Source organism: Noviherbaspirillum sp. (assembly GCF_035254685.1).
Lineage (GTDB): Bacteria > Pseudomonadota > Gammaproteobacteria > Burkholderiales > Burkholderiaceae_D > Noviherbaspirillum.
Window position 1 is genome coordinate 345086 of record NZ_DATFAI010000020.1, and the last position, 115343, is coordinate 460428.

The window sequence follows — 115343 nt, forward strand, 5'->3', positions numbered from 1 at the left end:
CGAGGCGATCTCGGTCACGATCTCCCCGACCGGACGCTCCCCGCCGCAAAGCGCATGCAGGATCTTGAGCCGCGTCGGCTCGGACAGAAGGAAGAAGTAATTCGATACCTCCTCGAACAACTCCTGGATCTGCGCTTTAGCGACTTCCTTGTCCATGTTTTTAGAATTTCTTTATATGTGTAAGTGCGCATATAAACAAATTCGGCGAAAGTTTGCAAGAAGTTTTCGTTGTGCGGTGCAGAAAACGCATTCGTTCCGGCGACGCATCCGTGCGGCAACGAGTGCGCAAGCCGGAAGCGTCCCGCGCTATTCAACGCAGGACGCGTTCCGCCGGATCTGGTCCGGCGTTCCCTCATTGGCCCATCCTCCCTCTAGAACCGCTTGCTGATGGCGATTCCAAGGCTGTTCTGATGCATCGAAATGCTTTCCGTCCCGCCCGCACCCGGCCCGAGCACCGCGTTGAACAACGACCGTCCGCTGACACTGTTGCCGAACGCATGCATGTATGCCGCTGTGATTTCCGTTTCAGCAGACAGCGCATAGCTCATGCCCAGCGTCACATGATCCTGCACTACGGCCGGCGCCAGGATATTGAACGTCACCTCGTTTGCGACGATCGGATTGCTCGTATGGTTGTAGCCCGCGCGCAGTGTGATGGCGCGGCTGTATTGCCACTGCACGCCGAGGTGCACGGCATCCACGTCCTTCCACCCGAAGCCCGGACCGTTGGCTGCACCTAGCGGCGCTGGCGAGGCCGAGGAATTGCCGATGGCGGCAATACTGCTGTAGCGGATGCGCTCAATGTCGGCGGCAAGAGTCACCGAAGGCGTCGCTTCGACCGCAATGCCGACCGCGTAGCGCGCGGGAATATCGAAATCCCCCTGCCCGGCAAAGAGACCCCGGTACTTCGAAAACTCGCTCATGTGGATGCGGCTGCTGTAGGACGCGCCAAACGCCAGGCGATCGAAGCGACCAAGGTAGCCGACCCGCGCGCCGAATCCCCGCGAACTGTCGTATCCGTTGTTGGTCACATTGCCGGGCGACGAGGTGAATGGAGGAAAACCCGGCGCATTGTCGAAGGCCTGCGCGCCGACAAGACGGAAACGCTGGAATGTGAACAGGGGCGACACGCCAATGGAGTGCTCCGCTGCCGGCTTCCACGCCACGGTCGGCGCGACGGTCAACTGCATCAGGTTCACCCCGAGACGCCCGCTGCCGCACAACAGGTTCGCTGTGTTCGGCCCCGCCCCGCAGTTGAGCTGCCCGCCGGGATAATCGGTGTTCATGCCGCCGGCGCCATACACGGTTATCCCGAGCGACAGGTCATCGCGGAGCATGCGGTTATAGCCGAATTCAGGCACGGCAAAGTCATTGCTGTCGCTCCTGGCCGAGCCGTTCAGCCCCGGCGCCGCGCCGCTGCGCATTGCACTGCGCCTCGGCTGGAACCAGTCGATGCCGACATCCATACGGTTGCCGACCCACGCCATCCCGGCCGGATTGTTTGCGCCGGCCATGGCATCGAACGGCAGCGCAACGCCCACGCCGCCCATGCCTTTCGACCGCATGCCGTAGCCGTGGCTGAAGTAGCCATCGGTGGCATTGACCGCTCCCGTCGCAGCAAGGCACAGTGCCGCACATCCCGCGCGCGCAAATTCTGCCCTGCGCTTCCCTCGCGCATTCCTCGTCATCTTGCTGTCTCCTCGCAAATAGTTATCGGCCACGGTCCCCGAAAGGGGCCGCGGCTTCTTTTTTTTTCCTGGATGCGGATTGTTCGCCGGGTCGTTACATGACGCCGCTCACCGGACGATGCTCCAGCGTCCAAAGGTGCATTGAGCCGTCATACAGCTTGGTGGAACGGTTGCCGACGATTTCGGACATCACGAACCATGCGCCGGCCGCCAGATGGCCGCTGTTGCAGTAGGTGATGGAGGGTGCGCCCGCGTCGAGATCGCTGCCCAAGAAGAGATTGCGGTAGACCTGCGCCGAATAGAAATGCAGAGCGCCGTTCTGGCTGCGCGCAAGCAGCTCGGGCGCGTACGGCTTGGCACCGGCCACGTGGCCGAGCGCAAACACATAGTCGCGCTTGGACAGGCCGTGGTACTGCGGCAGCGGACGTGAATCGACCAGCTGCGCCGCCTTGCTGCTCGACGCCTGCGCCACGTCATCCGACGTCGCCACCAGCTCCTTGTGCTCGCCGCGCGAAGCCCAGTTGCCGGCCTTGCGGGGTGCGGGCGAAGTCGTCACGTCGCGCCCTTCGGCAAGCCATGCCGCCATGCCGCCATCCAGCACAGCGACATGCTCCTCGCCGTAGACCTTGAGCTGCCAGTACATGCGCAGTGCTTCATCGACGTCGGCTACATCCTTCCCGACAGGCACCAGAACGATCGGCTTGTCCGATTGAATGCCCGCCGCCTGCACGAGACGCTCGAACTGCTCCTTCGACGGCAGCATGTATTTGACCTTGATGCCGTTGACATTCTGCTCGGTGCGGATGGTGCCGAAATCGACCAGCATGGAATCAGGGATATGACCGCCGACCGCCGCAACCACCTTCTTTCCCGTTTTCTTCTCGGTTTCGATCTTCGGTTGCGCCGTATAGGAATCGGTGTCGGAACGCACGTCCACCACCTGCACTTCACTGCGATGCTGCGCGAGCCATGCCGTATCGACTACCGGCCCCGGCAGATCGACGGCGAACGCGGGAAGGCTGGCAACGCCCAGCGCGGCTGCGGCCAACAGGACTCTTGTTTTCATGTTCTCTCCTCTACTCACGGGTTGATGCCGGCGGATTGGAAATAATCCACCAGCGAGACTTGCTTCTCACTGATCACTGCCAGTTTTCTGTCTTCGAGCACCTGGTCCAGGCTCGCCTTGCGCGTGCGTTTCGCCACCACCGTGTCGCGCTTGCGCAGCAGGTCGCCGATGTCGCCCTTGTAGGCGCGCACGAACGCCGTGATCCATGCCGCCACCGGCGCCATCCGGCCACGCGCATCGACGCGGAACCGCGCCAGCCGCGACTCCATGCCCGAGCTGTCGATCCAGGTTTCGTCCGTCACCCAGCGGTTGGTGGAAAAGATCCGCATGGGCATGCCGAACGTATCGAGCGAGATGCCGACCAGGTGGCTGAACGATGCCGTACTGCCGTTGCCGGGAACGAACACATGGAAATGGCCGTGCTCACCCTCCACACGTTCGTCAGCGGAATGTGCGTGGTAAAAAAACCTGCTCTGACTCACCTTGTCATGCACGTCCCGCGCCGGGTAATGCTGCCATTCGACGAATCGGGATGCGCCGGCGAGCGCCGCCGTGGCGAGTCCCGGCCCCGCCTGCATGATGTGCAACTGTGCGACGAGCAGGCTGCGCGCCGATTGGTGGTTGGCCTTCATCACACCCGCCTCGGTGCCATTTCTAGTCCTTCTTCGGCGCGCAGGGATTCTCGGCTTTCTTCGATTTCTTCGGTGCGCAGGGGTTCTCGCCCTTCGCCTTCTTTGCTTTTTTCGCCGGTGCGCACGGATTGGCGGCCTTCTCGCCGGCAACCGGCGCGCAGGGATTCATCGCCTTGCCGGAATCCGCGGCAATCGCCATCGGTGCGGCGACCGTGGTGGCGAGGGCGATGACCAGCGCCGACAGGGTTTCGCGTGCCGCTGCGCCGGTGCGCTTTGTTGATGTGCGTTTCTTCTGCATTGCTCTCTCCTTGAATGAACATGTCGCGGCACCTTGCCGCAGTTGATTAATGTTTCTCGTACCCAGCGCCATCGACTGCCTGCTCGGCAGTGACTGCGCCGCCCGCGCGCCGCTCGAAGCGGCCGCCGATCCAGAACACCGCGACCGCAGCGGCGACCATGATCACGTTGACCAGCCATTCCGGCAGGTTCAGCGCCTGCGGCAAAGTGTCGCCACCGCCGAATTCACCGGCCGACGTGAGGGCTTCCAGCCAGCCGAAGGCGCCGGCAAAGAGCCAGGTGCCGATCAGCAGGCCGCCGAGGAAGACAAGTGCATCGAGCCGGCCGGACACCATGCCGACCATCGATGTGCCGGGGCAGTAGCCGCCGACCGCAAAACCCGCGCCGACCAGCGCGCCGCCAGCTGCTGCTGCCCACAAGAAGGCGGGCGGAATGAAAATACCGTCACCTTCGACCAGTCCGACAAGCTTGAAGACATAGAGGCCGACCGCTGTCACCACGATGGCGGTGAACATCACCTTGAACACCGACCAGTCGGTCAGGCGAAATTGCGCGGTAAGTTTGCAGGGGCTGCCGAAGCCGGCGTTTTCCAGCACGAAGCCGAAGAGAAAACCGCACAGGAGTCCGGAACCGACATCTCCGAGAAGGCCGCCCATCACACCACCCCGCGCACGATACGGCTCACGATGAGCCCGACTGCAAAGAAAGCCACCAGGAAGGCGAAGCCCGCAAGGCTCAGGGTTGCCGCACCCGACAGGCCAAGCCCGCTGGTGCATCCGGCTGAAATCCGCGCCCCGAAACCGGCGAGCAGGCCGCCGATCAGCGCCGTCGTCAGCCGGCGTGGCGTGCCGAGCGTGCGCGCCCCATCGAGCTGCACACGGAAGCGCCCCGAACGCCAGGCGGCGAACGCGGCGCCAATGACGACGCCCAGCACCTGCCATGTGATCCACGACGGCAGCGGATTGCCCCCCTCCACCATGCCGCCCAGATAGCGATTGGCCTCGGTGGCCGCCGGCGCGACCTCGATACCGATCCAGGCCGCCAGGCGGGTGGTAAAACCGGTCGCTCCGAGCCCGTGCCCGGTCAGCACGAACGTGAGCAGCAGGGTCAGGCCGAGCGCCAGTCCGGCCAGCCATGGCGACCAGAATGGCTTGATGCTGCATTGCGCGGATGTCTTCATGTCGTCGTCCTCCTTTGGTGATGTTGTCTTTTTACCGTTGGCGACGCCGCACTCGAAACCGGCATCGCCATCGCCGGTTACCTCATTCAGGCCCTTCCACATCGACCGTACCGTAGTGCTCGAACAGCGACGATGCACCCGTCATCACCACGGCCGCTTTCTCCACGGCGCCTGCGACGCTTTCACAGATGGTCTGGCAGATGGCAAGCAGTTGTGCGTCAGCGACGCCATAGAAAATCTGGCTGCCGTCGCGACGGCGGCTGATCATGCCGGCGCGATGCATCATGCGGAGGTGATGGGAGATGTTCGGCTGGGTCGTGCCGGTGCGTTCGGCTATCGCTGTCACGGACTTCTCGCCGCAACAGATGGCGCGCATGATCTTCAGGCGCGTCGGCTCCGAGAGGATGAGAAAGCGCGCCGCGGCGGCGGTGAAAACCTCGTCGCGCGTTTCGTCAGCCAGATGGTAAGGTGCTTTGGGCATGCGGCATACAATATGCTCACATGCTCATATAGTCAATACTCAATAATTGTTTTGCGCCATGCCCTGCATTTCAGGGCACAGTCGCCTCTGACAGCGTACCGATTCGGGTCGCGATTCCTTGCACAAACTGCAAGCAAACCATGGCGGCATTACGCTCCGGCCGCCCGCTCCTCCCGCGTCAGCCGGTTGCGCACGTGGACCGTCGTCTCCGCGAACGCGGAATCGAGATAGGCACCCGCCTGCCTGATGATGAAATCCTTGAACGCCGCAGTGGCCGGCGACAGGTTCTTGTTGCGCAGATGCGCTGCATACCAGGTGCGCATCATCGGCATGCCCTTCACGTCGAGCACGGCCAGTTCGCCCGCCTTCAGTTCCAGCGCCAGCGTGTGCAGCGAAATGAAGCCGAGCCCGAGGCCGGCGATCACTGCCTGCTTGATCGTCTCGTTGCTGCCCATCACCATGCCGCGCTTCGGCTGCACCTGCTGCTCGCTGAAAAAGCTTTCCATTGCCAGCCGGGTTCCCGACCCCTCCTCGCGCAGCAGGAAGGTCTCTTCGTTCAGCTCGGCGGGCTTGATCTTGCGGCGTGCCGCGAGCGGATCGTCCGGCGACGCGATGATCACATGCGGATGCCGCGCCAGCGGGAACGACAGCACATCCATTTCCTGCGGCGGACGCCCCATGATGGCGAGGTCGATCTCGTTGTTGTGCAGGAGTTGGATCAGCGTCTCGCGATTGCTGACGGCAATGCGCAACTCGATTTCAGGATGGTTCTGCTTGAACAGAGCGATCAGCTTCGGCACGAAATACTTCGCCGTGCTGACCAGTGCCACCGACACCAGGCCCTTGCGCAGGCCCGTCAGCGAAGCGAGGCTGTCCTGCGCGTTCTTGATGGCACCGAGCACTTCATGCGCAGTGCGTTCGATCTGCCTGCCCGCTTCCGTCAGGTACATCTTCTTGCCGATCTTGTCGAACAGCGGCATGCCTACCGTCTCTTCCAGCTGGCGTATCTGCATCGACACGGCAGGCTGCGTCAGGAACAGTTCCTCCGAGGCACGCACAAAGCTGAGATGGCGTGCGGCAACGCTGAATATCTGCAACTGCCGCATCGTGAGGTTCTTCATCGCTTCTCCGGTGGCGGAAATATCCGCGCGTCATTAATTAAGTAAAACCTTACTTATACCCTAATTATTATTGAATTTTCTTTATTCTTCCATTTGCCTACACTTCAGCCATCGATGATCTCTTCACGATAAACCACAATCTTGCCAAGGAGTGACAGATGACTGTCAAGAAGTACAGCGCAGGTGTCAAGGAATACCGCAGCACCTATTGGGAGCCATTTTATAGCGTCAAGGATACGGACATCCTTGCCTGCTTCAAGATCACCCCGCAGCCCGGCGTGGACCGCGAAGAAGCGGCAGCCGCGGTTGCTGCCGAATCGTCCACCGGCACCTGGACCACGGTCTGGACCGACCTGCTAACCGATCTCGACTACTACAAGGGCCGCGCCTACCGCATCGAAGACGTGCCGGGTGACGATACCTGCTTCTACGCCTTCATCGCCTATCCGATCGACCTGTTCGAGGAAGGCTCTGTCGTCAACGTGTTCACCTCGCTGGTGGGCAACGTGTTCGGCTTCAAGGCCATCCGCGCGCTGCGACTGGAAGACGTGCGCTTCCCGATCGCCTACGTGAAGACCTGCGGCGGTCCGCCGAACGGCATCCAGGTGGAACGCGACCGCATGAACAAGTACGGCCGTCCGCTGCTCGGCTGCACCATCAAGCCCAAGCTCGGCCTGTCGGCAAAGAACTATGGCCGCGCCGTGTACGAATGCCTGCGCGGCGGCCTGGACTTCACCAAGGACGACGAAAACGTCAACAGCCAACCGTTCATGCGCTGGCGCGACCGTTTCGACTTTGTGATGGAAGCGATCCACAAGGCCGAAAAGGAAACCGGCGAGCGCAAGGGCCACTACCTGAACGTGACCGCACCGACGCCGGAAGAAATGTACAAGCGTGCGGAGTATGCGAAGTCGATCGGCGCACCGATCATCATGCACGACTACATCACCGGCGGCTTTTGCGCCAACACGGGCCTCGCCAACTGGTGTCGCGACAACGGCATGCTGCTGCACATCCACCGTGCGATGCACGCCGTGCTTGACCGTAATCCGCACCACGGCATCCACTTCCGCGTGCTGACCAAGATCCTGCGCCTGTCGGGTGGCGATCACCTGCACTCGGGTACCGTCGTGGGCAAGCTGGAAGGCGACCGCCAGGCAACGCTGGGCTGGATCGACCTGATGCGCGACCGCTTCGTGGAAGAAGACCGCAGCCGCGGCATCTTCTTTGACCAGGACTGGGGCTCCATGCCGGGCATGTTCCCGGTCGCGTCCGGCGGCATCCACGTCTGGCACATGCCGGCACTGGTTTCCATCTTCGGTGACGACTCGGTCCTGCAATTTGGCGGCGGCACGCTCGGCCATCCGTGGGGCAATGCAGCCGGCGCGGCAGCCAACCGCGTCGCCCTCGAAGCCTGCGTGGAAGCACGCAACCAGGGCCGCGAAATCGAGAAGGAAGGCAAGGACATCCTGATCGCCGCCGCGAAGCAGTCGCCGGAACTGCGCGCCGCGATGGAAACCTGGAAGGAAATCAAGTTCGAGTTCGACACCGTGGACAAGCTGGACGTGGTGCACAAGTAAACGACACTTGATCAGAATCGGAGATAAGAAATGAGCGACATGCAAGACTACAAATCGCGGCTGTCCGACCCGGCCAGCCGCAAGTTCGAAACCTTTTCCTACCTGCCCGCGATGGATGGGGAACGCATCCGCAAGCAGGTGGCGTACCTGGTGAGCAAGGGCTGGAATCCGGCCATCGAGCACACCGAACCGGAAAATGCGTTCGACCACTACTGGTACATGTGGAAGCTGCCAATGTTCGGTGAAACCGATGTCAGCAATATCCTGGCTGAGGCGGAAGCCTGCCACCGCGCCAACCCGAATCATCATGTGCGCCTGGTCGGCTATGACAATTTCAAGCAGAGCCAGGGTGCTTCCATGGTGATCTACCGCGGCGCGACTGTCTGAGTTTGAGAGCCAGGGCCACTGTGTCCGGCACGCCCTCTCCGACGCGCATTGGGGCGAAGCTTGTACGCATGCATCCCGGCGTCGCGGATAGGAATGGGGAAGAACTTCTAGCAGAGTACCTCCCTGCCCATTCCGTTCCGCCTCGCCCGGGGCTGCATGCTGCAACAACGTCGGGAAATGGAATGCCGGGCTGCGGAAACGGTGTGCCTTTTTCGGCGGCAGAGCGCTGCGTTCTGCCGCATTTTTTGGAAACAGCATCATGACCGACCCGATCGCACAATATCGTTTTCGAGAAGAGCCTTTCTATCGCGCCAGCGGCGACGAGATCTCGCTGTATGAAGCCGCCTACGCCGTCAGGATGCCGATGATGCTCAAGGGCCCGACCGGCTGCGGAAAGACCCGCTTCGTCGAATACATGGCGTGGCGCCTCGACCGGCCGCTGATCACCGTCGCCTGCAATGAGGACATGACCGCATCCGACCTGGTCGGCCGCTTCCTGCTCGGCACTGATGGCGCGCACTGGCAGGATGGGCCGCTGGCGATGGCTGCGCGCCATGGCGCGATCTGCTACCTCGATGAAGTGGTGGAGGCACGTCAGGACACGACGGTCGTGATCCATCCGCTGACCGATACACGCCGCGTGCTGCCGCTCGACAAGAAGAACGAGCTGGTGCACGCCCATCCCAATTTCCAGCTGGTGATTTCCTACAATCCGGGCTACCAGAGCCTAATGAAGGATCTGAAACAATCCACCAAGCAGCGTTTCTGCGCGCTCGACTTCGACTACCCCGCGCGGCAGGTCGAACTCGAAGTGATCATGCATGAAACCGGCGTGGACGAAGACATCGCCAGCCGCCTCGTCGGCATCGGCGAGCGCGGCCGCAACCTGAAGGGGCACGGTCTCGACGAAGGCATTTCGACGCGCATGCTGGTCTACGCCGGCGCGCTGATCGCGCGGGGCGTCAAGCCGCTCGATGCCTGCCGGATGGCGCTGGTGCGCCCGCTGACCGACGATCCCGACATGCGCGACGCCCTCGACGCCGCCGTCACAACCTACTTCTGAGCCGATATCCATGCTGGCCGAGCACACCGACATCACCGAGCTGCCCGACGCGATCCGCGAAGCGATCGACGCCGCCGCAACACAGGCCGCGAAGACGTTCACGCCGCACGGGCTGGTGTCGTACCACGCCGGCATTGCGGCGCTGCACCGCCTCGGTCGCGGCGATGACGTGCCGATCGCATTCGTGAGCGCGGCGCCGGCCATCGCTCGCGAACTCGGTGAGGACAGCCTCGACGAACTGGTGCAGGAGGCGCTGAGGCTGGCATCGAAAACCAGCGGCGCGGTGATCGAGCGTCTGATCGAAACGGCCCCGCTCGCCGCATCCCGCCTCGGCGATGCAACGGTGTTCCACGGCTACCTCGCACTGGTTACACATATCGCCGCCAATGCGCCGCGCGCCTTGCGCCCGATGCTCGACAAGATGGACACCCTGCTCGGGCAGCTCACGCTGGGCGGGCTGCGGCGCTGGGCGCAATGGGGCATCCACGCACATCGCACGCATTTCGACGACCAAGTGCGCTACTTCGGCCTCGAGAGCACGGAATCGCTGGCGATCCTGCAGCAGGAACGGCGCGGCACGCTGTTTGTCGATGTGCACCGACGCATCGGCATGTACCTGCGCGCACTGTACGGCCTCGATTTCATCCTGCGCCCGACTGCCGGTGATTTCGAATCGCGCAGCGGCTATCGCCCCACGATTGGCGAATTCATCATCCACGTTCCCGACGCCTATGACGATGCCGGCGACGTGTGCGGCCTGGATATCTACCGTGCGGCGGCGGTCCACGCCGCGGCACATATCGTCCACACGACCGACCGCCTTTCCTCCGACGGATTGGCTCCGTTGCAAATCGCCGCGATCGAGGTAATCGAAGATGCGCGCATCGAGGCGCTGGCCATGCAGCAGTTTCCCAGGCTGCGCCAGCTGTGGTCGCGCCAGCACACGGCAACACCGGCGCAAGGCGCCACGATCGGCGATTATCTCGATCGCGTTGCGCGCGCCCTGCTCGATGGGTCCTATGCGGACGATCATCCGATCATTGCCGACATCCGCAAGCGCTTCACGGAGGCAGGCAACTGGCGCGACAACGCCCTCTCGAGGGACATCGGCCTTGCGCTCGCGACACAACTGTCGACGCTCGGCATCACGCACCGCCCGGCGAACGACATTCTCTCCGCACCTTATCGCGACGACAACCGCCACACATGGGAATTCCGCGGCTACGACACGCGCGCCGCGCTGGAGGAGCGCCTGCGCTTCTCGCGCCAGCAGCGCCGCAATGTGAGCCTGATGGAATTCATCAACGAGATCGATACGGAAACGGCCGGCGACGACGCGCAGGAAGTCTGGGTGCTGCAGAGCGAGCTCTTCCCCTATGAGGATTTCGGCGTGTCGTACAACGCCAGCGGGAATAATGCGGAAACGGCCATGCCGCTGCCCTATCCGGAATGGGATTACCGCATCCAGATGCAGCGCCCGGCGTGGACGCAAGTCATCGAGTCACGCCCCGACGCCGCCGATGCTTCACGCATTGACGACATCCTGACGCAGCACAAGCCCTTGACCTCCCGCTTGCAGCGCCTGATCGAGGCCTTGCAGCCGCAGGGCGTGCAGCGCCTGCGCAAACAGGAAGACGGCGATGAGATCGACCTGAACGCGGTGCTCGACGCCTGGACCGACATCCGTCGCGGACAGATGCCGGACAACCGCTTCATGCTGCGACACAAGCGCTCGGTACGCGACATTGCGGTGATGATACTGCTCGATCTTTCTGAATCGGCGAATGAAACGATCGCGGGCTCCGGCCAGCGTATCATCGATCTCGCACTCGAAGCGGCGGTGCTGACCGCGGATACGCTGGAGCGCATCGGCGACCCCTTCGCCATTCACGGCTTCCAGTCGGATGGACGGCATGCCGTGCACTACCGCCGTTTCAAGGATTTCAAGCAGCCGTACGACGCGCAGGCCAAGGGCCGTCTGTGCGGGATGCGTGCCGAACTGTCAACGCGCATGGGCGCGGCACTGCGGCATGCGACGCGCCTGATGCAAAAACAGCCACAGAAGCAGAAGTTGTTGCTGTTGCTGACCGACGGTGCGCCCGCCGACATCGACGAACGCGATCCGCAGTACCTGCGCCAGGATGCGAAGAAAGCGGTGGAAGAGGCGCGACGCGCTGGCATTACAAGTTTCTGCCTGAGCCTCGATCCACTGGCTGATGATTATGTCGAGCGGATCTTCGGCAGGAGTCATGCGATGGTTTTGGACAACATCAGGCGGCTGCCGGAAAAGTTGCCTGCGCTCTATGCGGCATTGACAAAATGAGCACGGTCATCTCACTTTGTGGGAGCGGTTTTCGGCTGCCGGAAAAATCGCGAATGATAAGCAAAATTTATGTTCACCGTAAAAACGTCTGAATGTATATTATTTACGTACTTAGTTATATTTAGACATATCAAGAATCCCTGGAGACAACATGCCTAACGGACGCACCACTTTCAGCAAGTTCATCATCGAGCAGCAAGGCCGGCTCGAGAATGCGGACACCGAGCTGACCGCCTTGCTCAACGATGTGCAGACCGCCTGCAAATACATCGCCTCGGCCATCTCGCGCGGCGCGCTCACCGGCAAGCTGGGAACCACGGCGCAGGTCAACGTGCAGGGCGAAACGCAGAAGGAACTCGACGTCGTCTCGAACGAGATCTTCATCGAAAGCTGCGCGCTCGGCGGTCAGCTTGCGGGACTGGCGTCCGAAGAAATGGAAGACGTCTATCCGATCACCAGCCCGACCAAGCGCGGCCGCTTCCTGCTCGTGTTCGACCCGCTCGACGGTTCATCGAACATCGACGTCAATGTTTCCGTCGGATCGATTTTCTCCATCCTGCGCGCGCCGGATGACAGGGACGCCGTTACTGCCGAAGACTTCCTGCAATCCGGCACCCGGCAGGTCGCCGCAGGCTATGCCATCTATGGCCCGGTGTCGATGATCGTGCTTACCATGGGCGACGGCGTGAATGGTTTCACGCTGGATCGCGAGATCGGCGCATTCATCCTCACCCATCCGAACCTGCGCATCCCCGCCGAGACGCGCGAGTTTGCCATCAACACCTCCAACGCGCGTTTCTGGGAGCCGCCGGTGCGCCGTTATGTGGAGGAATGCGTGGCCGGTCGCACCGGTCCGCGCGACACCGATTTCAACATGCGCTGGATCGCGTCGATGGTGGCCGAAGTGCACCGCATTCTCATGCGCGGCGGCCTCTTCATGTACCCGCGCGACAACAAGGATACGTCCCGGCCGGGCCGCCTGCGCCTCATGTACGAGGCCAATCCGATGAGCATGATCGTCGAACAGGCAGGCGGCCTCGCCTCGACCGGCTATGAACGCATCCTTGACGTCAAACCGACCAACCTGCATCAGCGCATTCCAGTGATCCTGGGTTCACGCGACGAAGTCCGGCGCCTTGAGCAATACCACGCCGAATATGCAGCGGGAACGGACAAACCGTTCGAGTCCCCGCTCTTCAACACGCGTAGCCTCTTCATGCGGGGAATTTAACTCATCATCACTGGAAACTGCCATGTCACGTAAACATCCCATCATTGCCATCACCGGTTCCTCCGGCGCCGGCACGAGCACGGTCACCAAGACCTTTGAACATATCTTCCGCCGTGAGGGGCTGACCGCCGCGCTCATCGAGGGTGATTCCTTCCATCGCTACAACCGCACGGAAATGAAGGTCAAGCTGGCCGAAGAACTTGCCGCCGGCAACCAGCATTTCAGCCACTTCGGTCCGCAGGCCAACCTGTTCGAGGAACTGGAAGGCTTGTTCCGTCGCTACGGCGAAACCGGCACCGGCATGGTGCGCAAGTACCTGCACAATGAAGAGGAAGCCGCGCCCTATGACCAGGAACCCGGCACCTTCACGCCCTGGGAGCCGATCCCGGAAGGCACCGACCTGCTGTTCTATGAAGGTCTGCACGGCGCAGCGGTGGCCGATGGCGTGGATGTCGGGCGCCATGCCGATCTGCTCGTGGGCGTGGTGCCGACCATCAACCTCGAATGGACGCAGAAGCTGATTCGCGACAAGAGCCAGCGCGGCTATTCGCAGGAAGCAGTGGTCGACACGATCCTGCGCCGCATGCCCGACTACGTGAACTATATCTGCCCGCAGTTCTCGCGCACGCATGTCAATTTCCAGCGCGTGCCGATGGTTGACACGTCCAATCCTTTCATCACGCGCGACATTCCGACCGCGGATGAAAGCATGGTCGTGATCCGATTCGCCAATCCGAAGGGCATCGACTTCCCTTACCTGCTGTCGATGCTGCATGACTCGTGGATGTCGCGACCGAACATCATCGTCGTCCCCGGCGGCAAGATGGGGCTCGCGATGCAATTGATCTTCACGCCGATGATTCTTCGGCTGATGGAGATGAAGAAGAAGTAAGACACACACCGTAACCCCGGCAGCACCCTTGGAGCGCGGACACCGCAACGTGTCCGCTGTCCCTTCTTGCGCCCTGAATTCCCGCACTACCAGGAAAACACATGACCACTACCAGCCAGCAACTGTCCAACGCCCTGCGCTTTCTTGCCATCGACGCCGTGCAGGCAGCCAACTCGGGCCACCCCGGCATGCCCATGGGTATGGCCGACATCGCCGAAGTGCTGTGGCGTCGCTACCTGCGCCACAATCCCGCCAATCCACGCTGGATCGACCGCGACCGTTTCGTGCTGTCCAACGGCCACGGCTCGATGTTGCTCTACGCGCTGTTGCACCTGAGCGGCTATGACCTGTCGATCGACGAGCTGAAGAAGTTCCGCCAGATGCATTCGAAGACACCGGGGCATCCGGAATATGGCATCACGCCCGGCGTCGAGACCACCACCGGGCCACTGGGCCAGGGTCTGACCAATGCGGTCGGCATGGCGCTGGCGGAAAGATTGCTGGCGGAAGAATTCAACCGTCCCGACCACACCATCATCGATCATTACACGTACGTCTTCCTCGGCGACGGATGTCTGATGGAAGGCATTTCGCACGAAGCCTGTTCGCTCGCGGGCACGCTCAAGCTCGGCAAGCTGATCTGCTTCTATGACGACAACGGCATTTCCATTGACGGCCACGTGGAGCACTGGTTTGCGGACGATACGCCAAAGCGCTTCCAGGCATATGGATGGCATGTGATTCCGAATGTGGACGGTCACGATCACGAAGCCATCGACAAGGCGATCCAGGAAGCGCGCGGCGAAAGCGGCAGGCCGACGCTCATCTGTTGCAAGACCGTGATCGGCAAGGGCAGCCCGAACAAGGCAGGCACGCATGATGTGCACGGCGCTGCACTGGGTGACAAGGAAATCGCCGCCACGCGCGAAGCGCTCGACTGGGCCTACCCGCCCTTCGAGATACCGGAACGCATCCGCGCCGCATGGGACCAGAGCGCGCGCGGTGCGATGAACGAACGCGCATGGGCCGAGCGCTATCATGCCTACGCATTGGAGTACCCCGGTGAAGCGGTGGAACTGATGCGCCGCATGTCCGGCAACCTGCCGGAAAACTGGGCTGTGCATTCGCTGGAATCGCAGCATGAAACCAGCCGCAAGGCGGAAACGGTCGCTTCCCGCAAGGCGTCGCAGAACGCGATCGAACTCATCGCACCGGCATTGCCCGAACTGCTCGGCGGGTCCGCCGACCTGACCAGCTCGAACCTGACGAACTGGAGTGGTTCGGTCGCGGTCCGCGCGGAGCATCGCGGCAACCATATCAATTACGGCGTGCGCGAATTCGGCATGAGCGCCATCATGAACGGCATCGCCCTGCATGGCGGCTTCATCCCCTACGGCGGCACCTTCCTGACTTTCTCCGACTACAGCCGCAATGCACTGCGCATGGCCGCGCTGATGCGGATCCGTTCGATCTTCGTGTTCACGCACGACTCGATCGGCCTGGGCGAAGATGGTCCGACGCACCAGCCGATCGAGCACGTGACGAGCCTGCGCATCATCCCGAACATGAGTGTCTGGCGCCCTTGCGACAGCAGCGAAACGATGGCCGCCTGGAGTGCCGCGATCGAACGCAAGCATGGCCCGACTGCGCTGATCCTGTCGCGCCAGAATCTGCCTTTCCAGCAGCGCACGCCGGACCAGATCATCGCCATCCGGCGCGGCGGCTACGTCCTGTCGGAGGCGGCGAACGGCAAGCCGCATGCAGTCCTGATCGCCACGGGTTCGGAAGTCATGCTCGCCATGCAGGCGCAACGCGAACTGGAGAAGGAGGAAATCTTCGTGCGGGTGGTGTCGATGCCTTCCAACACCGAGTTCGACCTGCAGGGTGACACCTATCGCCGCAGCGTGCTGCTGCCCGGCGTGCCGAAGGTCGCAATGGAAGCCGGCGTGACCGATGGCTGGCACAAGTACATCGGTGAGAACGGTCGCGTCCTTGGCATCGACACCTTCGGCGAATCGGCGCCTGCTGCCCAGCTCTACAAGCACTTTGGCCTCACGAGCGAAGCCTTCTGCCAATCCGTCAAGACTCTGCTGGGGAAATAAGCGATGACCATTACGTCCTGGAGCCGTCCCGTCAATGCTGTCCTGTTCGACCTCGATGGTACGCTGATCCATACCGCGCCGGATATCACCGCTGCCGTCAACCAGATGCTGAAGATCCGCAATCTGCCGATCTTGCCGGAAGCGCTCGTCACCAACCTGATCGGGCGCGGCAGCCCGATCCTGATCGAGCGTGTGTTCAACGTGCTCGACATCCACCTTTCGCCGGGTGAACGCCTCGATGCCTTGCAGGTGTTCCAGGCATGTTACGAGGACATCGTCGGTACGCGCGCCCGTCCCTTTCCCGGCGTGGTCGATGCGCTGGAGCGCCTGATCGACATGAACCTGAAGCTCGCAGTCGTGACCAACAAATACCATCGCTTCGCGATGCGGCTGCTGCGGCAGTTCCACATGTCGTCGATGTTCGATCTCGTCGTCGGCGGCGACACGCTGGAGGTCCGCAAGCCCAATCCGCTGCCGCTCCTGCACGCCTGTGACAGCCTCGGCGTTCCGGTCAGCCAGTCGCTCTATGTTGGCGACTCGCCGATTGACGTCGAAGCGGCGAAAGCGGCCGGCCTGCCGGTCTTCTGCGTGCCCTACGGCTATCGCGAAGGCCAACCGGTATCGACACTCGCGTGCGACGGCTTCATCGAAACGCTGGCTGACATTCCGTATCTGATCACCGGGAAGCTCAATACACATCGCATGCAAAGGACTGCGTAATCCTGCTGTGTCATTCACCGTCAATGAACGGCTCCTTCCCCCTTGCAGGGGGAAGGTTGGGATGGGGGTAGAGAGGTTGAGACAGCGCTTGTCGATACCTCGAGCTTGCTACCTCCACCCTAGCCCTCCCCCTGCAAGGGGGAGGGCTAGGGTGGAGGACCCAGTCTTTAAAGCTGTAGAACTAAAACGCTGCCGAAAAATTTCGAACCATCTGGAGGAACAAACCATGACCATTCGCATCGCCATCAACGGCTATGGCCGCATTGGCCGCAATATCCTGCGCGCCCACTATGAAGGCGGAAAGAAGCACGACATCGAGATCGTTGCTATCAACGACCTCGGTAACGCCGAAACCAACGCACACCTTACCCGCTACGACACCGCGCACGGCCGTTTCAACGGCACGGTGCAGGTCGATGGCGAGCACATGATCGTCAACGGCGATCGCATCCTGACGACCGCCATGCGCCATCCGGCCGAACTGCCGTGGAAGAAGCTCGGCGTGGATGTCGTGCTGGAATGCACGGGCCTGTTCACCTCGAAGGAAAAGGCGGCAATGCATCTCGCCGCAGGAGCCAAAAAGGTCATCATCTCCGCGCCGGGCGGCAAGGATGTGGACGCGACTATTGTGTACGGTGTCAATCACAATGTGCTGAAGGCATCCGACACCGTCATCTCCAACGCATCCTGTACCACCAACTGCCTCGCGCCGATGGTGTTGCCGCTGCACCGCTCTCTCGGCGTCGTGCAGGGCCTGATGACCACCATCCACTCCTACACCAATGACCAGGTGCTGACCGACGTGTATCACGCCGACCTGCGCCGTGCCCGTTCGGCCACGATGTCGCAGATCCCGACCAAGACCGGCGCTGCCGCTGCGGTCGGCCTGGTGCTGCCGGAACTGAACGGGAGGCTTGATGGCTTCGCGGTGCGCGTGCCGACCATCAACGTGTCGCTGGTCGACCTGACCTTCACCGCTGCCCGCGAGACGACCGTCGAGGAAGTCAACGCGATCATGCGCGACGCAGCCGCCGGCGATCTCAAGGGCGTGCTGGAATACAACGACCAACCGCTGGTCTCCGTCGATTTCAACCACAACCCCGCCTCTTCCAATTTCGATGCCAGCCTGACCAAGGTCATTGGCAACCTGGTCAAGGTGAGCAGCTGGTACGACAACGAATGGGGCTTCTCCAATCGCATGCTCGACACCACCGTTGCGCTCATGGACGCACGCTGAGAGGCCGGAAAGAACCATGTCGATACGTCAATTCACCGCCATGCCGGACATTGCCGGCAAGCGCGTCTTCATCCGCGCCGACCTGAATGTGCCGCAGGACGAGCAAGGCCGGATCACCGATGACAGCCGCATTCGCGCGGCGCTGCCGGGCCTGCGCCACGCACTGGGCCACGGCGCCGCCATCATGCTGACCTCGCATCTCGGGCGCCCCACCGAAGGACAATTCCGCGAAGAAGATTCGCTGGCCCCCGTCGCGGCGCGCATCGGCGAGCTGCTTGGACGCCCGGTTCCGCTGGTGCGCAACTGGGTAGAGAACGGCGCCGATATCGGCCCCGGCGACCTCGTCGTGCTGGAGAACTGCCGCCTGAACGTCGGCGAGAAAGCGAACGATGACGCGCTCTCCAGGAAGATGGCGGCCATGTGCGACATCTACGTCAATGACGCCTTCGGCACCGCACATCGCGCCGAAGCGACCACGCATGGCATTGCAAAATACGCGAAAGTCGCCTGTGCCGGTCCACTGATGAGCGCGGAGCTCGATGCGCTGGGCAAGGTGCTCGACACGCCAGCGAAACCGGTCGTGGCCATTGTCGCCGGTTCGAAAGTGTCGACCAAGCTGACCATTCTCAAGAGCCTCGCGAAAAAGGTGGATCACCTGATCGTCGGCGGCGGCATCGCCAACACTTTCCTGCTGGCGATGGGTTACCAGGTCGGTGCATCGCTTGCTGAGCCGGGCCTGGTCGATGAAGCCAAGGCCATCATGCAAATGATGCGTGCCAAGGGCGGTAGCGTGCCCCTGCCGATCGATGTGGTGTGCGCGAAGCGCCTCGCGGCGGATGCCGTGGCGACCACCAAATCGCTGGGCGAAATCGCGCCGGACGACATGATTCTCGACATCGGGTTCCAGTCGGCATCCAAGCTCTCGCTGTTGGCCTGGCAGGCCGGCACCACCCTGTGGAATGGGCCGGTCGGCGTATTCGAGCATGAGCAGTTTGCGCAAGGGACGCGCGTGATCGGCGAGGCGATCGCAAAGTCGTCCGCATTCTCCGTCGCCGGTGGCGGCGATACACTGGCGGCGATCGCGAAGTTCAAGCTGGCAGATCGCATCAGCTACATCTCAACCGGCGGTGGCGCCTTCCTCGAATTCCTCGAAGGCAAGGAACTGCCCGCCGTCGCCATTCTGAAGCAGCGTGCCAATGACTGATCCCGTCACCACCCAGCAGCGCCGGACCAAGATCGTGGCCACGCTCGGCCCCGCTTCTTCCAGTCGCGAGAAACTGACGCAACTGATTCGTGCCGGCGTGGATGTGGTGCGCCTGAACTTCTCGCATGGCACACCGGAAAACCATGCAGCCGCTGCCTCACTGGTGCGCGAACTGGCGCACGAGTGCGGTCGCACGGTCGGCGTGCTGGCCGACCTGCAGGGGCCGAAAATCCGCATCGGCAAATTCGGCAGTGGCGCCATCACGCTGCACCCCGGACAGTCATTCACGCTGGATGCGCAATGCCGCAGCGGCGACGACAGCGTGGTCGGGTTGGACTACGCTGAACTTCCCGGCGATGTGCATGCAGGCGATGAACTGCTGCTCGATGATGGTCGCATCTCGATGCGCGTCGAGCGGGTCGAAAGCAGCGCCATTCATTGCCTCGTGATGAATGGCGGCATCCTGTCCAACCACAAGGGCATCAACCGGCGCGGCGGCGGGCTGACTGCACCGGCGCTGACGGATAAGGATCGCGCCGACATCATCACGGCGGCACAGATCGAGGCCGACTATCTTGCCGTGTCCTTCGTGCGCAGCGCGGACGACGTGGCACTGGCACGCGAACTCCTGCGCAAGGCGGGCGGCCATGCAGCCATCGTCGCCAAGATCGAGCGCACCGAAGCCATTGCGGAGCTCGATACCATCCTCGATGAAGCAGATGCCATCATGGTGGCGCGCGGCGATCTTGCCGTGGAAGTGGGCAATGCTGCCGTGCCGGCACACCAGAAGCGCATGATCCGCGCCGCACGCGAGAAGCACAAGCTGGCGATCACCGCCACGCAGATGATGGAATCGATGATCGATAACCCGGTGCCGACGCGCGCCGAAGTGTCGGACGTCGCGAATGCAGTCATCGACGGCACCGATGCAGTGATGCTGTCGGCCGAAACCGCCGTCGGGAAGTATCCGGTCGAAACCGTCGCCATGATGGCGAGTATCTGCGAGGAAGCCGAGCGCGAGATTCCCTTCGGCCCGGAGATCAAGCGCGGCAAGGCGACCAGCCGGGAGCAGTCGGTGGCCCGTTCTGCCGTGTTCACCGCCAACAACCTGGAGGTGAAGGCCATCGCCGCCCTCACCCAGTCGGGCATGACCGCACAGTTGATGTCGCGCCTCGATACGCTGGCGCCGATCTATGCGCTCAGTCCGCTCGCCGCCACGCGCCGCAAGGCGAGCCTGTTTCGCGGCGTCTATCCGATGGATTTCTCCCTGCCCTCGCACGACCCGGCGGAGGTCCTCGCCGAAGCGGAAGCGACGCTCAAGCGTCATGGTGCGGTGAAGGACGGCGATCTCATCGTGCTGACCATCGGCGAGCCGATCGGCAAGGAAGGCGGCACCAACACGATGAAGATCGTGCAGGTCGGCGAAGTCCGCAAACCCTGATTTTTCATTAGCCAAGGAGACAAGCATGGCACTCGTATCACTTCGACAATTGCTGGATCACGCCGCCGAGCACGGCTACGGCCTGCCGGCATTCAACGTCAACAACATGGAGCAGATCCAGGCCATCATGCAGGCCGCGGATGCCTGCGACAGCCCGGTCATCCTGCAAGGCTCGGCGGGCGCTCGCAAATACGCGGGTGAAGCCTTCCTGCGCAAGCTGGTGGAGGCTGCGGTGGAAACCTATCCGCATATCCCGGTGGTGATGCACCAGGACCACGGCGCCAGCCCGGCTGTGTGCCAGCGCTCCATCCGCTCGGGTTTTTCATCGGTGATGATGGACGGCTCGCTGATGGAAGACATGAAGACGCCCTCGAGTTTTCAGTACAACGTCGACGTCACGCGTCGCGTGGTCGAGATGGCGCATGCGGTCGGCGTATCGGTCGAAGGTGAACTCGGCTGCCTCGGCTCGCTGGAATCCGGCATGGCCGGCGAGGAAGACGGCTCCGGTGCGGAAGGCAAGCTGTCGCACGACCAGATGCTGACCGACCCTGCGCAGGCAGCGGACTTCGTTGCCCAGACCGGCGTCGATGCGCTCGCGATTGCCATTGGCACTTCGCATGGCGCCTACAAGTTCAGCCGCAAGCCGACTGGCGACATTCTTGCGATCGCACGCATCAGGGAAATCAATGCCCGCATCCCGAACACCCATCTCGTGATGCACGGCTCCAGCTCGGTGCCGCAGGAATGGCTGGACATCATTCGCAAGTATGGTGGCAACATCAAGGAAACGTACGGCGTGCCGGTGGAAGAAATCCAGCAAGGCATCAAGTACGGTGTGAGGAAAGTCAATATCGATACCGATATCCGCTTGGCCATGACCGGCGCGATGCGTAAGCTGATGGCGGAAAAACCGGAAGAATTCGATCCGCGCAAATTCCTGGCCGAAGCAACCAAGGCAGCGAAAGGCATCTGCAAGACGCGCTTCGAAGCCTTCGGCAGTGCGGGACAGGCGTCGAAGATCCGGGCAGTGCCGCTCGATACCATGGCGACCCGCTATGAGCAGGGCGAGCTGAAGGCAATCGTAAAGTAATCCGATTTTTTCCGGGAAGACGGCGGGGCGCCCACCCTGCCGCCATGTCTTTTGTGCATCATGCTGAACGGAGCGCCGCATGAATACCCTCTTCGATCCGGACCTTGACGACGGCCTGCTGCAGGCCTTGATCTTCGATGTTGACGGCACACTGGCCGACACCGAGCGTGATCTTCACCGCGTTGCATTCAACCGCGCGTTTCGGCAGGCCGGACTCGACTGGACCTGGGACGTGGCGACCTATGGCCGGCTGCTGAATGTGGCGGGCGGCAAGGAACGCATCCTCCATTACATCAATACCTGCGTGCCCCACCAGGCACCGGCCGATCCGGAGGCGCTGACCCGCGAACTGCATGCGCTCAAGACAGACATTTACCTCGACCTGTTGCGCAGCGGAGAAATCGCGCTGCGCCCCGGCGTTGCGCGCCTCCTGCGTGAAGCGCGCAACGGCGGTTTCCGCCTGGCGATCGCCACCACCACCACCTACGCCAATGTCGTGACCCTGCTGCAGGCCACGCTCGGCGATGGCGCACACAAGTGGTTTGAAGTGATCGGTGCCGGCGATGCAGTCCCAAACAAGAAACCCGCGCCTGATATCTATCGCTACGTCCTGCAAAAGCTTGGCCTCCCGCCCTCCGCCTGCTTTGCCTTCGAGGATTCCGGGAACGGACTGCGGGCAAGTGTCGGTGCCGGGCTCCGCACCATTGTCACGCCGACCGTCTATACCGCGCGTGAAGATTTCAGTGGCGCGTTTTCCATCCTGTCCGATCTCGGCGAACCGGATTCCGACTGCAACCACTTCGGCGGTTATCGACCACAACATGGCATGATCGACACTGCCCAACTCGACGCGTGGCATGAACAAACAGCGGCGGCGCTGGCGTGAAGTCGATTACCTGACCTTCGAATCCATCCAGACGAAGAACATCCGGGCGGACGTGCTCGCCTGATGTAAAAAAGCCCTGACTGAAAAACAGCCAGGGCAAGCAGGGATATCGTTGGAATGCCGCGCAGCACGAACTGCGCGACCGTTGCGTCAGTGTCCTTGCACGGGGACCATCACGGCTTCAGGTACACGAAACCTTCCTGCGACTGCAGGCGCGCAATCTCGGCGACGCCGGACGGTACGACCGTGGCCTCGGGAATCACGCGGCTCTTGTCGATCTTGCGCGCCTGTAGAGTGTTGTTGCAGACACGGAATTGCACATTGCGGTTCACGAGTTCCTGGACCACGGCATCATATGGATTGCCGTTCTTGTCCTTCGCGCCGTCCAGCAGGAAGTCGATGCCGGCCCCATGCGCAACGACGACGATCTTCGCCTTCGGGCTGGCATTCAAATGGTTGCGGATATTGTTGAGCGCAGCCATGGCGACTGTCGCGTCGTTCAGGTGATACACCACCTTTTCTTCGTTCTGGGCTGCAGTTGCCGTGGCAAGGGTCAGCCATGCTAGGAAAAGGACGGTGAATGCATTGCGTAAGGTCTTCATTGGTTTGTCTCCTGGTGGTGAGTCGAATTATTTGATGGATGAATGTGCTACTTCTGCTGCAGGCTTTCCTTTTCCATGAGGATGTAGGTGCCGTAGGCATTGAGGCGATTGGCCGCGTCGAAGGCGGGATAGCTCTTGAAGGGCGTCCAGTCGATCTTGTCGTAGGCCTCGTCGAAAGGCACCATGTCGGCAACTGCATCGCCCATCTGCTTGCGCAGGAAAAGCAGATAGTCGCGCGTGAGTTTCATGTCCTGCAGCGGCTGCGTCGACGATTCGCCATGCCCCGGCACGACCACCACGGGATTCACTTCCAGCATGCGGTCGAGCGCGGACAGCCAGACTTTGCTGTCGGCATTGCCCACGAAGGGAATGCGTCCGGTGAAGAACAGGTCGCCCGCGAAAAGCATCCTGTCTTCATCGACCGAGAGCATGATGTCCTCTTCCGAGTGCGCGCCGCTGGTGTCGATGATGCGGAAATGCATGCCGCCCAGCGTGAATCGGATGACCTTGGAATCCTTGAAGCTCAGCCAGCGGTCCGCCGGCACCAGCCTGGTTTTCGCATTGACCCAGGGCGCAAGGGCTTCACGGCGCTGCGACAGCCGCTCCCTGGCGAGATCGGAATGCAGGTAGGCCTGACCGTGCTGGTGGGCCCAGACTTGCGCGCCCGCCGCCTTCAGCGCCTGCAGGCCGTAGAAATGGTCGGCGTGGTAGTGGCTGATGATGACGTAGCGAATCGGCTTTGGTGTGATTTCGCGAATCGCCTTGACCATGGCCTCACCCAATGCCGGCGTGGCAAGGGCATCGAAAACCACCACGCCCTCGTCGGTCACCACAAAGCCGGCGTTCGACATGAAACCCTTGTTCTCCGCGCTGGCCATGCCGGAGCCGCCGTGGAAGTAATACACGTGCGGCGATACCTTGATGGCTTCCAGCCGGATTTCCTTTTCCGCCGCGAGCGCTGCAGTGGAAGCCGCCGCGCCTGCCGAAGCAAGCAGCCTTCCAAACAAACCGCCAACCGATACACACATCCGATATTCACTCCTGCGCCATTGCGCGCCGTCCATTCGGCCACTGTAGCTGGAACGCACAGGCGGCCAATTCAGGGCTAAATATAACACCAATTGATTATATGCCGATGAAGGAATATATGCTTAAATAGTGACATACAACATTTGTGGGGGCGCAAGGAATGGCCGCATCAGCCCCCGGACAAGAATCAAAGGCGCGAGCACGGGGCCGGCCTCCGCCGCGCACGGCTTCAAGAGGACAGGACAATGACTCTGGCTGGTCTGATGGAATCGATTGGCGAAGGCGAAGTGCTCGCCCTTGGCGGACTGACAATTGGTTTGCTGTTTGGCATCTGCGCACAGCGCTCGCGCTTCTGCCTGCGTTCTGCGGTGATCGAAACCTGCCATGGCCAGCTCGGCAACAAGCTCGCGGTCTGGCTGCTGGCCTTCTCCGGCGCCATCATCCTCACCCAGGCTTTCATCCTCACGGGCATCCTCGATGTCAGCAATGCGCGCCAGCTCGCCGCGCGCGGCACACTCTCCGGTGCGCTGATCGGCGGCCTGCTGTTCGGCACCGGCATGATCCTCGCCCGGGGCTGTTCGAGCCGCCTGCTGATCCTTGCAGGTACGGGCAACCTGCGCTCGCTGCTGTCGGGCCTGGTGTTCGCCGTGGTCGCTCAGGCTTCGCTGGCGGGCATCCTGTCGCCGCTGCGCATCGCCATCAGCAACTGGTGGACCATCGATGGCGGCACGGCCCGCAATCTGCTCGATACCTTCCATCTCGGTAACGGCAGCGGCGTTGTCTTCGGCCTGATCTGGCTGGTCGGCGGCGTGTTCTTCTCGATCCGCAGCAAGATCGGCGTGGCGTCCATGCTGACCGGCTTCGGCGTCGGCGCCATGGTGGCCACGGCCTGGCTGTTCACCTACCAGATCGCGTCCGAAGCCTTTGAAGTAACCCAAGTGAAAAGCCTGAGCTTCACCGGGCCGGCGGCAGACGTGCTGATGCTGGTGCTGTCCCCGCCGGGGCATCCCTGGAATTTCGACATCGGGCTGGTGCCCGGAGTCTTCATCGGTTCCTTCCTTTCCGCCCGCTTCGGCGGAGAGCTCAAGCTGGAAGGTTTCAAGGATGGCCTGAGCATGCGCCGCTACATCATCGGCGCGGTGTGCATGGGCTTCGGCGGCACGCTCGCGGGCGGCTGTGCGGTCGGCGCCGGCGTCTCGGGCGCGGCCGTGTTCGCGCTGACGGCCTGGGTCACGCTGTGCGGGATGTGGATCGCCGCCGGCCTGACGGACTACCTGGTCGACCGCCGTCCGCTGGCAGCCTGAACGGGATCACTCTTCACCGTCATTCCTGAAGCAGCGGATCGCGGCATCCACCATGCCTTCGACGCTTCCGCTGCGGGCATATTCCTCGCGCAGCAGGCTGGCATCATTGCCGGCATGCGCAACGTGGTAGATGTGATCCAGCGCCGCCGTGCCGCCCAGTTTCATCGCGAAGGGCTCGATGCGGCGCAAAGTGGTGAGGATATCCTCGCGCACCGAGAGTGATTCATGGCTCTTCGGATGCACGATGGTGCCGTCCAGGCCGAAGCGGCATGCCTGGAAGCGGTTGTAGTTGTACACGAGGTAATCGTCCTCGGCCGGTGCCTCTTCCTCGCCCTCGAGCAGATATGAACACAAGGCTTGCAGGTAGCCTGCCAATGCCGCAGCTCTCTCCACCGTCAGCGGCGTGTCGCACACACGCAGTTCGATCGTGCCGTACTCGGGCTTCGGCCGGATATCCCAGTAGAAGTCCTTCATGCTTTTCACGATGCCGGTGTTCTCCATCCGCGTGAAATAGTCGCGCTGGAAATCGTCCCACTTCAGCAGGAAGGGAGCGCGTCCGCTCAGGGGGAATGCGAAGACCGAATTCAGCCGCGCGGAGTTGAACAGTGTGTCGCTGCCTTGAAAATAGGGCGACGAGGCCGACAAGGCGATGAAGTGCGGCACGTAGCGGTTCAGCGAATGCAGCAGGAACAGTGCGTCGTCGCCTGATTCGCAACCGATGTGGACATGCTGCCCAAACACCGTGAACTGTTTTGCGAGATAGCCGTACAGCCCCGAGACCTGCTTGAAACGCGGCTTCGAGAAAATCTTGCGCTCCGCCCATTTCTGGAACGGATGCGTGCCGCCGCCGCAGACGCCGACATTCAGCATGTCGCCCGCGCGCACCAGCGTGTCCCGGATGCTGCGCAACTGCTCGACCAGCTCGGAATGGCGGGTATGCACGTTGGTGTTGATCTCGATCATGCTCTCCGTGATCTCGGGCGTGACATTGCCGGGAAACGGCTTGCGCGCCAGAAGGTCGAGCATGTCGGGGCTGGCCGCCGTCAGGTCGAAGTCGCTCAGGCTGACGAGTTGCAGTTCGAGCTCGACGCCAAGCGTGAGCGGATCCGAATGCTTGAATGCTTCCAGTGGCATGCCTACTCCTCTTCTGAATCGGGTGTTTCGTTCGCCCAGATCAGCGCGCGCTGCGTGATGATCGGGCCGATCACTTCCAGCACCAGCGCCAACGCGGCGACCGGCACCAGGCTGTCAACCAGGTCAACGCCCATGCGTCGCGTCTGTTCCAGCATCAGGACCATGAACACCGAGAGCGGCGCCAGTGCCAGGCCGGTCAGCGCGCCCTTGCGCCATGACACGCCGCTGACGCGTGCAAAGACGGTGACGCCCGCGACCTTGGCAACAAAGCGTGCAGCCACGAGGGCCAGCGCGAGCGGCATGCCGTCGATGACCCTGCCCCACGCCAGCGTCGCGGCGACGAAGAAGAACAGCACGACGCTGAGCAGGTCGCCCATCACGCCGAAGTTGCGCTGCGTCTTGTTGAGCGTGACGCGCCGATGCCGCGCCACCAGTCCGAAGGTCAGCGTCGCCAGCAGCGGCGAGAATTTGAATGCATGGGTGACGGCCACCAGCAGGATGACAGCGATGGCGAACGCCAGTGTGGCATCGCGCGAAAGATTCCCGAGCCGTCGCAACAGGCCGGGCACAGCCCAGCCGAGAAGCGCGCCGAGGCCGGCCGATACGGCGAGGACGACAAGGCTGTTCCAGGCAGCACTCAACAGACTGCCCGATGTCTGGAACACGCCGATGCCGATAATGACCTTGAAGGTGAACACCGCGAGCACACAGTTGAGCGCGGACAGGTGCAAGGCGCGCTCCGTCACCTGGCCGGAACTGCGCTGCTCGTTGATCACGCGCAGCATGCCTGCCGGCGACGTCGCCATCGCCAGTGATCCGAGCAGCAATGCCGGCAGCGTCGGCGTGCCGAACAACTGCGCAACGACATACACCGCGACAAAGGTGGCGATCGCCTCGGCTGCACCCATGACGGCAATCCATGGATTGGCGCGCAGCCAGTGCAGGTTGATGCGATACCCCATCTCGAACAGCATCAGGCCGAAGGCAATGTTCGCCAGCAGCATGAATGTGTCGGTTTCGGACTGCGGCAACACTTCAATCAACAGCGCGCCGAAGGCAAACCCCATCAGTCCGTAGATGCTAATGCGGGGCAAGCCCGTGAGACGATATCCAAACTCGCCGGCCAGCCATGCGACGGCGATGGCGAACGGCCACGCAAGCTGATAGGTCATGGGAACAAGATCCGGCATACCCGTTATCTCCCTGATTGTTGAGACATCCTGGATACTCGATGACGCGCAAGGACTACGCCTGCTCCAATTTCTGGATCAGCATGTCGAGCAACTGCACTATATCCAGCCTGTGGGCGAGACAGAATTCCGCCTCACCCGGACCATCCACGCGAACGGTCAGCCAATCCTGCGCACGCAGCTTGAGCACTTCATCATCCGACACATCATCACACACGTAGAGCGCGGCCGGAGCAGCGCATGCCGTGCGCAATCGCATCAGCAGCTCGCCCTTTCCCGGCACGTCGGCAGGCAGCAGGTTCAACGCATACTTTCCGGCAACGATGCGAGGTGTCGGCTGCAGGCTGGCGAACAGCTTCATCAGACGCTGCTCCAGCTCTCCGTCACAGCCGCCCATGCGGCAGTGTACGGCCAGCGAGCAACCGCGGTTTTCAATGCGCAATCCGGGAGCCATGGCCGTGCATTCCTGGAGTTGCCTCTCCCATTCGACGCAAAGCGCATGATACCGCGCGGATTCGCTGTCGAATTCCGGCAGGCCTTCGAGGCCATGGTTGCCGATGACAAACTCCGGCATGAAATCGACGCGCATGGCGATGTCGTCGACGCACCGGGCCGAAACGACAGCCACGCGGCTCATCTCGGACAGCGTCATCAGTCGGCGCAGCACTGCCGGCGGAATGTCTGCCCGTTCGGGGTCCCTCACGACGGGAGCCAGCACGCCGTCGAAGTCGAACGCACATAACATGCCGGGCCGGACGATTTCATTGAGGCGCGTAGCGCCGTGCTCAAACAAAGGTAATGACATGTTTCAACAGAATGATGTGGGCGCGCTTGCAGGAATGCCCGGGGGATTCAGTATGCGCCTGCCGCACCACGATAGGTTCGTTGACGAAACGCGGGCCGCCTCATGCCGAGCACAGCTCCGCAGCGGAAGCAGGCAATGCGGCTTCGCCAGTGCAAAGGGCGACCTCTGCATCACGAATTCTTTTGTCCCTTGACAGCATCTGCCGCACTCTGCTCCCTTGTTCCGCTCTTTCCGCGCTTCGCATGGATAAGGTTGCTGATTTCGACGAGGTGCCGTGAATAGCATTCGGCCAGAAGGTCAATCATACGCCGCAGGCTTTCCGGGGAAGGCCCATACCGGAATGCCGGCGGCTTTCCGTGGTCCTTCACGAGAATGCCGGCGCTATGCAATTCATCCAGCAATGCACGCGCTACAGCGTCATCCACATACAGTTCCCGCGCAAGCAATCTGCTCTCCCAGGCACGTCCTGCTTCCCTGCGCAACAGCAGCATCGCCTCCAGAAATGGAACGGATGGAATGTCGGCAAGGATGAAACGCCTGAGTTCGTCGGGGATACGTTCCCGATTCATGGTTTCTCTCGTACTCGATTCATGCGTGCGGCATGCAGGCCGCGATTCACGGGGCGATCATCGGGTTCGCGCGAAAAATACCCCCCCGGTCAAGGGGGGGTTAAGAAAAGGCCGGTAATTTCCTTTTCACTGCTGTAAATCATTCATCGATCGAGGTGGCACGCACCTGCATTCGATATCCGGTCAACCAGGCTGCTGGCCCGGATACGGGAAAAATGACAGCCCGTCAGAAAAATTGCGCGGGCCCGAGGGGATCAAGGCGAACTTCATTGGTTGCCATGATGCACGAGGAAACTTAGGAGAAACTTAAAATCGACGAAAAACAAGGCGTTCGCCGTCCGCGCGAGTAAAGGTCAGGACGCGCGGCGGGACGCCGCCATCGGATCGCGGTCTCTCCGCACGGAATCTGTCCGACAAGCTTTCGAGCAATGCACCTGACTCACCTGTCGCCAAACGCATTGCCAGCGGCGAATCAGGCCGCCGCGGCTGGTGCGGGGATCGAGGGCGCTGCACCCTCGAGCGGGAACGTGATCGTCACCAGCAATCCGCCGAGCGCGGATGTTCCGAGTTCCACCTCCGCTCCGTGCTTGTCGGCAATCGTTTTCACAATTGCGAGGCCGAGTCCGCTGCCGTTCGGCGACGTGCCGGGGACCCGATAGAAACGGTCGAACACCCTCTCCCGGTTTTCCTCGATGATGCCTGCGCCCGAATCCTCGACGGCCAGGCGTGCCACCGATCCGTCCGCCAGCAGGCCAATGCGGACCTGCCCGTGTTCCGGGGTATAGCGGACTGCGTTATCAAGCAGGTTGCGCACCAGTATGCGCAGGGCTTCGGCATCGCCGCGCATGTCCACCTCCGCAAAATCCCCGTAGCGCACGTCGATGTGCCGAGATTGCGCAAACGGGGCAACGTCATTGGCTGCATGCGCCACGCAGCTGTTAAGCGAAACGATGCCCGGCTCTTCCGCTTCGACCAGCGGATCCTGCCGCGCCAGCACCAGCAATTGCTCGACCAGCCGCGACGCCCGGTCGACTCCGCCCAGCAGGCGGCCAATCGCCTGGTTGCGGGCGCTCTCGTCCCTGGCGCGCGCGAGTGTCTGCACCTGCAGCTTGAGCGCCGTGAGCGGCGAGCGCAGCTCATGGGCTGCGTCGGCCACGAAGCGCTGCTGTGAATGCAGCGCCCATGCCATGCGCGCCAGCAGCGAATTGAGCTCCGCCACCAGCAGTGAGACTTCCTTCGGCACACCCTTGTCGGACACCGGGGCGAGCTCACCCGCGTGGCGATTGGCAAGGTCCTGTCCGATGCGGTTCAGCGGTTCCAGTGCCGAGGTCACCACCCACCACGCCGCCACGAACAGCAGCAGCGATACCGGCAGCACCGGCCACACCGAATGCCAGGCCAGCGAGATCGCGCGGTCGCGCCGCGAATCCATCTTCTGCGCCACCTGGATCACCCGCGTCTCCCTGTGCACCGCATAGATGCGCCAGTCGCCGTTGTCGAGCGTGACTGTCGAATAGCCGAGCGAGCCGCGCTCCGGCAAGGTGCGGTAGGCGCGCGACTGATAGACACGCACGCCGTCGTCGGTCCAGATCTGGATCACGAAGTCGAAGTCGTTGTCATCGGATGGCGCCTTGTACCAGTCCGACTGCTGCACCGCGCTGTCCTGCAGCGCAAGCGCCATCTGTTCCATGTGGTAGTCGAACAGCATGTTCGCCTTGTCCATGGCTTCGCGGAAGGATGCGACGAACTGCACGCCGGCCGCGATCGTAATCGCGACGCCGAGCAGCAGGATCAATCGTATGCGTAATGATTGCATCAAATTTTTTCGACCATATATCCGAGGCCGCGGACGTTGATGATGAATTGCTGGCCTAGCTTCTTGCGCAGTCCGTGGATGTAGACCTCCACCGCATTGCTCTCCACCTCGCCCGACCAGCCGTACAGGCGTTCCTCCAGTTGGGCGCGCGAAAAGATGGCGCCGGGGCGCGCCACCAGCGTATCGAGAATGGCCCACTCGCGCGAGGAAAGGACCACCTGCCGCTCCGCGACCAGCACCTGGCGCGTCACGGGATTGATCGCTACGTCACCTTTCCGATAGAGCGGATCGCCGCCGCCCCGGGCGCGTCGTACCAGCGCATGCAGGCGCGCGATCAGCTCCTCCAGGTCGAACGGCTTGACGAGATAGTCATCGGCACCGGTATTCAATCCCTGCACACGCTGTTCGACGGTGTCGCGCGCAGTCACCACCATGACAGGCAAGGAATTGCCCTTCGCGCGCAGGCCGCGCAGGACGTCGATGCCGTCCTTCTGCGGAAGCCCGAGGTCCAGCAGCAAGGCGTCATAGGCATAGGCGGCGAGCGCGGTCTCGGCGGCTGCGCCATCCTTCACCCAGTCGACGGCAATGCCTTCGCCGTCCAGAGCGATCTGGATGTTCTCGCCAATCATGGCATCGTCTTCAACGAGGAGTACTTTCATCGGTAGTGCGCGGGAAAAAGTCCGTTTGCCGTATGGAAGGGTTGAGGGATTGTAGGCGCGCCCTGCAGGGAGCTGCAAGGTTTGCGATGCAGGGCCGCGCCGTCAGATTGGCGTCCTTGCAAGGATGTCTTTCGATTTCGACATGCCATCACGACATCGCTGCCAAGACTTGGCGGCCGCATGGATGATACCAAGCAGCGAACAAGCACGAACAAACAGCGAACGACACTGGCAGAAATAAGAAAGCCCGCGCCTTCCGGGCGCGGGCTTGCTTGATTGTCTCTCTCCCACCTTCTCCGAGATGGATTTTTTACACTGCGGGTGGATTTTCCACCTTTTTACCGATTTTGAAAAGCATCTTTTGATCTGCGCAAAATCCATGTCCGGCGGCAATTCTAAAGACAAAAAATCAAGCCGAAAGCCGCGCGAATCCTGGGTTTTCAGCCGATATGCCGGTTTTAAGCGTGGCCTAAGTTTACCGTGGCAAGATTTCCTCGCGCCATTCTCATCCCCATTCCGGCGCGCCGCACATTTGCGTAGTTCAGATTTTAAAGGGAGACATGTCATGCCTGAAAAAGCAGCCACATCCTACACCGCCCGTCCGATCGTTTCGACTTCCGGCAAGGCTGGAAGCGGCGCGCACAGGTCGCTTCGTCCGCAAGGCCGCAACCTCGACCGGATGCAGCGTGCCGAGCAGGAAAGGCTGGATCGCTTCGGCAGGTTCGGCCGGCGATAAGAAAGAAATGAAATCCGGCGCGCGGCCGCCAACACCGCGCGCTGCCGGATTGTCATTTTCAGTTTTTTCATTCCTCGCTTCGCCATGAAAATGGCGTCTCCAAGGCATTTCTGCCGGCAACTCCGGGAGCGAATGTCTGAGCGCAGGCGGCATGTCTTTCGCACGCCGCCTTGATCCACCCGAACATTCCGTTTCGAACCTCTTCCCGCGCCTCACGCGCGCACTACACTTCCATCTTGTTCCCTGCATTTCGCATGCGTCGAACAAGTGAAGTCTTGCGCATTCTGGAGGTCGTCATGGAAATTCGCACGCAATCCCATCGCTGGGAGCAACGCACGCCGGACTGGCTTGCTGCCGGCGTTGCCGGCTTCGCCGCCGGCGCAATCCTGATGGTGCTGGAACTGGTATGGTCGGCAACAAGGGTCGGCGGCAATCCCTGGTCAACACCGCACATGATTGCCGCGATCGTGCTGGGGCGCGACGCACTGCAATCAACCGACTTCAATGTTGGCATCGTGGCGACTGCACTTGCGGTCCACTATCTTTTGGGCATCATCCTCGGACTGATACTCGGCGCCATCATCGCGCCTTTCCGTTTCGACTCCAGCATGGCCCTGTCCCTGCTCGTCGGGGCGGTGTTCGGGCTGGCGATCTACCTGATCAACTTTTACGGGCTGGAGCGCGTCTTTCCCTGGTTTGCCAACATGCGGGGCTGGGCCGCCGTGGTCGCACACCTGATCTTCGGCATGTCCGCCGCCGCGATCTACGACGCGCTGGAGCGCCCGGCCCATGCCTCCTGAAAATCGAATCCCTGTCAATCTTACATACTGACAGCTTCCGATTTTGGAATTTCAACAATCCGGAACGGTGGCCGGTCGGGGAAGGTGCGCTGCAGGAGCGGTTTCGCCACGTTGTAGACCGGAATGTTGTTAGCCGTTTTTCCTTCGGGCTGGCCGCGATGCGCGTGGCCGTGGAAGACTGCCTGCACCGGATAGCGGATCAAGGGTTCTTCAAGGCGGCTTGTGCCGAGGAAGGGAAAGATCTCGATCGGCTCGCCTTCCACGGTCGCCTGGATCGGTGAATAGTGCAGCACGCCGATGCGCTGGCTGGTGCGCAGTTTCGCGAGCGAGGATTCGAACTTCAATGCTTCCTGGATTGCCTCGTTGACGAAGTGCTTGATCGTCATCTCGCCCCACGGACCGAGCGCGCGCCGGCCATAACCGCCCGCGAAACCCTTGACACCTGCGAAACTGATGCCGTGAATCTCGCAGGCCTCTCCGTCCAGCATGTGCACGCCGGCGCCCATGAGAATGCGGCGCACCTCATCCTGTTGGCCGGATTCGAAATCATGGTTGCCGAGAACAGCCACCGCCGGAATGCGCGCGAGCGACAAAGCTTCCGCGAGTACATGCGTCTCTTCCGGCAAGCCGTAGTCCGTCAAGTCGCCGCACAAGAGAAGAATGTCGGCGCTTTCCGCTGCCTGCGCGAAGAGCCAGCGCAACTCGCTCCCGGATGTCTTGGTGCAATGAAGATCACCTACAGCCGCGAGACGAATCGATTCCTGGGACATCACCATGCGCTCCTTTTTGCTGTTTGTGCTTCGAGTCACAAACTGCCGGGAAGTGCAAAACTTGTACCGGTCATCGCTTTGTCCCGATGGCATGTCTCTTGCACGCGGTTTATTGCATGTCATGATTCCGCCGGGGCCCGCTTCCGCCCTTGCCTGGATGGTCCGAATGCAAGCTTCTACTTCGATGCCGGCAAGCCATATCTCACAACAAGGCACTGCGGCGTTTTACAGGCATGTCCTGAATGCATTGAACGCGTCGGGCATTCCCTTCCTCGTTGGCGGCGCCTATGCATTCCATCATTACACCGGGATCTTGCGCGACACCAAGGACCTCGACCTGTTCATCAGCCGCCGTGATTTCCAGGCAATCAGCGATGCGCTGCAGAACATGGGGTACAAGACCGAACTGACCTATCCACACTGGCTCGGCAAGCTGTATTTCAACGGGGATTTCATCGACCTCATTTTCAGTTCCGGCAATGGTGTGGCCGAGGTGGACGACGACTGGTTCAGGCATGCGCCGCAAATCGACATGCTCGGCGTGCCGATCCGTATCTCCCCTCCCGAAGAAATGATCTGGTCGAAGTCCTTCATCATGGAGCGTGAACGTTTCGACGGTGCGGATATTGCGCACATGCTGCGGACCTGCGCCGAACGGCTTGACTGGCCGCGCCTGCTGCAACGTTTCGATGCGCACTGGCGCGTCCTGTTGAGCCATCTGATCCTGTTCGGATTCATCTACCCAGACGAACGCGACCTGGTGCCGGCATGGGTGATGGATGAACTGCTGGATCGCTTGCGCGCCGACACCCATACACCGCCATCCGAGCAACGCATGTGCCTCGGAACGCTGCTGTCGCGCGAGCAGTTCCTGCCCGATATCGAACAATGGGGTTACCGGGACGCGCGCCTTGCTCCCGACGGGCCGATGTCGGAACACGAAACCCACATCTGGACGGAAGCCATTCGGCACAAGCACTGATTGCAATGCCATTCCCATCCGTGATTGTACGGAATTCAACATTCCAACCGTCCACCGCCCTGCTGCCGGAACCCGTGCTACACTGCAGCGATGAACTGCACTTTACGGATCCTTTTGTTGTGGCTGCTTGCTTTTGCCCTTCCGGTGCAAGGCTTTGCTGCGGCCGTGGACCGTTCCTGCGGTGGCACGCACCGACATGTATTTGGCGCAATGCCGGTGCATCATGAAAACTCCCCTCGTACTGACATCGGCGGACACGAGCATCATCATGCGCAGGCCGTAGGCGCTTCGCACATGCATGATGCGGACGGCGCATCCATGCAGCACCAGGACAAGCATTTTTCCGCGTCAACATGCAGCGCCTGCGCGGCCTGCTGCATCGGCACGGCAATGCTGCCCTCGAGCCTTGATTGGACTCCGGTTCACACTGCCAGCATTGCCAGCCCCCTGCCCCAGTCGCCTCCCTATCCGATCCATTTCCCCGAACGCCTGAAGCGTCCGCCACGGCATCTCGTCGCCTGATCCAGTCAGCAGTCGCGTACAGCCGGCCAGCCCGGAAGACATTCGCTGCGACGACACAATCCTGAACACGCCATACCCGCTCCTGCCTGGAGACGGGCGTCTTGTGAACACGAGGAATTGATGAATCGGACATTCCATCCTCCATTGACATCTGTTGCAGTTTTGGCATCAATCCTGCTGCTCGGCGGTTGCGCAAGCTTTTCCGCGGACGGCGGCATGACGGACGTCTCGGCGTTGACGCGAGAACGGACCGGACAAGTTGTCGAGCGAACGCGGCCGGAAGACGCGGCTGCCCGGGACGCAACGCTCGACCCGTTGCTCGCGCAACCCTTGAGCGCGGACACGGCAGTACGCATTGCACTGCTCAACAATTCCGGCCTGCAGGCTTCTCTCTCCGAACTTGGCATCGCCGAAGCGGACCTGGTCCAGGCCGGACGCCTGAGGAACCCGGGCATTTCCTTCGGCCGCCTGCGCGGCGGCGAGGACGTCGAGATCGAGCGCAGCATCATGTTTGACCTTGTCGGATTGCTCACCATGCCGATGCGGCGTGGTGTCGAACAGCGGCGTTTCGAGCAGGCCAAACTGCAGGCTGCGGCCGATGCGGTGAAACTGGCTGCCGACACGCGTCGCGCCTATTTCACCGCAGTTGCAGCGCAACAGACTGTGCAGTACATGGAACAGGTCAAGGATGCCGCAGAAGCCGGCGCGGAGCTTGCCGAGGGCATGGCGCGCGCGGGCAACTGGAGCAAGCTCGAACAGGCACGCGAACAGGCGTTTCATGCCGATGCCACCGCCCAGTTCGCGCGCGCCAGGCACAATGCGAACGCGTCGCGTGAACAGCTCACGCGGCTGCTCGGCCTGTCGGGAAAACGCACCACCTACGCTTTGCCGGACCGCCTGCCCGAACTGCCGCAGGCGCCCCGCGACGCGGCGAACATCGAGGCGCAAGCCCTGCAACAGCGGCTCGATGTGCAAGTGGCAAGACGCAATGCGGACGCCACGGCAAGCGCGCTCGGCCTGACGCGCACCACTGGCTTCATCAATGTGTTCGATGCCGGCTACAGGAACAAGAGCCAGAGCGGCTCGCCGCGCAGCAATGGCTACCAGGTCGAACTGGAGCTGCCGCTGTTCGACTGGAGCGGCGCGAAGACAACGCGCGCGGAAGCCGTGTACATGCAATCCGTGCATCGCACCGCCGACATCGCGGTGCGCGCCCGCTCACAAGTGCGCGAAGCCTACTCTGCCTATCGCACCAGCTATGATTTGGCGAGACATTATCGCGACGAGGTCGTCCCCTTGCGCAAGAAGATTTCCGAGGAAATGCAGCTGCGCTACAACGGCATGCTGGCCAGCGTATTCGAACTGCTGGCCGATGCGCGCACGCAGATCGCGAGCGTCAATGCTTCGATCGAAGCGCAGCGCGACTACTGGCTCGCCGACACCGCGCTGCTGCAGGCGATCAACGGCAGCGGCGATTCGCCGCTTGCATTGCGCGGGCCGTCCTCGGCAGCGGAATAACAGGATCGAAGAAAGGAAACATCAATGCTATCCCGCAGAGGATTCCTCGCAGGAGCCGCCACGGTGCTGGGTGCCGGCCTCGTCAGCAAGGCCGGCGCCGCATCCATTCCCGAGCCGGCCATCGTGCAGCACGCGAACACGTTGCCGCCCGCCACGCCGCCGAACGGTCGCCCCTTTCATCCGGTCGTCACCCTGAACGGATGGAGCGCGCCGTGGCGCATGAAAGACGGCTGGAAGGAATTTCATCTCGTCGCCGAACCGGTGATCCGTGAGATCGCGCCCGGCATGAAGGCGACCTTGTGGGGCTACAACGGCTCCAGCCCCGGCCCGACCATCGAGGTCGTCGAAGGCGACAAGGTCCGCATCTTCGTCACCAACAAGCTGCCCGAGCACACCACCATCCACTGGCACGGCCAGCGTCTGCCGAACGGCATGGATGGCGTAGGCGGCCTGACGCAGCCGCAGATCCCGCCGGGCAAGACGTATGTCTATGCATTCGAAGCGCGGCGCGCCGGCACTTTCATGTACCACCCGCATGCGGATGAAATGACGCAGATGGCGATGGGGATGATGGGTCTGTGGATCACGCATCCGCGGAATCCGGCGGAGCACCGTGTGGATCGCGATTTTGCCTTCCTGCTCAACGCCTACGACATCGATCCCGGCAGCTCCACGCCGAGAGTCAACACCATGCTTGACTTCAATCTGTGGACCTGGAACAGCCGCGCATTCCCCGGCATCGACCCGCTCGTGTGCCGCCAGGGCGATCGTGTGCGCGTTCGCATCGGCAACCTGACCATGACGAACCACCCCATGCACCTGCACGGGCATGAGTTCGAAGTGACCGGAACCGACGGCGGCTGGGTACCGAAATCGGCGCGCTGGCCGGAGGTGACGACGGACATCGCCGTTGGCCAGATGCGCGCGATCGAATTCGATGCCACCGAGCCGGGCGACTGGTCCTTCCACTGCCACAAGGCACATCACACAATGAATGCAATGGGGCACAATGTGCCGACCATGATCGGCGTCGACCAGCGCAAGCTTGCCAACAAGATCATCAAGCTGATTCCCGACTATATGGTGATGGGCGACCGCGGCATGGCCGACATGGGCGAAATGGAAATGCCCCTGCCGGACAACACGCTGCCGATGATGACCGGGACTGGCCCTTACGGCGCGATCGAAATGGGCGGCATGTTTACCACGGTGAAGATACGCAAGAATCAAGCACCGGGCGACTACAAGGATCCGGGCTGGTACAAACACCCTGCCGGAACTGTCGCCTACGAACTGAAGTAAAGGAAAACACGTGAAATTTCTGTTAGCAGCTAGCCTTGCCCTGTCACTCGTCGCACCGCTGGCGCATGCCCATGGTAGCGGTCATCACGCGAGGAAAGCATTCGATCCGGCGACAGCCGAGCAAACACCGTTCGGCATCGCGGGCGACCCTGCCAAGGTGACGCGAACCATCAAGATCAGCATGGGTGACGACATGCGCTTCGCGCCGGACAAGATCAAGATCAGGCGCGGCGAGACCGTCCGATTCATTGTCACCAACAAGGGACAGATGCTGCATGAAATGGTGATCGGCACACCGGAAGAACTCCAGGAACATGCCGCTCTGATGAAGAAGTTTCCCGAGATGGAGCATGACGAGCCTCACATGGCCCATGTGAAGGCCGGCACGTCCGAAGAGCTCGTGTGGAATTTCAACAAGCCGGGACAATTCCAGTTTGCCTGTCTGGTTCCCGGCCATTTCGAGGCCGGTATGTCCGGCACGATTTCTGTCATCGAAAGGTAAATCATGGAACGTCGCACACTACTGCAAGCCGTGCTCGCCGGCGCACTGGGTGTTCACCTGGTTGCCTCGGCCGCGCTGCCGGTGGTCGAGGTCTACAAGAACCCTTCGTGCGGATGCTGCACCGGCTGGGTGAAGCACCTCGAAGAAAACGGCTTCACCGTCAAAGTCCATGAAGTGGCCAACACATCGGACTATCGCGCAAAATTCGGCATTCCGGATGCACTCGGTTCCTGCCATACCGCGACCGTGCAGGGATATGCGATTGAAGGTCATGTGCCAGCCAGCGAGATCAAGCGACTTCTGGCGGAGCGCAAGAATGTGAAAGGATTGGCAGTACCGTCAATGCCGCCGGGATCACCGGGCATGGAAGGGGATCGCAGCATTCCCTATGATGTTCTTCTGGTGAAGACGGACGGCAGTTACTCAACTTATCGTCACTACAATGGGAAATAACAGAAAGGAAACCACCATGAAACAACTCTCCCGGCTTGCACTGCTCTCCGCCTGCGCCCTCGCCTTCACTGCGCCGGCATTTGCCGCGAACGAACACAACCACATGCACGACCACGGTGCCATGGTGATGCCGGTGGCGGCCAAAGCGTCCGCGATGACAGAAGGCGAAATCAAGAAGGTCGACAAGGAAGCCGGCAAGATCACGATCAAGCACGGCCCGATTGAGAATCTTGGCATGCCGAACATGACCATGGTTTTCCGTGCGAAGGATCCAGCCATGCTCGACCAGGTCAAGCAGGGCGACAAGGTCAGGTTCACGGCCGACAAGGTGAATGGCGCCCTCACGGTGACGAAGTTGGAAGTCGCCAAGTAAGAAGCGTCTGGGGGGCGTCAAGCGGCGCGCAGTCCGCGGCTCATTGCGCGCCCGCCTTTCCCTCCTCCACAGAAGTGCCTCTCTGCAACGCTCTTCGATCGCGGCAGCGATCGTTGGCGTTCCCTTGCATCAACTTGTCATTGAAAACGGTTGATAAAGATCAACCCTATTCTTGAAATGGTTACTAAATTGAACGAGTACGCCGACGGCGACACATCGCACGACGCAGGACGTGCGTGGCTCTCGATTTGGTAGTTCCCTCCGGGCCTTCAGGGCTCTGACAGCACTATTCCCCGCCCGGGGCAGATCATCAGTTCGACTGGCGCATGACGAACCACCAAGATGGGGTCGCCGCCGGACAGAATTCAATCATCCCGCAAGAAACGGGATGGACAGGGATGGTTACGTGATGTCTCTCATGCAGCCATCGATGGTCAACTTGCCTCTGGAGGAGCCATGAAACACCTTTGTCGATGCGCCCTATTCGCGCTTTGTACGCTCGCAGCAACCTTCGCCCATGCGGCCGGCCAGTCAGTCGTCGCCAACGGGATTCAAATCTATTATGGCATTGCCCCCGCGTCGGCGGCGGTCAAGGCGAATGTCCTGCATGACTCGAACGGATTTGCCAGGTTGTTCCATGCAGGCTCGCATCACCTCGTCGTGTCCCTGGCCGACGCAAGGACCGGTGAGCGGATCAACGACGCGACGGTGGTCGCTACCGTGGCGCCCCTTGGCCTTACGCCGACGACAAGAGCATTGCCGCCGATGGAGATCAACAACACGATCACCTATGGCAATTTCTTCGATTTCTCGCCGAGCAGCGGGCCCTACCGCATATCGCTGCACATCATGCGCTCATCGAAGGGGGCGCAGGAACCGGTCATTGCGGAATTCGAATACCGGCCAGCGATGAGTTCTGGTCGTTAGCACGCACGCCGTACCGGCCCATCTTGCGTCATCAACGCACGTGCAGCGCCAGCATCCACCGGCGCTGCACGGTGTTTCCACCTTAGCCAATGGCGGTTGCGCGCCCGGATGACAAACTTGTAATCATCCCGTCACGATTCTGTCGGTGCTCCCCTCCTACACTGGAGTCATGGATAAGCAAGACGAAACACGCTGATCCAGGCAACTTCACTCGATCCATCTACCAGGGAGCACATCATGAAATCACGTACACTCGCTACCACACTCGCCCTCAGCGCCCTCTTCTCGCTCGGCACGCTCACTGCGCACGCAGGCAACGCAGGCGGTGATAACTGGGTGGACTTCAGCAACTTCGTCTCCACCAAGACGCGCGCGCAAGTCATCGATGAACTCGTCGTCGACCGTGCGCAAGCGAAGATCGGCTACAACGAAGAATCCGATTACCCGCGCCTGCCCGTCATCCAAAAAATGCGGTCCCGCGCCGAAGTCCGCGCAGAAGCACTGGCGGCGGCGAAAGATCTGCAACGCCAGACGGAGTACTCCAGCGGCCAATAATCCACCCCACCCGAAAGCTCCCGATGCCCTTCCCGAATCGGGAGTTTCTTCATGCAAGCTTCGCTTCAAGCGAACGTAATGCCGGCGCCCTGCATGGCAAATGCATCTCGAAGCACGTCAAGCCGTCGGCGCAATGGACGTTGACCGTTCCCCGATGCAATGCCAGTATCGACCTGGCGATGGCAAGACCCAGTCCGGCGCCTTCCGATGACCCTTGGCGCGAGGAGTCCGCACGATAGAAGCGATCGAACAGGCGGGGAATATGTTCGGGCGGAATAGGGTCGCCCGTGTTCTCGATACACAAGACAAGCTCATTCTTTTCCGGCGGCACCTTGATCGAGGCTCGCACCATGCCGGATTCACGGGTATGCCTGATGGCGTTCGACACGACGTTGCTGATCGCGCGGCGCAACAGGGCTCTGTCGCCGGTGACATTGCCCTCGCCGGTAATCGCCAGTCGGATATCACGCCCTTCCGCCACCACCTCAAAAAAGGAGAACAGGTCGCGCACTTCGGCAGCGATGTCCACCTCCTCCTTGAACGGCGAGACCAGCCCGTGGTCGGCCTTCGCAAGGAACAGCATGTCCGACATCATGCGCGAAAGGCGCTCGAACTCTTCGGCATTCGAGTACAGGATCTCCCGATACTCGTCTGCGCTCCTCACCCTGGACAGGATCACCTGCGTCTGCGTCAGCATGTTGCTGACCGGGGTGCGCAGTTCATGGGCAAGGTCCGACGAAAAATCGGACAGGCGCTGAAATGATTCTTCCAGCCTGCCCAGCATGGCATTCAGGGTCTGCACCAGTTCCACCAGCTCCGGAGGAACCGATTCCACATCGAGCCGCTGGTCGAGATGGCTGGCCGTGATTTCAGAAGCGCGTTGCCGGATGGTGCGTACCGGCGCAAGTTCGCGCCGCACCGCTCCCCATCCCAGCAGGCCATTGATGATGGCGGCGAGCACAACGACGGACCAGAAGGCTCTCTGAAAGGAAGCCATGAAATGCTCATGCGGAGACATGTCAATCGCAACGCCAATCACTGCGGGCGACCAGTCCTTGATCTGCACCTGTGCCAGGCCGGATATGCCCCTGAACGTTTTTCCTTCGCTGTTGGTCCACACCGCCCCGGCCATGCTGTTGGCCGTCGCCGGGCGCAGCATCGCATCAGGAAACTCGGCGTGCCCGACCGCCACGACATGCCGGCCATCCGCCCGCCGAATCGCCAGCGAAATCGGAGCATGCCCCGTCAATGCATCGTCCAGATGTTGTGAAAACATGTCCAGGTCAGCCGGCGAGCGCGCAATCCGCAGCGCGTCCCGCGCGAGCTCCATCTTGCCCTTCAGGACCTCCATGTCGAGTTCTTCGAAATGCCGCTCTACGAGCCGTCCGACGAGAAGGCCCAGTGCCAGCAATACGGCCGTCGACGCGCAAGCGAACAGCATCGTCAAGCGGAACGTGAGCGACATGCGCTTCATCAATTGCATTCCTGGTGCTCCAGCACGTAACCCATGCCGCGCACGGTATGAATGAGCTTCTGCTCGAATCCCTCATCCACCTTGGCGCGAAGGCGGCGCACCGCGACATCGATCACGTTGGTGTCGCTATCGAAATTCATGTCCCACACTTGCGACGCGATCAGCGAGCGCGGCAGGACTTCCCCCTGCCGGCGCAATAACAGCTCCAGCAGCGCGAATTCCTTCGCCGTGAGATCGATGCGCGTTCCAGTGCGCATGACACGGCGTCGCACCAGGTCGAGTTCGAGGTCGGCCACCTGCAGGCATTCTGCCGCGCGCCCCTTCGTGCTCCGCCGCAGCAGCGTGCGCACCCGGGCAAGCAGCTCGGAGAACGCAAAAGGCTTGACCAGATAATCGTCCGCGCCCTGCTCCAGCCCCCTGACGCGATCCTCCACGTTGTCGCGCGCGGTCAGGAACATGACAGGCACGTCCTTCCCCGCCTTTCGCATCGTGGCCAGCACCTGCCAGCCATCCAGGCCGGGCAGCATCACGTCGAGGATGACGAGGTCGTATTCCATCGTCAGCGCCTGGTGCAATCCATCCAGTCCATCGCGCGCGAGGTCCACGATGAAGCCGGCCTCAAGCAGGCCACGCTTCAGGTAATCGCCATTTTTTGGCTCATCCTCGACCACAAGGATCTTCATGACCTTCCTTCCTGCTGCACATATCCATGGAAATCATGCGGAATGCCGCGAAGGCATCCCGCGCGGCGCTCATACTTCCACGCTGCGCGGTTGCCTCGCCCGCCCTTATCTCTCCAACCCCTTGTTGAGTCGCCACTGCTTGACCAGCGCGTACAGTGCCGGGATGACCGCCAGGGTGAGCACCGTCGAGGAGATCATGCCGCCCACCATCGGCGCGGCGATGCGGCTCATGACCTCCGAGCCGGTGCCGGTGCCCCACAGGATCGGCAGCAGGCCCGCCATGATGGCGACGACGGTCATCATCTTCGGCCGCACACGCTCCACCGCGCCCTCCATCACCGCCTCGTACAGATCGGCGACCTTCGGAGGCCGGCCCTCTTCCTTGCAGCGAACGCGCGTTTCCACCCATGCCTGGTCGAGGTAGATCAGCATCACGACGCCGGTTTCCGCCGCCACGCCCGCCAGTGCAATGAAACCGACCGCAACGGCAACAGACAGGTTGTACCCGAGCAACCACATCAGCCACACGCCGCCCACTAGCGCAAACGGCACCGACAGCATCACGATCAGGGTCTCGGTGAGACGACGGAAGTTCAGGTACAGGAGCACGAAGATCGACAGCAGCGTCACGGGGATCACGATCTTCATCTTCTCGATCGCGCGCTCCATGTACTCGAACTGCCCGCTCCATGTCGCGTAGTAACCGGGCGGGAACTTCACCTGTTCGTTGACTGCCTTGCGTGCTTCACCCACATAACTGCCGATGTCACGGTCGCGGATATCCACGTAGATGTAGGCCGACAGCAAGGCATTCTCCGTGCGGATGCCCGGTGCGCCCTTGGCCACCTCGATCTTCGCCAGCTGGCCGAGCGGAATCATGCCGGCATCCATCGTTGGCACCAGCACCTCGCGCCCGATCTGCTCCGGATCGCTGCGCAGCTCGCGCGGATAGCGTACGGTCACGCCGAAGCGCTCGCGCCCTTCGACCGTTGTCGTCACCATTTCGCCGCCCAGCGCGCTGCTGATCACATCTTGCACTTCGCCTACCGACAGCCCGTAACGTGCCAGTTGCGCACGATCCGGCTCGATGTTGAGGTAGAAGCCACCGGTAATGCGTTCGGCGAACGCGGAGGTGGTGCCGGGCACCTTCTTCACGACCGCCTCGATCTCCTTGGCGACGCGCTCCATTTCATCGAGGTCCTTGCCGAACACCTTGATGCCGATCGGCGTACGGATGCCCGTCGAGAGCATGTCGATGCGCGCCTTGATCGGCATCGTCCATGCATTCGAGATGCCAGGGAACTGGAGCGCATTGTCCATCTCGGCGATCAGCTTGTCGGTCGTCATGCCAGGACGCCACTGCGATTCCGGCTTCAGGTTGATGACCGTCTCGAACATCTCGGTGGGTGCCGGATCGGTCGCGGTGTTGGCGCGTCCCGCCTTGCCGTAAACCGACTCCACCTCGGGGAAGCTCTTGATGATCTTGTTCTGCGTCTGCATCACCTCGGCCGCCTTGGTGATCGACATGCCCGGCAGGCTGGCCGGCATGTAGAGCAGCGTTCCTTCATTGAGCGTCGGCATGAATTCGCTGCCCAGCTTCGATGCGGGATACCAGGAGATGGCGAGCATCAGCAACGCTGCCGCGATGGTCAGCTTCTTCCAGCGCATTACCCCCTTGATGATCGGCCGGTAGATCCAGATCAGGAAGCGGTTCACCGGGTTCTTCGATTCCGCCATGATCTTGCCGCGGATGAAGAGCATCATCAGCACCGGAACCAGCGTCACCGACAGCATGGCCGCGCCCGCCATCGCGAAGGTCTTGGTGTAGGCCAGCGGCGCAAACAGGCGCCCTTCCTGCGATTCCAGCGTGAATACCGGCAGGAAGGAAACGGTGATAATCAGCAGCGAGAAGAACAGCGAGGGGCCGACCTCCTTGCAGGCCGCAAGCATCGCCTCCACCCGCGTCTCGCCCGGCTCCATGCGTTCCAGGTGCTTGTGCGCATTCTCGATCATCACGATCGCCGCATCCACCATGGCGCCGATCGCGATCGCGATGCCGCCCAGGCTCATGAGGTTGGAGTTCATGCCGAGCAGGTGCATGGCAATGAAGGCGATCAGCACGCCGACCGGCAGCATCAGGATCGCCACCAGCGCACTGCGCACGTGCAGCAGGAACACCACGCACACCAGCGCCACGATGATGCTTTCCTCGAGAAGCGTATGCTTCAGCGTTTCGATGGCGCGATGGATCAGTTCGGAGCGGTCGTACACCGCCTGGATCGAGACACCGGAGGGCAGGCCCGCGCTGATCTCGGCAATCTTCGCCTTCAGGTTGCCGATGACTTCCAGCGCGTTTTGTCCGTAGCGCGACATCGCGATGCCGGACACGACTTCACCTTCGCCATTGAGCTCGGTGAGTCCGCGGCGTTCATCCGGCGCGAGCTCGACACGGGCGACATCCTTGATCAACACCGGCGTGCCCTTCTCGCTCTTGACGACCAGGTTCTCGATGTCGCCCTTGCCGCGCAGGTAACCCTTGCCGCGCACCATGTATTCGGTTTCAGCCATCTCGACCACGCGTCCGCCGACATCGCGGTTCGATTCGCGAATGACTTGCGCGACTTTCATGAGCGGAATGCCGTAGGAGCGCAACTTCACCGGATCGACCGTGACCTGGTAGGTCTGCACGAACCCGCCGATGGATGCCACTTCCGCCACGCCGTGCGCCTTGGTCAGCTGATAACGGATGTACCAGTCCTGCAAGGTACGCAATTCGGCCAGCGTCCTGTCCTTGGCCAGCACGGCATACTGGTACACCCAGCCAACGCCCGTGGCATCCGGGCCGAGCTGCGGCGTGACGCCCTTGGGCATGCGGCCGGCAGCAAAGTTGAGGTACTCCAGCACCCGCGAACGCGCCCAGTAAATGTCCGTGCCATCCTCGAAAATGATGTAGACGAAGGACGCGCCGAAGAAGGAGAAGCCGCGCACCACCTTCGACTTCGGCACGGACAGCATGGCCGTCGTCAGCGGATACGTCACCTGGTCTTCCACCACCTGCGGCGCCTGGCCGGGGTACTCGGTATAAACGATCACCTGCACGTCCGACAGGTCGGGCAGCGCATCGATCGGTGTCTTCAGCACGGCGTAAACGCCGGCGAAGACAATCAGCAAGGTCGCGAGCAGGACGAGGAAAACGTTCCTGCCCGACCATTCAATGATCTTGTTCAGCATGGCATCATCCCGTTAGTGTCCCTCGTGACCTTCATGGCCTGCATGGGCTTGGATGTTGCCCGCGCCGGCATCCTTCGGCGTGATACTGGTGATTACCCATTCGCCAGGCTGGCGCTCGACGAACTCGAAGGCCACCGTTGCACCCGGTTTCAGGCCCTTCACAAGCACCTCGTTCGCAAGATTGAATTCCATCGTCATGCCGGGCCATTTCAGGCTGGCGATCGGTCCGTGGGTAATGCTGATCGTTCCGCCCTTGGCGTCGATCTCTTCCACCTTGCCCTCGGCCTTGTGACCGACGACCGCCTTCTGCGCGGCAGGCGCCTCGCTCTTTTCCGTAGAGCCGAAACCACCCACCGCCGCCTTCAGGTTGCTCTCGGCATCGATCAGGAAGTTGGCTGCGACCACGACTTGTTCACCTTCCTTGACGCCTTCCAGCACCTCGATGTAATCGTCGCTGCGCGCGCCAAGCCGGACTTCGCGCGGCTCGAACTTGCCTTCGCCGGCCTGCACCAGCACGATGCGGCGCTTGCCGCTGTCGATCACCGCAGAAAGCGGAACAGTCAATACGTTCGATTTGCTCGACGCAGCCATTTCCACATCCGAGAACATGCCCGGCTTGAGAAGCTGGCCGGGATTGGCCAGCTCGATGCGCACTTGTACCGTGCGCGTGCCGGCATTCAGGGTCGGATACACATAGGAGACAGGTCCTTCGAACACCTTGTCCGGATAGGCATTGATCCTGACCTTTGCCTTCGCGCCGGATTTGACGAAAGCGATGTCCTGCTCATACACGTCGGCCAATACCCAGACCGTGGAAAGATCGGCAATCTGGTACAGCATCTCGCCCGGCATGAAGCGCATGCCTGCCACCGCTTTGCGTTCGGTCACAATGCCGTTGGCAGGCGAGCGGAAGGTCATGCTGTGTTTCGCCTGGCCGCTCTTTGCCAGCGCCTTGACCTGCTCTTCCGAAATGTCCCAGTTCTTCAGGCGCAGCAAGCTCGATTCGGCGAGCTGCTTCATGCTCTGCTGTGCTTCGCTGTCCGCCCCCTTGAGAGCCTGCACGCCTTGCGCCGCCACGGCATATTCGCGCTGCGCGGACACCAGTTCGGGACTGTAGACCTCGAACAGCGGCTGGCCCTTTGCGACCGCCTGGCCGGTGGCATTCACATGCAGGCGCTCCACGTAGCCCTCGAACTTGGGCGAGATGGCGTAGAGGCGTCGCTCGTCAGCCTCGATGCGCCCGGCGGCGCGCACCGTCCTGTCGATGGACTTCATGCTGGCTGCTTCGGTGCGCACGCCAAGCTTCTGTACCTTGTCCGTGCTGATCTTCACCTGGTTGGCGGAAGCCGGTTCAGCATCGTCTTCCCCTTCGTAGACGGGGATGTAATCCATGCCCATCGGGTCCTTCTTCGGCACCGGCGATGTGTCGGGCAGGCCCATCGGGTTGCGGTAATAGAGGAGTTTGCGTTCCTTCTTGCCGCCATTGTCCGTTGATGTTGCCTGCACGGCCGCGGCTGCCTCGCCCTTTCCATGCGTTCCAGCCCAATAACCGCCCGCGCCTGCAAGGGCAGCAACGATGAGGGTGCCCAGTATGATGCTCGCGTGCTGTTTCATAATTCTTCTCCCAGGAGTCGTTCGATTTCCGCGAGGCGAGCCTGTGCTTCAGCCTGCGCCTTGATCTGGTTCTGTCTGGCCTGCCGTATCTGCCGCTGTGCGTCGAGCAGGGTTGCGAAATCCACCTTGCCGTTTTCGTAACTGGCTAGGGCCGATTTGTAGGTCAGCTCGGCCTGCGGCAGCAGACTGTTGGTAATGCTCGCTTCTGTACGCCGCGCGGCGTCGAGGCCGGATAGGTTTTCCGAGAGCTCGGAAAGCACCTGGTTGGCAGTGGCTTCCCTGCGCGTCCGTGCCGCCGACACCATGGCTTCCGCTTCACGCTCCTGCGCACGGCGCGAGGATTGCTGGATCGGAATGTTGAACTCGACCATCAGTTCCCATTCCTTGATCGCATTCCCATACTGCATCGGCGCCACGCCTACCGTGAAATCCGGATAACGGTTCTTGTATGCCAGGTCACGGTTCTTCTCGGCGGCCTTGAGCTTGGCATCGTCTGCAAAGAGCTGGGGATTGCGCCCGCGGACACGGTCTTCGAGGGCGGCAGGGTCAAGCCTGACCGGTTGCGGCAAGGTGCGCAGCCGTTCCGGGCGGGCCAGCGGCGCATTGGCCGGGCGCGACAGCAGCATGTTCAGGCGTGCCTCTGTCATGCGCCGCTCGTTCTCCAGCGCGATGAGTTCATTGCGCATGTCAGTCTGCTCGACCTGTGCGCGAATGGCATCGGATTGCGCTGCCAGCCCGCCACCGTAGCGCACCTGCGCAATCTTCTCCAGGCGCACCATCAGATCGAGGATCTCGTGCGTCAGGCTCTCGTTGCGATCGATGTAATACAGCTGCGCGTAACCAGTCTTGATGCGGGACGACAGGTCTGCCCAGCTTCCGCGCGCGCGTCCGCTTGCGCCTTCGGCTTCATACTGCGCCGCTTCGCGCATCAGCTCGCGCTTGCCGAACCAGGGCAAGTCCTGCATCAGCAGGTAACGGGTTTTCCCGACACGTGCGGGCGACAGGGCCGGCCCCTGCTCGCCCATCTTTGTGATGTCCTGCAGCTCGATACGGAATTTCGGATCAGGCAAGGTGCCGGCGGACGCTGCGCGGTCAGTGGCGGCATCCGCCTCGTGGCGCATGGATGCGAACTCCGGATTGCGCGTCTTTGCATACTCCAGCAAGCTTTCCACGCTGTTTCCGGGAAGCGCTTCGCTGGTCTGTCCCATGGCAGGCAAGCTCACGGCCAGCAGGCATGCGATGATGCCAACTGCAGGCCGTCGAACGGCCAGGAGTCGACTTGCAATGCGCCCTTTCGCGGGCGCGAAAAATTGTGATGACATAAAACCTCCAGACAGCAATCAAGCAACCGTCCTCGCATCACGCGGGACGATGACGGATCAGGCAGTCGGGAGTGTCAGATTCGGAAACAGCAGTTCTGTATGGCGAGCGGGGGCGCCGTGGTGCGGGAAAGCAGCGATCCCGTGATCTGGGAGGAAACGTACGGAGCGTCGTGGTCTTCATGGAACAGCGATGCCACGAGCATCACCGCCAGGAATGGGGAAACATCCGGCAACTGTGGCTTGTCGAGCGACTGGCTGCCGACCTGGGTTTGCGCCTTGCACAAGCCCGGCTGGCCCATGCCCCCTTCATCGCAGCCGCTCATGTCCTGATGGTTGTGCACGGCGTGCGTAGCGGCTACCGCTTCGAGCGTTTGCGAGATCTGTCCAGCCGGGCATACGTAAGCCGCCACGGCGAGCTGTGTAAACAGCACGCCGATCAGCGCGACGAGCGCTGCGAAGAAGCGGGATTTACGGGTGAACCTCATGAACGTTGATGAATGCGATCGAAACGATGGAAACAAAGCCCTCGATCGAATTGTACGCAAGCACAGCAAGAACATTGGTTGATTCAAGTCAACAATACCGGGATTTGATCTGTTGGCAACAGGCAGCGTGCAGAGAAGGAATGATGCACTTTCTTGATCTGGCCGGCTTGCACGGCGCCGATAATTCGCCCAATATCGGCGGGCTGCAAGGTTTCTTCTGTGAAGTTCCCCGCATTTGCCCTCACACCGCTACCGGAGAAATATCATGCAAGAACGCACCGTCGCCGAATCCCTGCCGCGCAAGCAACTGGCGGTCGCCGCGCCGCAGTCGAGCGTCTTTGAGGCAGCCTGCATCATGACCAGGCATCGCTGCGGCAGCGTGCTCGTCATCGACCCGGCGCGATCGCTGATCGGAATCTTCACGGAGCGCGACCTCATGACCAAGGTAGTCGCTCAATCGCTCGATCCGCGCACGACAAGCGTGGTGGACGTGATGACCCCGAATCCACAGTCGATCCCCCCGGAGACCAAGGTCTCCGACGCCCTGCTCCTGATGAAAGGCGCAGGCTTTCGCCACCTTCCCGTTGTCAGCGAGGCGTCCGGCATCGTCGGCGTGTTCTCGATCCGCGACGCGCTGCCCCACGAGATCATGGAGGCAGAACAGCGTGAGGAATTCATTGATGATGAAATGACCAAGGTGCTCGGGTAGGCGCGCGCCGCTGATCCTCCTGCATCACGGCGGAGCACGGATCGACACGCTCCGCCGCAATCATTCTCCTTCACTTCAGGCAAGGCGGATTTGTCCTGCATCGCGCCCGCCTTGCCCGGCCCCGCTGTAACCGGTACGGTCTTCGGTGCCCGCCTTGTTTTCGTTATTGCCATTGCAATTTTCCGCATGCACAAACGGCAGGCAGCTTGCGCAAATGTGACAATGCCATGCGCCATGTTTTCCTGCAGGGAACATATTTCAAGGAACGCGGTCTAGAGTGCTTTCCCGCCAATCTTGAAAACGGTCTTGTCCATGATGCTTGATGAGCAACACAGCGAAGAATTGAGAGCACTTCGCAACCTGGAGCGCACGGTGCGCGCGTATAGCGTGAGCGCGCACGTGGTCTCGGAAAAGAAGCGCCAGGAGATGCTGTCAGAGGCGCTGCGTGAAGTGGTCAATGCCCGCAAGCGGGCGATCCGGCAGTCGCGCTGCGTGCCCTTCCGCGAGCCGCCGGCCCGGGGTCGTTCGGAAGCCTGAATTGTTCCTGTGGTGCTTTTGCCCGGCTTTCCTTAGAATCGCTGGTCGCATACAGAACAACAGGCTCGCCAACGAGCCCGGGAGGGAGTGCCATGTTGAACGGCCTGTGGCTGGGCTTTTTTGTGATCGGCGCCTTGAGCGCCTTCGGACGCTGGCTCTTCGCCGGCGATGCAGGCGCCTTCGCCGCCATGGTGGACAGCCTGTTCGGCATGGCGAAGCTGTCGGTCGAAGTGATGATCCTTCTGTTCGGCACGCTCACGCTGTGGCTCGGCTTCCTGCGCATCGCAGAGAAGGCGGGGCTGGTGGAGGCGCTCGCCCGCTTTCTTTCGCCATTGTTCCGCCGCCTCATGCCGGAGGTTCCCGCCGGCCATCCGGCCATCGGCCTGATCACCCTGAACTTCACCGCCAACGCGCTCGGCCTCGATAACGCGGCGACACCCATCGGCCTGAGAGCGATGCGCGCGCTGCAGGAACTGAATCCGGAACCGGAAACAGCGAGCAATGCGCAGATCCTGTTCCTCGTCCTCAACGCCTCTTCACTGACGCTGCTGCCGGTATCGATCTTCATGTACCGGCTGCAGCAAGGTGCGGCCGATCCGACCCTCGTATTCCTTCCCATCCTGCTCGCCACCAGCGCATCCACGCTCGCCGGCTTCCTTTCCGTGGCCGCGATGCAGCGCCTGCGTGTGTGGGACCCGGTCGTGCTCGCATGGCTCGGAGGCGCGGCCCTGCTGCTCGGCGGATTCATGGCGCTGCTGGCCGGCATGTCATCCGCCGCGCTCGCTGCCTTGTCGTCCCTGCTCGGCAACCTCGTGCTGTTCAGCCTGATCGTGCTATTCCTGCTGTTCGGTGCGCTGCGCCGCGTGCCGGTGTATGAGAGCTTCGTCGAAGGTGCGAAGGAAGGCTTCGACGTCGCGAAGAACCTGCTGCCCTACCTGGTCGCCATGCTGTGCGCAGTCGGTGTGCTGCGCGCCTCAGGCGCGCTGGATGTGGCGCTGGATGGCTTGCGGCACCTCATCAATGCGGCGGGACTGGACACCCGGTTCGTCGACGCGCTGCCGACGGCATTGGTCAAACCGTTTTCCGGAAGCGCCGCGCGCGCCATGCTGATCGAACTGATGAAGACCTCCGGCGTGGACAGCTTCCCGGCGTTGGTGGCGGCAACGGTGCAAGGAAGCACCGAGACCACGTTCTATGTGCTGGCGGTGTACTTCGGCGCGGTAGGCATCCGTCGCGCCCGGCATGCAGTGGGATGCGCGCTCCTGGCCGATGCCGCAGGCCTGCTGGCCTCGATCGGCGTGTGCTACTGGTTTTTCGGATAGCCGACGGCGCGACAGTGGCTCCACAAGAGTTCGGCAGCGCGAATGCCGGATGTGCAGTGCTCCGGCCAGACGGTTTCGTTCAAGAACGCGCTTCCCCGGCCGCACCGTTCAGGCGAAACGACCAGTCTTCCACGGTGCCACGCTCCAACCGCCGCGCAAACAGTTTGCGCCACGACTCCATCAATGCATCAAGCTGCGCCAGTTCGGATAGTGCCTCGCGGTCAGTCGTATGCCGGTACAGCACATCGAGAATGCGCGCCAGCGGCCAGTCCGGACACCGCCGTTCGAGCAGAGCAAGGGTATCCCCGGGAGCGACCCAGCCCGGGGAGAGCACGCGGTAATACCAGCCTGTCCTGCCACTTTCCTGCACCTGCGCCGACATGCCAGGGCAATCGAAACGAATATTCAGTTTCCAGCACGGCTGGCGTGCCTGCGACACCTGGACCACCGCCTCACCGAGTGAAAAAACGTCGCCAATGCAGACATCAGCTTCGACGTACCCCGTTGTCGATAGGTTTTCGCCAAACGCGCCCGGCCGCGTCAGGACAGGGCGCGCGCCGATCTGCGCGGTCCAATAGGAATAGTGATCGAAGGCATAGTGGTGCACTGCTTTGTCGGGCCCGCCATGAAACTTGCGGTCGGCCTGCTCGTCGCCGTCGAAGCCGAGCTTGTCGAGCCAGGTCCTGCCCGCGACGGCCTCCTTGGCAATGCCGCTGACATGCGTCGAAGCACCGAGCGACTGACCGACTCCGACCAGTAGCGATTCTACGGTGCACTTCATGACATCAACCCGGCATCACGCAGCCAGGTCCGGAGCATTGCTGTTGCGCCGCGCGCTGCAGCGGCACCATGCTTTTCTGCATCGGCGCGGATCACGCGCGGATCCACGCCTGCATACGCCAGTTCGCACGCATGCCCGACCAGCCATTCATCCATGCGCGCGGCATCCGCTTCCGGATGAAACTGCAGCGCGAGCACATTCTTCCCCAGCGAGAATGCCTGGTGCGGCGCCACCGAGGTCGAAGCCAGGAGCGTCGCACCTTGCGGAAGGTCGAAGGTGTCGCCGTGCCAATGCAGGACCGGCGCGCCTTCGAGCACCGACAGCGCCGAAATGTGCCCCGCCTCCGTCAACACCACATCACCCCAGCCGATTTCCTTCGCGCGTCCGGGATACACGCGTGCGCCAAGCGCCGCCGCGATCATCTGCGCGCCCAGGCAAATGCCAAGCAGCGGCTTGCCTTGGGCGAGACGCGCATTGATCAACGCAATTTCCTCCGCGAGGAATGGATAAAGCGCCTGATCGTTCACGCCGATCGGCCCGCCCAGGACGACGACCAGGTCTGCAGCGTCCCATTCGCCGGGCGAGAGGCGATCGACGCCGGCCTGCGCGTACCCGATGGTGAATCCTGTTTCCTGCAGGACGGGACCGAAGGTGCCGAGATCTTCAAATGCGACATGACGAATGGCCAGGCAATGCATGATGCAGCTCCGGAAGCCGGGTGTGCGCCGGCTAAAAATAACGTTATGCACAATATGACACATCGTGTCATGCATTACAATGCGTTTTTTCGACTTCGATCCGGTTCATGACAATCCGTCTCAAACTCCTGCGCAGGCAGATGGGCTGGTCGCTGGAAGTCCTGGCGCAGCAGACCGGCCTCACGAAAAGCTATCTCTCGAAGGTCGAACGCGGCATGAGCGTGCCGTCCATCGCCGTTGCACTGAAACTCTCGAAGGCACTTGGCGTCGATGTCGAACAGCTGTTTTCCGAATCGCACAACCAGGTGTCCATGGCGATCACGCGAGCAGCCGACCGCACGCCGATGGGTGGGCCAGGCGTCAACGACAGCGGGGTCGAATCGATTGCCGCGACGGTCGCGCCGAAGCGCATGCTTCCCTTCGTCGTTCATCCCCCGCAGGATTTCGCCGCCTCCGCGTTCAAGGAGCACGAAGGGGAGGAATTTCTTTTCGTGCACAAGGGCAGCATCGAAATCGAATTTCCGAACGAAACGGTGCGCCTGAAATCTGGTGACTCGATTTATTTCAATGCCCTGATTCCGCACCGGACGAGAAGTCTTGGCCGCGCGTCGGCCGAAGTGCTCGTCGTGATCAGCCAGGACGACGGACACGGGGCATAAGGTCGAATGCATTTTGCCGCGCACAGAAGGCGTGGCACGACAACCTGGATTATCCTTTTGGCCATGCACTCCCATTTGTTGCAACATCACTAACACTTCGCGATGGACACCATCAATTTTGTTGCCGCAACCCTGTTCGGTCTCGCGCTGGTTCACACCTTCACGGCGAAATCGTTCGAACGCCTGGCCGAACGCAGCGAGAAACACGCCGGCCTGTTTCATTTGCTCGGTGAAATCGAAGTCGTCTTCGGCTTGTGGGCCTTCATCCTGATGGTCGCGATGGCGTTTTTGCAAGGGAGCAAAGAGGCCATTGCTTATGTCGAGTCGCGGCAGTACACCGAGCCCTTGTTCGTGTTCGTTATCATGGTGGTGGCTGCGTCGCGTCCCGTTCTCCATGCAGTCATGGCGATGGTGTCGCTGCTCGCGAAGTTCCTGCCGATGCGCGCTCTGCTGGCGAGAACATGGCTGTGCCTGGCCCTCGTTCCGCTCATCGGATCCTTCATTACGGAACCTGCGGCGATGACGCTGGCAGCGCTCATGCTGGCACCGACCGTATTCAAGAAGGATATGGCGGAATGGGTCAAGTATGCCGCCCTTGGTGTGCTGTTCGTCAACGTGTCGATCGGCGGGACATTGACCTCCTTCGCTGCGCCGCCCGTGCTGATGGTCGCCGCGAAGTGGCATTGGGATACGGCTTTCATGATCGCTACGTTCGGCTGGAAAGCATGCGCCGCAGTGCTGCTCAATGCGACGGCCGTCACCTTCCTGCTCAGGCGGCATCTTCGGGATGAAGCGGTGGCCGCGCAAGCGGACAACCAGATGCCCGTGCCGCTCTGGGTGAGCGCAATCCACCTGCTGTTCCTGCTCGGCGTGGTGATTTTTGCGCATCACCCCGTGATTTTCATGGGGATCTTCCTTTTCTTCCTCGGGTTCACCCAGGCCTACGCACAGTACCAGAGCGCATTGATCCTCAAGGAAGGCTTGCTTGTTGGTTTTTTCCTGGCAGGCCTTGTCGTACTCGGTGGCATGCAGCAGTGGTGGCTGCAACCGATCGTCTCCAGCCTGGAACCCGTGGCCATGTTCTTCGGGGCCGTCGCCCTGACCGCCATCACGGACAATGCCGCGCTGACCTATCTCGGCTCGCTGATCGAAGGCTTGTCGGATCAGGCAAAGTACATGCTCGTATCGGGCGCCGTGGCCGGGGGTGGCCTGACCGTGATCGCGAATGCGCCGAATCCCGCCGGCGTTGCGCTTCTCAGGCATGGCTTCGCTGATGAGTCGGTGGGCGTCGGCGGCTTGCTGCTCGGCGCGCTCCTGCCGACCGTGGTGGCCATGCTGTTCTTCTTCCTGTAGCGGATGACCAAGACTGATTGGACAGCCGGTCTCTGATGCGCGCCCGCAGCAGTCGCGGCGATCGCGGGGATAAGTGCGCTCGCCGTGAACAGAACAGTCAGTTACGCTGCGAGCCTCTGTGGCGTGTACTGTGCCACGATGCTGGAAATCGCTTCCTCCGCCTGCGCGACTGCCTGCATCACGGTTTCGTGCAACTTCCTGAATTCTTCCTTCGTCAGCGCCTGCCTGCGCACGCCCTGCTCGGCCTGCTCGATCATGTCGCGCTGCAGAAGGCGCAGCGCGCTGCGGTGCTTTTCGGCCTCATCGAGAATCCGCTCATGCGGCGCGGACGGCTCCGCCAGTTTTCGCGCCACGTAGGCGAATGACTGGATGGTTAGATCGATATCAGAAGTGGTCTGAATAGTCATAAGTGATCCCGTGCAGACTTGTGGATACGAGATATATAACGTCAGGCACAAGGATCGGTAGGGCTTTCTAACAATTATTTACAGTTTGCAGCGATACCGGGATTGCGGTCATGCAAATCTGGCGATCTCCTCGAGGGGATTCATGTTGCCCGATGGTCAGCCTATCCTCGGATGTTGTCATTCCGGAATGCTGCAAGCACGCATCAGCTCATGTACTGTCCGCCATTCACCGCAAAGGTTGCGCCGGTGATGAAGCCAGCGCTGTCGTCCACGAGAAACGCCACCATCCGGCCCACATCCATCGGATCGCCGAGATGGCCGACCGGTATGTCGGCAACGATCGAGTGCAGCACTTCATGCGGCACGGCGGCCACCATGTCCGTATCGCTGTAGCCTGGAGCGATGGCGTTGACAGTGATGTTCCTGCGCGCCCCTTCCAGCGCAAGCGCTTTGGTAAACCCCAGGATGCCTGCCTTCGCGGCAGCGTAATTGGTCTGGCCGAACTGCCCCTTCTGCCCATTCACCGAACTGATGTTCACGATGCGCCCGAAGCTGCGCGCCCGCATGCCTTCGATGACATGACGGCACATGTTGAAGACCGCGCCGAGGTCGTTGTTGATGACCCGCCACCATTGGTCCGGTGTCATATGATGCAGCACGGCGTCGCTGGTGATTCCGGCATTGTTGACGAGGATGTCGATGTGACCGAATTCCTTTTCGATGTGCTCGACGCCGTCGCGACAGGCATCGAAATCGCCGACATCCCATTTGAAGACGGGGATCGCGGTTTCCTCGCACAACTCCAGCGCGGCGCCGACGTTACTGCAGCAGACCGCGATGACCCGGTAGCCCTTCGCATGCAAGGCAAGCGAGATGGCCTTGCCAAGTCCGCGCGTACCACCGGTGACAACTGCGATGCGACCCATGAATTCACCTCCGCGCGAACGGCATCCGAAGCGGCGCCGGAAGCTGTCGCGCGCACCGCTTCCCGGCGTCCGGTACCAGATTAGTTTCCGCGTCGCCAAGTTCAATTGACTCAAGTCAACGAAAACAAAACGCTGCGGATTGCCGCATGGCATAAACCAAAGCATCTCGGAGCATTTTGATGTGAATCAATCAAATAAATCATACACCTTCGTACACTGCGCTTGCTGAGTAGCAATTATTGCCACTCTCTGCAAAACCCGCACAGGCTGGCCGCGAGGGTTCGCGTCAGCGAGTGCGCTCATCGAGACCACACCGCCTCGTGACCAAAAGTCATTGACAGTGCGTGGCAACGAGGGTGCGGTAAAAGGAGATACGCATTGAAGCCAACTGATACCGGCCATCCCGACTACTATCACCAGGTAGTCAACTGTCAATGGTCCTGCCCCGCCCACACTCCCGTCCCTGAATACATCCGCCTGGTTGCCTCAGGCCGTTACAGCGATGCCTACATGCTGAACTGGCAGGCCAATGTATTCCCCGGCGTCCTGGGCCGTGTGTGCGACCGTCCATGCGAAACATCATGCCGCCGCATGCGCGTCGAAAGCGATGCGAAGAAGGATCCGGTTGCGATCTGCCGCCTGAAACGCGTTGCGTCCGACTACAAGAGCGACGTGCGCAGCCGCATGCCGCAGGTCAGTCCGAAGAACGGCAAGCGCATTGCGTGCGTCGGCGCCGGTCCGGCGTCACTGACAGTCGCGCGCGACCTTGCTCCACTCGGCTACCACGTCACCGTGTTCGACGGCGAAAAGAAGGCCGGTGGCTTCATGCGCACGCAGATCCCGAAGTTCCGCCTGCCCGATGAAGTGCTCGACGAAGAGACCGGCTACGTGCTCGACATGGGCGTCGAATTCCGTTCCGGCGAACGCATCGACAGCCTCAAGGACCTTCTGGGCCAGGGCTATGACGCGATCTTCGTCGGCAGCGGCGCGCCGCGCGGTCGTGACCTCGAGGTGCCTGGACGCCAGGAAGCGGCGGCGCACATCCACCTCGGCATCGATTGGCTGGCGGGCCTGTCCTTCGGACACATCGACAAGATTGGCGAGCGCGTGATCGTGCTCGGCGGCGGCAACACCGCGATGGACTGCTGCCGCTCCGCGCTGCGCCTCGGCGGCGAGAAGGTGAAAGTCATCGTGCGCTCCGGCTTCGACGAGATGAAAGCCAGCGCCTGGGAGAAGGAAGACGCGCAGCATGAAGGCATCGAGATCTTCAACTACATGGTGCCGAAGTCCTTCGCGCATGACAACGGCAAGCTGACCGGCATGTGGTTCGAGAAAGTGCGCGCCGAATACGACGAGAAAGGCCGCCGCAGCCTGATCCCAACCGGCGAGCCGGACCAGTTCGTGGAATGCGACGATGTGCTGGTGGCCGTTGGCCAGGAGAATGCCTTCCCGTGGATCGAGCGCGACATCGGCCTGCAGTTCGACAAGTGGGACATGCCGGTGGTCAACGCACGCACCATGCAGTCGACGCTGCCGCAAGTCTTCTTCGGCGGCGATGCGGCGTTCGGCCCGAAGAACATCATCACTGCGGTCGCGCACGGCCACGATGCGGCGGTATCGATCGACCGTTTCTGCCACAAGGAAGACGTCGCGCTGCGTCCGCTGCCGAAGGTTGCCATGTCCAGCCAGAAGATGGGCATCCATGAATGGAGCTACGACAACGTCGTCTCGCTCGACCATCGCCATCCGGTGCCGCTGTCGGACTTCAAGGTCGCGCTCAAGAGCATCAAGATCGAAGTCGAACGCGGCTTCTCGCCACCGCTCGCCGCGAAGGAAGCGCAGCGCTGCCTCAATTGCGACGTGCAGACGGTGTTCACCGCGGGCCGCTGCATCGAATGCGACGCCTGTCTCGACATCTGCCCGATGGATGCCCTCACGCTGACCGAGAACGGCGAGGATGCGGACCTGCGCAGCCGCCTGAAGGCGCCCTCGCTGCATCCGACGCAGAACCTGTTCGTGTCCCCGGAGCTCAAGACCGGCCGCGTGATGGTCAAGGATGAAGACCTCTGCCTGCACTGCGGCCTGTGCGCGGAACGCTGCCCGACCGGCGCGTGGGACATGCAGAAATTCCACCTGACGATGACCCACGCGGGCCCGGGATGCCGCACTCGCACCGTGGCCAAAGCCGAACCTACCCAGGAGCCTGCATAAAATGATCCAGAAAATCCAGGCGAACAACGATTTCGTGGTCAAGTTCGCCAACATCAACGGCTCGGGCTCGGCCTCGGCCAACGAACTGTTTGCGCGTTCCATCCTGCGCATGGGCGTGCCCGTGAGCCCGCGCAACATCTTCCCCTCCAACATCCAGGGCATGCCGACCTGGTACGAGGTGCGCGTTTCCGAAAACGACTACCTCGGCCGGCGCGGCGGCTGCGACATGATGGTCGCGATGAACCCGCAGACCTGGGATGCCGACGTCAAGGAAGTCGATCCGGGCGGGTACCTGTTCTACGACAGCACGCGTCCCATCCCCTCGTCGAAATTCCGCGACGACCTGACCGTGATCGGCATGCCGCTCACGCAGATCGTCAACGATACCTACACCGATGCGCGCGAACGCCAGTTGTTCAAAAACATCATCTACGTCGGGGCGCTGGCCGCGCTGTTCGACATCGATCCGAAAGTGATCGAACAACTGTTCACCGAGCAGTTCAAGGGCAAGGAAAAGCTGGTGGCCTCCAACGTCAAGGCCCTGCACCTCGGCCGCGACTACGCGCTGGCCAACCTCGACTGCGGCAACATCGGCCTGAAGGTCAAGCGCGCCGACAAGGTCGGCAAGCGCATCTTCGTCGACGGCAACCAGGCCGCGGCAATGGGCTGCGTGTGGGGCGGCGCCAATGTCTGCGCCTGGTACCCGATCACCCCGTCCTCGTCCATCCCGGAAATGTTCGACAAGTACTGCCGCAAGCTGCGCATCGATCCGGAAAGCGGCAAGCACAACTATGCGATCGTCCAGGCCGAGGACGAACTGGCGTCGATTGGCATGGTGATCGGCGCCAACTGGAACGGCGCACGCGCCTTCACCGCCACCTCCGGCCCGGGCATCTCGCTGATGACCGAGTTCCTCGGCTTGGCCTATTTTGCGGAAGTGCCCGCCACCCTCATCAACGTGCAGCGCGGCGGGCCGTCCACCGGCATGCCCTCGCGCACCCAGCAATCGGACCTGCTCTCCTGCGGCTATGCGTCCAACGGCGACACCAAGCATGTGATGCTGTTCCCGCAGGACCCGAAGGAAAGCTTCGATTTCGCTGCCGCCGCGCTCGACCTGGCAGACCGCCTGCAGACCCCGGTATTCGTGATGCTGGATCTGGATATCGGCATGAACACCCGCCTGTGCGATCCGTTCGAATGGGATGACGAGAAGCGCATGGACCGCGGCAAGGTCATGAACTACGACGACCTCGAGTCCGGCCGCGACTTCGGCCGCTACCTCGACGTCGACGGCGATGGCATTCCGTATCGCACCTACCCCGGCACGCATCCGACCAGGGGCGCATTCTTCACACGCGGCACTACCAAGGACCGCTACGCGCGCTACAGCGAGGAAGGCCCGGTGTACGTCGACAACATGGAGCGCCTGCTGAAGAAGTTCGAGACGGCCAAGGAACTGGTGCCCAAGCCGATCGGACGCCTCGCGGCCAAGCCTACCAAGTTCGGCGTGATCTATTTCGGTTCGACCACGCCGGCCATGCACGAAGCGCTCGACGAGCTCGAACAGCAGGGCATGCATGTGGATGCGCTGCGCGTGCGTGGCTTCCCCTTCCACTCCAGCGTAGTCGACTTCATCGAGGGGCACGACCATGTGTTCGTGGTCGAGCAGAACCGCGACGGACAACTGCGCCACATGCTGACCGTGGAATGCGGGCTCGACCCGGCGGTGCTGATCCCGGTGCTGCACTATGACGGCACGCCGATCACCGCCCGTTTCATCACCAAGGCCATCGCTTCGCGCCTGGCGTTGTTCAGCCCGCTCAAGGAGGTGGCGCAATGACTTATATCGCAAAACCCAAGCTGCACCATCCCTCGCTGCAGACCAATCGCATCGGCTATACACGGCGCGACTACGAAGGTTCGGTGTCGACGCTGTGCGCCGGATGCGGCCACGACTCGATCTCGGCGGCCATCGTGCAGGCCTGCTACAACCTGAACATCGAGCCGCACAAGGTGGCCAAGCTCTCGGGCATCGGCTGCTCGTCCAAGGCGCCGACCTACTTCCTCGGCGGCTCCCACGGCTTCAATACTGTGCACGGCCGCATGCCCTCGGTGCTGACCGGTGCGGCGCTCGCCAACCGCGACCTGATCTACCTCGGCGTGTCGGGCGACGGCGACTCGGCCTCGATCGGCATCGGCCAGTTTGCGCACAGCATGCGGCGCGGCGTGAACATGACCTACATCGTCATGAACAACGGCGTGTATGGCCTGACCAAGGGCCAGTTCTCGGCCACGGCGGACTTCGGTTCCAAGTCCAAGAAAGGCGTGACTAATACCGACTCGCCGGTGGACCTGGTGGCGCTGGCGCTGCAGCTGGGCGCGACCTACGTGGCGCGCAGCTTCTCGGGCGACAAGGCGCAGCTGGTGCCGTTGATCGAGGGCGCGCTGGCGCACCAGGGCGCGGCCTTCATCGATGTGATTTCGCCGTGCGTGACCTTCAACAACCATGCCGGCTCGACCAGGAGCTACGACTATGTGCGCGAGCACAACGAGGCGGTCAACCGCATTGACTTTCTCGTTCCCGGGAAAGAGATCACCACGGATTACGCGCCGGGTACGATGCAGGAAGTCACGCAGCACGACGGTTCGGTGCTGCGCCTGCGCAAGCTGCATGCGGATTACGACGCGAGCGACCGCGTGGCGGCTATGAACCATCTGCAGAAGCACCATGCGATGGGCGAGATCGTGACCGGCCTGCTGTTCGTCGATCCGAAGGCATGCGATTTGCATGTGCATCTGAACACGGTCGATGTGCCGTTGAACACGCTCGACGAGCGTGCGCTGTGTCCGGGATCGGCAGCACTGGAGGCGGTAAACGCTTCGCTTCGCTAAGCGATGTCGTAGCTCTGTTTTAATGCTGCCGCTTCTCCACAAGGGAAACGGCAGCAAAGCACGTGACGATTATCAACTGTCATCCGCAAGGAGCGCACATGCTATTTCAGGTACGGATCCATGGCCGTGGCGGCCAGGGCGTAGTATCGGCTGCAGAAATGCTTTCGGTGGCCGCCTTCCTCGAAGGGAAACACGCGCAGGCCTTTCCCAGTTTCGGTTCTGAGCGCATGGGCGCACCGGTGATGGCATTCTGCCGCATCGACGACAAGGAGATCCGCCTGCGTGAGCCTGTCATGCATCCCGACGCGCTGATCATCCAGGACCCCACTCTCCTGCACCAGGTCGATCTGTTTTCCGGCGTCTCGCCCGACGGCTATATCCTCATCAATTCCACGCGCAGTTTCGACGAACTCGGCATCGGTGAATTCGTCAAGGGTTATCGTGCCGAACACCTCTGCACGGTACCGGCCACCGAACTGGCCTTGAAACATGTAGGCCGTCCCCTGCCGAACGTTGCCCTGCTCGGCGGCTTCGCTGCCATCAGCGGCCGCGTGCAACTCGATTCGGTGTGCGCTGCGATCCGCGACAAGTTCCCGACGAAGATCGCCGAGGGCAATATCGCGGCGGCGCGGGAGGCCTATCGCTACGTGCAGGAAGAAATGAAGGAGGCCAACCATGCTTAAGCAAGTCGAAGGCTCTCATGCCATGGCCGAGGCCGTTGCACTGTGCCGGCCGGAAGTCATCTGCGCCTACCCGATCACACCGCAGACGCATATCGTCGAAGGCCTGGGCGAGATGGTGAAGGCGGGTGACCTCGAGAATTGCGAATTCATCAACGTTGAGTCCGAATTCGCCGCGCTGTCCGGCGCGATCGGCGCCTCGGCAGCGGGGGCGCGCACCTATACGGCGACCGCCAGCCAGGGACTGCTGTTCATGGCCGAAGCCGTATACAACGCCGCCGGCCTCGGCCTGCCGATCGTCATGACCATCGGCAACCGCGCCATCGGTGCGCCGATCAACATCTGGAACGACCACACTGACTCCATGTCGATGCGCGACGCCGGCTGGATCCAGATCTATGCGGAGACCAACCAGGAAGCGGTCGACCTGCACATCCAGGCATTCCGTCTTGCTGAGGAACTGTCGATTCCCGTGATGGTGTGCGTCGACGGCTTCATTCTCACGCATGCCTACGAGCGCGTGGATGTGCCGACGCAGGAGCAGGTAGATGCCTACCTGCCACGCTTCGAACCGCAGCAGGTGCTCGACCCGCGCGACCCGGTGTCGATCGGCGCGATGGTCGGGCCGGAAGCCTTCATGGAAGTGCGCTACCTCGCGCATCACAAGCAGATGCGCGCGCTCGAACTGATCCCGAGGCTGTCCGCCGAGTTCAAGGAAATGTTCGGCCGCGACTCCGGCGGCCTGATCAAGACTTATCGTTGTGAAGACGCCAAGACCATCGTCGTCGCGCTCGGCTCGGTGATGGGTACGGTCAAGGATGTGATCGACGACATGCGCGAACAGGGCAATTCGATCGGCGCCGTCTCGATCTGTTCCTTCCGCCCCTTCCCGAGCGAGGAACTGCACGACGTGCTGTCGCATGCAAAGCGCATGGTGGTGCTGGAGAAATCGCTGGCAGTCGGTATCGGCGGCATCGTGTCGCATAACCTGCGCATGGCACTGTCGGGCATTTCGCTCCATGCCTACACGGTCGTCGCCGGCCTCGGCGGGCGGGCAATCACCAAGGCCAGCCTGCGCGACCTGTTCGACAAGGCATTGAAGGATGAGCTCGACGCGCTCACCTTCCTTGACCTGAACCAGGACATGGTGAACCGCGAGCTGGAACGCGAGAAACAGCAACGCCGTTCCGGGCCGACCGCCGAAAACGTCCTGCGCCAGATCGGCGCGGTGGGCGCGACATTGCGATAGGAGCCGGCCATGGACAAGCAACCCATCAAGTTCTACCAGACCGGCACCTTCACCGTCGGCAACCGCCTGCTCGATCCGAACCAGCGCTCGGTGCAGGCGAACATGACGCGCACCAACTCGCTCAACTCCGGCCATCGTGCCTGCCAGGGCTGTGGTGAAGCGCTCGGCGCACGCTATGCGATCGACGCCGCGATGCGCGCCGCCAACAACCAGGTGATCGCGGTGAATGCCACCGGCTGCCTCGAAGTGTTCTCCACGCCCTACCCCGAAACCTCGTGGCAGATTCCCTGGCTGCATTCGCTGTTCGGCAATGCCGGCGCCGTGGCCACCGGCGTCGCCGCTGCGATGAAGGTGAAAGGCCGGCGCGAAGTGCGCGTGATCGCGCAAGGCGGTGACGGCGGCACCACTGACATCGGCTTCGGCTGTCTTTCGGGCATGTTCGAGCGCAATGACGATGTGCTCTACATTTGCTACGACAACCAGGCGTACATGAACACCGGGGTGCAGCGTTCATCGGCCACGCCGCCCGCGGCGCGCACGGCCACGACCATGCCGCTGGGCGAAGAACCCGGCGCGCCTTTCGGCCAGGGCAAGAACGTGCCATTGATCGCGATGGCGCATGGCATTCCGTATGTCGCTACCGCCTCGGTTGCCTACCTGCGCGACCTGGAAGCGAAAGTGCGCAAGGCCATGTCGGTGCGCGGCGCGCGCTACATCCACATCCTCGTTCCCTGCCCGCTCGGCTGGGGTGCTGCGTCGCAGGACACGATTCGCCTCGCGCGCCTGGCGGTGGAAACCGGCATCTTCCCCTTGTTCGAAGCGGAGTACGGCGAGGTGACGCATTCACACAAGATCCGCCGCCGCGTGCCAGTCGAGGAATACCTGAAGCTGCAGAAGCGCTTCGCGCACCTGTTCGGCAAGCAACCGGCCGTGGACACGATCGCACGCATCCAGGCCATCGCCGACAAGAACATCAGGAAATTCGATTTGCTGGAGGACCGCTAAGATGGACAAGCCGTTTGCTATCACCCTCGACGTCGGGTCCTCGCTGGCGAACCATACCGGCTCCTGGCGCACCACCCGCCCTGTGTATGTAGATCGCCTGCCGCCCTGCAATAACGCCTGCCCTGCGGGCGAGAACATCCAGGGCTGGCTGTTCCATGCCGAATCGGGCGATTATGAAAAAGCCTGGCGCGAGCTGGTGAAGAACAATCCTATGCCCTCCATCATGGGCCGCGTGTGCTATCACCCCTGCGAGTCGTCGTGCAATCGCGGCAAGCTCGATGACACCGTCAACATCCACGTGGTCGAGCGCTTCCTCGGCGATGAAGCGCTGCGGCGCGGCTGGAAGGTCGAGACCGCACCCGACAGCGGCAAGCATGTGCTCGTGATCGGCGCCGGCCCGTCCGGCCTGTCGGCGGCCTATCACCTGCGCCTGCTCGGCCATGCCGTCACGATTCATGAAGCAGGCCCGATGACCGGCGGCATGATGCGCTTCGGCATTCCTCAGTACCGCCTGCCGCGCGACGTGCTCGATGCGGAAGTCAAGCGCATCGAAGACATGGGCGTGACCATCAAGCTCAACCACAAGGTCGAGGATGTGCAGGCGGCAATGAAGGAAGGCGGCTTCGACGCGGTCTTCCTCGCCGTCGGCGCGCATCTCGCCAAGCGGGCATACATTCCTGCTGGTGATGCAAACAAGATCCTCGATGCCGTGTCCGTGCTGCACAGCATGGAAGGCGAAGAAAAGCCCCTGCTGGGCCGCCGCGTTGTCGTGTATGGCGGCGGCAATACCGCGATCGACGTGGCACGCACGGCGCGCCGCCTTGGTGCGGAGGAATCGATCGTGGTGTATCGCCGCACGCGTGAAAAGATGCCGGCGCATGACTTTGAAGTCGAAGAAGCGCTGCAGGAAGGCGTGATGATGAAATGGCTCTCCACCATCAAGGAAGCGGGTGAAACCAGCTTCACGGTGGAGAAGATGGAACTGGACGAGAACGGTTTCCCGCAGCCGACCGGCGAGATGGAAACCATCGAAGCCGATTCGCTGGTGCTGGCGCTGGGCCAGGACGTGGACTTGTCCCTGCTCGACAATGTGCCCGGCCTCGAGATCCAGGACGGCATGGTGCAAGTAGGCCGCACGATGATGACCGCCTGCCCCGGCGTGTTTGCGGGTGGCGATATGGTGCCGTCGGAACGCACCGTTACGGTTGCGATCGGCCACGGCAAGAAAGCCGCGCGCAACATCGATGCGTGGCTGCGCGGCGCGAAACTCGAAGCGCCGGTGAAACATGAGCTGGCGACCTTCGACAAGCTCAACACCTGGTACTACACCGATGCCCCGAAAACCGTGCAGCCGGTGCTCGATATCATCCGCCGCCAATCGACGTTCGATGAAGTGATGGGCGGACTGGACGAGCACAACGCCCTGTTCGAGGCACGCCGCTGCCTGTCATGCGGCAACTGTTTCGAATGCGACAACTGCTACGGCGTCTGTCCCGACAATGCCGTCATCAAGCTTGGCCCCGGCAAGCGATTCCAGTTCAACTACGATTACTGCAAGGGCTGCGGCATCTGCGTGGCGGAATGCCCTTGCGGTGCGATCAAGACGGAATCGGAAACGATCTGACTCAAAACGATCTGCCTCATGCTGCCGCCCCGCCGCCGGGGCGGCCAGGATGAATTCTGCAGCGGTATTGATCCAGCGCGAACTGGTGCGCCCCTGAAACCCGCCCGTTCGCGGCCTGTTCATGCCATCATTCCACAGGGTCGCAACACGCCGGCCCGCATCCTTTCATTGATGCAAAGGAGTGAGGCATGTCACACGCATTCCTTTCCAGGCCCATGGCGATTGCCGCAGCTTGTTCCGTCGGCCTGCTGTATGCCGCCGAGCTTCCGGTACCGCAGCCACTGCCGGAAACCAACGGCCCGACGACCGTCTACCGCCAGGTCACTCCCGACGGTCGGGTCGTCTATTCGGACAAGGCCATCAAGGGCGCAAAGATCGATCACACGATGACGGTGGAACCGCCGATCAAGGGTAACCTGTGGTCGGCAGAACCGGGTTCAGCGCCCGTCATTCCGCGGCATGCGGAGCCCACGCCCGTCCAGAAGGTGCCGTCCATCCCGGCGCCCGGCAAGCGCAAGACCATCGAGCAGGCCAACGCCGACGTGATCAAGGCGGAAATGCTGCTGGAGGATGCGAAGCGGCGGCAGGAAGCAGCGGCCCGGGGATCCGAACGGGATGCGCTGGCGCGCAATGTGGCAGATGCGCAGGCGATGCTTGAGCGTGCTGTCGCCGAACGCAATACAATTCGCCGAACGCGCTATGGTGCGCTACCGTAGGGACGTGGATGGTGCGGATTCAGTTGAGGATTAATCCACGGAAGGAGTGGATCACCGGGCAATCATTTTTGTCCACGAAAAACACTTGGCGTGCCCCACGAAAGACACGAAATGATCCTTTCGTGCTTTTCGTGTTTTTCGTGGACATCCACCGGTCAGTGATGGTGATGCATCCACCCCGCGTCGCCCGACGCCAGGTAAGACTCGACGGCATCCCTCTGCCCCGTTGCATGTCTTAACACTTCGCCGCAGGAGCAGATGCCCTGATAAGGCTGGATATGCGAGCAGGCGGAAACTTTCTGCAGAAATACCGTGACCGGTTTCGAACATTTTTTGCACTTGAAGGTGAGCGTGCGGGCAGGCTTGTTACGCATGTTTTCAATGGATCCAGCAAAGGTGAACGATGCGCAAGTGTAGCAAAAAGACTTGCCGACTTCCTCATCGGCAATGACAGGCGGATGCTGAAACGGAAAGACAATCCGCCAAAGCTGAAGCAAAAATGCCAAGAATTCGCCCGAACTGGATGTGCAACACGAAAATTTTCAAAAAATTCGGCGATTTAATCTTTGATTGAGGCAACCATTGCTTACGCGCCCTGTCGTACAAATGCTCGATCGAAACGTATGCGTGGCGGGCTTCCGGCAATCTCCTCAAGCCATTGTCATGCAATCTTTTCACTGTAACAGGACTGACAATGCCCAGCTTTTCAAAAGTCTTTGAATCCACCAAAAACCTTTACGTGCGTGCCGCGCTCGTGTTTTTCGTTGCGCTCGTGGCCGTAGCGGTTGCCTACAAGCCAATGGTAATGCCGGAGGCCAACCCCGTCGTGCAATCGCAGGACATCTCTGAAATCACCCGGCTCGCGGCCAATAAGAACCGCCTCGAGTACCTGCTGCTCGCCAACCCGCTCTCGAATTTCCCGCGCTATGTATTCAAGTACAAGGATGCGCCGCAGATTCACGTTGTGAAAGTGCCAAGCACATCGCACATCAACCTCGAACGCGAAGTGCTGCTGAAGAATGCGATTCCTTATGCCATCGCGAAGGACGATTTCCTGTCTGCGCACAAGGACATCCTGCGCGATGAAGACGCGGACAGCAATACCGCTGCCGACATCGGCCTCTTCCTCGCACGCAATGCCATCGGCATCCTGCTGCTGGTCGCCATGTTCGTCGGTCTGCGCAAGCACTTGCCTGGCATGGGCGGCTTTGCCGGTTCCGTGGTCAAGCCGGAGAACCTCAAGGGCAGCATGGACGACCTGGTCGGCATGGACGACATCAAGGCCGAAGTCGCGCACCTGGAAGAAATGATCCGCAACCGCGACCTCTACCGCTCGCACAACATCGACAAGCCATTCAACGTCATGCTGACCGGCCCCGCCGGTACCGGCAAGACCAAGCTCGCGGGCTACCTCGCGAAGAAACTGGACATCCCGCTGATCCAGGCATCGGGCTCCGGCCTTGAGTCGGGCTTCGTTGGCGGCGGCGCCAAGGCGCTCAATGCGATCTACAAAAAGGCCTGCGCGCAAGGCCGCTGCATCATCTTCCTGGATGAAGCGCAGAGCCTGTTCATGCCGCGCGGACGCGGCGACAAAAAATGGGATGACGATACCGCCAACACCCTGCTCGGCCTGCTCGACGGCATCAAGAGCGACCAGGGCGCGGGCGTGATCTGGGTCGTGGCTTCGAACTTCGACGATGCCAACATGCAGATGGACGAAGCCATGCTGCGCCGCTTCGCGGTGAAGATCAATTTCCGCCTGCCGAACAAGGCCGAGCGCCGCGAGCTGCTGAATGTCTTCCTATCGCGCAAGGACGCCGAGTGCGTGGACTGGAGCCGACTGAACCTCGACTATGTGGCCGAGATCACCGCAAACCTGAGCCCCGCGCTGCTGGAAACCGTGGTCGACCGCGCCAGCATGATCGCGATCCAGGACAAGCTCCTGATCAATACCGACGTGCTGTTTCGCGCCTTCGAACGCACCGCGATCGGCCTGACCGACCGTGCAACCACCGCGGAGAAGGACAAGGAGCGCGAACGCGTGGCACACCACGAGTTGGGCCACTTCTTCATGCAGATCGATCCTTACCTGCGCCAGGGCATGAGCTGGGATGAGGTCAAGGCAAAGTCGAACCTGCTAAAGATCAGCACCGAGTCGGTGTCCAAGATCGGTGCGCTCGGCTATGTGTTGTCGGCACAGCACGACGCTGCCCTGCGCACGCTGGAAGAAATGGAGCAGGACGTAATCCAGCTTTATGGCGGTGTCGCGGCAGAGGAATTGTTCTACGGCGCGCGCGGCATTTCAACCGGCAGCCACAACGACATCCAGAAAGTAACTTCACTGCTCGACACGATGGTGAACCGCCTGTCGATGTATTCGCACTCCAAGCTCGACTACAGTCAGCTCAAGCGCGAAGGCTCGCCGGAGGAGGCGTTGCGGCAAGTGGAAACGAAGGCGGATGAACTGTACAACCGCACGCTGGAAGCCATGAAGGGTTATCAGCACCTGATCGCTGCGCTGACTGGCACCTTGCTGGAACGCTATGTGTTGTCGAAGGATGAAGTCTTCATCCTGCTGGCCGAACTGACCGAGTCGGAGCGCAAGGCAGCCTGATCGACCGTCGGCAAAGAGGCCACAACAAAGCCCCAAGGTTTCGCGCCTGGGGCTTTTTCCTTTTGCGATGTTGCCGGATGTGTTCCCGAAAATGAGATGGCAATCCCGTTTTCGGGACGTTCGGCGAACATGCACGGCTTGTCTCCCTGTTATTACCGTATGCAGCGCCGGGGCGCCAGCCGCGCTTGGCTGGCGCGAAAGATGCTTCTTGGGAAATGCGGGTTGAACGACTCCATTCGCCGACGCGCGCGTCGCCTTTCACTAACATGGAAAAACAATGCATATGAAACTTGCCGCTGCCCTTTTCGCGCTGACCGCCCTAGTCTCTTCTGCCGCCGTTACGGCCAGCCCGCTGCCGCCGGGCCACCCCGCCGCGTCCGCGAGCGATACGCAAAACCTGCCGGCGCTCACGCAGACGGGAAAAGTGGTCAGCACCATCGACGCCAAGGAATATACCTACATCGAAGTCGCGCAGGACAAGAAAACCTTGTGGCTTGCCGCACCCGCGATCAAGCTGAAGAAGGATGCAGTGATCCGTTTTGAGGACGGCGCGGTGATGACGAATTTTCACAGCAAGCTGCTGAACCGCACCTTTGACGCGGTCATGTTCGTCAACCGCGTGGTCGAGGCGAAGTAAGACCTGAACGCATCATGCGGCCGGTGCCATGAACGTTTCCTCGAATTGTGTACGGATCGTTCGCGCCACCGGCTGCAAGCCTTCCAGCGAAAGATCCTCGAGAACCACTGTCGGCGCCTTGTCGATGTCCGGATAATTGCGCCGGATCGAGCGAAGGTAGCTCGGGTCATAGTGGTTGCGCATCAGGCGCTCGAACAGTTCTGGCACCTGCCGCCGTTCGGCTAGCACCTTCCACTCGTCGAATTCCGGCCCGCCGACCAGCGGGCGAAGATGGATCAGCCTTTCGATGAGGGATTCGGGGTCTTCTTCAAAGTGCCGGTAGTCCTCGCGCAACAATTGCACACGCTGCGCCATCGATGCGCTGACCGTGATGACCGGTCCCTTGCGCATGGTGGTCAGCAGCGCTTCCGGCACCTGCACCTGCCCGATCTTCTTGCTTTCCGACTCCACCCAGACAGGGCGTGAAGGATCGAATTCCGAGAGGCGCAAGCGCAGCAGGCTGTCGAACATCTTCTGCGTGGGCTGCGGCTTTCCCGGCACTGCGCCGATGATCGAGCCGCGGTGCGTCGCGAGCCCCTCGAGGTCCAGCACCTGCGCGCCCTCTCTGTCCAGCGCCGTCAGCAGGCGCGTCTTGCCGCTGCCGGTTGCGCCCGACACCACGATGTAGCGGAAATTGCACGGCATCGTGGCCAACTGCTCGTTGACCCATCCGCGATAGGTTTTCCAGCCGCCCTTGAGCTTCTCGACCTTATAACCGATGGTATCAAGCACGTCGAACCACACGCGGCTGCGCTTGCCGCCCCGAAAACAGTAGACAAGGATCTTGCTGCGCGCCGGCAGTTTCGAGATATGGGCTTCGATGTGGCGGGCGATGTTGCGCAACGAATAACAGGCACCGAGTTGATAGGCTGCCAACGGATCGGTCCGGTGCAGCGTGCCGACTTCGGCGTACTCGTCATTGTCAACAACCGGCAAGTTGATGGCGCCGGGAATGTGATCTTCCTCGTACTCGCGCGGGCTGCGGGCATCGATGATCAGGTCAAAGGAATTGAAATCGTACATGGGCCGTATTTTACGGCCAACAAGGCGGTTTTCGCCGGATTTCCGGTTCTGCGTGCCATCCCCGATGGCCGGCGCGCGCAGGATCGGCGATAATTTCGCCCTTGTAAAGACAGTGCGCAGGCGCGCGGCAAACATCATGGATACCAAGACAGCTTCCGGCATCAAGCTCACCTCCTTTTCCCACGGCGGCGGCTGCGGTTGCAAGATCGCGCCCGGCGTGCTGGCTGACATCCTGCGGAATTCATCCGGCTTCCCGGTGCCGAAGGAACTGATGGTGGGCATCGAAACGTCCGACGATGCGGCGGTGTACAAGCTCAACGACGAGCAGGCGCTGATCGCCACCACCGACTTCTTCATGCCGATCGTGGATGATCCTTACGATTTCGGCCGCATCGCCGCCACCAATGCGATTTCCGACGTCTATGCGATGGGCGGTACGCCAATCATGGCGCTCGCGCTTGTCGGCATGCCCATCAACCAGTTGCCGGTCGATGTCATCGGCCGGATCCTCCAGGGTGGCGAATCGATCTGTGCGGAAGCAGGCATCCCGATTGCCGGCGGCCATACCATCGACTCGGTTGAACCGATCTACGGCCTCGTGGTGATGGGGCTGGTGCACCCGTCGAAGGTCAAGCGCAATGCCGACGCGAAACCGGGCGACAAGCTCATCCTCGGCAAGCCGCTGGGTGTGGGTATCCTGTCCGCTGCACTGAAAAAGAATGCGCTCGACGAGGCCGGCTACCGCGCCATGATCGACAACACCACGAAGCTCAACAAGCCAGGCAAATCGCTGTCCGACATGCGCGGCGTCCATGCATTGACGGACGTGACCGGTTTCGGTCTGCTGGGGCACCTGCTCGAACTGGCGCGTGGCGCGAAGCTCGGCGCGCGGCTGCACATGTCGCACATTCCCCTGCTGCCCGGCGTGCATGACCTTGCTGCCGGCGGATGCGTGACCGGCGCATCGGGGCGCAACTGGGCAGGCTATGGACAGGATGTGCAGCTTGCCGATGCGATCACGCCAGTGCAGCGCGCCTTGCTCACCGATCCGCAAACGTCCGGCGGCCTGTTGGTCTCTTGTGACGAGAGCGCCGTGCCGGAAGTGCTGGCGCTCTTCCAGCGTGAGGGCTTCGCGCATGCATCAGTGATCGGCGAAATGCAGGCTGGCCCTGCCAGCATCGAAGTCTTTCCCTGATTCTTTATCCCTTGTCGGCGTGCCGCACTGGCACGCCATTCCTCCCTCCTTTTTAGCCCAATCCCGCGTTTCAATTTTGCGTTCGTCGCCCAGGATTCGCATCGTCTTTTCTCATTGATGTTGTTTCGCCTTGTTACTTTTGGTTGCATCTAGAAACATTTCTTCGTGGACAGTAGAATTGATATAGATCATTCCTCTCATAGCAGTATTGCTGTACGGAAATAAATGTTTCGAAAATCCGGTATGCCGTACAAGTCATCGCCCCCGCTTCGCGTTCGCTCGGCGCTCCTTTGCAGCCGAACACTCTCCCTGCCCGGAAAATGTCCATGAAAAAGCGCCCATCGTCCCCATCGTCAACGGGCTTTTCCGCGCGACGCCGAAGCCGCCTGCTCGCCCTAGAACCACGCGTCCTGTTCGACGGCGCGGCGTTGCATGACACTACGCCGATCGACAATCACGACACGACTTCCGACCTCACGCATATCGCGCAGGCTGCGGCGATGGCTCCGCCCGCAGAGGCGCCCGCCGTTCCGCATGAAATCCTTTTCATCGACAGTTCCGTGCCGGAAGCGCAAACACTGGTGTCCGGGACCAGGCCAGGCGTACTTGTAGTCCAGCTGAAAGCGAACCAGGATCCCTTCGACCAGATCAGTGCCGTGCTGCGCGATCACCCGGGTACGACGGCGATGCATATCGTGTCGCATGGTGGGTCCGGCTTCCTGTCGCTTGGCGGCCAAAGCATCGACGAAGCTCAACTCGCCAATCATGCGGTCACCATCGCGCAATGGAAGACGGCGCTCACGCAGGATGCCGACCTGCTGATCTATGGGTGCGACGTCGCCTCCGGTGAAGCCGGGCGGAGTTTCGTCGACAAGCTCGCAGGCATGACCGGCGCCGACGTAGCCGCGTCGAGCAATGCCACCGGCAGTGGCGGCGACTGGACACTCGAAACCGCCACTGGCCCTATCGAGACGGCCAGCTTCCTTACAGACGCTGGCGCGGCCGCTTACCAGGCACGGCTTTCCACCATCAATCTCGCGGGCAGCACGGGATGGGTGCCGATCCTCGTCGGCGACAATTTCGACCCGAACAATGACACGCAGTCGAATGCCGCGGATACCGACCTGATCGGCAATGCCACGCATCCGTTGCTGTATGCTGCCTATGACGACGGCGGCACGAGCAACACGACCGCGGACGACACGATGGCGTTCCGCCTGCGCATCGACAACCCGACCAGCCCGACCTATTTCGGCGGCGTCGCCCTCATCGGCATGGACGCCAACCTGGACGGAAAGATCGACATCTTCTTCGCCGTCGACGGCCGCAACAACGGCCAGGCGGTGAGGCTGTTCGATCCCGGCACGGACGCGAATGTCTCGCCGAACACCACCTCCACCTCGCCCCTGCCCACAGGCTGGGTCGCGAGCAACGGCATCTATTCCTTCAGTGCGAGCAACTACTCGGTCAATGCGGTATCCGCCAGCACTGACCCCAACTGGAGCGGCAGCGCCGACCTCGGCGTCGACGGCAAGACCGACGTCTTCGTCAGCTTCAAGATTCCCTTTACCGACATCGCAACCGTCCTGTCGAAGGCGTCGCCCACGGATCGCAACGGCAATCCCGGCCCGCGCGGCACGACCGGCATCAGTGGATTCACCAAGGATACGGTGGTGCGCTACGTCGCGATGACACAGACTCAGACCGGGCCGATCAACGGTGACATCGGTGGCGTCGGTGCCAGCTACGACAAGAACGCGACATTCTCCTCGCTCGGCGCCTTTTCGGATTCGATGTCCCCGTCCAATCCCGTCCCGGCCGCCACCACGCTGACAGTGAGCGAGCCGATCGATACGAACGGTGTGCTCAATGCCGTCGAGGATGACGCGACCACCATTTATGTTTCCTCGAACCTGGCGGATCACAGCAAGACCTTCACCGTGACGGTGGCCGACGACGCAAACTCCTCGGTGTCTGGCACAGCCAGCTACGACAGCGCCAGCGGCAAGTGGAAAGTCACCGAAAACCTGAGCACGCTGAACGACGGGACACTGACCGTCACCGCGACCTACGATCCCGACAACGACCTTGGCACACTCAACAGCGTCACGGATACGGCGACCGTCCTGCATGACAAGACCCCGCCGTTGGTCAGTATCGATCAGCTCGCAACGGCCACGACCGGCAAGCCTGTGCTTTCCGGAACGACGGACCTCGCAGCCGGCTCCATCGTCACAGTCACTGTCGACAACGACAACGTCAGCAGCACGGCCAATCTGGTTTATCGCGCGCTGGTGGTCGCAGGCATGGGCGGCGTAAACACCTGGAGCGTGGATACCGCGTCGGCAACGCCGGTCTCGGGTACGTTCCCAACCGGCGGCCTGAGCAGCTACAGCAAGATCACGGCAAGCGCGCAGGACGCCGCAGGCAACAGTGCCAGCGCCGTTGCGCTCAACCACCCGACCGTGGCCACCCTGTCCACCAACAGCACGACGCCGACCATCAGCGGCACCTGGACCAACATCGCCGGCGACACGCTCTCGGTCACGGTCAGCGGAGCGACCTACACGCTGAGCCCGAGCGGCAACACCTGGACCCTGAATCTCGCCACGGCGACGCCGAGTTCCGGCACGCTGACGCCGTTGGTGGCTGGCCAAAGCTACGATGTCGTGGCAACCGTGTCGCGCACCGGCATGGCCGCGGTCAGCGACACCAGCACCGCCGAACTGACGATCACCAATACGCCGGTGCCGAGCGTCAGCATCAACGGCGGCGACACTGCCAGCGGAAGCGACACCACACCGGTCATTGCGGGCACCTCGGCAAATGCGGGCGGATTCGTCACCGTGCGCCTCGATCCGAACAACGATGGCAACCTGTCCGACGCGGTGACCTACTCCGTCACGCCGGACGGCAGCGGCAACTGGACGCTGGACACTGGAAGCGCCACACCGATATCAGGGGTCACGCCCAGCGGCGGATTTACAGGCAACATCGGAATCCGAGCGACGGACAGCAGCGGCACGGCGGCCGACACGCAGGTACTGACCGTATCCACGCCTGCAGTGGCCGTCAGCAGCATCACCAGCGCGGCGGTGACTGACGGATTCGGTGTGGTGAACAATACTGGCGCGGGCGCAAACTGGCTGAACATGACTGAAGACGACTCGGTCACTATTTCGGGCACGGCGACCAATGGCTATTCGGTCAACCTTGTGATTGCGGACGCCAACGGCAACTACGTCAGCTCCAATGGCTTGGCCGTGACGAATGGTGCCTGGTCGGTTAGCGGATTGAACCTGTCCAATCTCGACAATACGACGCTGACGGTGACTGCGACGTTGTCGGGTACCAACATCCATACGAGTAGTACATCGGTAACGCATGATAAGACTGCGCCGCAGATATTCATCAACAACCCGAGCGAGATCAAAAAGAATGGCGGCGTGGTCTATGGCGGTAGTGAGCTGCCAAACTCGAGCGTGACGATTACGATCAGGGATTCCACCGACAGCAGCACGGTCTACACCGGAAAGGTACCGACGGATGCGAACGGCGACTGGACCTGCACGACAAGCGGCAACCTTGTCTCCGGCTCATCCGGTAATGTCATCATCAAGGTCGCTCCCACAACACAAGCGACGGATGCAGCAGGGAACATCGTCCAGCAGTCAAGCAAAAGCCAGTATGTGACGGCGAACGCAAGCACGTCAACGATCTCCATTGGCACGATCGCTGGCGACGACCTCATCTCGGTCAACGAGATAGGCAGCGGGCTGACCATCTCCGGCACGACGTCACTGACCACCGCGCCGACTTCCGCATTTACTGTAACAGTAACGGACGGCACAACAACGCAAACAGCGACCGTTACGGCCAACACCAGCGGCAATTGGTCCGCTCTTCTGACGCAGTCACAGATTCAGGCCTTGAAAAACGGGCCCCTGACCGTGACGGCGACCGTACTCGACGGCACCATTACCGTTTCCGATACCGCATTGCCCACATTGTCACTGCCGACGCCAACCATCACCATCACCGACAACATCCCAGGCACGGCCGCCGGCGACATCACCTTCACGTTCACCTTCAGCGAAGACCTGGTGCCGTACGGGACAAATGCGACCAAGGCGTTCACCGCGGACGACATTACCGTCGCCAACGGCACCAAGGGTACCTTTACCAAGATCAGTCCCACAGAGTACACGCTGGTCGTCACGCCGACTCCCACCTCATCCGGCACGGTGACGGTCGGCGTGGCAAGCGGCGCAGCTTATGGCGTCAACAGCGGACGCGGCAATGCCGCAGCCACCGGCACGCAGGCATACAACACCACCGATCCGTCCGCCGGCACACCGCCGACTCTGACCATCGACGCAAGCAGCCTCGAAACCGACAGCACGCCGCTCATCACAGGCACTACCAGTCTGCCCGCAGGCGCCTCGGTGATCATCACCATCGATCCGGACAACGACACCACGACCAATAACAGCCTGACCTATTCGGCCATGGTGCAGTCGGACCACACCTGGAGCCTGAATCTCGATAGCGCGACACCCTCCTCCGGCATGCTGGAGGCGACAGGCCTGAACACGTACGCGAAGATCACGGCCAGCGCCACCAACGCATTCGGCTACAACACGACGGTGACAGCGCTCGATCGCCCGACGGTGACCAGCCAGGTGACCAGCGACACCACGCCGACCATTGGCGGGACCTGGACCAACATTTCCGGCGATTCACTCACCGTGACGGTGGGTGGGGTCACCTACAACACCGGCAATGGCCTGAACATCTCCGGCAATACCTGGTCGCTCACCACCAATGCACTGACCGCCGGCACCAAGGAAGTGGTCGCCACCAACACGCGGACCGGCGATGCTTCGATCAGCGACAGTACGAGCAACGAACTCGTCATCGACATCACCGCGCCGACGGTGAGCATTACCTCGGCGAGCGCGACCAAGGACACGACGCCCGTCATCTCCGGCACCACCGACCTGCCTGCCGGTAGCACGCTGACCATCACCATCGATCCGGACAACGACCCGGCCACCGACAACAGCGTGAGTTACAACGCCATCGTGGTCAGTAACGGCGGCACCAATACCTGGAGCATTGATACCGGCAGTGCCATCCCCGCCGGCGGCACCTTCCCGAGCACGGGCCTTGCCGGCAATGTTGGCGTCAAGGCCATTGGCACCGACACTGCAGGCAACAGCGCCACGGCGGCACAAACGCTCAACGTCGACATCATCCCGCCTGTGGTGTCGATCACCTCCAACAGCAAGACGCCAGATACCACCCCGCTCATCTCGGGAAGCACCGATCTGCCTTCCGGCAGCACCATCACCCTGGTGATCGATCCCGACAACGTGCCGGGCGGTACCACCTACACTTACACGACGACCGTGCAGGCAGGCGGTGTCTGGAGCGTAGATACCGGTACCGCGACTCCAGCCGGCGAATCGGCGCCAGTCACTTACACCAATGGCAACACGCTCGGTCTGGCCGCGTCCGGCACGGACGACGTGGGCAACAAGGGCACCGCCACCAAGGCCGTGCAGATCACCACTGCGCCGACGGTCACGGTCATCACACCGATCGACAGCGCCGCCAACCAGGACAGTAACGGCAGCCTCTCTGCAACGGAGGATGATGCCGTCGTCATCAAGGGCGCGACGACTGCTCCCGCGGGCAGCACGCTCCACGTGACGCTGACCGATGGCACCACCACCATCAGCGACACCGCCACAGTCGCCAACGATGGCAGCTGGCAGCTCGCAGCATTGAACCTGAGCGGCATGAACAACGGCGTCATCTCTGTCACCGCAACCTATATCGATGACGGCGGGGACAACTACAGCGGCACGGCGACCGTGCTGCACGACAAAACGGCAGGCGGCGGCGTATCGATCGACAGCATCACGAACGACACCGGCGTGATCGCGGATTTCATCACCAGCGATACCACGCTTGTTTTCAAGGGCAGCGCCGCGTCGGGAGCGAACGTCACCGTGACGCTGAGCGATGCGAGTGGCCAGGTGTTCCAGACCACGGTCACGGCTGACAGCGGTGGCAACTGGAGTTATGACCGCAGCAGCACGCCGTTGAGCAAAGGAAGTTATACGCTGACCGCGTCGAACGGGCCCGCCAGCGCAAGCCAGGCGATCGTGATCGACACCGCGGCGCCTGTGGGGCCGGTCACGGTGACATCACTGAGCACTGCCGACACAACGCCCGCAATCACCGGCACCGCCGCGCTCGGTGCGGGCGAAACGCTGCGCGTCAGCGTCAACGGCAAAACCTATACCGAGGGCGACGGCAATCTGGCCGTTGCCGGCAATGCGTGGACATTAAGCGTGCCGGCATCCGATCAACTAACGACCGGCACCTACGAAGTCACGGCCACGATCACCGATACTGCCGGCAATGTGCTGACCGATGCGACCACCAATGAACTCGTCATCAGCAATACCGATTCCACTGCGCCTGCCGCTCCGTCCCTTTCGCTGCTGGCAAGCTCGGACAGCGGCAATAACAGCGACGCCAAGACCAATGACAACACGCCGACCGTACACGTAAGCCTGCAGGGAACTGGCGCAGCTGCCCCGGTCGTGGACGATGTCGTGAAGGTCAATCTGAACGGCACGACGATTGGCACAGCCAAGCTTACCAGCAGCGACATCGCCAACCAGTACGTCGAGATCACTACCAGCACGCTAGGCGCTGATGGCGTGAAGAGCCTGACTGCCACGGTCACGGATAGCTCCGGCAATATCTCCACCGCCTCCGATCCGCTGGTGATCACACTCGATACCACCGCGCCAGTATTCGGATCGGCCACCGTCAACGACACGATACTGACCCTCACCTATACCGAGGACGGCACCGGCATGGCGTCGACCACGCCGGCTGCAACGGACTTTGCGGTGATGAAGAATGGATCGACCACCGTGTCTGTCTCGTCGGTGGCGGTCGATGCGTCAACCCGAACTGTCACGCTTACGCTCGCTTCTGCAATCACGAAAACCGACACCGTCACACTCGCCTACACGCCAGGCACCAACAAGACACAAGACGTGGCGGGCAATCTGGCCGCGGCACTGACCGACCAAAGCGTCACCAACAACAGCAGCGATATCGTGGCGCCTGCAGCGCCGGGCTTGAGTCTGGTGACGACATCCGACAGCGGCAGCAACCATAGCGACACCAAGACCAGCGACGACACGCCAACCGTGCGCGTCACGCTGCAGGGCAGCGGCGCCACAGCGCCGGTGGCCGATGACATGGTCAACGTATATCTGGGCGAGACGCTGGTCGGCAGTGCCAAGCTCACCAGCGACGATATCGCCAACAACTACGTCGAGATCACCACCGCGACGCTCGGCATGGACGGTATGAAAAGCCTGACGGCCAAGGTAACCGATGGGGCTGAAAATGTATCCGCCGCATCCAACACGTTGGCAATCCTGCTCGACAAGACCGCGCCGGTACTGGATTCAGCCCAGGTCAGCGGCAGTACGCTGACATTGACCTATACCGAAACCGGTTCCGGCATGGATGCCATCGTTCCGGCCCTCGGCGATTTCGTCGTGAAGAATGGTGGCACGAGCATCGGCGTGACCTCGGTATCGCTTGACGCCGCGAGCAAGACCGTGACGCTGACGCTGGGCAGCGCCGTATCCAGTACCGATACCATCACGCTCGACTACACGCCGAACGCGAATGGAACACCGACGCAAGATATCGCGGGCAACCGGGCCGCGGCACTCAGTGCCGTCGCCGTGACGAACGGTACCGCCGACTCGACGGCACCCGCTGCCCCGACGCTCAATTTGCTGCCATCGTCTGACAGCGGCACGAGCGACAGCGATGCCAAGACAAATATCGATACACCTGCTGTCCGAGTCACGTTGCAAGGCAGCGGCGCAGCCGCCCCGGTCGTTGGTGACGTGGTGAAGGTCTACCTCGATAACACGCAGATCGGCATCGCGAAGCTCGGCTCGACAGACATAACCAGAGGCTATGTCGACATCACCACGAATACACTGGGATCCGACGGCGCGAAGAGTCTGACGGCGACAGTGACCGATTCCGCAGCCCATGTTTCCGACGCGTCCAACGCGCTTACCCTGACACTCGACAGAAGCTCGCCGGTTCTCTCGTCGGCTACGGTCAACGGCACATCGCTGGTCCTCACCTATACGGACGCAGGTACCGGCATGGCCTCGACCACGCCGGCAACATCCGACTTCGTGGTGACGAAGAATACCAATACGCAGGTGAGTATCACGAACGTCTCGCTCGATACGTCCAGCAAGACAATCACGCTGACCCTCGATTCGGCTGTCACGAGCAGCGACATAGTCACCCTGTCTTACAACCCGGGCACCGACAAGGCTCAGGACGTTGCAGGCAACGCGGCGGCGGCACTATCGGGCCATGCAGTGACCAACGATACTGCCGTTTCCGCCGCGCCCGCAGCGCCGGCCTTGAGCCTGCTCAATGACTCGGACAGCGGCACGAGCAACAACGATGCCAAGACCAGCGATGACACGCCGACAGTGCGCGTCACACTGCAAGGCAGTGGTGCAACCGCTCCAGTCAAGGGCGATGTGGTAACGGTATACCTTGATGCAAATCCTGTCGGAAGCGTCGCACTTGACGACACCAGCATTTCCAACGGTTATGTTGATATCACTACGAATACCTTGGGAGACGATGGCACGAAAACACTGACCGCGACGGTGACCCACGCCACGAACAAGGAATCCGCCGCGTCCAGTGCACTGGAGATCGTGCTGGATAAGACTACCCCCGCCTTGTCATCGGCCAGCGTAAGCGGAACGACACTGACGCTCGCTTACGCGGAATCCGGCTCCGGGCTGCTGGCGACAGCGCCCGCTACCGGCGACTTCACGGTGAGCAGGAACGGCGATACAGTCACTGTGTCCTCGGTTTCCGTCGACGTTGCCAACCGCAAAGTCATCCTGACCCTCGCCGAAGCATTGACCAAGACTGACGTTGTCACGCTCGCCTACACACCCGGCGACAATCCGCTCGTCGACGTGGCCGGCAATGCAGCTTCCGGTTTCGAGGGACAAGCCGTGGTCAACGCGAGCGCGGATATTGTCGCGCCTGCCGCTCCGGTTCTCACACTGCTTCCCTCATCCGACAGCGGCGCCAGCAACAGCGATGCCTATACCAACGTCATGGCACCAGGAATCCGGGTGTCCTTGCGGGGCACGGGGGCCAGCGCGCCGGTAGCGGGCGACACGCTCACCGTGTATCGGGATGGCAGCGTGGTTGCTTCAAGCACGCTCAGTGCCGGCGATATCGACAACGGCTATCTCGACATGAAGATGCCGTCGCTTGGCGGCGATGGCACGAAGAGCCTGACAGCGACACTCACCGACGCAGCGAACAACACTTCCACGCCGTCCGACGCCTTGCTGGTCACGCTGGATACGACAGTTGCAGCGCCGAGCGTCGGGCTGGTGAGCGACACCGGAATCAGCAGCAGCGACAGGATCACAAAATCCAGCGCGATTTCAGTTGGCAATATCGAGACCGGGGCCACGGTGCAGTACAGCAGCGATGGATCGACCTGGAGCGGCAGCTTCAGTGCCGTCGAAGGCGCGAACAGTGTTCATGTACGGCAGGTCGACCGCGCAGGCAATTTCAGCAGTGCATCCTCGCTGTCGTTCACGCTGGATACGCGCGTCGCAACACCTTCGATCGCGCTTGCTCACGATACTGGCACCAGCAGCAGCGACCGGATCACCGCGGACGGCACGCTGGATGTGTCAGGCATCGAAACCGGTGCGAAGGTCGAGTACAGCGTGGACGGCGCGACCTGGAGCAGCAGCATCACCCCCGTGGAAGGCACGAACACGGTGTACGTGCGCCAGACTGACGTTGCAGGCAACGTCAGCGCAAGTGCTTCCCTCAACTTCACGCTGGATCCGATCCCGAACGCGCCGTCCATCGTGCTTAAGAGCGACACCGGAACCAGCAGCAGCGACGGCATTACCAGCAATCCGGCCTTGACATTGGCCGGCACCAAGGCCGGGGCGACAGTGCAATACAGTGCCGATGGCCTTACCTGGGGCAGCAGTTTCACGCCCGTGGAAGGACGCAACACGGTGTTTGTCCGCCAGGTGAGCGTGGGCGGCAATGCGAGCGCAGCGACCTCACTCAGCTTTACGCTCGATCGTACGATCGAAACTCCGGCGCTGGCGCTGGCAACAGACAGTGGCGCGAGCAGCACCGATCGCATCACGAACAGTGGCGCGCTGGTCGTTTCCCATATCGAAAACGGCGCGCGCGTGGAATACAGCCGCGACGGTGCCACGTGGAGCAGCAGCTTCACACCACTGGAGGGAGCGAATACGGTATTCGTGCGGCAGACCGATATTGCGGGCAATGTCAGCGCGAGCGCCTCGCTCGACTTCACGCTCGATACCCGCGTGGCGGCACCTGTCATCGAGCTTCCGCCTCCGACCGGCAGCGGCGGCCAGTACACCACGGCACCCGACATCAGCGTCTCGGACATCGAGACTGGCGCTAGCGTCGAATACAGCACGGATGGCAGCACGTGGAGCAGCGGCTACACCGTCACGGAAGGCGCGAACACGGTGTATGTGCGTCAGACCGACCTTGCCGGCAACGTGAGCGGGGCTGCTCCCGCATCCTTCACGCTCAATACCCTGGCCGTCAATCCGACGCCGCCCACCACGACGCCTGGCAGCGGCACGTCTACCGGCACCGGTTCGTCGAACACTGGCGGCGCAGGTAACACAGGCAGCAGCACAGGCAGCACGCCTGCCGGCCCCGGCAGCATCGATGGCGGCCTCAACCCGTCCACGCCTGCGGGCACCACCGACAGCGGAACCGCGACGAGCGCGCCGCCCACGAATGCCACGGTAAGCCCGGGCACGACGCAGGTCATCGCGGGAACGAGCAACACAGGCAGCGCCATCCCCGCAAGCGTCTCAACCGGGCCCATTGTGCCGGTCATCGGCGGTTCATCCGCGACGACGGCATCGGCGTCGGTCGACGGACTTGCCGCTGACATGGCATCAACGCAGCCGAACAGCCACCTCAATCTGCTGGCCGGCATTCCACAGATTGCGTCTGATAGCATCGCGACAAACGCAAATGGCCCGGCAAGCAGCGTCCTGGAATCGACCGATCGCGGCTTCCCCGTCTCGCGCGTGCAAACGCCGGGCGTGGGCGGCCCCACCGCAGGCGACCGGCAGGAACAGGCCAATACCAACGGTGCAACGGCAACGCCGGCCGGATCGATCGACCTGGCGCAACAGAAAGGCGGTGACCGGCTGTTCGTCTACCAGGGCATCCGCGACACCAATGTTGCAGGCGGCGGCAAGTTCGACTACTTCGTGCCGCGCGAGGCGTTCGGCCACACCAACATGAATGCGGTGGTGCAACTGGATGCCACCCTGACTGACGGTTCGCCCTTGCCGGAATGGCTCGACTTTGATCCCGTATCAGGACGTTTCAGCGGACGCCCGCCGGCCAACGAGCATGTCGACCTCGCAGTGAAAGTGATCGCGCGCGACAACGATGGGCGCGAGGCATCGAGCACTTTCCACGTGCGCGTGCAGGCAACGGAAAAGCACGCGACTGCCGACCACCACGATACCCCGCCGGCGAAGCATATGGCCGGCGCCAGGGGCGACGCCACGGTCAAGACCGCCGAAGCCGCGGCGCGCAAATCGCTGCCGTTCCGCGAGCAATTGCGCATCGCAAAGCCGGCACACGATCCGCTCCTCGCGCGCATCGCGGGCAAGGACAGCCATCCGGTGAAGACCATCAAGCCGCAAAGAATAAGCTAAACAAGTGAGCACACCACCCAACATGGAATCATTGAATATCGAGAAAAGCCGCCCCCCGTTCCGGCGGGCCACGCTGACGGTGCTGGTCGCGCTGGCGCTCGGTGGCTGCGCGGTGCAGCCGACCCCCATCGGCTCCGCGGAATACCAGGCGCAAGTGCAGGACCTGCATCAACGTCTCTTCGCCGGCCAGGAGAAAATCAGCGCGCCCCTGACGCTGTCGGATGCGACCGCGCGCGCCATCAAGTACAACATGGATTACCGCGTGCGGATGATGGAGCAGGCGCTCTCTGCGGGCCAGACCGAGCTTGCCAACGCCGACCTGCTGCCGAAGCTGACGCTCTCGGCGGGCTACTCGACGCGCAGCAACGACTCCTTCGGCTATGGCTTCGGCACCGACGGCCGGATTTCGCCGAATCCGACGGCGTCCCAGGAGCGCACGCATGAGACCGGCTCGATCGGCTTCGCGTGGAACGTGCTCGACTTCGGCCTGAGCTATGTGCGCGCGAAGCAGATGGCCGACCAGTCGCTGATCTCCGAAGAACGCCGGCGAAAGGCATTGCAGAACCTGGTGCAGGATGTGCGCCTCGCCTGGTGGCGCGCCGAAACGGCACAGCGCTTGCGCCCCGAGATCGATGCCTTGCTGGACGAGATCGACCAGGCATCCTCCCGCGCCAAGCTGATCGAAACGCGCCGCCTCCTGCCGCCGCTGCAAATCGTCGCGTATCGCCGTTCCCTGCTGGACCTGGAACAGCAACTCTCCGTGCGCCGCCAGGAACTGGGGCAGGCGGAGGTGGAACTCGCCACGCTGATGAACCTACCGATGGGTACTACGTACACGCTGGCGAAAGCGAATAGTGAAGACTTCGTCGCGCCCATACTGACGGCGAAGATGGATACGCTGGAAGAGGCCACGCTGAAGAACCGGCCGGAACTGCGCGAGGAAAGCTACAAGACGCGCGTCAGCAATCTCGAGTGGAAGAAGCAGATGCTCGGCCTGCTGCCCAGTTTCGGGCTGGAGGTTGCCGACAACTACGACAGCAATCGCTACCTGCTCAACAACCAGTGGGCATCCGGCGGCCTGAACCTGTCCTTCGGACTGCTGAAGCTGTTCTCTCTCCCGGCCATGAACCGCGCGCAGCAGGCGCAGAGCGAAGTCGACGAGACGCGCAAGCTCGCCACCACCGCCGCCATTCTGGCGCAAACGCGGCTGGCAGCCGTGCGCTACGACTTGCTGGCGCATGAGTTCGGCGTGTGGGATGACGCGTCGAAGGACGACGCCCGCATCGTCACCTATCTGCAGTCGGCCAAGCAGGTCGGGCTCGAAACGGAACTCGAACTGATCCGGGCTCGTGCCCGGGCGCTGGTGTCGCGCGTGCAGCGCGACTTCGTCCATGCGAATCTGCAGGCCGCGATGGGAAGGCTGTACAACTCCATTGGACTCGACAGCCTTCCGGCGCAACTACCCGATCACGACGCGGCGACGCTCGCCAGCGCGCTGAACGAACAGATCGGCAAATGGGAACAGGCAACGTTCAGCGAAAAGCCGCTGCCGAAATTCGGCACCTTTGCGCTGGAGCCCGTCAGTGGCGTGCCGGCGAGCGGCGCAAAGCCGTTTGAAGCGGCCATGCTGCGCATCCTGCGCCTGTCGAAGGTCGCGCTCGCAACCGATGGCAAGCCGCAATTGCGCCTGCAAGCCATCGTCGAACTCGCTCCGCAGCAAGCCAGCGGCCGCCCGTCAAAGGTCAAGCTGCGTCTCATCGACAGCAGTGGTCATGTTGTCGCAGAGGCCGAACAATCCACCATGCTGCTTGAACCGGTCAGCAACGACCAGTGGCAGGCGCTGGGTGAAGGAGCGGCATACCGCATGATCGAACCCATGCGCAAGGCGCTGCGCCAGCCGGCGGCCGTCCGTCCCGCGGCGGCGCTCTCCGATACGAAGCCATCCGCTGCCCTCTGGCTGCGTCATTCGCTCAGCCTCGGCAACCCAACGACGATGAACCTTATTCAACACAATTAAATAAACATGAACCGCACCACACTCTTCTGCCTGCTTGCCGGCGCCATGGCTGGACTGTCTTCGGTTGTTTTCGCGCAGCAGTCCGCGCCGGAAAAGATGGCGCCCACCGTCCTTGCCGCCGATGCCAAAGAGATTTCGGCACTCGTCAGCGCCGAGGATGACGCCACGCTCTCGAGCCAGATGGCCGGTCGCATCAAGGCCATCCACTATGGCATCGGCCAGGCCTTCGGCGCGGGCGCGACGCTCGTTGAATTCGACTGTGCCGAGCAGGAAGCACGCTTGCAGAGCGCGCAGGCCGAACTGCTCGGCATGCGCGAGACGCACCTGACCAAGCTGCGCCTGCAGGGCCTCGGCGCAGCAGGCGAACTCGAAGTGACGATGGCTGCCGCCGCAGCGGAAAAGGCGAAGTCGCAGGTGAAGCAGCAGGAAGTCCAGATGGACTTCTGCAAGGTGAAGGCACCCTATTCCGGCCGCGTCGCGCGTCTGCGTGCGAAAACCTACGAGAACGTATCGCTGGGGCAGCCGCTGATGGAAATTGTCACCAACGCCAAACTGAAGATTGCCATGCACGTGCCTTCCAGCTGGGTCAGCTGGCTGAAGCCCGGTACGCCGGTCAAAGTGCAGCTCGCTGAAACCGGCAAGGAGCATGCTGCAAAAGTCACCAAGGTCAATTCCCGCGTGGATGGCGTGAGCCAGTCGATCGAGATTGAAGCCCGCTTCGACGGCAAGACCAGCGGTGTCCTGCCGGGCATGATCGGTGCCGCACGCTTCCCGACCCAGCCGAACTGATCATGTCCGACATTCACCAGGCCGGTTCGGTTGCCGTCCTGCTCACGCTGGAACGGTCGCTGCGACGCTGCCGCTCACGACGCGGAATGCTGTTCGCTGCCGTCAACGATAGCCATGCCGCATTGCCGTTCGAACAGACGGTGCTATGGGTAGGCAATACCTTGCGCCGCGTACATATCGAAGCCGTCTCGGGCCTTGCGGAGATCGATGAGAACGGGCCGTACGCGCTCTGGCTGGAACGCCTGTTCGAGCATCTGCAGGCCCGCAGCAGTGAACGGGTGCAGCACATCGTTCCGGAGGACGTGCCGGCTGAGCTGCAGCAAGGCCACGAAGAATGGATGCCCGCGCACAGCCTGCACTGCCGGCTTGAATCGCCCGAGGGCAAGCTGGTCGGCGGCCTGTGGCTGACACGGCACGAAGCATTCGACGATGGAGATCTCGCACGCGCCGAATGGCTTGCGGAGGCGATCGGATTCTCGCTCTGGGCCTGGCAGCGCGAGCGGCTGCATTGGCGCGAGCAGCTGCGGTTCGGCTTCACACGCCGCCAGAAAATCGTCGCGCTCGCGGTCGCGGCCGCCTTGTTCGCCTTGCCGGTGCGGTTGTCAACCCTTGCGCCTGCGGAGGTTGTACCGGAACAGCCGATCCCGATCACCGCGCCGGCCGACGCAGTCGTGCAGCAGATCCTGGTCGCGCCGAACCAGCCGGTGACGGCGGGGCAGCCGCTGTTGCAGCTCGACGATACTTCCCTGCGCAATCGCGTTGCGGTCGCGCAGAAATCGCTCGAGATCGCACGTGCGGAACGGCAGCGCGCGGCGAGCAAGGCCTTCTCCGACGATGCCAGCAAAGGAGACCTGCAGTCGCTCGATGCGCGCGTCGAAGAGCGCGCTGCGGAACTGAATTACCTCGTCGAACTGCGCTCGCGCATGTTGGTCACCGCGCCGCAGGCAGGCATCGCCATCTTCACAGGTGTTGATGACTGGCGCGGCAAGACGGTGCAAACCGGTGAACGCATCATGACTCTGGCCGACCCGAAGAAAGCGGCGATCTCGATCGCACTCGCGCCCGATGATGCCATCCAGCTCGATGTCGGCAGTGATGTGAAGCTCTACCTGAACGCATCACCGCTCTCATCCTTCACCGCGAAAATCGCGCAGACGGCCTACGAGACCGGCCTCACGCCGGAAGGCGCTCCGGCATACATGCTGCGCGCGCAACTGCTGGAGCGCGACGCGCCGCCTCGCCTCGGCCTGAAAGGGACGGCAAAGATTTCCTCCGGCTGGGTGCCCCTGTCCTACTACCTGTTGCGCAAACCATTGCGCGCGCTGCGCCGCGCCGCGGGCATCTGACGCTCAGAAGCCGCTTTCCCGCACGACGACCGCGACGATGCGCGCGAGGAAATTCTCGGCCAGCGCCACGGGGCCGGTGGAGATGCGCACCGTCCCGCGTTCGACGTTTGCGGCTGGTGCGGCGCCATCATCGGGCCGGATCTGAACGCGGTACAGTGGGTGCAAGGCAGCCATGTGTCCGGCGTCGCGCGAGGTCACGGCGATGCCACCACCATGCGTCGATGCGAGCAATGGATGCGGCAACAGGTGGCTGCCCGCAGTATCAATGGCAACGATGCGGCCCGTGATGACGGGTGATTCCGGTGCATCGGGGTAGAACTTCACCGCCTGCCCCTTGGCCAGGCCGCGCAACTGCTCTTCATCGACCCACGCCTCGATCGTGCTGCCGGACGTGCCGACGACCCGCAGCAGAGGCTCGCGGGAATTGAGCCAGCGGCCGGGCGCGATTTGCGGCGACACGTCGCGGACCACACCATCGAATTCGGCACGCAGCGCAAGCCGTGCGAGATCGTCGCGCGCGCCCTGCTGGTCCGCGATCGCTTCGGCCAGCTGCTGTTCCAGTACCAGCGCGCGGTCGCGCTGACGCTCGTTGGCCGAGAGACGCGCCAGCTCGGTTTCCATTGACTTGACCTGAAAGGCGGCTTGGGTGGCGCGCTGTGCCGTATCCGGCGACGACAATTGCGCGAGCAGGCTGCCGGCGGACACCTGCTGGCCGGCCCGCACCGCGAGCTGGTCGAGGCGCGCGGAAGCCGGGGCGTACAGCGTCTGCTCCTGCGCTGCCTTGTGTAGTGCGGGCGCGCTGACATGAAATGCCACCGGCATCAGCCACAGGAACGCACCAGCGCCCAGCGCCAGCAACAGGAAAGCGCGCGGATTCGGACGCAGCAGGCGGCGTAGCGTCCATAATCCGTGAACCTCGCGCCAGACCGGGCGAGCGATGAACCAGCCGATTTCTACCATCATCAGGAAGATGCCCAGAAGCTTGAAGAACAGGTGATAGACCACGAGCGCGATGCCGAGAAACAGCGCGAAGCGGAACAACCAGGTTACGATGGCAAACACCGTCAACGCGGCATGCATGGCGCGCGACAGCTGCGGCTCCGGATCCGGCGTGTGCAGGCGAAAGAACAGCTGGCGCAGCTTGCGCCGTGCGAGCGCGAAGCTGCGCTCATGCAGATTCGGCAGGTCGAGCGCGTCGGACAGCAGGAAATAGCCATCAAAGCGCATGAACGGACTCACATTGATCGCAAGCGACATGAGCAGGCTGCTGCTGGCGAGCAGGAACAGCATGCTGCGCAGGACACCATCCGCCGCAATGGCCCAGCCGAGGATCGCAAACAGCGCCAGCGTCGCCTCCGCGCCGATGCCGGCGACGGCGATGGCGAAGCGCTGACGTGCGTCTGCCAGCTTCCAGGTCTCGCTGGTGTCGGTGTACAGGACCGGCCACATGACGAGGAAGGCAACGCCCATGGTCGGCACGCGCAGGCCGAAATGCTTGGAGACATAGGCGTGGCCCAGTTCATGCACGACCTTCGCGCAACTCGCCGCCACGAAGTAATAGAACAGGCCTTCGAGATTGAAGAACCAGGAAAAGGCGGTCTGTACCTCCTGCCACTGGCGCACCACAAGATACACGTCAACCAGCGCGACCGCGCCCAGCAGCGCGAGGAATCCTTTGGAAAACAGATGACGTATCCATGGCAGCGTCGCGTCGAGGAAACGGTCTGGGTGCAACAGGGGAATACGGAAAAACAGGTAGTGATGCAACAGCCAGGTCAGCCATTGCGGCTGCGCACGCAGCCATCGCTCATTCAGTTGCCTGCGCTGCGCCAGACTGTTCACGCGCAGCAGCTGCTGCTCGGAGAGAAAGGCGAGGAGTTCTTCCAGCTCGTCATGCGTTGGCCGCAGCGTCGTCTCGTGCGCGACCGCCTCCAGCAAGTCCGATGCCGTCATGCCCGCCTGCCAGCGGCGCAGCAGTTCGAATTCCTGCCATCCGATCTGAAAGAATCGGTTGCGCACGGGATCGTGGATGCGCCAGCTCGGCGCGCCGTCGCGCTGCACGGGCCCGGCCAGCAGGTGAAGGTCTGCGCGCAGCTCGGGCAAGCCATCGGATAAACCGGCTTGCAAGGAAATAAAGCCTGAGCGGGGCGCTGCTGCGTCGAAATTCATGGTGCACGGGTGGATGGGAGTCGCAGCAGAAGTGTTGCGAACGGGCACCGGTATTATGAGAGGGATTGCGCATGAGCACAATCCGCGACGTCCCCGAAGATGCAGCCGGAGATCAGGCGACGGCTGTCTTCGAATCGGCTGCGCCGCACAGCGCTGTGGGCGAGGTCAGAGGATGCGGCCGCCCGTCGTGCCGCGGAAGAAGGTGTGTGCAGACCTTGCGCGCGGATGCGAGCGCACGATGATAAAGATGGGTATCGACACCATCGACCTTATAGGCACGCAGCAGCGAAAACCGGTGTTCGGCGGCAAGCTCGTTCCAGAATTCCGCCAGGCGGCCGACAACATCATCCTTTCCTTCCTGCCACAGCATGTCGGTCATTCCCGCGAAGATGCGCACCGAATCGTGCTGTTGGCGGCTGCGCCGGATGAAATCGACGCTCTTGTCGCGGAAGCGATGCCATTGCGGCACGCCGTCGTCCATGATGGCCGACAGCATCAAGTCGGCGTCCTCGATCCGCAGTTGCCCTCGCATGACCACATCCACCAGGTCGAAGCCCTTGTGCGCCACAAGGCGACCGACCAGCAGCGACCATTGCAGCGCCGTCGCGACCACCCCGACCGCCTCCCCGTTGCGCAGGCCCTCGGCAATGAAATGGCTGACCGTTTCCGTCAGTTGATCGTCATGGCGATAGAACTGCGCGATGTGCTGCCCGGCAACTGGTCTGCTCAACATTGTTTTCCATGAAGTGAGCGTGCTCATGTATTTTTCCCATGTCATTATTTTAAGAACATATGCAGCCTCCTCCAGTGCCGGGCCATGACCGCCGGCGCTGGTCGGAGTGCAGAAGGGTTTGACCCCGGGAAAAAGACAATCCTGTTATCAATTTGTTCCCCTGTTGCCATGATTTTCCTGTCAATCCTGATGTATTGATTCATCCCCATCGCAGAAATATTTGTCCACGGAAAATACGGAAGGCACGAAAGGTTCCAGCGTGCCTGCGTCTTCCTTGGATGAACGAAACGCGAGGTTTTGTGACAAAGAAAGATCGCACCTTCTTTCAGGAAGTGAGCCGATGCAATCCTTCACGTCCGCTGTCAACTGCTGGTTCCATTTTCTTGACCAGGCGCGCCGGATGCGCGGCGCATCCATGGACCAGATGGGATATGGTCCGATCGAAAGTCCTTACGCGACCGTGCTCACGCGGCCCGGCATGCGCTTGCGTTTTTACGGAGGCATGCCGGCAAGCAGGCGCACTGCCCTGATCATTCCCGCTCCCATCAAACGCCCCTACATCTGGGACCTGTCGCCTGAGTACAGCGTCGTCCAGCGCGCGCTCACCGCTGGCATGCGAGTCTACCTCGTGGAGTGGACGCTGCCGGGTGCGGGGCAAGCCAGCTTCGGCCTCGATCAATACGCCAGCACCCTGCTCGATGCATGCATCGCTGCGATCCATGCAGCGCAACGCGACAGCAGGCTGTTTCTCCTTAGCCACTCGCTCGGCGGGATCCTCGCGGCCATCTATGCGGCGCTGCGGCCCGAACAGGTGGCCGGCATGGTCCTGATCGAATCACCCTTGCACTTCGCGGAAGCAACGGGTTCGTTTGGCCCGATGCTGTCGCTGTCACCGCCTGCGCACGAGATGACGCGACTGTTCGAGAACGTTCCCGGTTCGGTCATCAGTCTCGCCAGCGTGACTGCCTCGCCGACGACCTTCCAGGCGGAACGCTATGCCGATTTTGTGGCCAGCATGGAGTCGGACGCATTGCTTCGCAAACATATGCAGGTGGAACGCTGGGCGCTTGACGAAGCACCGATGTCAGGCCGCCTGTTCGAGGAAATCATCGACCAGTTGTATCGCGAAGACCGCTTCATGCGCGGCACGCTGGAGGTGGGCGGACAGCGCATCGGGCCAGCGGATGTCGTATCGCCCTTCCTTGCGGTCTACGATCCACGCAGCCTGATCATGCCGCCGGCCTCCATTGCCGTGTTCCACGCGGCCACCCGCAGCCGCAACAAGCGCCTGCTGCCCTACAGCGGCGACAGGGGTACTGCGCTGGCGCATGTCGGCGCGCTGGCGGGAACGAACGCCCACCGGCATTTGTGGCCGATGATTTTTCGGTGGATGGAAGAAACGGGAGTGGACGAGCCTGGCGCAACCAGGCATTGACCCTCCAAGCGAGGAAGGTGCGCAGGCGGATGGGCAAGCCGTCAGCCTGCGCCGCACGTGGATTACTTGTTGGTTCCGGAGCTGCTTTCCTGTCCGGACGCTTTGCTGCTGTCGCTGCTGCTCGATCCGGAAGTATTTTCCGGCGCAGCCGATTTGGCCTTGCTAGACTTCTTCGCTTTCTTCTTCGCATGCGTCCGCTTGGATGCCTTCTTCGCCGTGCCGCTGTCACCCGAGGTCATTTCCTTCCCTGACGCTTGCTGCTTTGACTGGATCTCGGCAGCATGACGCTCGACTTCAGCTGCCTTCTGCGGATCGGTGCTCTCCGTGATCCCGGATGACGCCTGGGCGAAAGCCGTGCCCGTCAGCGCCAGCAGTGAAACGAAAACCGCGAGAGATGTTTTCTTCATCGTTGCCTCCTTAAGTAAGTCGAATTCGAGTCGAATGGAACGCCTTGCCGCGCGGCAGGCTGCATCGCAGCGCATTGCTGCGCGGTCGCTCGAAATAGGACTGCTGGAAGCTGTTTCAGTTTCGTCAAGGTTGAAGATTATTATCAAAAGGCGTTGCATAAGATGCTGACACGCACTGGCGCCATGCATGCCCGGTATCAATTCATGACCGCATCCGAACTGGAGGTACCGGTCACCTTGCCGCTGGTCATGTCGAAATGCACGTTGAAGAAACGAGCCCCCTCCCAGCTCTGGTAACGCCAGTCCCACACCTCTTCATTCTTCAGCTTGAATTGCACCACGCTGCGCGGCCTGCCGAGCATGCGGCGCACCTCCTCCTTGCTCAAGCCCGGCTTGATGCGCGCGAAGTTTTCTTCGGTGAGGACCTGCCTGAAATCCTTAAGCTTGCCCGACCTGTCGATGCTGAAGAACCAGGTACGCACACCCTCGGGCCCGCGCGGATACTCCAGCGTTCGCGAGCCATCTTCCTCGTCGCGCACCGTATCCGGCTTTCCCATTACGTTGCGCACGTCCCCTTCCGTCGAGACACCGCGCTCCAGCTTGTCGAGTCCGAACTCCTCGATCGGGCGCCCCTGTCTGTCACACCCGAACAGGAACACACATGCTGCAATGAGCGCCAGCGCGCTGATCAGTGACCCCATCAATCCTCCTCGAAATTGTGTACGCAGTCTCATGCAGGTAGGAGCATCGAAACCGCCCATGCGTTCGCCACGCCCGCCTCCGGTCTTGCCAGAAGCAAAATGAAATATACGGGAATCGAAGAAATCCCGGACGTCCTTGCCCGCAACACGCGCCTGCCCCGCCGAAGCGGGCCATGAAATGCACTCTGCCGGTATATTGCATACTGCCCGCAAAACCCACTACCTGCTGAACCACTGCCTCCACGCGCACTCTACTCCATGCAATTCATTGAGGGAGCATTCATGGAGCAATTGAGCCTGCTCGACCTGCCGCGCATCGACGCATCCGACCTCTGGCTGAACAATCCGCGCGTCGCCTTCGAAAACTGGCAGCGTACCACCATCCACTCCGACGGCTTTCTCTATGCTGAACGGTCGGTGCGCCAGCACTGCGCCATGTGGAACCGCTTCGTCGATTACCTCGCCGGGTACGGCCTCGACGTGCGCACCATCCAGACCGACCGCCTCGCACATTTTCTCGACAGCCTGCGCAGCAAGGACGGCAGCCCGGCCGAAGACTCGACCAGGCGCCGTTACCTGAAGCTCCTGTCGGCGGTGTTCGAACATCTGCTGTCTGCGAATATCCGCCATGGAGCGAATCCTTGCACCGTGCTGTTCAGGTATTTCCGCCCGGCGCCGGACAGGAATCCCGTCGCGCTCGCATCTCAGGACGATGAAAAGTTCGTCGCCATGGTGCTGGCGGAACCGGCGCGCTACTGGCGCGACGTTCGCGACCAGGCGATGATGGTGCTGATCATCGGTTCCGGGCTGTACGCAAGCGAAGTCATCAACCTCGAGATGGATCATCTCGTGCTGGATGCCGATCCTCCCTACATGAACGTCGCCGCGCACGGTAAAGTGCCGGAACGCAAGGCACCGATCGCACCATTTGCGCGCGAACCGCTGCACAAATGGCTGGAACTGCGCGCCACCCTGCCGGCCGCATCCGATCATGTCGTATTCATCTCCGGCAAGGGCGGCAAGATGCTGCCGGCCACCCTTTATCGCAAGGTGCAATCGATCCTCAAGGCGCACGACAAGACATTGCACCCGCATGGCGGATTCGGGCCGCAAGTGCTGCGCAACTCTTTTCTGATGCGCCAGCTTGCCAGGGAAAAACCGGTCGAGGTTGTGAAGCAATGGGCTGGCCACGTCGAAACCAAATCGACATTGCGCTACCGCCGGCTGGTGGTGAATCCGGGCGGCATCGAGGCTGAATGATCCTGAAAACGGCGATAGGTCCACGAAAGACACGAAAACCCCTTCCGTGTTTTTCGTGTTTTCCGTGGACAAGATCTTCTCGCCTGTCGTCTCAGCGCAGAGTGTTTGAAGCTGTCCACGGAAAACACGAAAGACACGGAAGGAATTTTTTGTGCCTTTCGTGTCTTTCGTGCCTTTCGTGGACAGCTGCTTTTTCAGGGTGATAAACCCGAATGATCAAAATCCGATCCGACGCTTGTACGGATCAACCTTGAGGCGCACATCCTCGGGTGCCAGCGACGCGCGGCCGGCGGCGACGGCGAAGCCCAGGCCGTCGAGCAGCGCCTTGCGCATTTCGCGCGGCGACACTTCCGAGAGCTTGTCGAGCACGCTGTCCGTCAGTTCTTCGTCCATGTTCTGCAGTTTCAGTTCGCGCAACAGGCCGATGTAGACGCGCTTCGCAATGCGTGCCGCCTGGTCCGGCGTCGGCGAAGGAATCTCGTAGACCGCCATCCGGCTCAGCAATGCAGGCGGAATGCCATCAAGGCTGTTGGCCGTCAGTACCCAGAACACCTGGCTGGCATCGAGATCGATATCGATAAATTCATCGTGAAAGGCGCGCGAGGTTTCGGGTTCGAGCAACTGGTAGAGCGCCGCCATCGGATCGGACTGGGTGGAACCGCTCGCCTTCTCCACTTCATCGAGCAGCACGACAGGATTGGCGAATTTGCCGCGCACCAGGCGCTCCGCCACCTTCCCGCACTTGGCGCCTTTCCATGTTGACGAACTGCCGGTGATGATGAAGCCGGCCGACAAGGCGTTCATGCTGATGAATTCGAATTCAGTGCCAAGCACCGTGGCGAGTCGCTTGCCGAAATGCGTCTTGCCGACGCCGGGGTCGCCGAGCAGCAGTACCGGCATCACGTTGATCCCTGCGCCGCCCGCGATCGACAGGCCGAGATAGCGCGTCAGGTCGTCCAGCACCTCGCCGAAATTCGGGCAGTCATCGTAAAGAGGTTCAAGCGCATCGGTGGAAGACGGCGTGGTGACGAAGCGATCCGAGCCAAACTCGAGCATGTCTTCGTAGAACGCTTCCAGTTCTGGCGATTTCAGTGCGCGCGCCCTTTCCTGGGCGCTTTCGACTGCTTTCATGCTGTAGATCGTATGAGAGCGGGCGAGTGTGATCGTCATGGCGAAAACTCCTGATGCATGCCGATCCCTATGAATGGAGCATGCAAGAACAACAGTGCTCGGAAAGCTTGCTCCTGTTATCGCGTTTTCCGGAAAAAACTTGATGACAACAGGACAATGCCCGCCGGACACCATCGTCGATGCAAAGTCTGTTCCATGTGCAGAAGATTTCCAGCAGCAAACGACATCCTTATTCCATCGAAAACGACGGAGGATGTCAATCGTTGCCGCATTTCGTTGCCAGGAGGCGACGCCGCAGCTTCAGGAGAGCGGCGGCGCGGCCGGCGACTGCCGGGTTCAGATATTGATCGGAAGGATCGCCATCAGCTCGACAGCAGCCACCGCGATGGCGTCGCTCAGGTCGATCTGGTTGCTGGGATGCGCGATGGTGTTACAGCTCACGATGCGTTCCACACCGGCATCCTGCAGGTCCGTGAACGCATTGCCAGCGAAGATCGGATGCACAGTAATACAGACCGGTGGCGGCAACCCGGCCTGCTTCAGGCATTTCACCGCAGCGATCATGGTCTGGGCCGTCGAAGTGATGTCGTCCACCAGCACCGGCGTGCCGCCTTTCCACGCCGAGATTTCCGGCGCCGACACCGTCACGTCATGATCGTTTTTGCGGGTCTTGTTCAGCACCAAGTAGCGGCAGCCGACGGATTTCGCCACCCTCGACGCCCACTGCTCGCTCTCCGCATCGGGGCCGACCACCACCGGGTCTTCCACATGTTCGGCAATCCAGTCGCCGATCACCGGCGCCGCGCGCACCACCTTGGTCGGAATGCTGTAAATCTCGTTGAGCTTGTGGTGCCGGTGCAGGTGCGGATCGACCGTCACCAGCCAGTCGCAGAAATCTGAAACGAAGCGCGCAAAATGCACCGACGTCACGCCCTCGCCATCCTGGAAGCGCGCGTCCTGCCGCATGTAGGCCAGATAAGGCGCAACCAGGCCGATGCGGCGCGCGCCGAGTTCGCGCGCGATGTTGATCGCGAGATAGAGCGAAATCATTTTCCCGTCGGGATGGTCGAGCGTGCAGACGAAGATCACGTCGCGTCCGCGCACCGGCGTCAACAGGCGAATGTAGGATTCGCCATCCGGGAAGCGGCGCACTTCCATCTGCCCCATCTCGCATGAAATCGCCCTGTCCAGATGCGTGGCGAATGTTTCATTCCCAGGCATTGCAAAAAGTACCGGTATCATTTTTTTACTCCAGAAAAAATCTGTACGAGCGGTACGATCTACCGCTCCAGCAGGAGAATCATGTCCTCCTGCGCCTCCGCATAGGTGCGCGCATACGCCAGCTCGCCCGGCGACTCCGCATGGATCGTAAGCAGCGGCTGGCCGACCTCGACCACGGTATCCAGCGGCACATGCAGCACCAGCCCCGCCGCATGCGCTTTCGGCGCGCCGGCCAGCTTCGCCACGCGCGCAAGGCGGCGGTTGTCGATCTCCGCCACCTTCCCATGATGCCTCGCCACCATCACATGCGTATGGGTTGCCTTGGGCGGCACGCGCATTCCTCCCTGCGCTTCGCAGATCGCCTGGAACTTGCTCCACGCCATGCCGCTCGTCAGCACCGTGCGCGCCCTTTCCATTCCTTTGCCCGTTTCCGCCTTCCCACCCATTTCCAGTACCCGGCCGGCGAGCATCAGCGCCCGCTCGCGCAGATTTTCGGGCGCATCGGGCGCGTTCTGCAGAACGGCGAGCACATCCATCGCTTCCAGTGCCGGGCCGATGCCTCGCCCCACGGGCTGCGAACCGTCGGTGATGACCGTCTCCAGGTGGATGCCGAGCGAATGGCCGACCGTGATCAGGCGCGCGCTGAGTTCCTGCGCGGCCTCGCGCGAACGCACCTTTGCGCTGGGACCGACCGGGATATCGATCAGCGCATCGGTCGAGCCCGCGGCAATTTTCTTCGACAGCACCGATGCGACCATCTGCCCATCGCTGTCGAGCCCCAGCGGACGTTCGACGCGGATCAGGATATCGTCGGCGGGGCTGAGGTTGACCGCCCCGCCCCACGCGATGCAGCCATGCTCCCGTTCAACGACGCGCCGGATATGCGGGATGTCGAGATCGACCGGCGCCAGCGTTTCCATCGTGTCCGCACTGCCCGCCGGAGAGGTGATGGCGCGCGACGAGGTCTTGGGAATCGTCAGGCCGCAGGCGGCGACGATGGGCACCACGATCAGCGTGGTCCGGTTGCCCGGCAGCCCGCCGACGCAATGCTTGTCCACCACCGGCTGGCTGCCCCAGTGCAGACGTTTGCCGACGTTGATCATCGCCTGCGCGAAGGCCGTGGTTTCCTCGATGTCCATCCGATTGCCGGCGCAGGCCGCGATGAAGGCCGCCATCTCGATGTCGGAGTAGTGGCCGTCCACGATGTCGCGCATGATCTCGTCCGCCCACGCCATCGTGATCGGATGCCCGAACATCTTTGCCCGTACGTGGGAGAAAGACTGCACAGGCGCCGGATGGAACACCTTGATATGTTCGCCGTTGGTGCCGCCGAGCGCACGCCACGCGGCTTCGGAAAGCCCGGCCTCGTCCTGGTCCAGCAGCGGCGCCCTGACCACATTCAGCGTGGCGACGATGTGCTTGTGGTCGCGCCAGACTTCAACGCGCGACAAGGCCTCGAAGCCTTCCGAACGGCAGATGTGGCAATCGGCGCGCATGTAGATGACGGGCTCAAGATAGGTATCGATGCCCATGCGCCGCATGCGCAAGGTATGCGCCTTGCCGTTCCGCCCGGCATGCTGGGGATGTGGGGCGTGATGCGCCATTCAGCCCAGCTCCACCGTTTCGAGATATTCCGGCACCGTGCACGACCACTTCAACGTCTCTTCGATGCGCCGGCGCAAGGTGTCGGCCGCATCCGGCTCGCCGTGCGTAACGAAGGTCCGGCGCGGCGGTTCGCGGAAATGCGATAACCAGTCCAGAACCTGGTCGCCGTCCGCGTGTGCGGAGAGGTTTTCGAGCTGCGCCACCTGGGCGCGGATCGGCACATACTCGCCGTGGATCTTAACTGCATCGGCGCCGCCGACGATCGACGCGCCGCGCGTGCCGCCTGCCTGGAAGCCGGTGAAAAGAATGGTGTTGCGCGGATCGGAGGCGAATGCCTTCAGGTGGTGCAGCACCCGTCCGCCGGTGGCCATGCCGCTCGCCGCAATGATGACCATTGGCATGCGCTTCAGGTTCAATGCCTTCGACTCGTCCACCGAGTTCACGATCTTCGCCGCGTGACACATGGCGCGGCACTCTTCATCGTTGAGGCGATGGTCCTGGCGATAGGTGCGATAGAGCCCGGTGACGTCGGCGGCCATCGGGCTGTTCAGGTAAACCGGAAGCACCGCGGAAATCGTGCCCGCCTGCTTCAGCAAATGCATGTAGTACTGCACCACCTGTGCGCGGCCGACCGCGAATGCCGGCATGATCACAACCCCGCCGCGATTGACGGTCTCCTGGATGGTTTTGCCGAGCAGGACCATCGGATCGGTCCGGTCATGCCGCCGGTTGCCGTAGGTGGATTCGACCACCAGGTAGTCCGCGCGCTCCAGCTGCGTGGGCGGCGCCATCAGCACATCGTCAGGCCTGCCGAGGTCGCCGGTGAAGGCGAGCGTGGTGTCGCCGTCATCGATCGTCACCATCGCTGCGCCGAGGATGTGTCCGGCGCGCGCCATCTGCGCATGCAGTCGCCCCGCGACCGGAAAGCGCACACCGAATTTCACTGGTGAAAAATATTTCAGGCAGTACTCTGCATCCTGCTCGGTATATAGCGGCAGCGCTGGATGATGCTTGGAAAAGCCATGCTTGTTGGCATAGCCGGCTTCTTCTTCCAGCAGACGACCGCTGTCAGGGAGGAGGATGCGGCACAATTCGTAGGTCGCCTCGCTGCAATACACCTTGCCGCGAAAACCGTTTTTCACAAGCAAGGGAATGTATCCGCTATGGTCGAGATGCGCATGGGTAAGGACAACGGCATCAATCGCCGAGGGCGCCACGGGCAGATCTGCCCAGTTCCGCAGGCGCAATTGCTTGAAGCCCTGGAACAGGCCGCAGTCAACCAGTATTTTGGTACGTCCGAGGGTGACTAAATATTTGGAACCTGTCACGGTCCCTGTCGCGCCGAGGAATTGAATCCGCATGATGTTCTCTTTCTTCTTTTCGCACATGTGCCGCTGCTTACTCGCTTAGTCTCGCATCCGCTTTACTGCGTCATTGCAGAGGAGAAACCGTAATAACACTATCTCCAATATCAAATTTCCGGCCATTGATGTAGATCAACCATTCCCGAGGCCTCAGGCGTCGCCGCATCTGTACCATGACTTTACAGCGCGAACTGGCGGTACCGTGTGTTTGCCTATGTAAATTTTTCAAAGAGGCGACATTGCTGGCGCGGCTGGCTCGGTGAGTCGCCCCACTCTCCGCAACCTCGCAGCCAGATATCGCGCGCGCATCGCGTTTGCTCCGATTCCAGGCCTGTACGCAATCTATTTGCGCGCGCCCTTTCAGATCCTTTGTGCTTGCATGCATCTTGCTACCCCAGTGTTTGTGTAGCGCGCATCACCGCGTGGAGCGAGTCGGATTCATTGACCATCCTCATCAATCGTTCTTTTGCATGCGCCCTATACTGAATTTGACTGCTAAATCGAGAGCGAGAGAAACGTAAATCCATTTCGGATGTCCATCTTTCAGGAAGCACATCCGATAACCTGACGGGGAGCACATGTCATGACCATTCACAGCGACGTCAATCATACTGAGCAGCAAGAGGATATTCTTCAGAGCCTGGTCGCTTTCGCCAAGGACCATCGCGCCGCTCACTGGTCCGGAACACTCTCGCAATTCCTTGAGCAAGTGCTGCCAGCCGATCCGCAAGGCGTGGCGCGCACTTCGCATCAGTACATGTGGGACATGATTCGCTGGATGGGCGGCGAAGACCAGGACGGGAATTTCCGCTGCAAGCTGTTCGACCAGGAATTGTTCGGTGTAGACGAAGCTATCGACCGCGTCGTCGATTATTTCAAGGCCGCTGCGGCCGGTTCGGAAGTCGGCCGCCGCCTGCTGCTGCTGCTTGGCCCGCCGTCGGGCGGCAAGTCCACGCTCGTGATCCTGCTCAAGCGTGGCATGGAAGAATACAGTCGCACCGAAGCTGGCGCGATTTACGCGATCCAAGGCTGCCCGGTGCATGAATCGCCGCTGCACCTGATTCCGCATTCCGTGCGTCCGCGTTTTCGCGACACCTATGGCGTGGACATCATCGGTGAGGTCTGCCCGCATTGCCGCACACGCCTCGAAACCGAATACAACGGCGATTTCCTGCACATGCCGGTGGAACGCATCTTCATCTCCGAAGCGGGACGCGTCGGCATCGGCACCTACGCGCCGCACGATCCGACCACGGCAGACCTTGCCGACCTGGTCGGCTCCGTGGATCTGTCGAAGGTGGCGGAATACGGCGACGAAGGCGATCCGCGCGCATGGTCGTGGTCCGGCGCTGTGTATGCGGCGAGCCGCGGCATGCTGGAGATGATCGAAATCCTGAAGGTCAAGCGCGAATTCCTTTACCTGCTGCTCACGCTCACGCAGGAAAAGAACGTGAAGGTTTCACGCTTCCCGCTGATCTATCTCGATGAAACCATTCTTGCGCATACCAACCTCGCGGAATTCCGCAAGTTCCTGCAGGAGAGCGAGAACGAAGCACTGCTCGATCGCATGGTGATCATCCAGGTGCCTTATACGCTGAATTACAAGGACGAGGCGCGAATTTACAAGAAACTGATTTCTTCCGCCGCGCCCGCCTTCCGCGAAGTGCATCTTGATCCGCATGTGCTGCATGCCGCGGCGGTGTTCGCCATCTTCACGCGACTGCACGATTCAGAGGACAAGGAGCTGGAACTTAGCAAGAAAGTCCGTCTCTACGCCAATGAAGAGGTGGAAGGATTTACGCACTCGGAAGCTGACCGGATGAAACAGCGCATGCCGGATGAAGGACTCGCCGGCATTTCGCCCCGCTTTGTGATCAATGCCTTGTCGAATGCGATCATCCAGACGAATGTGAAGAGCCTCACCACCATGGACGTGCTGCTCGCGCTCAAGGATGCCATCGAGAACGACGCGCGCATCGACCCGAAGCGCAAGCGCAAGTGGATCGATTACCTGGTGCTGGCACGCAAGGATTTCTACAACCGCTGGGTCAAGGAAGACGTGCACAAGGCGCTGTTCGTCTCATTCGAACAGGAGGCACAGGATCTGCTCGACAAGTATCTGGACGAGGTGGAAGCCACGCTCGACAACCGTCAGATCAAGGACCCGATCACCAACGAAGAGCGCAAGCCCGACGAACGTTTCCTGCGCGCGGTGGAAGAGAAGATCCACATCTCCGAATCCGGCAAGCAGTCATTCCGCCAGGAGGTGGTGCGCAAGGCGATGGGCGCCTACAAGCGCGGCGAGAAATTCACGCTCGACAGCCACGCGCAGCTGCACAACGCGGTTCAGCAATACCTGTTCGAGCAGCGGCGTGACGTGCTGCGGCTGGTCAGCTCCACCACGCGGCCGGACGAAGAAGTGCGGCAAAAGATTTCCGTGGTCGAAAAGCGCCTGGTCGACGAGTACGGCTACGACAGCCACAGCGCGCGCGAGGCGCTCAACTATGTCACCACGCTGATGGCGCAGGAGTAATCATTAAAGGCTGTGTATGACTGATCACATCACGATTTCTGCTGAAACTCCCTGGTACGACCTGTTCTCGCGCGGTTCGCGGGACTGGTTGCGCCATAACGAGAAGGTGCGCGAGGCTGTGCAGCAGAATCTGCCCAACCTGGTGGCCGGTCCGGATGTCATGACCGGCTCACAGGACCGCACCGTGCAGGTCCCGGTGCGGCTGCTAGAACATTCGCGCTTCCGCCTCGCGGATTCACCCTCGCAGACTTACAGTAGCGCGGGCCAAGGCCAGGGCAAGCCGGGTGATGTGCTGCGCCAGGCCCAGCCCGACATGGGCGGCGAGGAAGGCGAAGGCGGCAACAACGATGGCGAAGTGAAACTGCTGCTGGAGTTCAAGGTCGACGACATCATCGACTGGCTCTGGGAAGAACTGCAGCTTCCCGATCTGCAGCCCAAGCGCAATACCGCTGTCACCGACGACGAGTATGTGCGCGAAGGCTGGGACAAGCACGGCGCGCGCGCGCGCCTTGACCGCCGGCGCACGGTGAAGGAAGCGGTCAAGCGGCGCGTGACACAGGAACGGACCACTGAAAAGCCGGTGCCTTTCACCAATGAAGATTTGCGCTTCAAGCAATTGGTGCAACGCCGCAAACCTGCGACCAATGCCGTGGTCATCTTCGCGCTCGACGTCTCGGCCAGCATGACTGATGCCGAGCGCAAGCTGGCGAAGAGTTTCTTCTTCTTCGTGCTGCAAGGCATACGCCGCCGTTACGGCAAGGTGGCGACGCGCTTCATCGCACACACGACGCAGGCATGGGAATTCTCGGAAAGCGAGTTCTTCAATGTCAGCGGCACGGGCGGCACCGGCGCATCGACCGCGTTCAAGCTCGCGCTCGAACTGATCGAAACCGAATACGACCCATCGCAATACAACGGCTACCTGTTCTATGCGTCGGACGGCGAGAACTTCACCGAAGACCGCGCCGCCGCGACGGATTACCTGAGCAGGCTGTGCAAGGTGCTCAACTATGTCGGCTACGTCGAAACCGTACCGGGCTCGCCGCGCACCAGCGAGACCGAGATGAAGATGCTGTGCACCGAAATCGAGCGCGGCGGCGCACCGATCGGAAGCAGCATCCTGACGCGCCACGAAGACGTGTGGAAAGCCATCCGCAAGTTTTTCGTCCAGCAAGAATCGGAATGAGCAAAAGGCGATTTGTCCACGGAAAACACGGAAACGAATAATTGTTTTTCGTTTTCTTTCGTGTTTTTCGTGTTTTCCGTGGACATGGTTTTTTGAGGATAAGCCCCCTATGTGCAACACCACAACCTCCGCGGAAGCCATCGAGAACCTGAAGCAGTATTCGACGCGCATCGAGCAGCTTGCGCGCGACCTTGGGCTCGATTATTACCCGGTCGACTTTGAGCTGGTGCCGAACAACTTCATGATGGAAATCGCCGTGTATGGCCTGCCGGTGCGCATGCATCACTGGTCGTTTGGCGTGCGCTATATCCACCAGCTGATCCGCCAGGGGATGGGTCACTCGCGCATTTTCGAAGTGATGTTCCCGGGCGATCCCTGCCGCGCATACCTCGTCAATGGCAACACCCTGCCGGAGAACACGCTGGTGACAGCGCATGTGCTCGGGCACGCGGATTTTGCCAAGAACAACCACCTGTTCGCGCATTTCATGGACATGGCCGGCGGCCACATCCTCGAACAGGCGGCGGCGCGTGCGCATCGCATCGAGACCGCGATCGAGGATCATGGGCAGGAACGCGTGGAAGCGGTGCTCGACGCTGCGCTCGCGCTGGAGCCGCACATCGACATCAACCGCGAGCTACACCGGCCGCTTTATTCCCTCGAGCCGCCACGGCAGGGAGAAAACGACCCGCCGCCCGATCAGTTCCAGCAGCGCTATCGCCAGCTGCCGGGGGAAAAGCCGCATACGCTCCATGCGGCCGCGAAGCGCGTATCGGTTCCGCCGCAACCGGAATACGACCTGCTCTGGTTCATCGCCAACTACGCACCCGAAATGGAAGGCTGGGAACGCGACATCTTTCTCGCGGTACGTGAAGAGTCCTACTATTTCTATCCGGTGTTCGCCTGCCAGATCATGAACGAAGGCTGGGCCTCCTATTGGCATGCCCGCCTGCTGCGCGAAGCGGATTTTCTCCCGCATGACCTCTACCTCTCGGCGATCAAGGCGCACTCCGACGTGGTCCGCCCCTATGCCGCCGAACGCCAGCTCGCCCTCGCGGTCAATCCGTACCACCTTGGTTTTTCGATGTGGGAAGACATCATCGAAAAGCATGGCCTGGAAACGGCCCGCCGCATCGTCAAGGAAGAAGACGACTTCGGCTTCATCCGCAACTACCTGACGAAGGACCTGATCGAGAAGCTGGAGCTGTTTGTCTATGAGGCACGCGACGACGGCGACATCCGCATCGCCGAGAACAATGTCCATGCCGTGCACGAAGCTATCCTGGCGCCGAAATTCAATTACGGCGCACCGCGCATCGCGGCCAATCACCTGCACGTCGACGGCAGTCTGCAACTCGTGCATGACCACCAGAGCGACGGCCGCGGTGTCGACTTGGCACGGGCCGAGCGCGTGCTGGAATACATCGGTCGCGTCTGGCGTCGCCCGGTCACTTTGCACACCGTGGGCGAGCGTGGCGAGGCACGCGTGGTGACCAGCAAGCGCCTCTGATAACTGTTATCATTTCTTTCACTTCCGGCGCGGACATGCCCTGTCCGCGCCGGTTTTCATGTGGCGCAAGGGGTCCTCAGTTGTTGCACATGCCCCATCCCGCCCTTTAACATATATAATAGATCCATCTTATACGAACGGGGCCGATCATCATGCGCCTGACCGATTACACCGACTACTCTCTGAGAGCACTTATGTATCTCGGCACGCACCGTGATCGGCTGGTGACGATCCAGGACATTGCCGACGCCTACGGGATCTCCAAGAGCCACCTGATGAAGGTCGTGCACCAGCTCGGACTCGCTGGCCTGATCGAAACGATCCGCGGCCGCAGCGGTGGTTTGCGGCTGGGAAAGGAACCGGAGGACATCAACCTCGGTGAAGTGGTCAAGGGCACCGAGCCTGACTTCATGATGGTCGAATGCTTCAGCCGCGAGCACAATGAATGCGTGCTCGCACCGGCCTGCGAGCTTCAGGCCGTACTGGGCAGGGCAACCAAGGCCTATCTCAACGTCCTCAGCGAAGTTACGCTGGCCGACCTGATCCACAGGAGCCCGAGCCTGCAGAAACTGGCCAAGGTCCATATCCCTTCGAGGGAAAAGACGAAGGCCGCCTGAACCTCTCCGGCCGCACAATAGTCGTCCACGGAAAACACTGAAGACACGGAAAATTTTGAAGTTTTCCGTGTCTTTTGTGTTTTCCGTGGACAGAGATTCCCGGTCGCTCTACTAGATTACTTCACAACGTTTCGCCACCGGCTCAGCCCGCAGCGTCTGCAGCAATTCAAAAGGTGAAGGCCGCCAAGACCTCTCCGGCCGCACGGCCTCTACTGCGCACTCAAGCACAATAGTCGTCCACGGAAAACACAGAAGACACGGAAAGCTTTGAATTTTTCCGTGTCTTTTGTGTTTTCCGTGGACAAAGATCCCCGGTTGCTCTATTAGATCAAGTCACAACGTATCGTCGCCGGCTCAGCCCGCAGCTTCTGTAGCAGTTGCGCCGAAATGCCGTCGTCCACGTCCGTGATCACATAGCCGATCGGCCCGCGGGTCTGCAGATGCTGTGCGACGATGTTCAGCCCGGCCTGCGCGAAATCCGCATTCATGCGGGCGATGACACCCGGCTCGTTGCGATGGATATGCAGCACACGGCTCTTCGTTTCCTTTTCCAGGTACGGGATCTCCGGGAAATTCACCGCGAAGCGCGTGGTGCCGGCCTTCAGGAAGCGCGCCAGCTTCTGCGCCACTTCTCGTCCGATATTCTCCTGTGCTTCCTCTGTGCTGCCACCGATGTGCGGCGTGAGGATCACATTGTCCAGGTCGCGCAAGGGCGAGATGAATTCTTCCTTGTCATTGCGTGGCTCGGCCGGAAACACGTCGAGCGCTGCGCCGGCAAGACGCTTTTCACGCAGGGCGGCGTTCAAGGCGTCGATGTCCACCACATTGCCGCGCGAGGCATTGATCAGGACCGCGGTCGGCTTCATCACCGCCAGCCTGTCCGCGGTGATCATGTTGACGGTCGACTTGTGTCCAGGCACGTGCAGCGTGATGATGTCGCACTTCTCCATTAATGCTTCCAGGCTCGCTTCCGGCCTGGCGTTACCCAGCGGCAGCTTGCTTTCTATGTCGTAGTAATGCACACGCATGCCCACGGCTTCCGCCAGGATGCCGACCTGCGCGCCGATGTTGCCGTAACCGATAATCCCGAGCGTCTTGTTGCGCACTTCGTAGGCGCCCACTGCACTCTTCTCCCACTTGCCGCGATGCGCCCTGGCATTCTTCTCGGGAATGCGCCGCAGCAACAGAATGGCCTGCGCAATGACGAGCTCCGCCACCGAGCGCGTGTTCGAAAACGGCGCATTGAAAACCGGGACACCCTGCGTCGCCGCCGCTGTCAAATCAACCTGGTTGGTGCCGATGCAGAAACATCCGACCGCTTTCAGCCGCGGCAGCGCCTTCAGCGCCCCCGCCGTGATATGCGTCGCGGAGCGGATGCCCACCGCATCGGCATCAGCCAGCGCAGTGATCAGGTCGTCGGCCTTCAGCGCCGTCGGGAGCTGCACGATGTTGTCAAAGCCTTCGGCCTTCAGGAGTTCCGACGCGCTAGCGTGGATTTTTTCAAGGAGCACGATTTTCGCCATTACCAAACCTCATTCGTTTAAAGATTCATTTATAATATATCTTAAATTCCAGCTTCCTGCTGGATAACCCCACGATCGGATGCACCATGCTTATCGATCCCAAAATCGCGGACAAGGCGACGGTGGAAACCATCACCAGGCTTGACTGGTGGAACGACCGGCTCCTCACGTTTACGACCACGAGGCCGGCAAATTATTCCTTCGCGGCCGGGCAATACGCGCGCATCGGTCTGAAGGATGAACACGGACTGCTGTGGCGGGCTTACTCCATGGTGTCATCGCCGCGCGAGGACCATCTCGAGTTCTATGGTATCGTCGTTCCCGGCGGCCTGTTCACCACCGAGTTGCGGAAAGCCGCGGCCGGCAGCGAAATATTGATCGAAAAGCAGAGCTATGGCTTCATGACGCCGGACCGCTTCAGCGATGGCGATGACCTGTGGATGCTTGCAACCGGCACCGGTCTCGGTCCTTTCCTCTCGATGCTCCGCGATACCTATGTCTGGCAGCATTTCCGCAACATCGTGCTCGTGCACTGCGTGCGCCAGGAAAGCGAGTTTGCCTATCGGGAAGAGCTGGAGCACTTGCGCCAGCATCCGCCAGCGATCGGGCCCGCGCGCTTGCACATCGTGCGCTCGACCACGCGCGAGCAGCAGACCGAGGGAGCACCGCCCCACCTGCATGGCCGGATCACTACCCTTCTTGAGAATGGCGAGCTGGAAAAGTGCGCTGGTCTTCCGCTCACCGTCGAGGCTTCACGCATCATGATGTGCGGCAACCCCGACATGATCGAAGACATGCGCAAGCTCCTGCATCACCGGGGCATGCGGCCAGTACGCCGCACGCTGCCGGGGCAGTTCGTGACGGAGAATTACTGGTGAGCGTGGTTAGCGCTCTCCGCGAATGTAATGCTCCATCTGCTCGATGATGAATTTCTGCTCGGAGATGATGTCCTTCACCAGGTCGCCGATGGAAATCAGGCCGATCAACTTGCCGTCGTTCATCACAGGCAAGTGGCGCAGGCGATTCTCTGTCATTAGCGCCATGCATTCTTCGTTCGTATGGTCCGGGCGCACGTACATGACGGGAGAGCTCATGATGGAACGCACCGGCGTCTTGTCGGATGACCGGCCCATCAGCACGACCTTGCGCGCGTAGTCCCGCTCGCTGATGATGCCAACGACCTTCTCGCCTTCCATCACCAGCAAGGCGCCGATGCCCCTTTCTGCCATTACCTTGATGGCATCAAGGACGCTGGCGTCCGGTGAAATGGTAAAGACTGCCTTTTGCGGCTTTTCCTGCAAAATATGCGCAACCGATTTCATCGCTCCCTCCCGTTCAAGTCAAGCACAGCCAAGGACAACATCAGCTTTGCATCAATGCGCTGCCTGCGGCGTGGACGCACGGCGGTCGCGAATGACGCGCCTTTCGATGCGCCCGCTCCGCGCCAGGGTGCGCAGGCGAAATGCCAGCGCCAGCAGCAGCACGCCGGTCACGACGGCGTACAGGCTGATCCACCAGATGAGTGCAAGCGCACCAGCGCCCGGGAACAGGAACACCAGCGCGCCGAAGACAATCGAGGCGATGCCGCTCAATACCAGCATCCACTCGCCCCGGATCACCTTGCGCAAGCGGATGGCAGCGGCGATATCAAGCACGCCGCCGACGAGCGCATTGGCGCCGATGACGAGAACGAACACGAGTGCCGTCAGCGCCGGATGGATCACCGCAATCACGGCCGCACCGATACTGACCAATCCGAACAGCAACGGCAGCCACCAGTCTTCGTCATGCCGCCTGTTCCTGACCGCACCGGCCACCGACACCACGCCGGCAATGAAGGCATAGGCCGCAAACAGGGCAACCAGGCTCAGCAAGGTTACCGCCGGCAAGGTCAAGGCAAGCAATCCGAACACGATGGCAACGAGCCCCCGCAGCGCATAGACCCACCAGGAACGCAAGGCTATATCACTCATCATCTGTTCTCCTTCTGCAAGAATGCGGCGTGTGTGCGGGCCGGCTTCAGCCTGTTCCCTGTTCCTCTATGCGGCCATGCATGCCGAGAGCGCCCGCCGGTCGCCGGTCGCCGGTTTCGTCAGGATGACATCTGATCGATCTCCAGTTTTGCATATTCGATGCTGTCGACGCGCGCGGCATCATGGTAGAAGAAACCGGGGAACAGGTTGCGGCGCACCCTGACCGTGATCCCGCGCTTCGCGATTTCATAACCGGCGTACCACACGCCTCCCGACCCAGCCGTCGGTATGGGAAAAATCGTGTATCCCTTGTAATCCAGGTGTTCGTCGCTATCGTCCATCTCACATCCAATGGCGAAGAGCCATGGAAACCTTCTGCCCAGCGTCACTCTCACGCCCCGCACTCCCCTGCCAAATGATTTCTTTTGCATGCCAGCGCCTGATCGGATCGCCACTCATACCGCTCATGCAATAGCCTGCGCCGCATCAACTGACGCGCCATGCAATTGCGATCACCGGCACCAGCAGCAACAGGAGAAGCCACAGGCGGCTGCGATGGCCTGCGCTCTGTTTGCCATGCGGGTCGGCCTTATGGAATTGCAATGATGCGTTCATCCACACCTCCTGGTTGACTGTTCAGTCTAGGCAGCGCTTCCGGTCCCGGTTTGCGTTAGATCACGCCGGTTCGATCACGAGGAGCGCTGGCGCCATGCTATTCGCCACGCACACCGCGTGCTCCTCACACTTCCGGTCCGGCAGCACTGCGGAAAGACTTCAGTGCCTTGCTGATGCGCAGCGACAATTCCCATCGGTCCACCGGCTTGTTGATGAACTCATCCGCGCCGCTCGCCAGCATGCCTTCGTGCGACGCAACATCTTCAAGGGCAGTGGCCATGATGATGGGGATGCCATGCGTTGCCGGGTTGTTCTTCAGCCAGCGCGTCACTTCAAAACCGTCCATCCCGGGCATCATCAGGTCCAGCAGGATCAGGTTCGGTTGTTCGGTCACGGCGAGCGCCAGCGCCTCCTTGCCATTGGTCGCGCTGATCGTCAGATAGCCCTCCTCTTTCGCGAGATCCTCCAGGAGCTTTCGCTCGTGCTCTTCGTCGTCGACGACAAGAATCCTGGCTGGTACCGGGCTGTCCATGGTTGACACCTCTTCCTTGCATTTTTGCATTTCAGGAACGGATGGGGAGATCGCTCTGTTTTCATCTTAGCAATCGGCAGGAATTTGGCCAGATTTCCTTATGCCATCCTTGCCGCAGGATTCCGCATAGGCTCGCGCAAGGCAACTCTCTTCCAAAAAAGAAAAAGCCCGGCGCCAGGCCGGGCTTTCCTCACGGAGACAGGCGGGATCAGTTGAAGGTCTTGCCCTCGGCTGCCAGTTTTGCCAGCAGCGGCGCCGGCTTCCAGGCATTGCCATGGCGACCCTTGGCGTATCTCTCCATCGCCATCACGACGTTCTGCAGTCCGACGGTATCGGCATAGAACATGGGGCCGCCGCGGAACAGCGGGAAGCCGTAGCCGGTCAGGTAAACCATGTCGATGTCGGAAGCGCGTTGTGCAATACCCTCCTCGAGGATGCAGGCAGCCTCGTTCACCAGCGCATACACCAGGCGTTCGACGATTTCCTGATCGCTGATCTTGCGGCGCTCGACGCCGAGGTCGGCCGAGTGCTTGACGATCATGTCGTTCACCACCTGCGACGGATAAGGCTTGCGGTCGCCCGGCTTGTAGTCATACCAACCTGCCCCGGTCTTCTGGCCGTAGCGACCCATTTCGCACAGCAGGTCGGCAGTCTTCGAATAGGTGACTTCCGGCTTCTCGATATAGCGGCGCTTGCGGATGTACCAGCCGATATCGTTGCCGGCCAGGTCGCCCATGCGGAACGGTCCCATCGCGAAACCGAACTTCTCGATGGCCTTGTCCACCTGTTCCGGCAGGCAGCCTTCCTCCAGCAGGAAACCGGCCTGGCGGCTGTACTGCTCGATCATGCGGTTGCCGATAAAGCCGTCGCACACGCCAGAGACCACGCCGGTCTTCTTGATCTTCTTCGACAACTGCAGCGCCGTCGCAAGCACATCCTTGCCGGTCTTCGCGCCGCGCACGATTTCCAGCAGCTTCATCACGTTGGCCGGGCTGAAGAAGTGCAGGCCGATGACATCCTGCGGACGCTTCGTGAAGGAAGCGATCTTGTTCACATCGAGCGTCGAGGTGTTCGATGCCAGGATCGCGCCCTGCTTCATGACTTCATCCAGCTTCTTGAACACCTGCTCCTTCACGCCAATGTCCTCGAACACTGCTTCGATCACGATGTCGGCCTGAGCGATGTCGTCATACGACAGCGTGCCCTTGATCAGGCCCGTGCGCTGCTCGAATTTCTCGGGCGTGAGCTTGCCCTTCTTCATCGTGTTTTCGTAGTTCTTGCGGATCGTCGCCAGTCCCTTGTCGAGCGCTTCCTGTTTCATTTCGAGGATGGTGACGGGAATACCGGCGTTGGCAAAGTTCATCGCAATGCCGCCGCCCATGGTGCCTGCGCCGATCACGGCCACGTTCTTGATGGTGCGCGTCGGGGTGTCTTCCGGAACATCCGGCACCTTGCTCGCGGCGCGCTCGCCAAAGAAGGCATGGCGCAGCGCTTTCGATTCAGTGGTCTGGACCAGTTCGACGAACAGTTCACGTTCGAATTTGATGCCGTCGTCGAATTTCATCGTCACCGCGGCGGCAACCGCATCGACGCACTTGAGCGGCGCCGGGAACGGGCCGGCCATGGCCCCGACCGTATTGCGCGAGAATTGCAGGAAGCCTTCGTAGTTCGGGTAATCGATCTTGATGTCGCGCACCTTCGGCAGCGGACGCGCATCGGCGATCTTGTTCGCGAATGCCAGCGCGCCTTCCATCAAGTCACCTTCCACGATCTGGTTGAACAGCGCGGTTTTCGCGAGCTTCTCGGAAGGCACCGGGTTGCCGGAGACGATCATGTTCAGCGCCATTTCCAGGCCCACCACGCGCGGCAGGCGTTGCGTGCCGCCTGCGCCCGGCAGGATACCCAGCTTGACTTCCGGCAGCGCGATCTGCGCACCGGGTGATGCAACCCGATAATGGCAGCCGAGCGCCAGTTCAAGGCCGCCGCCCATGGCGACGGAATGAACAGCCGCGACGACCGGCTTGGTCGAATTTTCGATGACATTAATGACGGTGTGCAGGTTCGGTTCTGCCAATGCCTTTGGCGTGTTGAATTCCTTGATATCGGCGCCGCCGGAGAAAGCCTTGCCCGCGCCGGTGATCACGACTGCCTTCACCGCCTCGTCGTCCATGGCTTTCTTCATGCCCTCGACGATCGCGCTGCGCGTGGCGTGGCCCAGGCCGTTGACTGGCGGATTATTGAGCGTAATGACGGCAACCGCGCCGTTAACCTTGTATTCGGCAGTCATATCTCTTCCTTTGTAAATGTGGTGGACGCTGAAACGGGTTTGGAATTCAGAAGGTCCTTACTATACCCGAAAATAGAACGATCGTATTATTTTTGCCGAAAATTTTGAAGGCGTTTTCCGCAGGCGTCATGCAATGGGCAATCGCAATACGGCACAAAATCTTTCAGCAACGAAAATGTCTCAGTTGCCGGCATCAGAGCCCTCGATCATCGCATTCAGTCGCTGCATCTCAGCCATCATTTCGGCAGGAAAAGATGCGCTGTTCCAGGCCCGGAAATCGCCGGACGCATAGGCAAGCGCGTTCTTGTAATAGGCATAGGCATTCATCCGGTTGCGCACGAAATTGTTCTGAGTACGTATCACCTTGCCCGGCGCGCCGGTGACAATCGAGTTGCGCGGGATCACCGTCCCCGGCTTGAGGAAGGTATGCCCGCCGATGATGCAGTTTTCCCCGATCACGCAACCGTCCATGATCGTGGAGTTGATGCCGACCAGGCAGTTGTCGCCGATGGTACAGCCATGGATGGTGCAATGATGGGTGATCGAGCAGTGACTGCCGATGATGGTATCGGTCGCATCTCCGATGTGCAGCATCACGAAGTCCTGGATGTTGGTGTAGCTGCCGATCACGATCTGCCTGTGCTCGGCACGCGCCACCACGTTCATCCAGATGGATGCGTGCTCTTCGACGATGACCTTGCCATACAGATGTGCGGTCTCGTGGACATAGGCAGGCTTGCGCAGGTCCACATCCGGTCCGATGAATGCCATGCTTGTTTCTCGTCGGATGAAAACGAAGGCGAGCCGAGCCCGCCCTCTCGATTTACACTTCCAGCCACTCCTTGCGCACGCTGGCATTGCCGCGCAGATCGTCCGGCGTGCCCTCGAACACGATCGAGCCGTGCCCCATCACGTACACCCGCTGCGAAATCTCCAGCGCGATCGCCAGCTTCTGCTCCACCAGCAGCACCGAGATGCCCCGGTTCTTGAGCTCCTTGAGGTATTCCCCCACCAGGTCCACGATCTTCGGCGCCAGCCCCTCGGTCGGCTCGTCGATCATGATCAGGTCCGGGTCGCCCATGAGCGTGCGGCACAGCGTCAGCATCTGCTGCTCGCCGCCCGACAGCACCCCGGCTGCCGTGTGCTGGCGCTCCTTCAGGCGCGGGAACATGCGGTACATGTCGTCGAGCTTCCAGCGCGACTTCCTGCCCTTCTTCTCGCCCAGGATGAGGTTCTGCTCCACCGTCAGCGTCGGGAAGATGTCGCGGTTCTC

99 protein-coding genes (2 of these 99 running past the window's edge) are annotated in these 115343 nt (G+C 61.4%); 52 read left to right on the forward strand and 47 right to left on the reverse strand.

Going from position 1 to position 115343, the window contains the following annotated elements; translation table 11 throughout:
- The 9 genes from VJ698_RS07440 to VJ698_RS07480 form a co-directional block, all read right to left on the reverse strand.
- Positions 1-156, reverse strand: the 5' end (the start) of a protein-coding gene (locus VJ698_RS07440; protein WP_324102084.1) for a metalloregulator ArsR/SmtB family transcription factor. The gene continues 213 nt to the left of window position 1, outside the view; 156 of the gene's 369 nt are visible here — the first part of the coding sequence; the start codon lies at positions 154-156; the stop codon falls past the left edge of the window.
- Between the two features lie 215 nt (positions 157-371).
- Positions 372-1688 carry an OmpP1/FadL family transporter gene (locus tag VJ698_RS07445; protein WP_324102085.1) on the reverse strand — a complete coding sequence of 439 codons (1317 nt, stop codon included), beginning with the start codon at positions 1686-1688 and terminating at the stop codon, positions 372-374.
- Between the two features lie 94 nt (positions 1689-1782).
- On the reverse strand, positions 1783-2754 hold the full coding sequence (locus tag VJ698_RS07450) for a sulfurtransferase (RefSeq protein ID WP_324102086.1): 972 nt from the start codon (positions 2752-2754) through the stop codon (positions 1783-1785).
- Positions 2755-2768: 14 nt separating this feature from the next.
- Positions 2769-3386 (reverse strand): DUF6969 family protein, encoded by a 618-nt coding sequence (locus VJ698_RS07455; protein ID WP_324102087.1) that lies wholly within the window; start codon positions 3384-3386, stop codon positions 2769-2771.
- A gap of 22 nt (positions 3387-3408) precedes the next feature.
- Positions 3409-3684, reverse strand: coding sequence for a hypothetical protein (locus VJ698_RS07460; RefSeq protein ID WP_324102088.1), 276 nt, complete (start codon positions 3682-3684; stop codon positions 3409-3411).
- Positions 3685-3730: 46 nt separating this feature from the next.
- Complete coding sequence (locus VJ698_RS07465; protein WP_324102089.1) at positions 3731-4339, reverse strand: YeeE/YedE thiosulfate transporter family protein; 609 nt, start codon at positions 4337-4339, stop codon at positions 3731-3733.
- Positions 4339-5001: a YeeE/YedE thiosulfate transporter family protein gene (locus tag VJ698_RS07470; RefSeq protein WP_324102090.1), complete on the reverse strand. Its 663-nt coding sequence runs from the start codon at positions 4999-5001 to the stop codon at positions 4339-4341. The genes VJ698_RS07465 and VJ698_RS07470 overlap by 1 nt, the downstream gene beginning before the upstream one ends.
- Positions 4946-5344, reverse strand: coding sequence for a metalloregulator ArsR/SmtB family transcription factor (locus VJ698_RS07475; RefSeq protein ID WP_324102091.1), 399 nt, complete (start codon positions 5342-5344; stop codon positions 4946-4948). The genes VJ698_RS07470 and VJ698_RS07475 overlap by 56 nt, the downstream gene beginning before the upstream one ends.
- 149 nt (positions 5345-5493) lie before the next feature.
- A complete protein-coding gene (locus tag VJ698_RS07480; protein ID WP_324102092.1) occupies positions 5494-6465 on the reverse strand; it encodes a LysR family transcriptional regulator in 972 nt (323 codons plus the stop codon).
- Positions 6466-6623: 158 nt separating this feature from the next.
- Here VJ698_RS07480 and VJ698_RS07485 point away from each other — a divergent pair, with 158 nt between their 5' ends.
- The 13 genes from VJ698_RS07485 to VJ698_RS07545 all read left to right on the forward strand — a co-directional run bounded on the left by VJ698_RS07485 (position 6624) and on the right by VJ698_RS07545 (position 22621).
- Entirely contained in the window at positions 6624-8045 is a 1422-nt protein-coding gene (locus VJ698_RS07485; protein WP_324102093.1) for a form I ribulose bisphosphate carboxylase large subunit, read from the forward strand.
- Positions 8046-8075: 30 nt separating this feature from the next.
- A complete protein-coding gene (locus VJ698_RS07490; RefSeq protein WP_324102094.1) occupies positions 8076-8432 on the forward strand; it encodes a ribulose bisphosphate carboxylase small subunit in 357 nt (118 codons plus the stop codon).
- Positions 8433-8691: 259 nt separating this feature from the next.
- The gene (locus VJ698_RS07495; RefSeq protein WP_324102095.1) at positions 8692-9495 is read left to right on the forward strand and encodes a CbbQ/NirQ/NorQ/GpvN family protein; all 804 of its coding nucleotides are present in this window, start codon (positions 8692-8694) and stop codon (positions 9493-9495) included.
- A gap of 10 nt (positions 9496-9505) precedes the next feature.
- Entirely contained in the window at positions 9506-11818 is a 2313-nt protein-coding gene (locus tag VJ698_RS07500; protein ID WP_324102096.1) for a nitric oxide reductase activation protein NorD, read from the forward strand.
- Positions 11819-11969: 151 nt separating this feature from the next.
- A complete protein-coding gene (locus VJ698_RS07505) occupies positions 11970-13049 on the forward strand; it encodes a class 1 fructose-bisphosphatase (RefSeq protein ID WP_324102097.1) in 1080 nt (359 codons plus the stop codon).
- A 22-nt stretch (positions 13050-13071) separates the two neighbouring features.
- Positions 13072-13941, forward strand: coding sequence for a phosphoribulokinase (locus VJ698_RS07510; protein WP_324102098.1), 870 nt, complete (start codon positions 13072-13074; stop codon positions 13939-13941).
- A 101-nt stretch (positions 13942-14042) separates the two neighbouring features.
- Positions 14043-16043 (forward strand): transketolase, encoded by a 2001-nt coding sequence (gene tkt, locus VJ698_RS07515; protein ID WP_324102099.1) that lies wholly within the window; start codon positions 14043-14045, stop codon positions 16041-16043.
- A gap of 3 nt (positions 16044-16046) precedes the next feature.
- Positions 16047-16763, forward strand: coding sequence for a phosphoglycolate phosphatase (gene gph / locus VJ698_RS07520; protein ID WP_324102100.1), 717 nt, complete (start codon positions 16047-16049; stop codon positions 16761-16763).
- Positions 16764-16989: 226 nt separating this feature from the next.
- The gene (gene gap, locus VJ698_RS07525) at positions 16990-18000 is read left to right on the forward strand and encodes a type I glyceraldehyde-3-phosphate dehydrogenase (protein WP_324102101.1); all 1011 of its coding nucleotides are present in this window, start codon (positions 16990-16992) and stop codon (positions 17998-18000) included.
- 16 nt (positions 18001-18016) lie between these two features.
- On the forward strand, positions 18017-19204 hold the full coding sequence (locus VJ698_RS07530) for a phosphoglycerate kinase (protein WP_324102102.1): 1188 nt from the start codon (positions 18017-18019) through the stop codon (positions 19202-19204).
- Positions 19197-20645, forward strand: a complete 1449-nt coding sequence (pyk, locus tag VJ698_RS07535; RefSeq protein WP_324102103.1) for a pyruvate kinase — start codon at positions 19197-19199, stop codon at positions 20643-20645. The genes VJ698_RS07530 and pyk overlap by 8 nt, the downstream gene beginning before the upstream one ends.
- Positions 20646-20670: 25 nt before the next feature.
- On the forward strand, positions 20671-21735 hold the full coding sequence (gene fba, locus VJ698_RS07540) for a class II fructose-bisphosphate aldolase (protein ID WP_324102104.1): 1065 nt from the start codon (positions 20671-20673) through the stop codon (positions 21733-21735).
- Positions 21736-21814: 79 nt separating this feature from the next.
- Complete coding sequence (locus VJ698_RS07545; protein WP_324102105.1) at positions 21815-22621, forward strand: HAD family hydrolase; 807 nt, start codon at positions 21815-21817, stop codon at positions 22619-22621.
- Positions 22622-22794: 173 nt separating this feature from the next.
- Here VJ698_RS07545 and VJ698_RS07550 read toward each other — a convergent pair whose 3' ends face one another.
- Positions 22795-23223 carry a DsrE family protein gene (locus tag VJ698_RS07550; protein WP_324102106.1) on the reverse strand — a complete coding sequence of 143 codons (429 nt, stop codon included), beginning with the start codon at positions 23221-23223 and terminating at the stop codon, positions 22795-22797.
- Between the two features lie 47 nt (positions 23224-23270).
- Entirely contained in the window at positions 23271-24251 is a 981-nt protein-coding gene (locus VJ698_RS07555; protein ID WP_324102107.1) for an MBL fold metallo-hydrolase, read from the reverse strand.
- A gap of 246 nt (positions 24252-24497) precedes the next feature.
- On the opposite strand from VJ698_RS07555, the gene VJ698_RS07560 reads away from it, so the two are divergent.
- Entirely contained in the window at positions 24498-25556 is a 1059-nt protein-coding gene (locus VJ698_RS07560; protein ID WP_324102108.1) for a YeeE/YedE family protein, read from the forward strand.
- A 6-nt stretch (positions 25557-25562) separates the two neighbouring features.
- Here the strand turns inward: VJ698_RS07560 and VJ698_RS07565 are convergent, their stop codons facing one another.
- The 6 genes from VJ698_RS07565 to VJ698_RS07590 all read right to left on the reverse strand — a co-directional run bounded on the left by VJ698_RS07565 (position 25563) and on the right by VJ698_RS07590 (position 31729).
- Positions 25563-26690, reverse strand: a complete 1128-nt coding sequence (locus tag VJ698_RS07565; RefSeq protein WP_324102109.1) for a YbdK family carboxylate-amine ligase — start codon at positions 26688-26690, stop codon at positions 25563-25565.
- Positions 26691-26692: 2 nt separating this feature from the next.
- On the reverse strand, positions 26693-27880 hold the full coding sequence (locus tag VJ698_RS07570; RefSeq protein WP_324102110.1) for a cation:proton antiporter: 1188 nt from the start codon (positions 27878-27880) through the stop codon (positions 26693-26695).
- A gap of 55 nt (positions 27881-27935) precedes the next feature.
- Positions 27936-28685: a trehalose-phosphatase gene (locus tag VJ698_RS07575; protein ID WP_324102111.1), complete on the reverse strand. Its 750-nt coding sequence runs from the start codon at positions 28683-28685 to the stop codon at positions 27936-27938.
- 170 nt (positions 28686-28855) lie between these two features.
- The gene (locus VJ698_RS07580) at positions 28856-29254 is read right to left on the reverse strand and encodes a hypothetical protein (RefSeq protein WP_324102112.1); all 399 of its coding nucleotides are present in this window, start codon (positions 29252-29254) and stop codon (positions 28856-28858) included.
- 472 nt (positions 29255-29726) lie between these two features.
- A complete protein-coding gene (locus VJ698_RS07585; protein WP_324102113.1) occupies positions 29727-31070 on the reverse strand; it encodes an ATP-binding protein in 1344 nt (447 codons plus the stop codon).
- Positions 31070-31729: a response regulator gene (locus VJ698_RS07590; RefSeq protein ID WP_324102114.1), complete on the reverse strand. Its 660-nt coding sequence runs from the start codon at positions 31727-31729 to the stop codon at positions 31070-31072. The genes VJ698_RS07585 and VJ698_RS07590 overlap by 1 nt, the downstream gene beginning before the upstream one ends.
- Before the next feature lie 565 nt (positions 31730-32294).
- Between VJ698_RS07590 and VJ698_RS07595 the strand changes: the two genes are divergently transcribed.
- Positions 32295-32465, forward strand: coding sequence for a hypothetical protein (locus VJ698_RS07595; RefSeq protein WP_324102115.1), 171 nt, complete (start codon positions 32295-32297; stop codon positions 32463-32465).
- Positions 32466-32761: 296 nt separating this feature from the next.
- Entirely contained in the window at positions 32762-33265 is a 504-nt protein-coding gene (locus VJ698_RS07600; protein ID WP_324102116.1) for a hypothetical protein, read from the forward strand.
- Positions 33266-33285: 20 nt separating this feature from the next.
- Here VJ698_RS07600 and VJ698_RS07605 read toward each other — a convergent pair whose 3' ends face one another.
- Positions 33286-34035 (reverse strand): metallophosphoesterase family protein, encoded by a 750-nt coding sequence (locus tag VJ698_RS07605; RefSeq protein WP_324102117.1) that lies wholly within the window; start codon positions 34033-34035, stop codon positions 33286-33288.
- A gap of 166 nt (positions 34036-34201) precedes the next feature.
- Here VJ698_RS07605 and VJ698_RS07610 point away from each other — a divergent pair, with 166 nt between their 5' ends.
- The 9 genes from VJ698_RS07610 (at position 34202) to VJ698_RS07650 (ending at position 41169) form a co-directional block, all read left to right on the forward strand.
- Positions 34202-35017, forward strand: coding sequence for a nucleotidyltransferase (locus tag VJ698_RS07610; protein WP_324102118.1), 816 nt, complete (start codon positions 34202-34204; stop codon positions 35015-35017).
- 294 nt (positions 35018-35311) lie between these two features.
- The gene (locus VJ698_RS07615) at positions 35312-35539 is read left to right on the forward strand and encodes a hypothetical protein (protein ID WP_324102119.1); all 228 of its coding nucleotides are present in this window, start codon (positions 35312-35314) and stop codon (positions 35537-35539) included.
- 120 nt (positions 35540-35659) lie between these two features.
- Positions 35660-37057 carry a TolC family protein gene (locus VJ698_RS07620; RefSeq protein ID WP_324102120.1) on the forward strand — a complete coding sequence of 466 codons (1398 nt, stop codon included), beginning with the start codon at positions 35660-35662 and terminating at the stop codon, positions 37055-37057.
- A gap of 24 nt (positions 37058-37081) precedes the next feature.
- On the forward strand, positions 37082-38359 hold the full coding sequence (locus tag VJ698_RS07625) for a copper oxidase (RefSeq protein ID WP_324102121.1): 1278 nt from the start codon (positions 37082-37084) through the stop codon (positions 38357-38359).
- 19 nt (positions 38360-38378) lie between these two features.
- Entirely contained in the window at positions 38379-38861 is a 483-nt protein-coding gene (locus tag VJ698_RS07630; protein ID WP_414691130.1) for a cupredoxin domain-containing protein, read from the forward strand.
- 3 nt (positions 38862-38864) lie between these two features.
- Positions 38865-39314: a DUF411 domain-containing protein gene (locus VJ698_RS07635; protein ID WP_324102123.1), complete on the forward strand. Its 450-nt coding sequence runs from the start codon at positions 38865-38867 to the stop codon at positions 39312-39314.
- Positions 39315-39330: 16 nt separating this feature from the next.
- Positions 39331-39687, forward strand: coding sequence for a copper-binding protein (locus tag VJ698_RS07640; RefSeq protein WP_324102124.1), 357 nt, complete (start codon positions 39331-39333; stop codon positions 39685-39687).
- 456 nt (positions 39688-40143) lie between these two features.
- A complete protein-coding gene (locus VJ698_RS07645) occupies positions 40144-40614 on the forward strand; it encodes a hypothetical protein (RefSeq protein WP_324102125.1) in 471 nt (156 codons plus the stop codon).
- 237 nt (positions 40615-40851) lie between these two features.
- Entirely contained in the window at positions 40852-41169 is a 318-nt protein-coding gene (locus VJ698_RS07650; RefSeq protein ID WP_324102126.1) for a DUF4148 domain-containing protein, read from the forward strand.
- A gap of 49 nt (positions 41170-41218) precedes the next feature.
- Here VJ698_RS07650 and VJ698_RS07655 read toward each other — a convergent pair whose 3' ends face one another.
- The 6 genes from VJ698_RS07655 to VJ698_RS07680 form a co-directional block, all read right to left on the reverse strand.
- On the reverse strand, positions 41219-42652 hold the full coding sequence (locus VJ698_RS07655) for a heavy metal sensor histidine kinase (RefSeq protein ID WP_324102127.1): 1434 nt from the start codon (positions 42650-42652) through the stop codon (positions 41219-41221).
- Positions 42643-43326 (reverse strand): heavy metal response regulator transcription factor, encoded by a 684-nt coding sequence (locus VJ698_RS07660; protein WP_324102128.1) that lies wholly within the window; start codon positions 43324-43326, stop codon positions 42643-42645. The genes VJ698_RS07655 and VJ698_RS07660 overlap by 10 nt, the downstream gene beginning before the upstream one ends.
- 105 nt (positions 43327-43431) lie before the next feature.
- A complete protein-coding gene (locus VJ698_RS07665; protein WP_324102129.1) occupies positions 43432-46557 on the reverse strand; it encodes an efflux RND transporter permease subunit in 3126 nt (1041 codons plus the stop codon).
- Positions 46558-46569: 12 nt separating this feature from the next.
- A complete protein-coding gene (locus tag VJ698_RS07670) occupies positions 46570-48171 on the reverse strand; it encodes an efflux RND transporter periplasmic adaptor subunit (RefSeq protein WP_324102130.1) in 1602 nt (533 codons plus the stop codon).
- The gene (locus tag VJ698_RS07675) at positions 48168-49493 is read right to left on the reverse strand and encodes a TolC family protein (protein ID WP_324102131.1); all 1326 of its coding nucleotides are present in this window, start codon (positions 49491-49493) and stop codon (positions 48168-48170) included. Before VJ698_RS07675 ends, VJ698_RS07670 begins: the two co-directional genes overlap by 4 nt.
- Positions 49494-49567: 74 nt before the next feature.
- Entirely contained in the window at positions 49568-49978 is a 411-nt protein-coding gene (locus VJ698_RS07680) for a hypothetical protein (RefSeq protein ID WP_324102132.1), read from the reverse strand.
- Positions 49979-50243: 265 nt separating this feature from the next.
- Here VJ698_RS07680 and VJ698_RS07685 point away from each other — a divergent pair, with 265 nt between their 5' ends.
- From VJ698_RS07685 to VJ698_RS07695, 3 genes are all read left to right on the forward strand, one after another.
- Positions 50244-50687 (forward strand): cyclic nucleotide-binding/CBS domain-containing protein, encoded by a 444-nt coding sequence (locus VJ698_RS07685; protein ID WP_324102133.1) that lies wholly within the window; start codon positions 50244-50246, stop codon positions 50685-50687.
- A gap of 312 nt (positions 50688-50999) precedes the next feature.
- Complete coding sequence (locus tag VJ698_RS07690; protein ID WP_324102134.1) at positions 51000-51224, forward strand: hypothetical protein; 225 nt, start codon at positions 51000-51002, stop codon at positions 51222-51224.
- 92 nt (positions 51225-51316) lie between these two features.
- Positions 51317-52546 carry a nucleoside recognition domain-containing protein gene (locus VJ698_RS07695; RefSeq protein WP_324102135.1) on the forward strand — a complete coding sequence of 410 codons (1230 nt, stop codon included), beginning with the start codon at positions 51317-51319 and terminating at the stop codon, positions 52544-52546.
- Positions 52547-52625: 79 nt separating this feature from the next.
- On the opposite strand, the gene VJ698_RS07700 is transcribed toward VJ698_RS07695, so the two are convergent.
- Both VJ698_RS07700 and VJ698_RS07705 read right to left on the reverse strand, forming a co-directional pair.
- Positions 52626-53327, reverse strand: coding sequence for an MOSC domain-containing protein (locus VJ698_RS07700; protein ID WP_324102136.1), 702 nt, complete (start codon positions 53325-53327; stop codon positions 52626-52628).
- Positions 53324-54028, reverse strand: coding sequence for a glutamine amidotransferase (locus VJ698_RS07705; protein WP_414691131.1), 705 nt, complete (start codon positions 54026-54028; stop codon positions 53324-53326). The genes VJ698_RS07700 and VJ698_RS07705 overlap by 4 nt, the downstream gene beginning before the upstream one ends.
- A 104-nt stretch (positions 54029-54132) precedes the next feature.
- Here VJ698_RS07705 and VJ698_RS07710 point away from each other — a divergent pair, with 104 nt between their 5' ends.
- Together VJ698_RS07710 and VJ698_RS07715 are read left to right on the forward strand one after the other, a co-directional pair.
- On the forward strand, positions 54133-54684 hold the full coding sequence (locus tag VJ698_RS07710) for an XRE family transcriptional regulator (RefSeq protein ID WP_324102138.1): 552 nt from the start codon (positions 54133-54135) through the stop codon (positions 54682-54684).
- 102 nt (positions 54685-54786) lie between these two features.
- Positions 54787-56037, forward strand: coding sequence for a putative Na+/H+ antiporter (locus VJ698_RS07715; protein WP_324102139.1), 1251 nt, complete (start codon positions 54787-54789; stop codon positions 56035-56037).
- A gap of 101 nt (positions 56038-56138) precedes the next feature.
- Here VJ698_RS07715 and VJ698_RS07720 read toward each other — a convergent pair whose 3' ends face one another.
- Together VJ698_RS07720 and phbB are read right to left on the reverse strand one after the other, a co-directional pair.
- Positions 56139-56444: a hypothetical protein gene (locus VJ698_RS07720; RefSeq protein ID WP_324102140.1), complete on the reverse strand. Its 306-nt coding sequence runs from the start codon at positions 56442-56444 to the stop codon at positions 56139-56141.
- Between the two features lie 203 nt (positions 56445-56647).
- Positions 56648-57370, reverse strand: a complete 723-nt coding sequence (gene phbB, locus VJ698_RS07725) for an acetoacetyl-CoA reductase (RefSeq protein ID WP_324102141.1) — start codon at positions 57368-57370, stop codon at positions 56648-56650.
- A gap of 378 nt (positions 57371-57748) precedes the next feature.
- Here phbB and VJ698_RS07730 point away from each other — a divergent pair, with 378 nt between their 5' ends.
- The 8 genes from VJ698_RS07730 to VJ698_RS07765 all read left to right on the forward strand — a co-directional run bounded on the left by VJ698_RS07730 (position 57749) and on the right by VJ698_RS07765 (position 67747).
- Complete coding sequence (locus VJ698_RS07730; RefSeq protein WP_324102142.1) at positions 57749-59581, forward strand: FAD-dependent oxidoreductase; 1833 nt, start codon at positions 57749-57751, stop codon at positions 59579-59581.
- A gap of 1 nt (position 59582) precedes the next feature.
- Positions 59583-61421, forward strand: coding sequence for a 2-oxoacid:acceptor oxidoreductase subunit alpha (locus VJ698_RS07735; RefSeq protein ID WP_324102143.1), 1839 nt, complete (start codon positions 59583-59585; stop codon positions 61419-61421).
- On the forward strand, positions 61418-62473 hold the full coding sequence (locus VJ698_RS07740) for a 2-oxoacid:ferredoxin oxidoreductase subunit beta (protein WP_324102144.1): 1056 nt from the start codon (positions 61418-61420) through the stop codon (positions 62471-62473). Before VJ698_RS07735 ends, VJ698_RS07740 begins: the two co-directional genes overlap by 4 nt.
- A gap of 98 nt (positions 62474-62571) precedes the next feature.
- On the forward strand, positions 62572-63156 hold the full coding sequence (locus tag VJ698_RS07745) for a 2-oxoacid:acceptor oxidoreductase family protein (protein WP_324102145.1): 585 nt from the start codon (positions 62572-62574) through the stop codon (positions 63154-63156).
- On the forward strand, positions 63149-64402 hold the full coding sequence (gene porA, locus VJ698_RS07750; RefSeq protein ID WP_324102146.1) for a pyruvate ferredoxin oxidoreductase: 1254 nt from the start codon (positions 63149-63151) through the stop codon (positions 64400-64402). The genes VJ698_RS07745 and porA overlap by 8 nt, the downstream gene beginning before the upstream one ends.
- A gap of 9 nt (positions 64403-64411) precedes the next feature.
- Entirely contained in the window at positions 64412-65407 is a 996-nt protein-coding gene (locus VJ698_RS07755) for a thiamine pyrophosphate-dependent enzyme (protein WP_324102147.1), read from the forward strand.
- Between the two features lies 1 nt (position 65408).
- Complete coding sequence (locus VJ698_RS07760; protein ID WP_324102148.1) at positions 65409-67031, forward strand: NAD(P)-binding protein; 1623 nt, start codon at positions 65409-65411, stop codon at positions 67029-67031.
- Positions 67032-67219: 188 nt separating this feature from the next.
- Positions 67220-67747, forward strand: a complete 528-nt coding sequence (locus tag VJ698_RS07765) for a hypothetical protein (protein WP_324102149.1) — start codon at positions 67220-67222, stop codon at positions 67745-67747.
- Positions 67748-67902: 155 nt separating this feature from the next.
- Here the strand turns inward: VJ698_RS07765 and VJ698_RS07770 are convergent, their stop codons facing one another.
- Positions 67903-68121: a hypothetical protein gene (locus tag VJ698_RS07770; RefSeq protein WP_324102198.1), complete on the reverse strand. Its 219-nt coding sequence runs from the start codon at positions 68119-68121 to the stop codon at positions 67903-67905.
- Between the two features lie 320 nt (positions 68122-68441).
- Between VJ698_RS07770 and VJ698_RS07775 the strand changes: the two genes are divergently transcribed.
- Together VJ698_RS07775 and VJ698_RS07780 are read left to right on the forward strand one after the other, a co-directional pair.
- Entirely contained in the window at positions 68442-70361 is a 1920-nt protein-coding gene (locus tag VJ698_RS07775) for an AAA family ATPase (protein WP_324102150.1), read from the forward strand.
- Between the two features lie 277 nt (positions 70362-70638).
- On the forward strand, positions 70639-70998 hold the full coding sequence (locus tag VJ698_RS07780) for a hypothetical protein (RefSeq protein WP_324102151.1): 360 nt from the start codon (positions 70639-70641) through the stop codon (positions 70996-70998).
- A 12-nt stretch (positions 70999-71010) separates the two neighbouring features.
- On the opposite strand, the gene mnmH is transcribed toward VJ698_RS07780, so the two are convergent.
- Positions 71011-72222, reverse strand: a complete 1212-nt coding sequence (gene mnmH / locus VJ698_RS07785) for a tRNA 2-selenouridine(34) synthase MnmH (protein WP_324102152.1) — start codon at positions 72220-72222, stop codon at positions 71011-71013.
- Here mnmH and selD point away from each other — a divergent pair.
- From selD to VJ698_RS07810, 5 genes are all read left to right on the forward strand, one after another.
- The gene (gene selD / locus VJ698_RS07790) at positions 72197-73255 is read left to right on the forward strand and encodes a selenide, water dikinase SelD (protein ID WP_324102153.1); all 1059 of its coding nucleotides are present in this window, start codon (positions 72197-72199) and stop codon (positions 73253-73255) included. The genes mnmH and selD overlap by 26 nt on opposite strands.
- Before the next feature lie 326 nt (positions 73256-73581).
- A complete protein-coding gene (locus tag VJ698_RS07795; protein WP_324102154.1) occupies positions 73582-85116 on the forward strand; it encodes a SwmB domain-containing protein in 11535 nt (3844 codons plus the stop codon).
- A 22-nt stretch (positions 85117-85138) separates the two neighbouring features.
- The gene (locus tag VJ698_RS07800; RefSeq protein WP_324102155.1) at positions 85139-87133 is read left to right on the forward strand and encodes a TolC family protein; all 1995 of its coding nucleotides are present in this window, start codon (positions 85139-85141) and stop codon (positions 87131-87133) included.
- Between the two features lie 6 nt (positions 87134-87139).
- A complete protein-coding gene (locus VJ698_RS07805; protein WP_324102156.1) occupies positions 87140-87922 on the forward strand; it encodes an efflux RND transporter periplasmic adaptor subunit in 783 nt (260 codons plus the stop codon).
- A gap of 2 nt (positions 87923-87924) precedes the next feature.
- Positions 87925-89268, forward strand: coding sequence for an efflux RND transporter periplasmic adaptor subunit (locus VJ698_RS07810; protein WP_324102157.1), 1344 nt, complete (start codon positions 87925-87927; stop codon positions 89266-89268).
- 3 nt (positions 89269-89271) lie between these two features.
- Here the strand turns inward: VJ698_RS07810 and VJ698_RS07815 are convergent, their stop codons facing one another.
- Both VJ698_RS07815 and VJ698_RS07820 read right to left on the reverse strand, forming a co-directional pair.
- Entirely contained in the window at positions 89272-91395 is a 2124-nt protein-coding gene (locus VJ698_RS07815; RefSeq protein WP_324102158.1) for an HlyD family efflux transporter periplasmic adaptor subunit, read from the reverse strand.
- Positions 91396-91549: 154 nt separating this feature from the next.
- On the reverse strand, positions 91550-92170 hold the full coding sequence (locus VJ698_RS07820; RefSeq protein ID WP_324102159.1) for an MEDS domain-containing protein: 621 nt from the start codon (positions 92168-92170) through the stop codon (positions 91550-91552).
- Positions 92171-92510: 340 nt separating this feature from the next.
- Here VJ698_RS07820 and VJ698_RS07825 point away from each other — a divergent pair, with 340 nt between their 5' ends.
- Entirely contained in the window at positions 92511-93605 is a 1095-nt protein-coding gene (locus VJ698_RS07825; protein WP_324102160.1) for an alpha/beta fold hydrolase, read from the forward strand.
- Between the two features lie 62 nt (positions 93606-93667).
- Here the strand turns inward: VJ698_RS07825 and VJ698_RS07830 are convergent, their stop codons facing one another.
- A complete protein-coding gene (locus VJ698_RS07830) occupies positions 93668-94171 on the reverse strand; it encodes a hypothetical protein (protein ID WP_324102161.1) in 504 nt (167 codons plus the stop codon).
- 38 nt (positions 94172-94209) lie between these two features.
- Positions 94210-94713 carry an outer membrane protein assembly factor BamE domain-containing protein gene (bamE, locus tag VJ698_RS07835; protein WP_324102162.1) on the reverse strand — a complete coding sequence of 168 codons (504 nt, stop codon included), beginning with the start codon at positions 94711-94713 and terminating at the stop codon, positions 94210-94212.
- Positions 94714-94995: 282 nt separating this feature from the next.
- Between bamE and VJ698_RS07840 the strand changes: the two genes are divergently transcribed.
- Positions 94996-95973: a tyrosine-type recombinase/integrase gene (locus VJ698_RS07840; protein WP_324102163.1), complete on the forward strand. Its 978-nt coding sequence runs from the start codon at positions 94996-94998 to the stop codon at positions 95971-95973.
- Positions 95974-96189: 216 nt separating this feature from the next.
- On the opposite strand, the gene VJ698_RS07845 is transcribed toward VJ698_RS07840, so the two are convergent.
- The 4 genes from VJ698_RS07845 to VJ698_RS07860 all read right to left on the reverse strand — a co-directional run bounded on the left by VJ698_RS07845 (position 96190) and on the right by VJ698_RS07860 (position 101291).
- Complete coding sequence (locus tag VJ698_RS07845) at positions 96190-97143, reverse strand: AAA family ATPase (RefSeq protein ID WP_324102164.1); 954 nt, start codon at positions 97141-97143, stop codon at positions 96190-96192.
- A gap of 297 nt (positions 97144-97440) precedes the next feature.
- Positions 97441-98346, reverse strand: coding sequence for a ribose-phosphate pyrophosphokinase (locus VJ698_RS07850; RefSeq protein WP_324102165.1), 906 nt, complete (start codon positions 98344-98346; stop codon positions 97441-97443).
- A 38-nt stretch (positions 98347-98384) separates the two neighbouring features.
- Positions 98385-99929, reverse strand: coding sequence for a thymidine phosphorylase family protein (locus tag VJ698_RS07855; protein WP_324102166.1), 1545 nt, complete (start codon positions 99927-99929; stop codon positions 98385-98387).
- Complete coding sequence (locus VJ698_RS07860; RefSeq protein ID WP_324102167.1) at positions 99930-101291, reverse strand: MBL fold metallo-hydrolase; 1362 nt, start codon at positions 101289-101291, stop codon at positions 99930-99932.
- Between the two features lie 586 nt (positions 101292-101877).
- Here VJ698_RS07860 and VJ698_RS07865 point away from each other — a divergent pair.
- The 4 genes from VJ698_RS07865 to VJ698_RS07880 all read left to right on the forward strand — a co-directional run bounded on the left by VJ698_RS07865 (position 101878) and on the right by VJ698_RS07880 (position 107140).
- On the forward strand, positions 101878-103827 hold the full coding sequence (locus VJ698_RS07865; RefSeq protein WP_324102168.1) for a serine protein kinase: 1950 nt from the start codon (positions 101878-101880) through the stop codon (positions 103825-103827).
- A 16-nt stretch (positions 103828-103843) separates the two neighbouring features.
- Positions 103844-105013 (forward strand): DUF444 family protein, encoded by a 1170-nt coding sequence (locus tag VJ698_RS07870; protein ID WP_324102169.1) that lies wholly within the window; start codon positions 103844-103846, stop codon positions 105011-105013.
- Between the two features lie 109 nt (positions 105014-105122).
- Complete coding sequence (locus VJ698_RS07875) at positions 105123-106523, forward strand: SpoVR family protein (protein ID WP_324102170.1); 1401 nt, start codon at positions 105123-105125, stop codon at positions 106521-106523.
- Positions 106524-106675: 152 nt separating this feature from the next.
- A complete protein-coding gene (locus VJ698_RS07880; RefSeq protein ID WP_324102172.1) occupies positions 106676-107140 on the forward strand; it encodes an Rrf2 family transcriptional regulator in 465 nt (154 codons plus the stop codon).
- A 323-nt stretch (positions 107141-107463) separates the two neighbouring features.
- Here the strand turns inward: VJ698_RS07880 and serA are convergent, their stop codons facing one another.
- Positions 107464-108663, reverse strand: coding sequence for a phosphoglycerate dehydrogenase (gene serA / locus VJ698_RS07885; RefSeq protein ID WP_324102173.1), 1200 nt, complete (start codon positions 108661-108663; stop codon positions 107464-107466).
- A gap of 86 nt (positions 108664-108749) precedes the next feature.
- Here serA and VJ698_RS07890 point away from each other — a divergent pair, with 86 nt between their 5' ends.
- Positions 108750-109541, forward strand: coding sequence for a ferredoxin--NADP reductase (locus VJ698_RS07890; protein ID WP_324102174.1), 792 nt, complete (start codon positions 108750-108752; stop codon positions 109539-109541).
- A gap of 6 nt (positions 109542-109547) precedes the next feature.
- Here the strand turns inward: VJ698_RS07890 and VJ698_RS07895 are convergent, their stop codons facing one another.
- The 8 genes from VJ698_RS07895 to VJ698_RS07930 form a co-directional block, all read right to left on the reverse strand.
- Positions 109548-109985: a CBS domain-containing protein gene (locus VJ698_RS07895; RefSeq protein ID WP_324102175.1), complete on the reverse strand. Its 438-nt coding sequence runs from the start codon at positions 109983-109985 to the stop codon at positions 109548-109550.
- 51 nt (positions 109986-110036) lie between these two features.
- Complete coding sequence (locus tag VJ698_RS07900; protein ID WP_324102176.1) at positions 110037-110639, reverse strand: HdeD family acid-resistance protein; 603 nt, start codon at positions 110637-110639, stop codon at positions 110037-110039.
- 116 nt (positions 110640-110755) lie between these two features.
- Positions 110756-110977, reverse strand: coding sequence for a hypothetical protein (locus VJ698_RS07905; RefSeq protein WP_324102177.1), 222 nt, complete (start codon positions 110975-110977; stop codon positions 110756-110758).
- Positions 110978-111122: 145 nt separating this feature from the next.
- A complete protein-coding gene (locus VJ698_RS07910; RefSeq protein ID WP_324102178.1) occupies positions 111123-111251 on the reverse strand; it encodes a hypothetical protein in 129 nt (42 codons plus the stop codon).
- Positions 111252-111375: 124 nt separating this feature from the next.
- Entirely contained in the window at positions 111376-111783 is a 408-nt protein-coding gene (locus VJ698_RS07915) for a response regulator (RefSeq protein WP_324102179.1), read from the reverse strand.
- A 208-nt stretch (positions 111784-111991) separates the two neighbouring features.
- Positions 111992-114070 carry a 3-hydroxyacyl-CoA dehydrogenase NAD-binding domain-containing protein gene (locus VJ698_RS07920; RefSeq protein ID WP_324102180.1) on the reverse strand — a complete coding sequence of 693 codons (2079 nt, stop codon included), beginning with the start codon at positions 114068-114070 and terminating at the stop codon, positions 111992-111994.
- A gap of 180 nt (positions 114071-114250) precedes the next feature.
- Positions 114251-114841 (reverse strand): gamma carbonic anhydrase family protein, encoded by a 591-nt coding sequence (locus tag VJ698_RS07925; RefSeq protein WP_324102181.1) that lies wholly within the window; start codon positions 114839-114841, stop codon positions 114251-114253.
- Between the two features lie 52 nt (positions 114842-114893).
- On the reverse strand, positions 114894-115343 hold part of the coding region annotated (locus VJ698_RS07930) for an ABC transporter ATP-binding protein (protein ID WP_324102182.1) (this coding region is incomplete at its 5' end). Its footprint extends 214 nt past the window's final position; 450 of 664 annotated nt are visible.

Bases quoted from the DNA above. Each gene is read 5' to 3' on its own strand.
- VJ698_RS07505 (WP_324102097.1), top strand. From the start codon at position 11,970: ATGCCTAACGGACGCACCACTTTCAGCAAGTTCATCATCGAGCAGCAA.
- pyk (WP_324102103.1), top strand. From the start codon at position 19,197: ATGACTGATCCCGTCACCACCCAGCAGCGCCGGACCAAGATCGTGGCC.
- VJ698_RS07455 (WP_324102087.1), bottom strand. From the start codon at position 3,386: ATGAAGGCCAACCACCAATCGGCGCGCAGCCTGCTCGTCGCACAGTTG.
- VJ698_RS07460 (WP_324102088.1), bottom strand. From the start codon at position 3,684: ATGCAGAAGAAACGCACATCAACAAAGCGCACCGGCGCAGCGGCACGC.
- VJ698_RS07615 (WP_324102119.1), top strand. From the start codon at position 35,312: ATGCATGATGCGGACGGCGCATCCATGCAGCACCAGGACAAGCATTTT.
- VJ698_RS07735 (WP_324102143.1), top strand. From the start codon at position 59,583: ATGATCCAGAAAATCCAGGCGAACAACGATTTCGTGGTCAAGTTCGCC.
- VJ698_RS07715 (WP_324102139.1), top strand. From the start codon at position 54,787: ATGGACACCATCAATTTTGTTGCCGCAACCCTGTTCGGTCTCGCGCTG.
- VJ698_RS07490 (WP_324102094.1), top strand. From the start codon at position 8,076: ATGAGCGACATGCAAGACTACAAATCGCGGCTGTCCGACCCGGCCAGC.
- VJ698_RS07770 (WP_324102198.1), bottom strand. From the start codon at position 68,121: ATGCGTAACAAGCCTGCCCGCACGCTCACCTTCAAGTGCAAAAAATGT.
- VJ698_RS07605 (WP_324102117.1), bottom strand. From the start codon at position 34,035: ATGTCCCAGGAATCGATTCGTCTCGCGGCTGTAGGTGATCTTCATTGC.
- VJ698_RS07920 (WP_324102180.1), bottom strand. From the start codon at position 114,070: ATGACTGCCGAATACAAGGTTAACGGCGCGGTTGCCGTCATTACGCTC.
- fba (WP_324102104.1), top strand. From the start codon at position 20,671: ATGGCACTCGTATCACTTCGACAATTGCTGGATCACGCCGCCGAGCAC.
- VJ698_RS07560 (WP_324102108.1), top strand. From the start codon at position 24,498: ATGACTCTGGCTGGTCTGATGGAATCGATTGGCGAAGGCGAAGTGCTC.
- serA (WP_324102173.1), bottom strand. From the start codon at position 108,663: ATGGCGAAAATCGTGCTCCTTGAAAAAATCCACGCTAGCGCGTCGGAA.
- VJ698_RS07760 (WP_324102148.1), top strand. From the start codon at position 65,409: ATGGACAAGCCGTTTGCTATCACCCTCGACGTCGGGTCCTCGCTGGCG.
- VJ698_RS07660 (WP_324102128.1), bottom strand. From the start codon at position 43,326: ATGAAGATCCTTGTGGTCGAGGATGAGCCAAAAAATGGCGATTACCTG.
- VJ698_RS07670 (WP_324102130.1), bottom strand. From the start codon at position 48,171: ATGAAACAGCACGCGAGCATCATACTGGGCACCCTCATCGTTGCTGCC.
- VJ698_RS07810 (WP_324102157.1), top strand. From the start codon at position 87,925: ATGTCCGACATTCACCAGGCCGGTTCGGTTGCCGTCCTGCTCACGCTG.
- gph (WP_324102100.1), top strand. From the start codon at position 16,047: ATGACCATTACGTCCTGGAGCCGTCCCGTCAATGCTGTCCTGTTCGAC.
- VJ698_RS07840 (WP_324102163.1), top strand. From the start codon at position 94,996: ATGGAGCAATTGAGCCTGCTCGACCTGCCGCGCATCGACGCATCCGAC.
- VJ698_RS07880 (WP_324102172.1), top strand. From the start codon at position 106,676: ATGCGCCTGACCGATTACACCGACTACTCTCTGAGAGCACTTATGTAT.
- VJ698_RS07445 (WP_324102085.1), bottom strand. From the start codon at position 1,688: ATGACGAGGAATGCGCGAGGGAAGCGCAGGGCAGAATTTGCGCGCGCG.
- VJ698_RS07610 (WP_324102118.1), top strand. From the start codon at position 34,202: ATGCAAGCTTCTACTTCGATGCCGGCAAGCCATATCTCACAACAAGGC.
- VJ698_RS07590 (WP_324102114.1), bottom strand. From the start codon at position 31,729: ATGAAAGTACTCCTCGTTGAAGACGATGCCATGATTGGCGAGAACATC.
- VJ698_RS07580 (WP_324102112.1), bottom strand. From the start codon at position 29,254: ATGAATCGGGAACGTATCCCCGACGAACTCAGGCGTTTCATCCTTGCC.
- VJ698_RS07680 (WP_324102132.1), bottom strand. From the start codon at position 49,978: ATGAGGTTCACCCGTAAATCCCGCTTCTTCGCAGCGCTCGTCGCGCTG.
- VJ698_RS07655 (WP_324102127.1), bottom strand. From the start codon at position 42,652: ATGCAATTGATGAAGCGCATGTCGCTCACGTTCCGCTTGACGATGCTG.
- VJ698_RS07895 (WP_324102175.1), bottom strand. From the start codon at position 109,985: ATGAAATCGGTTGCGCATATTTTGCAGGAAAAGCCGCAAAAGGCAGTC.
- bamE (WP_324102162.1), bottom strand. From the start codon at position 94,713: ATGGGGTCACTGATCAGCGCGCTGGCGCTCATTGCAGCATGTGTGTTC.
- VJ698_RS07710 (WP_324102138.1), top strand. From the start codon at position 54,133: ATGACAATCCGTCTCAAACTCCTGCGCAGGCAGATGGGCTGGTCGCTG.
- VJ698_RS07850 (WP_324102165.1), bottom strand. From the start codon at position 98,346: ATGATACCGGTACTTTTTGCAATGCCTGGGAATGAAACATTCGCCACG.
- VJ698_RS07530 (WP_324102102.1), top strand. From the start codon at position 18,017: ATGTCGATACGTCAATTCACCGCCATGCCGGACATTGCCGGCAAGCGC.
- VJ698_RS07825 (WP_324102160.1), top strand. From the start codon at position 92,511: ATGCAATCCTTCACGTCCGCTGTCAACTGCTGGTTCCATTTTCTTGAC.
- VJ698_RS07855 (WP_324102166.1), bottom strand. From the start codon at position 99,929: ATGGCGCATCACGCCCCACATCCCCAGCATGCCGGGCGGAACGGCAAG.
- VJ698_RS07900 (WP_324102176.1), bottom strand. From the start codon at position 110,639: ATGATGAGTGATATAGCCTTGCGTTCCTGGTGGGTCTATGCGCTGCGG.
- VJ698_RS07565 (WP_324102109.1), bottom strand. From the start codon at position 26,690: ATGCCACTGGAAGCATTCAAGCATTCGGATCCGCTCACGCTTGGCGTC.
- VJ698_RS07465 (WP_324102089.1), bottom strand. From the start codon at position 4,339: ATGGGCGGCCTTCTCGGAGATGTCGGTTCCGGACTCCTGTGCGGTTTT.
- VJ698_RS07865 (WP_324102168.1), top strand. From the start codon at position 101,878: ATGACCATTCACAGCGACGTCAATCATACTGAGCAGCAAGAGGATATT.
- VJ698_RS07685 (WP_324102133.1), top strand. From the start codon at position 50,244: ATGCAAGAACGCACCGTCGCCGAATCCCTGCCGCGCAAGCAACTGGCG.
- VJ698_RS07475 (WP_324102091.1), bottom strand. From the start codon at position 5,344: ATGCCCAAAGCACCTTACCATCTGGCTGACGAAACGCGCGACGAGGTT.
- porA (WP_324102146.1), top strand. From the start codon at position 63,149: ATGCTTAAGCAAGTCGAAGGCTCTCATGCCATGGCCGAGGCCGTTGCA.
- phbB (WP_324102141.1), bottom strand. From the start codon at position 57,370: ATGGGTCGCATCGCAGTTGTCACCGGTGGTACGCGCGGACTTGGCAAG.
- VJ698_RS07625 (WP_324102121.1), top strand. From the start codon at position 37,082: ATGCTATCCCGCAGAGGATTCCTCGCAGGAGCCGCCACGGTGCTGGGT.
- VJ698_RS07635 (WP_324102123.1), top strand. From the start codon at position 38,865: ATGGAACGTCGCACACTACTGCAAGCCGTGCTCGCCGGCGCACTGGGT.
- VJ698_RS07450 (WP_324102086.1), bottom strand. From the start codon at position 2,754: ATGAAAACAAGAGTCCTGTTGGCCGCAGCCGCGCTGGGCGTTGCCAGC.
- VJ698_RS07765 (WP_324102149.1), top strand. From the start codon at position 67,220: ATGTCACACGCATTCCTTTCCAGGCCCATGGCGATTGCCGCAGCTTGT.
- VJ698_RS07910 (WP_324102178.1), bottom strand. From the start codon at position 111,251: ATGAACGCATCATTGCAATTCCATAAGGCCGACCCGCATGGCAAACAG.
- VJ698_RS07555 (WP_324102107.1), bottom strand. From the start codon at position 24,251: ATGTGTGTATCGGTTGGCGGTTTGTTTGGAAGGCTGCTTGCTTCGGCA.
- VJ698_RS07620 (WP_324102120.1), top strand. From the start codon at position 35,660: ATGAATCGGACATTCCATCCTCCATTGACATCTGTTGCAGTTTTGGCA.
- selD (WP_324102153.1), top strand. From the start codon at position 72,197: ATGGATACCAAGACAGCTTCCGGCATCAAGCTCACCTCCTTTTCCCAC.
- VJ698_RS07795 (WP_324102154.1), top strand. From the start codon at position 73,582: ATGAAAAAGCGCCCATCGTCCCCATCGTCAACGGGCTTTTCCGCGCGA.
- VJ698_RS07905 (WP_324102177.1), bottom strand. From the start codon at position 110,977: ATGGACGATAGCGACGAACACCTGGATTACAAGGGATACACGATTTTT.
- VJ698_RS07845 (WP_324102164.1), bottom strand. From the start codon at position 97,143: ATGACGATCACACTCGCCCGCTCTCATACGATCTACAGCATGAAAGCA.
- VJ698_RS07550 (WP_324102106.1), bottom strand. From the start codon at position 23,223: ATGAAGACCTTACGCAATGCATTCACCGTCCTTTTCCTAGCATGGCTG.
- VJ698_RS07875 (WP_324102170.1), top strand. From the start codon at position 105,123: ATGTGCAACACCACAACCTCCGCGGAAGCCATCGAGAACCTGAAGCAG.
- VJ698_RS07480 (WP_324102092.1), bottom strand. From the start codon at position 6,465: ATGAAGAACCTCACGATGCGGCAGTTGCAGATATTCAGCGTTGCCGCA.
- VJ698_RS07595 (WP_324102115.1), top strand. From the start codon at position 32,295: ATGCCTGAAAAAGCAGCCACATCCTACACCGCCCGTCCGATCGTTTCG.
- VJ698_RS07545 (WP_324102105.1), top strand. From the start codon at position 21,815: ATGAATACCCTCTTCGATCCGGACCTTGACGACGGCCTGCTGCAGGCC.
- VJ698_RS07665 (WP_324102129.1), bottom strand. From the start codon at position 46,557: ATGCTGAACAAGATCATTGAATGGTCGGGCAGGAACGTTTTCCTCGTC.
- mnmH (WP_324102152.1), bottom strand. From the start codon at position 72,222: ATGCCGGAAGCTGTCTTGGTATCCATGATGTTTGCCGCGCGCCTGCGC.
- VJ698_RS07820 (WP_324102159.1), bottom strand. From the start codon at position 92,170: ATGTTGAGCAGACCAGTTGCCGGGCAGCACATCGCGCAGTTCTATCGC.
- VJ698_RS07485 (WP_324102093.1), top strand. From the start codon at position 6,624: ATGACTGTCAAGAAGTACAGCGCAGGTGTCAAGGAATACCGCAGCACC.
- VJ698_RS07640 (WP_324102124.1), top strand. From the start codon at position 39,331: ATGAAACAACTCTCCCGGCTTGCACTGCTCTCCGCCTGCGCCCTCGCC.
- VJ698_RS07830 (WP_324102161.1), bottom strand. From the start codon at position 94,171: ATGCAACGCCTTTTGATAATAATCTTCAACCTTGACGAAACTGAAACA.
- VJ698_RS07510 (WP_324102098.1), top strand. From the start codon at position 13,072: ATGTCACGTAAACATCCCATCATTGCCATCACCGGTTCCTCCGGCGCC.
- VJ698_RS07805 (WP_324102156.1), top strand. From the start codon at position 87,140: ATGAACCGCACCACACTCTTCTGCCTGCTTGCCGGCGCCATGGCTGGA.
- VJ698_RS07585 (WP_324102113.1), bottom strand. From the start codon at position 31,070: ATGCAATCATTACGCATACGATTGATCCTGCTGCTCGGCGTCGCGATT.
- VJ698_RS07500 (WP_324102096.1), top strand. From the start codon at position 9,506: ATGCTGGCCGAGCACACCGACATCACCGAGCTGCCCGACGCGATCCGC.
- VJ698_RS07720 (WP_324102140.1), bottom strand. From the start codon at position 56,444: ATGACTATTCAGACCACTTCTGATATCGATCTAACCATCCAGTCATTC.
- VJ698_RS07860 (WP_324102167.1), bottom strand. From the start codon at position 101,291: ATGCGGATTCAATTCCTCGGCGCGACAGGGACCGTGACAGGTTCCAAA.
- VJ698_RS07690 (WP_324102134.1), top strand. From the start codon at position 51,000: ATGATGCTTGATGAGCAACACAGCGAAGAATTGAGAGCACTTCGCAAC.
- VJ698_RS07870 (WP_324102169.1), top strand. From the start codon at position 103,844: ATGACTGATCACATCACGATTTCTGCTGAAACTCCCTGGTACGACCTG.
- VJ698_RS07675 (WP_324102131.1), bottom strand. From the start codon at position 49,493: ATGTCATCACAATTTTTCGCGCCCGCGAAAGGGCGCATTGCAAGTCGA.
- VJ698_RS07695 (WP_324102135.1), top strand. From the start codon at position 51,317: ATGTTGAACGGCCTGTGGCTGGGCTTTTTTGTGATCGGCGCCTTGAGC.
- VJ698_RS07925 (WP_324102181.1), bottom strand. From the start codon at position 114,841: ATGGCATTCATCGGACCGGATGTGGACCTGCGCAAGCCTGCCTATGTC.
- VJ698_RS07645 (WP_324102125.1), top strand. From the start codon at position 40,144: ATGAAACACCTTTGTCGATGCGCCCTATTCGCGCTTTGTACGCTCGCA.
- VJ698_RS07570 (WP_324102110.1), bottom strand. From the start codon at position 27,880: ATGCCGGATCTTGTTCCCATGACCTATCAGCTTGCGTGGCCGTTCGCC.
- VJ698_RS07745 (WP_324102145.1), top strand. From the start codon at position 62,572: ATGCTATTTCAGGTACGGATCCATGGCCGTGGCGGCCAGGGCGTAGTA.
- gap (WP_324102101.1), top strand. From the start codon at position 16,990: ATGACCATTCGCATCGCCATCAACGGCTATGGCCGCATTGGCCGCAAT.
- VJ698_RS07740 (WP_324102144.1), top strand. From the start codon at position 61,418: ATGACTTATATCGCAAAACCCAAGCTGCACCATCCCTCGCTGCAGACC.
- VJ698_RS07775 (WP_324102150.1), top strand. From the start codon at position 68,442: ATGCCCAGCTTTTCAAAAGTCTTTGAATCCACCAAAAACCTTTACGTG.
- VJ698_RS07495 (WP_324102095.1), top strand. From the start codon at position 8,692: ATGACCGACCCGATCGCACAATATCGTTTTCGAGAAGAGCCTTTCTAT.
- VJ698_RS07755 (WP_324102147.1), top strand. From the start codon at position 64,412: ATGGACAAGCAACCCATCAAGTTCTACCAGACCGGCACCTTCACCGTC.
- VJ698_RS07890 (WP_324102174.1), top strand. From the start codon at position 108,750: ATGCTTATCGATCCCAAAATCGCGGACAAGGCGACGGTGGAAACCATC.
- VJ698_RS07780 (WP_324102151.1), top strand. From the start codon at position 70,639: ATGCATATGAAACTTGCCGCTGCCCTTTTCGCGCTGACCGCCCTAGTC.
- VJ698_RS07915 (WP_324102179.1), bottom strand. From the start codon at position 111,783: ATGGACAGCCCGGTACCAGCCAGGATTCTTGTCGTCGACGACGAAGAG.
- VJ698_RS07600 (WP_324102116.1), top strand. From the start codon at position 32,762: ATGGAAATTCGCACGCAATCCCATCGCTGGGAGCAACGCACGCCGGAC.
- VJ698_RS07650 (WP_324102126.1), top strand. From the start codon at position 40,852: ATGAAATCACGTACACTCGCTACCACACTCGCCCTCAGCGCCCTCTTC.
- VJ698_RS07575 (WP_324102111.1), bottom strand. From the start codon at position 28,685: ATGTCATTACCTTTGTTTGAGCACGGCGCTACGCGCCTCAATGAAATC.
- VJ698_RS07800 (WP_324102155.1), top strand. From the start codon at position 85,139: ATGGAATCATTGAATATCGAGAAAAGCCGCCCCCCGTTCCGGCGGGCC.
- tkt (WP_324102099.1), top strand. From the start codon at position 14,043: ATGACCACTACCAGCCAGCAACTGTCCAACGCCCTGCGCTTTCTTGCC.
- VJ698_RS07700 (WP_324102136.1), bottom strand. From the start codon at position 53,327: ATGAAGTGCACCGTAGAATCGCTACTGGTCGGAGTCGGTCAGTCGCTC.